Source organism: Dysosmobacter acutus (assembly GCF_018919205.1).
GTDB lineage: Bacteria > Bacillota > Clostridia > Oscillospirales > Oscillospiraceae > Oscillibacter > Oscillibacter acutus.
This window is the reverse complement of record NZ_JAHLQN010000001.1, coordinates 458710-571597: the sequence shown is the minus strand read 5'-3', so window position 1 is coordinate 571597 and position 112888 is coordinate 458710. Positions and strand designations below refer to the sequence as shown.

The window sequence follows — 112888 nt, the reverse complement described above, 5'->3', positions numbered from 1 at the left end:
GCGTTCACAAGGCTGACCCTCCCGGAGCCCACCGTGTCCGCGTCCACGGCATAGCCGTGGTTCTGGCTGGTGATGTAGGTGCGCCGGCCGTTCACTTCCTTCACCGGCTGGTTGACACCCCGGTGGCCGTACTTGAGCTTATAGGTCCTGCCGCCGGCGGCCAGCGCCGTCAGCTGGTGGCCCAAGCAGATGCCGAACATGGGAACCTTGCCCAGGAGCCGGCGGATCTGCTCGATCTGGAAGAGGTCGTCGGCCGGGTCGCCGGGGCCATTGGAGAGCATCACGCCGTCCGCGCTCAGCGCCAGCACATCCTCCGCCCGGGCGGTGCAGGGCAGGGCAGTCACCTCGCAGCCCCGCTTTTGCAGTTCCCGGATGATGTTGCGCTTGGCGCCGTAGTCGATGAGCGCCACCCGGCGGAGCACCTCCCCCTGGGCGGGGAAGACCTCCAGCTCCGTGCGGCTGACCTCCTCCACCGCGCCCTTCACGGCATAGGTGCGCACAACCTTCAGGTCTCCGGGGACCTTGGAGCAGATGACGGCGTTCATCACGCCGTGCTCCCGGATGATGCGGGTCAGCTCCCGGGTGTCCAGACCGCACAGGCCCGGCACACCCCGGTCCTTCAGGAACTTGTCTAACTTGTACTGGCTGCGGAAGTTGGAAGGCGCGTCGCACACCTCCCGGACCACGTAGCCCCGGACGGCGCATTCGCCTTCAAAGTCCTGCTCAATGACGCCGTAGTTGCCGATCAGTGGAAAGGTCTGCATGACGATCTGGCCGCAGTAGCTTGGGTCGGTCAGCGTCTCCAGATAGCCGCACATGCCGGTGGTGAACACCAGCTCCCCCACGCTGTCCGTCTCCGCGCCGAAGCGCAGACCCTCAAAGACCTGCCCATCGGCAAGCACCAAATATCCCTTGTTCATATCCCTCTCCCTTTTCCGTGAATTTTGATTCCGATAAAGGACAGAATGTTCCATAATCTATCTTATTATGAAGGAAAACCCTACAATAGTCCAGAATCAATTGCCGAATACTTCGATCAAGATTTCACAAATCCTTTGGTGGAATTTGTGCAGTTTTACGGATAATTCCATCTTCTTTTGTGCAAAAATTCTCCGGTCGCCTCACAAAAATTCTTTACAAATGGTATTTATTTTGATATAGTATACAAGAAGTATAAAAAACGGCGGATTCAGCCGCCGTTTTCCATGAAAACCGGTGGAAGAGGTGGGAGAGATGAGCTCTGAATTTCCAAGGATCCTGTCCCTTTTGCGGCAGGAGCGGGGCGTCAGCCAGCGGACGGCGGCCAAGGACCTGGGGGTGAGCCAGGCCCTTTTGAGCCACTATGAAAACGGCATCCGGGAGCCGGGCCTTCCCTTTGTGGTGCGGGCCTGCGATTACTACCATGTGTCGGCGGACTTTATCTTAGGCAGGACGCTCAGCCGGGATGGGGCCATGATCTCCTCCGACGAGGTCTACGACCCGGAGGCGGAGCGCAGCGGCGTGCTCAAGGGAAGCGTTCTTGCCACGCTGCAGAACAAGCTGATCACCGGCTCCGTGTCGGTGCTGTTTGACCTTTTGGGCAAGGTGGGGGACAAAGGCGCCATCAACGCGGCGGCGGCCTACCTCTCCACCGGCGTCTACCAGCTCTACCGCCGGCTCTACCGCTGCGCGGGCGGGAATGAGGCCTATTTCTCCGCCGACGCGGAGGTCTACTCCCTTGACATGGCCCTGGCGGATATGAAGCTCTCCGAGGTACGTTATGCCCTGGCTTTGGACGAAGCGGCGGAGAGGAAGGAGGAATTCCCCTCCGTGTCCGACGAGAGCCTGAAGGAGGCCTATCCCGGCCGCAGCCAGAGCGTGGCCCAGGTGCTGCACAACACGGACGCGCGCCTGAGCGCGCTGACGGAGAAGTGAGATGAACTTTCAATCCTTCGGATTCGTCGGTTTTTTCAGCATGACGCTGGCGCTTTGCCTTGGAGCGGGGCGCAGGAACCGCCCGGTGGGTCAGGCGGCGCTGACAGCCGCCTCCATGGTCTTCTACCTCTGGAGCTTCACCTCCGCCGCCCGGTGGGGGTGGGGCGTGCTGCTGGTGGGGAGCTGCGTGACCTATGGGGTCTGCCGGCGCCTTATCTCCGGGCGGCTGAGCGCTGAGGGCCGCAGTAGATGGTTCTTTTTGGCGCTGGGTTATCACGTGGCCGTGCTGCTTCTTTTCAAGTACATGGGCTTTTTCACCGGCGGCGCTGTGGCGGTGGGCTGGGCGCCGCTGGGGCTGAGCTTTTTCACCTTCCAGCAGCTCTGGTTTTTGAAAGAGGTGTACACGGGGGAGTTCCCGGCGGCGGAGGCGGAGCGCCTCAGAGGCGATTCCTTCATCCTCTACAGCTTTTTCTTCCCCACGGTGACCTCCGGCCCCATTTTGCGGCCAGGCGCCTTCTTTCCCCAGCTGAAGGGGGAGAAGTTTCTCCACCCCGGCTGGGAGGACGCCCAGGCTGGACTCTATGCCATCGCTATAGGATGCGGCAAGAAGGTGCTGTTGGCGGACTCCTTCGGCGTCATTGTCAACAACGGCTACGCCCATCTCGGGGAGCTGGCCACCCCCTCGGCGGCTTTGGTGGTAGTAGGCTACAGCCTTCAGCTGTATTTTGACTTCTCCGGCTACTGCGACATGGCCGCGGGGATTGCCCGGCTCTTGGGCGTCCGGCTGCCGCTGAACTTTGACTCGCCCTACCGCAGTCTCAGCGTCACCGAGTTCTGGAAGCGCTGGCACATCACGCTGACCACGTTTTTGAGGGAGTGTCTCTACTTCCCCCTGGGCGGCAGCCGCCGGGGCGCGGTCCGGACCTACCTCAACATCATGATCGTCTTTTTGGTCAGCGGCTTCTGGCACGGTGCCGGCTGGACCTTCCTCCTCTGGGGCGCCATCCACGGCGCCTGCCAGGTGGCGGAGCGGCTGTGGGGAAGCCGGCGGGACCGCCTGCCGGGGGCGGTCCGCTGGGCGCTGACCTTTGCCGTGGTGAACATCGCCTGGGTTTATTTCAGGGCACCTACGGTGGCGGCGGGCAGCAGCGTGCTCCGGGCCCTTTTCTCCCTGCGTATGGAGCGGCCGGACAAGTGGCTGGTTTCCGGGCTTTTCTCCTCGGAGATGGACGCGGTGCGCATCCTGCTGCCGTCGCTGACGCCCTGGCTGAACACCATTTTGATCCTGGGACTCTATGGCGTGGGCCTGGCGGTCATCGCCATGCCCCGCAGCGCCGTGCGGCGCATGGACGAGTTCCGCCCCACCTGGTGGCGGGCGGCGGGCCTGGCGGTTGTACTTGTATGGTCGGTGCTGTCCTTCAGCGGCATCACCACGTTTATCTACTCCAATTTCTGACAGGGAGGCGCGGATGATGAAGGAAAGGCGCTTTGTTCTGGGCACACTGGCCCTGACACTGGCGGCTCTGGGCGTTTGCGCGGCCCTGGTCTGGTATGCCGACCCCTGCTTTTACTTCCGCTTTCCGGGGAAGATCGAGCCGGTTTTTTTCAGCGAGCGCTACCAGAACGCGGGCATGGCCAAGCATGCGGCGGCGGACACGGTGGTGATGGGCACCTCCATGACCGCCAACTACCGCGTCAGCGAGGTGGAGGCGGCCTTCGGCGGCACGGCGGTGAAGCTGACCTTTCCCGACGGCTACCTCAGCGAATTTGACCAGGCCATGGACACGGTTTTCCGCCACCACACGCCGGAGCGGGTGCTCTTCGGCCTGGACATCAACGTCCTCACCCGGGACGAATCCAAAAAAACCGACGCCCTGCCCGCATATCTCTACAACAAAAACCCGCTGGATGATGTAAACTATATCCTGAATAAGGACACGCTGTACTACAGCCTCTACCGCATCAAGTGCAATCAGTGGGGCACCACCGGCGACGTGGACCAAGCCTTCACCTGGGACGGCGACGTGTGGTGGTCCAAGGCGACCGCCCTGGCGGGCTACCAGCGGCCGGAGGTCTCGGGGGAGAGCGTGGCGGATACGGCCTATCACCAGAACGCCGTGGACAATGTGAAGGTGATCCTCAGCTGGGCCAACCGCCATCCGGAGACGGAGTTCGACGTATTCTTCCCGCCCTACAGCATGCTCTACTGGGACAAGATGCAGCGCACCGGCGCCACGGACGCCGTGTTCTCCGCACTGGAGATGGGAATGCGGTACCTTACGGAGAACCAGCGGCAGGAAAACATCCGCGTTTTCTTTTTCCCGGCCCAGGAGGACATTGTGACGGACCTTGATAACTACGGCGACTATATCCACCACTCCGGGGCGGTGTGCTCCCGGCTGATCGGCGAGCTGGCCGCAGGGGAGTACGAGATCGACCCGGCGGAAACGGCGGACGTCCTTTCCGACTGGAAGGAATTTGTGGTACACTATGACTACGACGCCATTTGGCAGTGACGTGTGGTCCATTGCCTCAAGGAGGTTAAAAAAATAATGAAACAGGAAAATATCCGAAACTTCTCCATCATCGCCCACATCGACCACGGCAAGTCCACCCTGGCCGACCGGCTGTTGGAGCGGTGCAACGCCGTCTCCAAGCGGGAGATGTCCAGCCAGCTCCTGGACAACATGGACCTGGAGCGGGAGCGGGGCATCACCATCAAGGCCCGGGCCGTCCGGCTGAGCTATCAGGCCCGGGACGGGGAAGTCTATGAGCTGAACCTGATCGACACGCCGGGCCACGTTGACTTCAACTACGAGGTCAGCCGGTCCCTTGCGGCCTGCGAGGGCGCGGTGCTGGTGGTGGACTCCACCCAGGGCGTGGAGGCCCAGACCCTGGCCAACACCTACCTTGCGTTGGAGCACAACCTGGAAATCCTGCCGGTGTTCAACAAGATCGACCTGCCCGCCGCGGACCCCAAGCGGGCCAAGGAGGAGGTGGAGAACATCATCGGCCTGCCCGCCATGGACGCGCCGGAGATCTCCGCCAAGTTAGGCATCAACATCGAGGACGTGTTGGAGGACGTGGTGAAGAACGTGCCGCCGCCCACCGGCGACGCGGACGCGCCCCTCAAGGCGCTGATCTTCGACAGCCAGTATGACAGCTACCGGGGCGTCGTCGTCTACCTGCGGCTGATGGAGGGCGCCCTCCGCACAGGCCAGAGCGTGAAGATGATGGCCTCCGGCGCCACCTACCAGGTGGTGGAGTGCGGCCACCTGCTGCCCCTGGGCCTGGAGCCCTGCGACGCGCTGGAGGCCGGCGAGGTGGGCTACTTCACCGCCTCCATCAAGAACGTGAAGGATACCCGGGTGGGCGACACTGTCACCGGCGCGGACCGCCCGGCCGCCGAGGCCCTGCCCGGCTACCGGCCCGTGCAGCCCATGGTCTACTGCGGCATCTACACCGAGGACGGGTCCAAATACCCGGACCTGCGGGACGCGCTGGAAAAGCTCCAGCTCAACGACGCCTCCTTGAGCTTTGAGCCGGAGAGCTCCGTGGCCCTGGGCTTTGGCTTTCGCTGCGGCTTTTTAGGCATGCTCCACCTGGAGGTGATCCAGGAGCGGCTGGAGCGGGAGTTCGACCTGGACCTTGTGACCACGCTGCCCTCGGTCATCTACCACGTGACAAAGACCGACGGCACGGTGGTGAAGGTGGACAACCCCCACAACTACCCGGACCCGGCCTCCATCGAGCTGGCGGAGGAGCCCTATGTGAAGGTGTCTATCATTACGCCCCAGGACTACGTGGGCAACATCATGCCCATGTGCCAGGACCGCCGGGGCGAGTTCAAGGACATGCAGTACCTGGACACCAACCTGGTGGAGCTGCACTACCAGATGCCCCTCAACGAGATCATCTACGACTTTTTCGACGCCCTGAAGGCCAACACCAAGGGCTACGCCTCCCTGGACTACGAGCTATCCGGCTACCGCGCCAGCGAGCTGGTGAAGGTGGACGTGCTGCTCAACGGCGACCAGGTGGACGCGCTGAGCTTCATCGCCCACAAGGACAAGGCCTACCCCCGGGCGCGGCGGCTGTGCGAAAAGCTGAAGGAGAACATCCCCCGCCAGCTCTTCGAGATTCCGGTCCAGGCGGCCATCGGCGGGCGGGTGATCGCCCGCGAAACGGTGAAGGCCATGCGCAAGGACGTGCTGGCCAAGTGCTACGGCGGCGACATCACCCGAAAGAAGAAGCTGCTGGAAAAGCAGAAGGAGGGAAAGAAGAAGATGCGCACCCTTGGCACCGTCCAGGTGCCTACGGAGGCGTTTTTGGCGGTGCTCAAGTTGGACGAATAAAAATGCCGCCGTACCCGCGCAATTCAAGCGAAAATAAACAGGAAAAGAGTATTTCATGACCTTTCAAGACTTACACCTTCTGCCCGAGATTCAACGGGCGGTCCGCGATGTGGGCTACGTAACCCCGTCGCCCATCCAGGCCCAGGCCATCCCGCCGGTGCTGACCGGCCGGGACCTGATCGGCTGCGCCCAGACGGGCACCGGCAAGACGGCGGCCTTCGCCATCCCCATCCTCCAACACCTGCACCGGGAGAAGAACTTTACCCACAAGCCCATCCGGGCCCTGATCCTCACGCCCACCCGGGAGCTGGCCCTCCAGATCAAGGAGAGTTTCGACGACTACGGCAAGTACCTGCCCCTGATCACCACGGTGATCTTCGGCGGCGTCAGCCAGGTGCCCCAGGTGGGGGCCCTGCAAAAGGGCACCGACATCTTGGTGGCCACGCCGGGGCGGCTCAACGACCTCTGTAACCAGGGCCATATCGACCTCAGCCACATCAGCTGCTTTGTCCTGGACGAGGCGGACCGGATGTTGGACATGGGCTTCATCCACGACGTGCGCAAGGTGCTTGCCCGCCTGCCGGAGCAGCGCCAGACGCTGCTCTTCTCCGCCACCATGCCGGAGGAGATCGTCAAGCTGACCCGCCAGATTCTGAAAAACCCCATCACCGTGGAGGTGACGCCCGTGTCCTCCACTGTGGACGCCATCCAACAGTCCCTCTACAAGGTGGACAAGGCCAACAAGCGGCGGCTTCTCATCCACCTGCTGCGGGAGAACGGCTGGTATTCGGTGCTGGTCTTCACGGCCACCAAGCACGGGGCCGACCGGGTGGCCAAGGAGCTTTGCCGGGAGGGGATTCCCACCATGGCCATCCACGGCAACAAGAGCCAGAACGCCCGGGTCAAGGCTTTGGAGAGCTTTAAGAGCGGAGAGAGCCGGGTGCTGGTGGCCACGGACATCGCGGCCCGGGGCATCGACATCAACGAGCTCTCCTGCGTCATCAACTTCGACCTGCCCAACGTGCCGGAGACCTATGTCCACCGCATCGGCCGCACGGGCCGGGCGGGCCACGGCGGCGTGGCGGTGAGCTTCTGCAATTTTGACGAGCTGGCCTATTTGAAGGACATTGAGAAGCTCATCGGCAAGCGGGTGCCGGAGGTGACGGACCACCCCTATCCCATGGAGGTCTTTGAGGCCACGCCCAAGGCGGAGCGCCCGCCCCGTCCTCCCCGGGCGGAGCGGACGGCCAAACGGGCGGCAAAGCCCTCGGCGGAGCGGACCGCAGGGAAAGAGCAGCCCGCAAAGGCGGAGCGGGCCAGGGACCAGGAGCGGCCCCAGGCCGCGGCGGCGGAGCCGCCCAAGCCCCGCAAGGTGCGCTCCGGCGCGCCGATGCTGCCCGGGTATGTGGTGGCGGCGGCGGACGGCCGCCGCAGACGGAGAAAATAGAGGGACGCGCACGACGGTTATTCGTCGTGCGCGTCTTCTATGCTCAAGGCGGTTTCAATGTAGAGGTTTTCTATTCCGTCTACTGCGGTCAGCAGCTGTTTTCTGGCCTGAGAGGCATTTCCGGCGTCTATGGAATCCGATGCATCGGAGACCGCGCCCATTAAGAGAGCATACATCTTTTTATACGGGATCATTTTTATCACCTCACAAAATATTTTACTATCGTTCATTAGTAAAATCAGGTTAATCTACAGAGAAATATGTTATGATGCCTCAGGGGTGAGGCAGATGTATTCAAGAATCCGGGATTCGAGGATTGACAAGGGCTTGAGTCAGAAACAGGTTGCTGAGTTGCTGGGTGTCAGCTATAAAACGTATAGTGCGTATGAAAAAGGGAAGAGGCACATCGGGGCACTACAATTGATCGTATTGGCTAACTTCTACCACACCAGCGTGGATTATCTGTTGGGCCGCACCGATAAGAAAGCGCCTTATCCAAAAGGAAAGTAACGTACAATAGAAAAAGACACGGAGCGAAAGCTCCGTGTCTTTTTTCTCAGTCTACCAAACCGGCGGTGATGATGGCCATGGAATAGACCTCCATGGCGTTGCAGCCCCGGGAGAGGTCGTTGATAGGGGCGTTCAGGCCCTGAAGGATGGGTCCGTAAGCGTCAAAGCTGCCCAGGCGCTGGGCAATCTTGTAGCCGATGTTGCCGGCGTTGATGTCCGGGAAGATGAAGGTGTTGGCATGGCCGGCCACCTTGGAATCCGGGCACTTGGTATGGGCCACGCTGGGGGACACGGCGGCGTCGAACTGGAGCTCGCCGTCGATGGCCATATCCGGCGCGGCGGCCTTGGCCTTCTCGCAGGCATTGCGCATCTTGTCCACGTCCTCGCCCTTGCCGGAGCCCAGGGTGGAGTAGCTCAAAAAGGCGATCTTCGGGTCGATTCCAAAGGTGCGGGCGGTGTTGGCGGTTTCCAGGGCGATCTCCACCAGCTCGTCCTCCGTGGGCTTGATGTTGATGGCGCAGTCGCCCATGGCCAGCACCTCGTTCTCACCGGTGGCGGAGGGGCGCACCAGAATGAAGCAGGAGGAGACGATCTTGCTGCCGGGCTTGGTCTTGATGATCTGGAGCGCGGGGCGGACCGTGTCGGCGGTGGAGTAGGTGGCGCCGCCCAGGAGGGCGTCGGCGTAGCCCATCTTCACCAGCATGGTGCCGAAGTAGTTGCCCTTTTTCAGGCTTTTGCGGCAGTCCTCCTCGCTCATCTTGCCCTTGCGCAGCTCCACAAGGGTGGAGACCATCTTCTCCATCTCCGGGAAATTCTCGGGGTCCATGATCTCCGCGCCGCGGATGTTGAAGCCCGCCTCCTCGGCGGCCTTCTGGACCTCCTCGGGGTTGCCCACCAGCACCGGGGTCAGGAACGTTCCGGACAGCAGCCGGGCGGACGCCTCCAGAATGCGGGGATCGGTGCCCTCCGTAAAGACAATCTTGCGGGGATTGGCCTTCAGCTTGTTGATCAGAAAATTGAACATATTTCATTTGCCTCCCAAATAGTTTTCAAAATTCATACTGTTTTTATTATACACGCCCCAACCGCAGGGTCAATAAAAAGAGCCGCTTTTTTTGGTAAAAAAGTTACAAATATCTCAATCGCCGCCCTCTTCCCCCGGCGGATGCGCGGATTGCACAAGATGCTGTAGTTACAAAAACTGCCAGAACACAAGGGATAGTTGACATTTTTTCGGCGAAAAAGTACTTGACGGATAGGCAAAAAGAGGGTATCATAAAGCGGTAACAAATTGTAACTATTTCCTGAAAGGGAGATTGCATGAACGCTGAACTGCAGATAAAAGAGTCTGACAAGCGGCAGGAGGAGCAATCCAACGCCGCCAGCCGCGCCGCCCAGGCCATCCACACGGGCGGCGAACGGATACTGTCCCTTGTTGCGGGTCTGCCCGGCGCGGCGATGCGCCGCGTCCGCACCCTCCACCGCCAGACCAGGCGGTTGGTGCGGGAGAAGCGGGCCAAGCGCTTCCCCGAGTCCCAGCGCCGCGTCGTGCAGCTGTTTCTCTTCGCCTGGGGCATGCTCCCCATGTTGGGCGGCACGCTGCGGGAGAAGACCTGGGGCCTTCGCAAAAAAAGCATCAACGCCTACGCCCACCTGCGCGCCGGACTGGAGCGCCGCAAAATCCACCCCGCCCTGTTCCTAAGCTCCGCGGCGGTGGTGGCGGTGGTGGCCGTCCTCTCCTCCCTCTATACCTTCGGCACCACGGTGAAGTTTGACGGCAGCGTCATCGCCTCCGTCCGTTCGCTGAACACGGTGGAGGACGCCTGCACCAATTTGGAGCGCATCACCGCCCGCACCTTAGGCAGCGCCTACACCATCGACGAAAACCGCATCCAGTACACCTCCGGCTTTATCTCCCGCTCAGCACTGGTGGATGAAGCCACGCTGGAGGAGGAGCTTTCCGACCAGCTTGGCCTGGTCACCTATGGCTACTCCCTGTATCTGGACGGCGAGCTCATCGGCGCCACCACCTATGAGGGCGCTCTTGAGGAGCTGCTCCAGCAGATCCGGGACGCCTACACAGACGAGAACACCGTCTCCTGCGAGATCATCGAGGACATTCAGGTCCGCCCGGAGTACGTGCCCACGGACAAGGTGATGAACCTGGGCTATATCGCCGAGCTGCTCAACAGCACCAAGGCCGGCGAGGTGACCTACACCGTGGTCAAGGGCGACACCTGGTCGGAAATCGCGGAGCGCTACGACATGACCTCCAAGGAACTTTTGGCCATGAACCCCGGCTACGACATCAACAAGATCGCCATCGGCGACGTGCTGACCATCTCCAACGCGGTGCCCTACCTGACCGTCAGTCAGGTCCAGCAGGAGCGCTATGTGGAGGATATCCCCTACGACATCGAGTATCAGGACAGCGCCTACCTCTATCAGGGCGACTACAAGGTCCTCTCCGCAGGTTCCTACGGCTCCGCCGACGTGGTGGCCAATGTCACCTATGTCAACGGTGAGGAGACCCAGCGGGATGTGCTCTCCTCCGTCACACTGGTGAACCCCACCACCGAAGTCCAGGCCCGCGGCACGCTTGAGCGGCCCACCTGGGTGGCCACCGGCAGCTTCCGCTGGCCCTGCTCCGGCCGGATCACCTCCCGCTACGGCTACCGGAACCTGAGCTATGCCAAGGCCTCCAAGAACCACAAGGGTATCGACATCGCCAACGGCTACGGCACCGCCGTGTGCGCCGCCGACGGCGGCACCGTGACCTATGCCGGCTGGATGAGCGGCTACGGCTATCTGGTCCAGGTCGATCACGGCAACGGCTACGTGACCTACTACGGCCACAACTCCAGCCTCCTGGTCAGTGTGGGCGACCACGTGTACAAGGGCCAGCAGGTGGCCCGCATGGGCTCCACCGGCAATTCCACCGGCAACCACTGCCACTTTGAAATCCGCTACAAGGGCACGCCCAAAAACCCCATGAACTATCTGCCTTAATCAAAAAAGAAGGCCGGACGCGATGCGTCCGGCCTTTTATTTTTCTAAAAAGTCTCCAATGGAGCGGGCCAGCGCCTCCGGCGCGTCCAGGTTGACCTGGTGGCCCGCGCCCTCCATCCACTCCAGCCGGGCCTCCGGGAGGAGACGGGAAAGTTCTTCGGCCGCCTTTCGGTTGGCCCGGTCCCGCTTGCCGCAGAGGAGCTTCACCGGACAGGCGACCGACGAAAGGCCCCGGCTGAGGTCCAGGTCCGCCATGGACCCGGTCAGCTCCAGCGCCGCTTTCTTCCCCAGCCCCATCTCCCGGAAGGAGCGCTCCGGCATCAGGCGGAAGAGGGCGTTTTGCAGGCGCATCAGCGTCTTGGGCATCCGGTACTGGGGCGCGATGAGGATGAGGGCGGACACCCTCCCCGGGTGGTCCATGGCATAGTGGAGCGCCGCCACCGCGCCTAAGGAGAGGCCGCAGAGTACAAACGGCGGCTCCACCTCCCCGCAGGAGCGGCAGAGCCCCTGATAGAGGGCCTGGTAGGTGTGCTCCTTCCCCCCAAGGGGCCGAAAGAGATCAGGGCAGCGGACGTCTGAGTCCGGAAGATGGGAGATCGTCCGGTCCCAGCTTTGGGGCGTCTGCCCCAGCCCGTGCAGCAATATGATCACAGGGTCTTTCCTTCCTGCGGCGCTTCAAATAAGCTGGCCTGGTTGGGCAGCACGTCCCAGCCGATCCGCTTGAGCTGCTGGGTGTTCTCCTCCGTCAACCGGTCCAAAATGGACATCTTGGTGATGATGTTCTTCACCGTGGCGTCCAGATCCGTGCCCTCGCTGTAGTCCGCCGGGAAGATGAAGTCCACCCGCCCCTTGCTCAGCAGGTCCTCCACACCGGGGCGGTTGCCGTCCTGGTACACGGCGATGGCCTGGCCGCCGTAGGCCCGCATCATCTTCATGCAGGGCACGTCGGAGAGCCCGTCGCCCATGTAGATCATGTTGGTGAAGGGCACCCGCTTGCTGTCGTCGGGCATGGAGGCGTTCAGGTCCCTGTCGTTGGACACGTCTAACACGCCCTTGTTGATGCGGTAGACAAACTGGGTCTTGGCGGTGAAGTTGACCGCCAGTTTGGGCCACACCGGCACGCCGGATTCATCGTAGTAGAACTCACTGGCATAAATTTCCTTGAACTCGCCGCTGATGGACGAACCCTCGATGATCTCCCGCAATCCGGAGGAGATGATGTAGTGCTCCACCTCCACCCCCTGGGACGCTCCGAACGCGTTGATCCGCCGGAACCAGTCCCGCACCCCGGGGAAGAGGACGATGCTCCTGCCCTTTTCCACCAGGCCCTGCCGGGTCCAGGGCAGGTTCCTGCTCCTTGACTCCTGGAGCATGGTGAACATGTAGGCCAGAATGCCGTCCATGCGGTTTTCCCAGCCGAACCGGTTGGCCTTCTGCCAGAACTCGGACGGGGTCATCCCCAGGCTTGGGATGAAGGCGTAATCCTGCATGTCCGTGGTGCAGAGGGTCTTGTCAAAATCATACAGGATGGCGACGATGGGCGTCATGGCGCATCCTCCTTTCTCTTTCGCCGCAGCAGAAAAAAGCGGCTCTTGGAAGAGCCGCTTTTGTTTATTTTCCGCCGTTGTAGTTGCGGCCAAACTTCAAATCATCCAGATTAATGGTCCGGGTGGCGTCGTCCAGGAAGGGGTTTTGCTCCTCTTCCCTTGCAGGAGTCTCCTCCTCCGGCTCCACGGCGGCGGACGGCTCTTCGTTGTAGGCGGCCAGGATCTGCTCCTCGATCTCCTCAACGGAATGGCCCTTTTCCTCCTCCGGGGGCTGCGCCGCCTGGACCGGCAGCTCCGGCAGCTCCTCTAAGAACGCCAGCTGCTTTTCACAGGCTTCCCTGGAGGTGCGGATGAACTCAGCCAAGGACTGCTGCCCGGCCGTCAGCCGCTGCTGCTGCGCCGACACCTCGTTTTGCAGATCGCCTATCCGCTCTCTGGCCCTGGTCTCCGCCTCATCAAGCAGCTCGTCCCGCTTTTTCTCCGCCTCCTGCACAATGCTGCCCGCCATCTTCTGGGCCGTCAGCAGCGCGGCCCGCATGGCGTCCTCCGTGGAGCGGTATTCCTCCACCTTGTCCACCAGGACCTTCAGCTTCGCCTTCAGCGCGGCGTTCTCCTTGTACAGCGACGTATAGTCGTCGGTCAGCTCATCTAAGAACTCGTCCACCATGGCCATGTTGTAGCCACCCATCATCGCCTTGGTAAAGGCGTGATTTGAAACCTCCTGCGGCGTCAGCATCAGAAAAACCCTCCCATAGGGGCGTCGCCCCTGTCTTTATTCGGCGGCCTGAGCGCCCCAGGCCGCACGTATCCAGGCCGCGGCAAGGCCGTCGGCCGCTTCCCGCGCCTAAGGCGGCTCTTAAAAGTACAGGCCGTTGTTCTCCAGCTCGTCGATCAGGTCGCCCTCAATGTCCACATGGTAGGGGGTGATGATGTACGTGTTGGCAGCCACCTTTTTGATCTTGCCCTCGCCGGCATAGGCCACGCCGGACAAAAAGTCGATCAGGCGGCGGGCAATGTCCTTGTTGGTGGACTCCAGGTTGATGACCACGGTGCGCTTGTCCTTCAGGTGGTCGGCAATCTCAGAGGCGTTTTCAAAGCGCTCCGGCTTCACCAGCACCACCTTCAGCTGGGTGGTGGCATGGATGTTCACCACCTTGTTGCGCCGGTCCTCGGCCACGGCCTTCCGCTCCGAGCGCCGGTCCTCAAAGGGAGACTCCTTTTTGCTCAAATCGGGGAAGTCGTCCTCATATTCCTCGTCCTCATCCTCATAGGGATGGGTCCACTTCTTCAGCTCGTCCAGAATGCTCATGGCCGCAGCCTCCTCTTCTTGTGTAAGTCGTTTATTGGGCGCCGTATTTCCGGGCGCCAAAGATCGCAGTGCCCACACGAACCATGGTGGCGCCGGCCCGGATGGCATCGGCGTAATCGCCGCTCATGCCCATGGACAGGTATTCTAATTTATTATGAAACAATTTCTCGTTGATGTCAACATATAGTGTGTGAACTTGATGAAAAAACACCATATTTGCGTGAGGAGCCGTTTCCACCGGCGGGATGGTCATAACGCCGCGTACCTCGATGTGCTCTTTTTTCAGGGCCTGCTCCGCCGCGCCCATCATCTCCGAGGGCGCAAACCCGGACTTGCTCTCCTCGCCGCCGATATTGACCTCCAGCAGCACCTTCTGCCGCAGGCCCTGCCTGGCGGCGCATTTTTCGATCTCCTCCAAAAGCTCCAGGCTGCCCACGGACTGGATCAGCTCCACCTTGCCCACCACCTGGCGGACCTTGTTGCGCTGCAGATGGCCGATGAAGTGGAGCGGTGCGCCGTCATAGGCGTGCTGCTCGTACTTTTGCAGCATCTCCTGGACCCGGTTTTCCCCCAGCACGTCGATGCCGGCGGCAATGGCCTCCCGGCAGGCGGCGGCGTCGTTCATCTTGCTGGCGCCCACCAGAGTGATCTCCTCCGGCGCCCTGCCCGCCTCCCGGGCGGCGCCGGCGATCTTCCGGCGCACCTCGTCAATGTTTTCCGCAATGGACATATGAAAGCCTTCCTTTCCCAAACGCTTCTCTTTTTCAGTTTCCGGTCAATTTCCAACGATTTTTCCGTCGTACAGCTCCCCCGCCGAGAGGATCACCTGGTCGCCCGTCCGCAGCCGCCGCTTGTCCTCATCGGATGTGCCCCGGATCAGGCAGAAGTCCTCCCCGGTGTAGGTCACCTCCACGGGCTTAAACCGGGCTGTGACGCCCACCCGGCAGTAGACGCCGCTCTGGCCGGACTCGTCCACCCGGACGGCGTTTCGCGGCACCCGCAGCCCGTCGTAGGAGGAGCGGACCACGTCCGCGCTCTGCTGGCGCAGCAGCGTCACCTCGGAGAGGTACTTGTTGGTGGAGAAGACCACCACGCACCGGCCGTCCTCAGGCTCGCTCACCGATTCCACCTTCACCCGGAAGGGCGTGTCGATGCCCTTGGCAAAGCGCAGCGTGGTGGAAGAGGCCAGGCTCTCCGCGTCGGACTGGCGCAGCAGCGTCACAAAATACCAGGTGTCGCCGTAGATCAGCTTTCCCACCCGGGAGGAGACGGCGCCGTCCCGCCCGATGGCGCGGAACTCCTTTGCCGTCATGGTCTTCAGCGCGTCCGGCACCAACACGGTCTCGTAGCCGTCCACCACCGCCGAATAGACGCCGGAGCTCTTGGCGGCGATCACCGTGGTGGCCGCCGAGGCCGAGGAACGCAGGGACTGAATCTGGCCCTGCACGCTGGCGATCTCTCCGGAGAGGTCCGCCGCATCGGTATATGTATAGTCGCGTTTCAGAATCAGGGACCGCAGGTCGGAGAGGACGCTGTCCGCCGAGGTCAGCTTGTCCTCGGAGAGGGTCGTGTGCAATTTGGTGATCCGGGATAGGATGTCGCTGTCCAGCCGCAGCGACACCTCCGAGGAGAGGGAGGCGTCCTGGGCATACTGGAGCTGCTCCAATCGCGCGGTGAGCGCTTCGATCTGATCCCGGGCGTCCAGGGTGGATTGGTCCTTATACACCACGGCCAGCGTCTGGCCAGCGCCCACCTTCTCCCCTTCGCTGCGGCGCAGGTCCAGCACGCCGGCACCCCCATCGGAGAGCACCTCCTCCTGACGCACCACGTATCCGGTGACGGTGACCGCGTCCTCCACCTGATACTGATAAGCCGTGACCGTGGACAGCGGATCGGAGAAGTATCCGCCGATCTGAATCCCAAAGTAGGCCAGAATGCACAGCATCAGCACGGTCAGTATTCCTTTTGTGACACCCGACTTCATGAAGCTTTCCTTTCTTCTGTAAACGGCGCGGCCAGGGCCGCTTTTTTATTCCTCTTCCTTCATCTCCACCGCCCTGGCCGGCACCACCGTGGAGATGGCGTGCTTATAGATCATCTGCTGCTTGCCGTCGCTGTCTAACATCACCACAAAGCTGTCAAAGCCGGAAATCACGCCCCGCAGCTGGAATCCGTTCACCAAAAAGACCGTCACCGGAGTCCGGCCCCGTCTCACCTGGGAAAGAAACAGTTCCTGGTAGTTGGCTTGCTTTTGCATAAAACGTCCCCTTTTCTCTCTTGCGGCAATGGCCGCTTCTTTGAAGTACGGACGTCCTGCGCCCGCCTGAGCTTATCCTAAGCCCTGGGCGGTGATGATTTCTGTCGAAAGGCGGAGGGCTTCGGCAAAATCCCGCTCTCCTTCCCACCAAATCCAGTGAATCTCCGGATTGCGGCGCAGCCACGTGAGCTGCCGTTTGGCATACTGGCGGGAGCGGAGCTTGACCTCCTCAATGGCCTCCTCTTCGCTCTTCTCCCCCTCTATCACACCGGCAAACTCCTTGTAGCCGATGGCCTGGAGCGCGGTGGCGTCCCGGGGGAGCCCGCTTTGCAAAAGGGCCCTCACCTCATCCACCAGCCCATCGGCCGCCATGCGCTCCACCCGCGCGTCGATGAGGCGCTTCATCTCCTCCCGGTCCCGGAAGGCAAGGCCGATATACACCGCCTCATACCGGGGCGGCCGGAGCCGGCTCTCCTCATTGTGGGCGGTAATGGTCTTTCCCGTCTCAAGGTAGACCTCCAGCGCCCGCAGAATCCGCTTTTCATCCGCCGGATGCAGCCGTTCGGCGGCCTGGGGGTCCACTCGTCGCAGCTCCCGGAGCAGAGGCTCAACGCCCTCACGCTCCAGCCGCTCCCGGAGTGCATGGCGGACGGCTCCGCCGGAGCCGCCGGGGGCAAAGCCCCCGCCCCGGACCAAAGCGTCCAGGTAGAGGCCGGTGCCGCCCACCAAAACCGGCTGTCTTCCCCGGCGGAGGATGTCCTCCACGCGCTCTGTGGCCTCCTGGACAAACCGGGCCACGGACCAGCTCTCCGCCGGATCGGCCACGCCGACCATGTGGTGGGGAACGCCCTGCATCTCCGCGGGCGTGGGCGCCGCGGTGCCGATGGACATGCCCCGGTATATCTGCATGGAATCCACGCTGACCACCTCGCCGCCCCATCGTTTGGCGATCTCCACCCCCAGCCGGGTCTTTCCGGAGGCGGTGGGGCCCACGACGCAGATCAGCTTTCCCGCCATTTCACTCCTCCCCGTCCATCAGGCGGGTGACCACCGGCATGCCGTCCGCCCCAAGAAGCGGCGTCAATCCGCCGCCGTAGCCGGAGCCGCGGTAAAAATAGTTCACACCGGTGGCCCGGTCCACCCAGACCTCATTAGACTCCCCCATGGAGGATTCCTTAAACACCCTGACAAATCGTTTTTCCTTTGCCATGTCGTCTCCTTCCCGCGGGTCCTATGCCCGCCTGAACATCTTCTCTAACTCGTAGCGGCTCAGCTCCACCGCCACGGGGCGGCCGTGGGGGCAGTATTTGATCTCCCCCGACTGGACCCGCTCCACCAGTACCCGCAGCTCCTGCTCTGAGCTGTCCATGCCCGCCTTGATGGCGGCTTTGCAGGCCATGGTGTGGAGCAGCTTTTCCCTGCGCTCATCCACGTCCCGGCCGCTGCGCAGGTTTTCCGCGAACTCCTCCAGCGTAGCCTCCGCGTCGGCTGCGTCGATGTCCGCGCTCACCTCCCGCACCAGCACCGAATCGCCGCCGAAGTCCTCACAGGAAAAGCCGAACTCCTCCAGAATCTTCAGGTTCTCAAGAAGCAGCGCCCCGTCCTCCCGGGACAGCTCCAGCACAATGGGCGAGAGGAGCCGCTGGCGCATGGGCGGCTCCAGGCGGGCCTTCATGCGGTCAAAATTGATCCGCTCATGGGCGGCGTGCTTGTCGATGAGCCACACGCTGCCCCCTTCGTCCTCGCAGATGATGTAGGTCTTGAGCACCTCCCCGGCAATGCGCCAGGGCGTTTCGGCGCTCCGGCCCGCCGCGCCGGGCAGAGGCATGGACTGCTGCTCCGCCTCCGGAAGGCTTTCAGCACTCCTCTTTGCCGGGGCCGCGTCGCTCTCTTCCGTTCGCGCCGCCCTCTCCACGCCCGGCAGGGCGGCCTCAGGTTCCCGCCGATAGTAACCCGGGACCTGCGGCGCCCTGTCCCGCACCGATGTTTTCCCGCCTGTCTCCGTATCCCAGGCAGGCGGCTGGGCTGGCAGCACAATCCGGCCTGCCGCCGGGCGCACCACCGGCGCGGCGGGAACAAGTGGCCGTACACCAGACGGTGTCGGAGCGGCGGGCCGCTCCGGTGTCACTGTCCGATCGGGAGCGGCGGGCCGCGCGGCACTCCCCTCCGCCCCGGCGCTCTCCCGATAGGTCCGGGCGTCCATAGTCTTGAAAAATTCCTCCCGCCGGCCGGGAGCCGCCGGCTTTCCGTCCTGCTCCAGCGCGTCCACCACCGTGTGGAACACGGCGTCAAAGACCTCCTTCTCCCGGGCGAACTTCACCTGGGTCTTGGCCGGGTGGACGTTCACGTCCACCGCCGTCACCGGCAGCTCCACATGGAGCACGCAGCCGGGAAAGCGGCCCTTCATGATCTGGTTGCGGTAGCCCTCCTCCAGCGCCGCCGTCAAAAGAGGCGATTTGATGAAGCGGCCGTTGACGAAAAAGGTCTGCATGCTGCGGGACCCGCGGCCCGCCAGAGGCCTGGTGACAAAGCCATGCACCGCCACCTCGCCGCCCCGGCCGGAGACCTCCACCAGGCTCCGGGCAAAGTCCCGGCCCAGCGCGGCGTACACGGCGGAGGAAAGCTTCCCGTCCCCCGGGGTGTGAAGCGCCTCCACGCCGTCCTTGATAAACTTGCAGGATATCTCCGGGTGGGACAGCGCCAGGTGCTGCATCAGCCCCATCACCGCCGCCGTCTCAGCCGTGTCCTTCTTCATGAACTTGAGGCGGGCCGGTGTGTTGTAAAAGAGGTCCTGCACCGAAACCGTGGTGCCCTGGGGCGCTCCGGTCTCCTCCACCTCTCCGCCCACGCCCCCCTCCAGATGGAGTCTTGCGCCGGTCAGCGCCCCGGCGGGGCAGGTGCAGATATCCACCCGGGACACGGCGGAAATGGCCGCCAGCGCCTCGCCGCGAAAGCCCAGCGTGCCGATCCTGCCCAGGTCGCTCTCCTGGCGCAGCTTACTGGTGGCGTGGCGCAAAAAGGCGGTGGGCAGCTCCTCCGGCGCAATGCCGCAGCCGTTGTCCGTGACACGGATCAATCCCATGCCGCCCCGGCGCACCTCCACCACCACGGAGGACGCCCCGGCGTCCACCGCGTTTTCCACCAGCTCCTTCACCACGCTGGCGGGCCGCTCCACCACCTCGCCGGCGGCGATCAGGTCCGCCACATGGGAGCTCAGTTGTTGAATCTGTGCCATTTTCCGGTTCCTTTCTCTATGGCCTGTGCCACGCTCCGCCATAGCCCAGCGCCTCCACCAGGCTTTGCAGCGCCTGGGCGGACTGCTCCGCCCGGTCCTCTCCGGTCAGGGAGCGCAGCAGGATGTTTTTCCCATCGGTTTCAATGTTTACGGTCCAGCCTGGTTTGTCGTTGCCCAGGGCATCCCGGTTGGGCCAGCAGTGGACGGCGCGGATTCCAGACCGGTCGATGGACTTCCCCGCCAGCGTCAGCGCGGAGGCGGAGACCACCCAATCCACGGACTCCTCCCGCTTGCCGCCGGGGAGCAGATGGTCAAAGGCCGGGTAGAAGACCCGCAGCAGCACATAGGCCAGCAACGCCGACACGATGCTCAGGGGCAGGGCGTCCAACGGCAGGCAGCGCACGGTCCAATAGACCGCGCCGCCGCTGAGCAGCGCGCTCAGCAGCGCCGCCAGCGCCGTGTGCTTCCATCCCCCGGCCGGGGACAGGCTCAGCGTTCCGCTTTTCATATCCGCTCCTCCCTCATGAAAGCAGCGTGGCCACCGACAGGGCGTTGACCCCGGCGTGGAGCAGGATGGACGTCCAGAGCGTCCCGGAGTGCTCATAGGCCCAGCAGAATACCACGCCGGGCACAAGGTATTCCAGAGTCAGCACCAGATAGGAGAGATCGTGGCTTCCCACGGCGTACTGCCACACATGGAGCAGGGCGAAGAGCAGACAGGACGCGGCGTAGGCCGCGAAGCGGCTGCGGGACCGTATGCCGCCGAAAACCAGCCCCCGGAACAGCACCTCCTCCACAAAGGGCGCGAGCGCCACCACAATGAGGATGGTGGTGCGGGGCGCGGCGCTGATCTGGGCGGAGATGGTCATGTCGTTGAGGTTGGTGTGGGCGCCGGTGGCCATGTTGGCCAGGCGGTACACCAGCTCATTGAGGCCGTAGAAGGCCACAAACCCCATGGCCAGCGTCTTGAGGCTGTTGTTGAGATTGTTGACGAAAAGAGCGGACGTGCGTCCGATGAAGCGGTGAAACAGGATCAGCGTCACCGCGAAAACGACGTAATAGTAAATGGTGTTGCCCAGGGACTCCCCGATCTCCACCCCAAGCATCCGGCCTAACAGGTCCAGGGCCGGGCGGGTGACAAAGGGCAGCACCGCCACATAGAGCACAAAAAACACGGTGCCGGCGATCTTTTCTCCGTCGCTTAAGCCGGCGGCAGCGGCGCGTCTTGCCATGGATATTCCTCCTCTTGTTGATTTGTTCCGCCGCAGCCTACGACAGCTTCTGCTTGAGCTGGTAGAGGAGGTTCATGGCCTCAAGGGGCGTCAGCGTCTCCACCTGGCAGCGGCGCAGGGCGTCCAGCACCTCCCCCTCCCCTATGGCCGCAAGGGACACCTGGGGCTCCTCGGTCCGGGGCGCCACGTACTGCACTCCGTTGGCCTCCTCCAACTCCTTAAGAATCTTTTTGGCCCGCTCCACCACCTTTGGAGGCAGGCCCGCTAACTTGGCCACCTCGATGCCGTAGCTGCGGTCCGCGCCCCCGGGCAGGATCTTGCGCAGGAAGATGATGTCCTCGCCCCTGGTTTTCACGGCGATGTTGTAGTTCACGGCGCCGCTGAGGCTGCTTTCCAGCTCCGTCAGCTCGTGGTAGTGGGTGGCGAACAGTGTCTTGGCCCGTTTTTTCTCCGCGCAGTACTCCAGCACCGCCCGGGCGATGGACATGCCGTCATAGGTGGAGGTGCCCCGGCCGATCTCATCTAAGATCAGAAGGCTCTCGGAGGTGGCCTGATGGAGAATCTCCGACACCTCGGTCATCTCCACCATAAAGGTGGACTGACCGGCGGCCAGGTCGTCGCTGGCGCCGATGCGGGTGAAAATCCGGTCCACCACGCCGATGCGGGCGGAGGCGGCCGGTACAAAGGAGCCCATCTGGGCCATGAGGACGATCAGCGCCACCTGGCGCATGTAGGTGGACTTTCCCGCCATGTTGGGGCCGGTGATGATGGCCACCCGGTTCTCCTTCTCCCCCATGAAGGTGTCGTTGGGCACAAAGAGGCTGTCCCTGAGCATCCGCTCCACCACCGGGTGGCGGCCCTCGTGAATCTCCAGGACGCCGGACTCATCCACGCTGGGGCGGCAGTAGTGGTTGCGCACCGCCACCTCTGCCAGTGAGCACAGCGCGTCCGCCTCCGCCGCGGCCGCGGCCGTCCGCTGGATGCGGACCGCCTGGGCGGAAACCTTCTCCCGCAGCCGGGTAAAGAGCTCGTATTCCAGCGCCTTCACACGGTCGGAGGCCGTCAGGATGGTATGCTCCAAATCCTTGAGCTCCTGGGTGATGTAGCGCTCCCCATTGGCCAGGGTCTGCTTGCGGATATAGTGGCCCGGCACCTTGTCCGCGGCGGACCTTGGCGCCTCGATGTAGTAGCCGAACACCTTGTTGTAGCCCACCTTCAAGGTGCGGATACCGGTCTTCTCCCGCTCCTGGGCCTCGATGCCGGCGATAACGCCCTTGCCGCCGGAGAGAATATCCCGCAGACGGTCCACCTCCGCGTCGTAGCCCGGGCGGATGAAGCCGCCCTCCCGGACGGAAAAGGGCGGCTCGTCCCCAATGACGGCGGCGATCTCCTCCTGAAGGTCCGTAAGGGGATCCAGCTCCCGGGCTATCTCCGCAAGGCGGCGGTCGGTGAAGCGGCCCAACTGCTCCGCCACGGCGGGCAGCCGCTCTGCGGAGGCGCGCAGGGCGGCCATGTCGCGGGCACCTGCGGTGCCGTAGACGATGCGCCCGATAAGACGCTCCAAATCCCCCATGCCGGTGAGGGCCGCAATGATCTCCTCCCGGGCCGCCGTGTCCTCCACCAGGGCGGAGACGGCGCCCAGGCGGCGCTGGATGGCCGTGACGCTCAAAAGGGGCCTCTCCAGAAAACTGCGGAGCATCCGGCCGCCCATGGCGGTTTTCGTCCGGTCCAGCACCCAGAGGAGGCTTCCCTTCTTCTCCTTGCCCCGGAGCGTCTCCGTCAGCTCCAGGTTCCGCCGGGCGGTCAAATCCAGCTCCATGAACCGGCCCTGCTCATAGTAGTCCAGGTCGTTGATGTGGGAGAGGGTGGTCTTCTGGGTCTCATAGAGATAGCTCAAAAGGCCCCCCAGGGCCATGGCGGCGGCGGGATTCCCCGCGCCCAGGCGGGAGAGCGCCTCGGCGCCGAACTGCATGGCGATGTGCTCCTGCGCCGCCTTCAGGGCGAAGCGGTCCTCACCGCCGTTTTCCACCCGGCAGTGGAACCGCTCCCGCAGCGTCTCCGTCAGCTGCCCCTCCGACGCGGCGGCGTCGTTTAAAATGGCCTCCGCCGGGGAAAAGCGGCCGATCTCGTTGATCACGTGCTCTATCCGCTCCCGGCCGGAGCAGGAGGTGAGGTGGGTCTTGCCGGTGGTGATGTCGCAAAAGGCCACGCCGGCGTTCTGGGAATCCAGGTACACGCCGCACAAAAAGTTGCTGCTCTTGTCCTCCAGGCAGGCGCTGTCGATCACCGTGCCCGGGGTGATGACCCGGATGATGTCCCGCTTCACCAGCCCCTTGGCCGTGGCCGGGTCCTCCATCTGCTCGCAGATGGCCACCTTATAGCCCTTGGCGATGAGCCGGGCGATGTAGCTGTCGCTGGCGTGGTAGGGAATCCCGCACATGGGGATTTTCTCCTCCGCGCTCTTGTTGGGGTCCTTGTCCCTGCTTGTCAGGGTCAGGTCCAGCTCCTGGGAGGCCGTCCGGGCGTCCTCGTCGAACATCTCGTAAAAGTCTCCAAGCCGGAAAAAGAGGATGGAATCCTTGTTCTCCTCTTTGATCTTCAAATACTGCTTCATCATGGGGGTCAGCTCCGCCATGTACTCACCTCGCCTGTTTTTCTCTGTCTTTTTGTTCAGCGCCCCAAAAGGCGCTCAAGTGCTTCTCTCCGGTCCGCCTCCACCAAAGGGGCCATGGATTGGGCGTATCGGGAGGGCTCCGCCTGCCGGAGCGCACGCACCATCTCCGGCCTCAGGTCCGGGCGCGCCTCGCCGATCAGCCACAGGTGCTGGATGCACTGCCGGGCCACGATGGGCTTTGGGTCCTCCATGCAGGCAAAGTAGTCCCCCAGCGCCCGGTCCACCTTTCCCTCCCGGTCCCACCGGGCGTTGGCCGCCACCAGCCGCAGTCCCCGCATCCGGACAAAGCCGCTCCTGTGGGTCAGCATGGCGGCAAACTCGTCGAACCAGCCAAAGGCGGCGTCGCTCTCGCGGCTCTCGGCCTCCAGGGCCAGGAGGCTCGCATAGGCGGCGCCTGCGTCCTTGCCTGTCAGCAAAGAAACATGGACGCCGATCTCACTGTCTATCATCCTACACCTCAAATACGGTGCCGGCGGACATGTAGTCCATCCGGCCGCCCAGGAGCTCCTTCAAAATCCCGTAGGCCTCGGCGCCGGTGCAGTGGCCCGTGCGGTAGACGGTGCCCGCTCTTCCGGCAAGCTGGCGCCCCACAGCCTCCACCAGCTCCCGGGGCTCGGCGGCGCCGGTGCCGGGGTTGAAGAGGTGGAAGCCTGAGAACACGCAATCCGGCGAGCGGCCCAAAAGCCCCTCCGCCGCGCGGAGGATGTTGACGATGCCCCGGTGGGCGCAGCCTGCCACCAGCACCGACTTGCCCCCGGCGGTAATCAGAAGGTTCTGCTCATGGCGGAAGTCCTCCGCCGGATACTCGTCCCCTTCCCTGCGCCGCAGCGTTTTGTTGGCGCCGGAGGGATAGTCGCGGCTCTCCACCCGGGAGAAAAGGCGCAGCTCCTCGTCCAGTACCTCGTCCTCGCCGCACAGGACAAAGCGGTCTTCGTACCTGCGCGCCGTCTCCGGCAGGCCGATGTACTCCGGCGTGCCGCCGCCCACGGCGTAGTGGGGCTCAAAGGCGTAGCGGCTCATGTAGACTTTGGCGCGGCTGTTGCGCCTGCAAAAGAGCTCCAGGCCGCCGCCGTGGTCATAGTGGCCGTGGGAGAGCACCGCCGTGTCCACGGCGGCAATATCCACGCCCAACTTCTCCGCGTTTTCCAAAAAGGCCGCGTTTGGCCCCATGTCAAAAAGAATCCTGTGGCCCGGCGTCTCGATGTACAGGCTCAGCCCATGGGCGTGGGCCAGGCCCGGGGCACAGGATGTGTTCTCCAAAAGGGTGACGACTTTCATCCGCTTCTCCTTTCGTTCCGGCCCTCACTCCACCGCCTCGCCGAAGAGAGCCCAGGTATTGCTGTCCGTGATACGGGCCTGCGCAAAGCTGCCGATCAGGTCCCTGCTTCCCAATAGGTGCACCAGCCGCCCGCCATTGGTCCGGGAACTGAGGGGCCAGCGCTCGTCGCCGCTCTCCCCATCCACCAGGACCCGGACCGTGCTGCCCACATAGGCCGCGTGCTGCCGGGCGGAGATTTCGTTCTGGGCGTCCAGAAGCCGGTCGAACCAGACCTGCTTTTCCGCCCGGGTGGCCGGGTCGGGCATGGCCGCGGCCGCCGTGCCGGGGCGGGGACTGTAGATGAAGGTGAACAGGGCGTCAAAGCCCACCTCCTTCACCAAGGACACGGTATCCATGGCCTCGGCCTCCGTCTCACCAGGAAAGCCGATGATCACATCCGAGGTCAGCACCAAACCCGGCATCACGTCCTTGGCGTAATTCACCAGCTCCAGGTACTTCTCCCGGGTGTAGCGGCGGTTCATGGCCTCCAGCACCCGGTTGTTGCCGGACTGGAAGGGCAGATGGAGCTGCCGGGCCACATGGGGGCAGCGGGCCATGGTGTCAAAGAGTTTGGGCGTGGCGTCCTTGGGATGGCTGGACATGAAGCGGATGAGGTAGTCCCCTTCCACCTCGCCGTCGATCCGGCTGAGCAGATCTGCAAAGTCCATGCCCGTGCCCAAATCCCGGCCGTAGGAGTTGACGTTCTGCCCCAGGAGGGTGATGTCCTTGTACCCCTCCGCCACCAGGCCCCGCACCTCCTCAACAATGCACTCCGCTTCCCGGGACCGCTCCCGGCCGCGGACGTAGGGCACGATGCAGTAGGAGCAGAAGTTGTTGCAGCCGTACATGATGGAGACCCAGGCCTTGACGCCCGCCTCCCGCACCACCGGCAGTCCCTCGGCAATGGTGCCCGGCTCGTCGTCGATGGAGAAGACGCGGCCCCGGCGGGTGTAGACCTGGTAGAGCAGCTCCGGAAAGCGCCACAGGGCGTGGGGGCCGAACACCAGGTCCACATGGCGGTAGCTCTCCCGCACCTTTTTGGCAACAGAGGGCTGCTGGGCCATGCAGCCGCACAGGCAGATCACCTGGGCGCCGTTGGCCTTTTTCGTGTGGGTCAGAGCGCCCAAATTTCCGTAGACCCGCTTTTCCGCGTGCTCCCGAACGGCGCAGGTGTTCAACAGCACCAAATCTGCCCGGGCGGGCTCGTCAGTAAAGGTGAAGCCCATGGCTTGGAGCATCCCCATAATCCGCTGTCCGTCGGCCACATTCTGCTGGCAGCCGAAGGTATCCACACAGGCCGTGGGGGCCTTCCCCCGGTCCTGCCAGTAGGCCATGATTTTTTGCTCAAATTCCCTCTGGCGGGCAAGATCCGCCTGGGGTACCAATACACGATTCCGTTCCAAACTTCTATCCTCCGAAAAAAGGGTAAAATCCGCGAATTTAACTGAATGATTATAGCACAAAACGCAAAAAAGCACAAGAAAACATTCCGGCGTCCCTTTTCAGAAAATTGCTGCCGGAATAAGCTCCGTCGATTTTGCGAGGGCTTTCTTGACTGCATGTACAAATAATAATAAAATAATGAAAACGACAAATACGGTTTTATTTGTAAGGGAGGGCCGAATGAAAAAAAGAGGTATCATAGTCATCTGTTTAGTCGCTGTACTTTTTACTGTAGCGCATATGGGCCGTTCGTCTATCAAAGAGACTATTGATGGAAAATTGGTGGGGTATGTCCAAGTTAAAGAATACACTAAACCGTTGGCTGTTGTTGAAAGCAGCGGGAAGACATTTTATATTGCACTATTAAGCAATACGGTCGCTATTGATGAGACTGGCGTTTTTGATAACGAATTGCTTGAAAGGTTGTTGAATGGCAATTTAACTGACATCCGGATTCATGTTGAAGAAGCCGAAAAAGGGAAGACGGTTTCAATAGACGGTAAAAAGGAAACCGTCTGGCAGGTATATCAGATTTACAAAAAAGAGAGTTAATCATTTATACAGAAGCTCCATCCAGTGACTTTTCAGTTGAGCATAGTTTTACGGAGCTCAATAAAACGCGTTATGAGTAACTATCTGCAAACAGATATTGGCGGGTAACGCGGGCCGGTTTCAGGGCAACGGGCTTGACGCGTCAGCCGTCAGTGGAGGTGAACGAATGGAAAGCCGTGGGTTCAGATTCCAAATCAGTTCGTATGATACCGCTCTTCTTTTGCCGCAGGTAAGCAAGGCGCTTGAAAAGAGAACGGAACTGGTTTCAAGGAATGCTCATCCGGTTCTGTGGAAAGCCGCCGATCGGCTCAATGCGGTAACACACGGGAGGACCAGAAGCAAGCTACGCACAAAAATCATGAGTGTTATTTGCCTGGTGTTGGGTATTTTCCTGTTCGTACCCGGTCTCATGGAGCCCCAGGCATTATTTGTCCCTCTACTCACAGGCGCTGTTGCGGTCGGCGCCGGAATCGGAGGGCTTTGGCAAGGCAGGGCACGCAGGAAAAACCGGTTTGACCGCCCCGCAGAATTGCTGCTTAAAAGGGCGCGGACCCTTTCACCAGGGCCATCCGCTGCGGTCTATTTCTCCGAAGCGGGAATGGCTCTGCCCGCCGGGAATGGAGACGCGGAATGGATTCCATACGGCGGCTTTGAGCGCATCATCGAAACTTCTGACGGATTTCTCTTTATATTTGACACCCGTGCTGTCATGCTGCAAAAGTGCGACTTGGCATTCGGAGCAGTGAATGAATTCCGCAAATTATTGATGGAAAACGTCCCACAATATCATTTGGTTTAGCTGCCGGGCCGGTAAATGAGTTCTCCTGCAAAGCGAAGCAATTGATCCTATGCTGCCAAGGCGCGCACCGCCCCTTTACGCCAGTTTCTTCGGCACTCCACGAATCGTTTGTTGCCAACAGGGCCCCGATCCGGTACCATGTTGGAGAGGTGATCGTATGGACCAAAGGAAAACCGGCGGGCTGATTGCCGCCGCGCGCAAAGAGCTTGGCCTGACCCAGCGCCAGCTGGCGGAGCGCCTCAGCATCTCCGACCGCACCGTCAGCAAATGGGAACGGGGAGCGGGCTTTCCAGACGTATCCCTTCTGGAGCCTCTGGCCGACGCGCTGGGTCTTTCAGTTGTGGAGATAGTGCGGGGCGAGCTGAATCCGGCGCTTGCATCAGGAGAAGTCCAGAGCCGCGCCATACTTCAGGTGGTGGAGTGCGAAATGCGCAGGCGGTTCAGAAAACTGATGCGCCAAGCGATTTCCGCCGCCGCGCTTGCGCTGTGCGCGCTGATGTTCTGCCGGGGCTATGCCCTCTATCGTGCGGGCGGCGACCCAATAGACCCGGTAAAGGAAACCCGGGAACACTACCAGTCTCAGCTCCAGAACTTTCTGCCCGGTGACGCGCTGAAAGGAAAGCTGATTCAGGCGGAGATCTCCACCCAGGGCAAATCCGTGCTGCTCACCGATCCGGCGGAGATTGGCAAGCTGGTGGATCTCCTTTCTCAGGCAGAGTTGGGCCGGCGGGACCGGGACCTTCAGGCGGATGATCTGAGCAAAACCCTTTTTTTCACCTATGACTCGGGGGAGATCTGCTATATCACACTTCCCTCTTTGGGCATTGGGTACCTATCGGTGGATGACCCGGCGCTGTACTTTGAGGCCCGGATTGCCGATGAACCTGTGTGGGAAGCGCTGCTGCCGGTGGTGCAGCCCCACTTTCTTGACACCGCCGCCCTGTCGTAGCCATTGCTGCAAGAAACGGCCTCCCGCGGGCATACTACGGAAAAAGGAGGAGTTTCCATGCATCTTTGGCACGACGTCTCCCCGGCCCACATGGCCCCGGAGGACTTTTGGGCGGTGATCGAAATTGAGAAGGGCTCCAAGAACAAGTACGAGATCGACAAGCAGACCGGGGCGCTGCGCTTGGACCGCATCCTCTACACCTCGACCCACTACCCCGCCAACTACGGCTTTCTGCCCCGGACCTTTGCCGACGACGGCGACCCGCTGGACGTTTTGGTGCTGTGCAGCGAGGGCATCCACCCCATGAGCCTGGTGCGCTGCTTCCCCATCGGCGTCATCGTCATGCACGACGGCGGCAGCCGGGACGAAAAGATCATCGCCATCCCCTTCGACGACCCGGCCTGGAACGTCTACAGCGACATCTCCCAGCTGCCCGCCCACATCGCCACGGAGATGCGCCACTTTTTCTCCGTCTACAAGAACCTTGAGGGCAAGCGCACGGAGATCGGCCAGGTGTTCTCCCGGCCGGAGGCCGTCCGGGTCATCGAAGACAGCCTGGAGGCCTACCGGATCAAATTTGGACAATAGCAAAAAAGGAGGAGCGTCCGCTCCTCCTTTTCTGTTGCCGGAAAGGGTGGATTTCCCGGGAAAATGGGATTACAATGTCCCTTAAGCTTCAAAGAAAAGAGGGAGTTCATGAAATCAGACTGGACCCGCATCGACCTTTCGCCTCTGGGGCTGGAGGCGGGCAGTGAAGAAAGCGGCTATTTCTGCACGCCAAAGGGCGCCCGGATCATCGGCTGGGCCGGGGTGGACGGCATCCACTGCTGCACGGCCCCCGGCTTCGGGGAGACGATATTCTCCGTGAGCCCTATGAACGCCCCGGGGGAGTATGTGCGGCCCCTGGCCCGAAACTTCCGGGACTTTCTGTCCCTCCTGCTCTCCTGCGGCGGCTTTGCGGCCGCGGAGCAGGCGCCCGGCTGGTCCCGGGAGCAGTTCAGCGATTTCCTGCTGCATAACCCGCCGGAGAATCCGGAGCGGCTGGAGGCGCTGCGCCGCGAACTGGACCTGAAGCCCATGGAGGACCCCTTTTCCTATATTCAGGCTCTTCAGGAAGAGATTGACCTCAGCCAGCTGAGCGCGCCAATCCCGTCCCCCGCCCTGCCGCCGGAGAGGCCGCAGGAGTGGAAGGTCTTCTATTCCGGCGGCTTTTGGGGCCGCCACGGCCGGGAACGGGCCGGCCGTGAGATCCCCGTCCGAAAATCCTTTTCCTGGGCAGACGCACTGTGGCAGGTCCCGGCGGTCTACGTCTGCGGCAAGGGGCTGGTGGCGGACTTCTGCGCCCGGGTGGCGCCGGAGCGGATCCGCGCCTTCTTGAACAAGTGGGACCTCTCCCCGGAGCGCGGCGAACCGACGCTCACCGATGAGCAGCGGATGGAACTGGAGGCGGAAAACCCTTTGTCCCTGGATGTGGACACCCGGATGGCGGTCAACGGAAGGGCCCTGTCCGGCCACCATGGCTGCGGTATTGCCTGGAACCCCTGCCTGCCGGAGGAGATGCAGGAGCGGGAGGCCCGGGACATCCTGGCCCACTACGGCCTGGACCCGTCCTATGGCTGGATTCTGCTGCGCCGGTCCTTCCGCTGGGCTACATCCCGCCCGCCGGTCCTGCGCTCCCTTCAGGCAACGCTGCGCCAGGAGCCGCTCTCCCTCCCCGGACCCCGGTTCCACGTCTCAGGAGCCGGCGATTCCGTCTCCTTCACCCATCCCGTCACCGGTGCGCGCCATACGCTGGTTGTAGACGAATGCGCTCCTCAGGAGCTCTCCTCCGACTGTTTCCGGGAGGAGGGGACGGACGTTCCCACCCACCTTTGCCTGCTGCGCTACCACCTTTTGCCGGACCTGCCGCAGGACGGCTTCCTGGTCCGGGATTGCCGGGAAAGCGACCCGCCCCGGCCCAGGGAGGGTGAAGCAGGAGGTTCGGGCTTCCATGGCGCGGCGGCCGTGGGCGTCATCGGCGGGGCCGATGGTCCCGTCGCCGTATTCGCCGCGGGAGGGGCCAATCCGCGCGCCGCCTGTTCCTCCCTCCGGTTCGAACCGCCGCCGGAGGTGGAGTGGCGCGTGGAGTTCCGGGTCAGAACCCTGCCGGAGCAAACGGTGGACCTCCTGTAAGCGCCTTGTCCCGCAGAAAAGCAATCGTTCGCACCTCCCCACAGAAAAAGAGCGAAGGCCATTGGGCCTTCGCTCTTTTGGCTTGCTTACTTGACGCGCTCGCCGGCCGCTTCCTTGGCGGCGATTTCCTTCATGGCGTCCTTGTGGGAGAGGTTCACGCGGCCCTTCTCGTCGATCTCGGTGACCTTGACCCACATCATGTCGCCGATCTTGCAGGCGTCCTCCACCTTCTCGATGCGGTGGTCGGCCAGCTTGGAGATGTGGACCAGGCCGTCCTTGCCGGGGGCCAGCTCCACAAAGGCGCCGAAAGTCATCAGGCGCACCACGCGGCCGTAGTACAGCGATCCCACCTCAGGCACAAACACGATGTCGTCGATGCACTTCTTGGCGGCGTCGCAGGACTCGGGGTTGGGGGCGGAGATGAACACGGAGCCGTCGTCGTTGATGTCGATCTTGGCGCCGGTGTCGGCCACGATCTTCTGGATGACCTTACCGCCGGAGCCGATGACCTCCCGGATCTTGTCGGGATCAATGTGCATGGTGATCATCTTGGGGGCGTACTTGCTGACCTCCTTGCGGGGCGCGGCGATGCAGGGCAGCATGATCTGGTCCAGAATCTCGCAGCGGGCGTCGTAGGTGATGTCCAAGGCGTTGCGGATGATCTCCATGGTCAGTCCGTCGTTCTTCAGGTCCATCTGGATGGCGGTGATGCCCTTCTTGGTGCCGGCCACCTTGAAGTCCATCTCGCCGTGGAAGTCCTCCACGCCCTGGATGTCGATGAAGGTGGTGAAGCCGCCGTTGTCATCCTGGATCAGTCCGCAGGAGATGCCGGCCACAGGGGCCTTGATGGGCACGCCGGCGTCCATGAGGGCCAGCGTGGAGCCGCAGATGGAGCCCTGGGAGGTGGAGCCGTTGGAGGAGACCACCTCGCTGACCACGCGGATGGCATAGGGGAACTCCTCCACAGAGGGCAGCACCGGCAGCAGCGCCCGCTCGGCCAGGGCGCCGTGGCCGATCTCCCGGCGGCCGGGGCTGCGGGCGGGCTTGGCCTCGCCCACGCTGTAGCCGGGGAAATTATAGTGATGCATATAGCGCTTTTCCGTCTCCTCCCAGATGGTGTCTAACTTCTGGGCGGCGGAAAGGGTGTCCAAGGTGCAGGCGGAGAGGACCTGGGTCTGGCCGCGGGTGAAAAGGCCGGAGCCGTGGACCCGGGGCAGGATGCCCACCTCGGCGCTTAAGGGACGGATCTCGTTGCTCTTGCGGCCGTCCACACGGTGGCCCTCCAGCAGCCAGGCCTTGACGATCTTCTTCTGGAACTTGTAGGTGATCTCCTCAAGGTACTGGTCCATGTTGGGATAGTCCTCAAGGAACAGCTCGTGCCAGTGGTCGATCAGGGCGTTCCAGCGGGCTTCCCGGACGTTCTTGTCGTCGGTGTCCATGGCGGCCCTGGCCTCGTCCATGGTGGCGGAGACGATCTTGTCAAAGAGCTCCTGGTCAAAGTCCGCGTGGGGATAGTCGAACTTGGGCTTGCCGATCTCGCTCACCATCTGGTTGATGAGGGCGATCTGCTTCTGGTTCTCCTCATGGGCCATGCGGATGGCCTCGTACATGGTGTCGTTGTCCACCTCGTTGGCGCCGGCCTCGATCATGACCACCTTCTTGCCGGTGGAGACCACGGTGACGTCCAGGTCGGAGGTCTTGCGCTGTTCACTGGTGGGGTTGAAGACCAGCTTGCCGTCCACCAGGCCCACCTTCAGCGCGCCGATGGGGCCGTTCCAGGGAATGTCGGAGATGGCCAGGGCGGCGGAGGTGCCGATGAGGGCGGCGACCTCCGGAGAGCAGTCGTGATCCACGCTCATGACCGTGGCCATAATGGACACGTCGTTGCGGAAGTCATAGGGGAACAGGGGGCGGATGGGGCGGTCAATGACCCGGGCGGTCAGAACGCCCTTTTCACCGGGGCGGCCCTCCCGGCGGTTGAAGCTGCCGGGGATGCGGCCCACAGAGTACATCTTCTCCTCAAAATCCACGCTTAAGGGGAAGAAGTCGATGCCGTCCCGGGGACGGGGAGCCGCGGTGGCGCACACCAGCACGCGGGTGTCGCCGTAGCCCACCATGACGGCGGCGTTGGCCAGCTCGGCCAGCTTGCCCACCTCCAGGAAGAGGGGCCGTCCGGCAAGCTCCATTTCGTATCTGCGGCAGCCGGGGAATTGTCTTTGGGTGATGATGGTTGACATGGTTTGTCTCCTTTACAGAATTTTTTCCGCATGGGAGCCAAACCATTAGCACTTGAAGCGGCGCCCCGCAAAGCGTTCCTTCATCATACGGCGCTGAAAAAGGCGCTCCTTCAACTGCTAAAGGCTTTGTATGGCTCTCATGCGACGCGGGAGAAAGGGATGAAAGAAAGGGTGGTGCGCCAATGCCACACCACCCTCATTTCCATTACTTACGCAGGCCCAGCTTGGCAATCAGGGCGCGGTAGCGCTCGATGTCCTTGCGCTGGAGATAATCCAGCATGCTGCGGCGCTTACCGACCATCTTCAGAAGGCCTCTCTGGGAGTGCTTATCCTGGGGGTTCTTCTTCATGTGCTCGGTGAGCTGGTTGATGCGCTCGGTCAAAATGGCCACCTGTACCTCGGGGGAGCCGGTGTCCTTTTCGTGGGTGCGGTTTTCGCTGATGATCTTCGTCTTCTGCTCTTTCAGCATCATGGGGTTTGTCCACCTTTCCATAAGTCCCCGCAAAGCTGAGTCCCGGGCCGGTGAAGCCTTCCGCGGGCCAAGCTCTGGGGCAGTTTAAAATTCACGCCTGATACGCGTGCTTTTTTATTATACCATAAAAAAGGCGGATGTAAAGTGGAATTTTACGAAAAATCACTGAGTTTTCAATGTTTTCCCCATCTTTCTCAGGAAATTTGCGGCAAAAAAGCGGCACTTGACAGGAGGCGGGAAATGGTCTATATTGACTGTATTAGTACGAATAGTACAGTTGGAGTCGATGAACAGGAGGTGATTGGATGATCAGTCTGAACTATCGGGACTCCCGGCCCATCTACGAACAGATACGGGACGGCCTGAAAAAGCTGATTGTCACCGGTGCGCTGGCAAAGGACGACCGGCTGCCCTCAGTGCGGGCGCTGGCAACACAGCTGGCCATCAACCCCAACACCATCCAGCGGGCGTATAACGAGCTGGAGACGGAGGGCTATATCTATTCCGTGCAGGGCAAGGGAAGCTTCGCCGCGGGAAATCCGGAGGCGGACCAGGCCCGGAAGGAAGAGCTGATGAACCGTGTGAGGGAAACCTTGGCCGAGCTGCGCTATCTTCAGGTGGCGGAGCGGGATCTGGAAGCACTGTTCAGGGAAGGAGCAAGAAATGATTGAGGTGAACAATGTCGTCAAGCGCTTTGACGGCTTTGCCGCTTTGGATGGGGCCAGCCTGAGCGTGCCGGCAGGCGCGGTCTACGGGCTGGTGGGCCCCAACGGCGCGGGAAAATCCACGCTGATCCGCCATCTGACGGGCATTTACCGCCAGGACTCCGGCACCATCGCCATCGACGGGCAGAAGGTCTGGGAGAACCCGGCGCTCAAGTCCCGCATCGCAGCCATCCCCGATGACTGGTACTACTTTCTCCAGTCCTCCCCCCGGGATATGATGCGGTTCTACCGGGGGTTTTATCCCCGCTTCTCCATGGAGCGGTATGAGAAAATGAAAGAGGTCTTTGAAATCGACGAAAACCGCACCATCCGCCGCCTGAGCAAGGGCATGCAGAAGCAGGTGGCCTTTTGGCTGGCCATGTGCTGTCTGCCGGACGTGCTGGTGTTGGATGAGCCGGTGGACGGTCTGGACCCGGTGATGCGCCGCCAGGTGTGGGGCCTCATCATGAACGACGTCAGCGAGCGGGGCACCACGGTGCTGGTCTCCTCTCACAACCTGCGGGAGTTAGAGGATGTATGCGACCACGTGGGCATCATGAACCACGGCCAGGTCCTCCTGGAGCGGTCCCTGGCCCAGCTGCAGGACAATATGGTCAAAATGCAGGTGGTCTTCTCCGACGGCGTCACCGAGGTGCCCCCGGAGCTTCCCGTGCTCCACGCCTCCCGGGTGGGCCGAATCCACACGCTGATCATGCGCATGGGGGCCGAGGAGGCCACTAACCGCCTTGCCACATACACTCCCCTGCTGGCGGACGCCGTGCCGCTGACGCTGGAGGAAATCTTCATTTATGAGTTGGGAGGTGCCGACTATGCAGTCAAAGACATCATCCTCTGATTTGATCAGGATGCCCCTGCTCTCGGGCACCTTGTTCCGCAAGAATATAAGCCGGTTCTGGCCGCTGTGGGCCGCCTACGCCCTGATCTGGACGCTGGCCCTGCCGCTGAACCTGTTCACCCAGCTGCACAACGGATACGCCGACCCCGCCAGCCTCTCCTACGACGACCTGGCCTGGGACATTCTCAACAGCGCCAGCGGCTTCTCCATTTTTATGACGCTGGTCTTCGGCTGCCTGATGGCCATGGCCCTTTACAGCTACCTCTGCACCGCCCGGTCCGTGGGCTTCGTCCACACGCTGCCCATCCGGCGCGCCGGCCTTTTCTGGACCAACTATCTCTCGGGGCTGTTCATGTTCTTCTCCGCCCACGCGCTGGTCTTTGTCCTGACCTGGGCGGTGCTGCTCACCGGCGGCGCGGGCATGCCCCTTCGGGAACTGGTGATCTGGCTGGGCGTGAGCTGCTGCCTCGCGGTGCTGTTTTTCTCCTTCGGCGTGCTGTGCGCCATGTTCACCGGCCAGGTGCTGGCCATCCCCGTGTTTTTCGGCGTGGGGAACGTCCTTGCAATCGGCATCGACTACCTGGTGCGCACCTTCTCCTCCATCTTCCTCTACGGCTATCTCGCCGGAGGCAGCGGCGGATTCACCATGTGGGCGCTGCGGCTTTCGCCCGCGGTCTATCTTTCCCGGAATCTGCGCGTGGAATATGTATGGGATGAAAGCTATACGACCATTGTTTCCGTCCGGATTCTGGGGCTGGGCGCCGTGTGGATCTATACCGCTGTGGGCCTGGGATTCGCCCTGGCGGCTTTGGCGCTCTACTGCCGCAGAAACAGCGAATCCGCCGGCGACACCGTGGCCCAGGGCTGGGCAAAGCCGGTATTCAAGTACGGCGTGGCCTGCTGCTCCGCCTTGGGTCTTGGGCAGGGGCTGTATTACCTGACCTGGGGTCAGTACCGGCTCCAGGCGGACTACTCCCTGACGGGCGTACTGGTGTGCATGGTCCTCATGGGCCTTGTGGGCTATTTCGCGGCGGAAATGCTGATGAGAAAGTCCTTCCGGGTGCTCCGCGCCTCCTGGAAGGGCGCCGCGGTGCTGACGGTGGTGCTGCTTGTCCTCAGCGTCTGCATGTCCATGGACCTGCTGGGCCTGGAGACCAAAGTGCCCGCCGCGGAGGAAATCCAGAGTCTCGGCTACTCCATCAACGGCCCCTTTCAATACATCGACGGTGAAACGGAGGATCCCCTCCTGATCGACCTGCTGCGGGACGCCCACAGCCATGCCGTGGCGGAAAAAGAGCTTCAGATGGACCGGTCCCGGGAATATGACCGCTGGCCCATGACGCCGGACGCAGAGCGGCCCGGCTATTCCCGCACCAGCCTGCGTCTCACCTATCGCCTTGCAGGCGGCAGTGAGCTGAGCCGGAGCTACACCATTTACTACCGGCAGGAGGAAGTATCGGACGGCAAGTCCGCCGTCTGCGCCCTGCAAACGTTCTGCGCCGATCCCAAGGCCCAGATCGAATACATGCTTGACGGCGGCGACCTCACCAGGGTCAGCGGCGGTGAGTTTGAGTACTACACGGTCTCCGAGCGGGGCTCCACCTCCAACAACTGGTACAGTCTGACCACAGACGAGGCCAGGACGCTGGCCGAGGCCATTCTGGCGGACATCCGGTCCGGCCGGTCCGGGCAGGGTCTCTTTGATGAGGACAGCCAGATGAGCAACAGTCTGGAGCTATACTGCCTTACGGACCAGCGCAGCAGGACCCACTATGTCCGGATTCCGCTCACCGCCTGCATGCGCTCCACCCTCCAGGCCCTGGAGGAGCTTGGCGTCGCCGGTGAGGACCGGCCGCTGATGACTGAAAAGGAGCTTCAGGAAAAGATGAACGCGGACTATGAGGAGGCTTCGGCGGAAGGGGGAGCCATCATCGGCGGGGCCGACGGTCCCACGGAAATCCTTGTGGCGGAGGCAGCCTGATTTTCTATGGCGACACGACACAAAAAGAGAAGCCGGGGCGTCCCCCCCGCGCCGCTGCTGCTGGCGCTTGCCTTTGTCGCCGTTGGTGCGTGGGTGGTGCTGCGCCCGGCGGGGCCGGCGGACGTCCAGGCGCCCGAATGGGTGGAGCAGCAGTATCTCACGGAAAACCCCTGGTCCCGGCCCGGCGACAAGCTGAAGAACGTCCGGGGCGTGGTGATCCACTATGTGGGCAACCCCGGCACCTCGGCCCAGGCCAACCGCAACTACTTTGAATCCCTCTCCACCGGGGAGGAAAACACCTTTGCCAGCGCCCACTTTGTGGTGGGGCTGGAGGGAGAGGTCATCCAGTGCATCCCCCTGACAGAGATCGCATACGCCTCCAACGGCCGCAACGACGACACCGTGGCCGTGGAGGTGTGCCACCCGGACGAATCCGGACAGTTTTCCGGCGTGACCTATGGGCGGGTGGTGGAATTGACGGCCTGGCTGTGCGACGCATTTCATTTGAAACCAAATGAGGACGTCATCCGTCATTATGATGTGACAGGAAAAATCTGCCCCAAGTACTATGTGGACCATGAGGACGCCTGGACGCAGTTCCTCTCAGACGTGGAGGCGCGTCTCAATGAGGGCTTTGAAAAGGAGGACTGAATGATGAACACGGCGTGGAAGGAAAAAAAACTGTGGCTTGGTATTGCCGCGCTGTCCATCGCCCTTGCTGCCGTGGTGTGGTGCCGCTTCCAGCACACCTTTACCACGGAGCGCTGGCTCAGCGCCCCGGAGCAGCGCGCTGACCTGGTGGACAACCTGGTAGGACGCTACGACCTGGAGGGCATGAGCGTCCATCAGGTGAAGGCCCTGCTGGGGGAGGAGACGGTGTACTCCACGGACTGCGGCTCCTTTCTCTCCTATGAGTTGGGGCTGGAGCCGGGGCTGATCTCCGTCGACTGCGCCGTTTTGACACTTAGGCTGGAGGACGGCCGGGTGTCTTCCGTATCCCTGTCCACCAGCTGACAGCATAAGAAAAAAGCAGAGGCGTTTGCCTCTGCTTTTTTTCTGTTCCATTGCGCCGGGCCGCCTTCCGGGCCGGCAGCTCTCCCCGCCGTGCGCGCTATCTGCAAAGATAGGAGAACCAGCCCTCGCTCTGCCTGGTCTCCAAAATGGCAAGGCCCGCCTGACGGAGCCGGTCCGCCACCTCCACCGCCCGGTCGTCGATGATGCCGGAGCAGAGGAACAGCCCCTCCCGCTTCTTCAGCTCCCCCACCATGGGGCTTAGGGCGATGATCACATCCGCCACAATGTTGGCCACCACGATGTCATAGCCGGAGCCGATCTCCCGCCGGAGAGCGCCGTCGGAGAGGACGTTCCCCACCAGCACCCGGTAGCGGTCGCGGCCGATGTGGTTGAGGGCCGCGTTTTCATAGGCCACGTTCAGGCACTTGTCGTCGATGTCCACGGCCACGGCGTGCTCCGCCCCCAGCGCCAGGGCGGCCACGGACAAAATGCCGCTGCCGCAGCCCAGGTCCAGCACCTGCTCGCCGCCGCGGACATGGCGCTCCAGGGCCGTCAGGCACAGCCGGGTGGTGGCGTGGCTGCCGGTCCCAAAGGTGAGCCCGGGATTGAGGATCAGGGGAATGCGGCCCCGGGTGTCCGCCTGTTCCCACTCGGGGATGACAATCAGCCGCTCCCCGATCTCCATGGGCTTATAATACTGCTTCCAGTTGTTCTCCCAGTCGGAGTCCTGAAGGTTCTCCATGGTGAGCAACAACGCTCCGCAGTCGCTCCGCTCCCGCTTGAGGGCGGAGAGGGCGATGCGCACCTGCCCTAACAGGCTGAACCCCGATTCGTTCTCCTCAAGGTAGAAGGTGATCCGGGACTTGCCCCGCTCCCGCGCCATCAGCTCCTCGTCCACATAGTCCCAGTACTGATGGTTGTTCTCCAAAAACTGTAGGAACTCCCCCTCGTCGTCCACCACCACGCCGTCGATCCCCAGCGCGGAGAGCAGCGTGGTCACCGGCTCCAAGCCGGCGGGGGAGGTGTCAATGTGCAGCTCCAGCCAGTTCATTCCGCCGCCTCGATTCAGCGCTGGCTGCCTATGAAGAACAGGGCCACCGTGCCCGGCCCGGAGTGGTTGCCGATGACGGGTCCCACGAAATTGAGGTAGATCTGCTCCGTGCCGAAACGCTTTTTGATCTCGTCGGCCACAAACAGCGCGTCGCCCTCGCAGTCGCCGTGGCTGATAAACACGGTCTGATGAGCAGGATCCACGGCTGTCTTCTCCATGTGGTTCACCAGCTCCACAAGAGAGGACTTGCGGCCCCGGGCCTTGCTGACAGGCACCAGGTGTCCCGTGTCGTCCACATGCATCACCGGCTTGATGGAGAGCATAGTGCCGAAAAGTGCCGTGGCGGCGTTGATGCGCCCGCCCCGCTTGAGGTGGTTCAGATCGTCCACGGTAAACCAGTGGCAAACGCGGCCCTTGGTGGCCTCGGCATAGGCGTGGACCTCATCGATGGTTGCGCCCCGTTTTTTCTCCTGGGCGCAAAGATAGATCAGCAGGCCCTGGCCCAGGGAGGCGCACAGGCTGTCCACCACCAGGACCCTGGCCCCGGGGAACTCCGCGCGCATATCCTCGGCCGCAATGGCTGCGGACTGGTAGGTGGTGGACAGGGCCGAGGAGAAGTTGATGCACAGAATGTCCTTTCCCTGGCGGAGGATGGGGCGCATCCTCTCCTCAAAGGCTCCGACGCTGATGGCCGAGGTGGTGGCCTCCTCTCCGGAGCGGATGCGGTTATAAAAGTCCTGGAAGCCGATTTCACTGCCGTCCAGCAGGTTGCGGTACTCCTCTCCGCCCATGTGCAGCGACAGGGGCACCACCTCCAGCTCCAGGTCTGCCGCCATTTTGGCGGTCATGTCGCAGCAGCTGTCGGTCATGATGATAAACTCTCTCATAGTTCCTCTCTCCTTCAGAAAACCGGCGCCGCCGGCTTATTTCTTCCTCTTGCTCTCCGGCTCCAGAGACCGCAGCACATTCACGTAGCGCCGGCTGGCCACGCCGGCCGCATAGCTCAAAAGGGCAAAGTGGACGGCGCCGTCTGCTAACTTCTCCTCGTCCAGATAGGGCTCCATCTCCCCGGCGGCATGCTCCAGCGCCTGGTCCAGGCTGGCGCGGAAGCGCTGGTACATCTCCTCCACCGAGTGGCTCCCCTCCGTCTCCTTGCCGATGATCAGCGCCATGTCCCGGGCGGACATCACCTGTTTGAGGGCGCAGATGGCCGTGAGATAGGCCAGGTGCTCCCGGCCGTATTTCTTTCCCTCGGCCCGGGGCACCAGTCCGCTTTTGGTGTAGTTGTTCACCATGGCGGAGGTCAGCGCGTCGCCCTCGTCCACCCGGATGCTCTGGCGGTCCATGTAGGAGAGCACCTGATCCATATACAGCGGGATATCGGGCAGCTGATCCCACTCCACCGGCCGTTGAGCGCGCAGCACCTCCTGCAGCGCGTGCAGCTCATCCATTTCTTTGCCTCCTTCTTTGAAACTCCACTGAAACAGACACAGCATACCACAAAAATCTGGTTTTGTAAATCACCAAACGCCTGATTCAATATCGCTTTGCGTGAGAAAATTGCATTTGTGCCGGTTTTCGCTATTTCCCCACGCAAAACCGGGCGAACACCTGCTCCACAATGTCCTCCTTCGGCGTCCTCCCCAAAAGCTCCCCCAGGGCGGCCATGGCCTCCTCCACATCGGTGAGGGCCGCGTCCGGCGTCAGCTCCAGGGCCTGGCGGGCGCGCTGCACGGCGTTTGATGCCCGGCGCACCGCGTCCTGCTGCCGCTGGTTTGTCAGGGTAAAGGCGGCCTCAGGCGACGGAAAGAGCCCGCCAACCGCCCGCTCTATGTCCTCTATGCCCCGACCGGTCTTCGCGCTGACGCAAATGGCCTGGGGAAAGCGCTCCGCGACTCCCGCATCCTGGGGCAGGTCCGCCTTGGACCGCACCACCAGAAGACGCTTTGCCGCGGAGGCGGCCCGGAGCGCCTGCTCATCCTCACTGGACCAGGTCGCGGACCCGTCTATCACCAAAATGGCCAGCTCCGCCTGAGCGGCGGCCCGGCGGGAGCGCTCCACGCCCAGGCGCTCCGCCTCCTCCTCCGCGTCCCGGATGCCGGCGGTGTCGATGAGCCGCAGCGTCACGTCCCCCAGCCGCACCGGCTCCTCCACCGTGTCCCGGGTGGTGCCGGGCCGGGCGGTGACGATCACCCGCTCCGTCCCGGCCAGGGCGTTGAGCAAGGACGACTTGCCGGCGTTGGGCCGTCCGATGAGGGCGGTGGGCACGCCGGATCTCATGACCGCCCCCCTGCCGACGGAGGAAAGCAGGGTGGAGAGCGTCTCCTCCGCCCCATCCAGCGTCCGCCGGATCTCATCGGGACGGACGTCCTCCAGGTCCTCGTCCGGGTAATCCACCACCGCCGAAAACCGGGCGGAGAGGTCCAGCAGGTCGTCATAGACCGCCCGGGCCGTGCGGCCCAGGGCCCCGCTGCTCTGAGAGGCGGCCAGACGGGCCGCCTCCGCCGTCTCCGCGTCAATGAGGTCCATCACCGCCTCCGCCGAGGTCAGGTCCATGCGGCCGTTCAAAAAGGCGCGGCGGGTGAACTCCCCCGGCCCGGCCTGCCTGGCCCCGGCTTCCAAAAGGGCGCTCAACACCTCCCCCATGGCCACCGGGGAGCCGTGGCAGTAGAGCTCCGCCGACTCCTCGCCGGTGTAGCTGTGGCCGGCGGGGAACCAGACGGCCATCCCCCGGTCCACCGTGCGGCGGCGCCGGTCGGACATGGTTCCGTAGTGCATGGTCCTGGGCGGGCACTTGTCCAGCGGCCTGCCGGCGGCTGGGGAAAAGACGCGGCCGGCAAGGGCGGCGGCTCCTTCGCCGCTCAGGCGGATCACGCCGATGGCCGAGGGGGCCGGGGCGGTGGCAATGGCAGCAATGGGTTCCATGGTACACCTCATTTTCTCACAAAGTTACTGAAAAACCTGCGGATTCCTCCGAATTGAAACAGTATAGCAAATAATCCGAAATTTTCCCACCCCTTCGACGGTTTTTTCAGGTAAAGTCGAACGAAAATCCTTAGGATAGAAAGAAAAGTATTTCCGGGAAAGGAGTCTTTTCATGCAGTTTTACCGTAAGGCGGGGTCCGTGCTCCGCATCCCCCTTGAGAAAATCCGCCCCAACCCCGCCCAGCCCCGCCGCCACTTTGAGGAGCGCCCGCTCCTGGAGCTGTCGGAGAGCATCCGCCGCTACGGGGTGCTTCAGCCTCTGACGGTGCGGCGCAAGGGGGAGGAGTTTGAGCTGGTGGCCGGGGAGCGCAGGCTCCGGGCCTCGGCGCTGGCCGGTCTGCGGGAGGTGCCCTGCATTGTGGCGGCCATGGACGATGAGGACTCCGCCGCCCTTGCCCTGGTGGAGAATCTCCAGCGCCAGGACCTCCACTATTTTGAAGAGGCGGAAGCCATGGCCAGGCTGATCGGGGACTACGGGCTCAGCCAGGAGGAAGTGGGCCGCCGGCTGGGCAAGTCCCAGAGCGCCGTGGCCAACAAGCTCCGGCTGCTGCGGCTGAGCGAGGCGGACCGCTCCTTGCTGCGTGAGGCAAACTTAAGCGAGCGCCACGCCCGGGCGCTGCTGCGGCTGGAGGAGGCGGGCGAGCGGACGGCGGCCCTGCGCCACATCATCGACCACGGACTCAACGTGGCCCAGAGCGAAACCTATATTGACCAGCGCCTTGCCCATCTCCAGACAGCGCCGCCCCAGCGGCGGACCACCTTCATCCTCAAGGACGTGCGGCTGTTCCTCAACAGCGTGGAGCGGGGCCTCGGCGTGATGCGCCGGGCCGGCGTGGACGCGGGATGGGACCGCCGGGACACGGACAGCGAAATCCTGCTGACCATCCGCATCCCCAAAAAGAGCGGGCGGTGACGCAGTTGTTACAGGATTGTAATGCTTTTCCGCCGCCCCCTGTGGTAAAATGGGGTACGTGGTGATAACCTGCCCGGCGGATGCATAGGGTATGGTTGTCCGCATTTGATCCAATTGATCCATAGGAGGGCACACATGGAAGGAAAGCACATGGAGACAGGGAAAAAATGGAATAAGCGCGGCCTGGTCATTGCCGCCGTCGCCTTGGGCGTCCTGTTCCTGTGTTACATAGCCCTGTGCTTCGCGGCCAGCCGCAGCGGCACGATCTTCCCCGGCGTCCGTGTGGCGGACACCTGGGAGGTGGGCGGAATGACCATCGCACAGGCGGAGGCCCAGCTGGAGGCTCACCAGGACGCCTGGGCGGACGACACGGCCATCGGACTGACGCTGGCCGCGTCTGAGGACGATTACTCCGGCACCGAGGTGCCGCTGACCTTCGGTGAGATAGGCGGCGTGACCATGGACAGCGCGGCCACGGCCCAGGCAGCCTACGATTACTGCCACAGCGCCAACTTCTTCGCCTCCGGCTGGCATTACCTCAGCGGGATGTTGGGCGGCGGCAGCGTGGACGCGGTCCTTCAGGCCGGGAATCTCACGGAGCTCGCCCCCGCCCTTGCAAAAAAGCTGAGCCGCGAGCCGGTGAACGGCGCCTACACCATGGGATCGGAGGCCGTCTATATCACCAAGGCCAAGGACGGCTATTCCCTGGACCCGGACACGCTGGTCCAGGTGCTGAGCGAGGCGCTGGGCAAGTGTGACTACGAGTCCGTCCCCATCCCCTACACGCTGGTGCGGGGCACGGTCCTCTCCGCCCAGGCCGTCCATACCGCCGCGGCCCGGGAGGTGAAAAACGCCGGGTACGACCCAAAGACCGAAAGCATCTATGAGGCCGTGGTGGGCGCCGAGTTCGACCAGGAGGAGGCCCAGCGTCTTCTGGACGAGGCGGAGCCCGGCGAAACCGTGGAGATCCCCGCGGCGGTGGAGTATCCCGCCGTGACGGCGGATGAGCTCCGGCCGCTTTTGTTCCGGGATGTGTTAGGCACCTATAAGACCCACGTGAGCGGTAGCTCCAACCGCATCAGCAATGTGAAAAAGTCCGCGGCCGCCATCAACGGCTTCGTGCTCAACACCGGCGACGTCTTTTCCTACAACGACGTGGTGGGCGAGCGCACCGCGGCCCGGGGCTATCTGCCGGCCCCGGCCTATGTGCGGGGCGAAACCGTGGATGAGATCGGCGGCGGCATCTGCCAGACCTCCTCCACCCTCTATATGACGGCGCTGCTGTCGGACCTGGAGATCGTCACCCGGGCGGCCCACCGCTATGTGCCCGCCTACATCACAAAGGGCATGGACGCCACCGTGTCCTGGGGCGGGCCGGAGTTCCGCTTTTCCAACAACACGGACTATCCCATCAAAATCGTGGCCTCCTACTCCAAGAACTATCTGACCGTCACCATCTACGGCACCAACCTGACTGGCAAGTATGTGAAAATGACCAAGGAGGAGCTGAGCACCACGCCCTTTACGGTGGTCTATGAGGACGATCCCACACTGCCGGCGGGCACGGAGCAGGTGAAGACCACGCCCTACACAGGCTATAAGGTCCGCACCTACCGCAATGTGTATGACGCCAGCGGCAAGCTGATCTCCAGCGCCTTTGAGGCCTCCAGCGACTATAAGGTCCGCAACAAGGTGATCCTGCGGGGCACCAAGGAGATGCCGGATACGCCCGCTGTCAAGCCGGAGACGCCGGAGATCACCGATCCCGTGACGCCGGAAACTCCGGAGGGCGGCACAACGCCGGTGGCGCCGGAGACCCCGGAGGGCGGCACCGCCGCGCCCGCCACACCGGAGGCGGGGGGATCCGCCACTACGCCGGAAACTCCGGAGGGCGGCCTCAACTGGCCCGTGCCGGAGACCGGAAGCTCCGCCGGCGCCGGACAGAGCGATCCCCAGCAAAGCGGCATATAGGGGAAATCCACCGCCGTGCCGGAATACTCCGGCACGGCGTCATTTTGTCTATTTACTTTCCGCCTTTTCGGCGGTATGATAAATGGCATTCATGGGCCCCGTCCGATCCGCCGGGCACCCTTTCAGTTTTCGTGCCCGGGGACAGCCGGGAACTCAATCACAGGGAGAGGAGCGGGACTTTGGAAAAGAGAGAGCCTCTTGGAAAGCGGTTTTTGCGGCTGGTTCCCATGGTGGTGACCATTGGGCTGGTGATCTGGGTGTTGGGGACCGACCGGGACCTCACCGTGGAGGCACTGCTGTCCCATGCGCCGGAAAACCAGCTGCTGGCGGCGCTGCTTCTCTTGCTGCTCTATGCCGTCAAAAGCCTGTCCGTGCTGCTGCCGCTGGCTCTTTTTGAAGTGGCGGCCACGCTGCTCTTTCCCCTTCCCGCCGCCCTGGCTGTCAACATGGCGGGGGTGGCGGTGGCCTGCTCGGTGCCCTTTTTCACCGCCCGGCTCTCCACGGGCCAGAGCGTGGAGCGCCTGATAAAAAAGCACCCGAAGCTCCATGCGCTCCGGGACTTCCGGGTGGGGAACGACTTTATTTACTCCTTTTTGGTCCGGGTTGTGGGCCTCTTCTCCTGTGACATCGTCAGCATGTACATGGGGGCCTCCGGCCTGCGCTATTGGCCCTATGTGCTGGGATCGGTATTGGGCTTCGCCCCTCAGACCATCTGCTTCACCCTGATGGGAGACGCCATAAGGGAGCCGGGGTCCCCTCAGTTCCTGATCTCCCTTGCGGTCATGGCCACCACCACGGCGGCGGCTGTGGCGGCCTATGGGCTGTGGAGGCGCCGCCGCGGCGCCGGGCCGTGACGCTCCAGGGCGATAAATGCGCAAAATCAGAGAAAACAGGAAAAAATGCCGTCTGTTCAGTTGACAAAAAGGATCAAAACGGGTATCATACCAGAGTAATTGAACAGATGCAGGGCGTGGAAGAGGAAGAGTAGTCCGGGAAAGCCGCAAAGAGAGCCGCCGTTTTGGTGAAAGGCGGAGGGCGGACCCGGAGGAAAATCACCTTGGAGCCTCCCGCTGAAGGATTCAGTAAGCGCGGACGTGTGACGGGCGTTATTCCGTCGCCCCATGGCTGTGGGGCATGAGCGGCCGCTTTGCGCAAGCAATGCGGCAACCAAGAGTGGTACCGCAGAGGCTTTGCCCCTGTCTCTTAGGAGACGGGGGCATTTTGTTTTTTGTAAGGAGGTTCGCGATGAACTGTCCCAAATGCGGGAAAGAGATGGAATCCGGCGACCTGCACACCCAAAAATATCCCTTCTGGACCCAGCAAGAGCTGCGCATGTTCCGCGGCCCCACCGACCAGGTGGACCTTGGGCCCCTGGAGGATGACGACACGTCGATGTTTACCCGTGATCCCTTCCCCACCTTTTCCGGCGCCATGCTCTGCCGGGACTGCGGACTGGTCACTTTTCCCTGCAAACTGATTGAAAAAGGCAAACGCCGCCAACAATAGGAGGAAATACAAGACATGGACTACAACAAGACCATCAACCTGCCCCAGACCGAGTTCCCCATGCGGGCGGGCCTGCCCAAGCGGGAGCCGGACATGCTCAGGCGCTGGGAGGAGTCGGACCTTTACAACGAGATGCTGAAAAAGAACGAGGGAAAGCCCCTCTTCAGCCTCCACGACGGCCCGCCCTTCTCCAACGGCGATCTGCACATGGGCCACGCCCTGAACAAGGCGCTGAAGGACTTCATCACCCGCTCCTATGCCATGCGGGGCTACTACACCCCCTATATCCCCGGCTGGGACAACCACGGCATGCCCATTGAGTCCGCCATTATCAAGAAGAACAAGCTCAACCGCAAGGCCATGAGCGTGCCGGAGTTCCGCTCCGCCTGCCACGACTTTGCCCAGCACTATATCGACGTGCAGATGGAGGGCTTTAAGCGCATGGGCGTGCTGGCTGACTGGGAGCACCCCTACAAGACCATGGACCCCCGATTTGAGGCGGAGGAGGTCAAGGTCTTCGGCGAGATGTTCAAAAAGGGCTATATCTACAAGGGCCTCAAGCCCGTGTACTGGTGCCCCAAGGACGAGACGGCCCTGGCCGAGGCGGAGATCGAGTATCAGGACGACCCCTGTACCACCGTGTATGTGAAGTTCCCCATGCACGACGACTGCGGCAAGCTCAGCGCCTACGACCCCAAAAAGCTCTTTTTCGTGATCTGGACCACCACCATCTGGACGCTGCCCGGCAACCTGGGCATCGCGCTGCACCCGGAGGAGTCCTACGCCCTGGTCAAGGCCCCGGGCGGCGAGGTCTATATCCTGGCCGAGGCCCTGGTGGAGAAGGTCATGAAGATCGGCGGCGTAGAGGGCTATGAAATCGTGGAAACCCATCCCGGCGCCTTCTTTGAGAACATGTTAGCCGACCACCCCTTCCTGCCCAAGACCTCCCGGCTGCTGCTGGCGGACTATGTCACCATGGACTCCGGTACCGGCTGCGTCCACACCGCTCCGGGCTTCGGCGCCGACGACTACGAAACCTGCAGGCGCTACGGCATGGACATGGTGGTGCCTGTGGACGACCAGGGCCGCCACACCGACTACGCCGGCAAGTACGCCGGCATGAAGACCGACGAGTCCAACGCCGTCATCCTCAGCGACATGAAGGAGAGCGGCGCCCTCTTTGCAAGCGAGGACATCGTCCACTCCTACCCCCACTGCTGGCGCTGCAAGGGCCCCATCATCTTCCGGGCCACGCCCCAGTGGTTCTGCTCCGTGGATGCCTTTAAGGACGAGGCCGTGGCCGCCTGCGACGATGTGCGCTGGGTCCCCGCCTGGGGCAAGGATCGGATGATCTCCATGATCCGCGAGCGCAACGACTGGTGCATCAGCCGCCAGCGCAAGTGGGGCCTGCCCATCCCCGTGTTCTACTGCCCCAAGTGCGGCAAGCCCATCTGCAGCGATGAAACCATCGCCGCCGTGGCCGACCTCTTTGAGCGGGAGGGCTCCAACGCCTGGTTCGCCAAAGAAGCGGAGGAGATCCTGCCCAAGGGCTTTACCTGCCCGCACTGCGGCGCGGACCACGGCTTTACCAAGGAGGAGGACACCCTGGACGGCTGGTTTGACTCCGGCTCCTCCCACGTGGCCGCCATGCGCAAGGAGCAGGGCTTCTGGCCCTCCACCATGTACCTGGAGGGCCTGGACCAGTACCGGGGATGGTTCCAGTCCGCGCTGCTGACCGCCGTGGGCGCCCTGGGCAAGGGTGCGCCCTTCAAAGAGTGCCTGACCCACGGCTGGACCGTGGACGGCGAGGGCAAGGCCATGCACAAATCCTTGGGCAACGGCATGGACCCGGCGGAGATCTTCCGTGATTTCGGCGCGGACCTGCTGCGTCTCTGGGCCGCCAGCGCCGACTACCACGCCGACGTGCGCTGCTCCAAGGAGATTTTCAAGCAGCTGAGCCAGAACTACCTGAAGTTCCGCAACACCGCCCGTTACTGCCTGGGCAATCTGGACGGCTTTGACCCCAACGACCTGGTGGCCCCCAAGGATATGGAGGAGCTGGACCGCTGGGCGGTCAGCCGGCTCAACGGCCTGGTGGAGGCCGGGCTGAAGGCCTACGACAACTATGAGTTCCACGTGCTGACCCACCTGGTCAACGACTTCTGCGTGGTGGACCTCTCAAGCTTCTACCTGGACATCATCAAGGACCGCCTCTACTGCGAGGAGAAGGACGGCGCGCTGCGCCGCAGCGCCCAGACCGCCCTCTACCTGATCCTGGACACCATGACCCGCCTGATGGCCCCCATCCTCTCCTTTACCTGCGACGAGATCTGGCAGGCCATGCCCCACCGGGAGGGCGACGATCCGCGCAACGTGGTGCTCAATGAGATGAACGGCGTATTCACCGACTACGCCCTCAGCGACAAGGCCATGGCCAAGTGGGACACGGTGATCCGTCTGCGCGGCGACGTCAACTCGGTGCTGGAGGCCGCCCGGGCCCAGAAGAAGATCGGCAAAGCCCTGGAGGCCCACGTGTCCCTTCACGCCGCGGACAGCGACGCCATGAGCGCCCTGGCCCAGGTGGCCACGCTGAATCTGGCGGAGCTGTTCATTGTCTCCGAGTGCACCATCACCTCCGCCGAGGCGGCGTCAGACTCTGTAGTGGGCCAAGGCGCAAACTTCCCCGGACTGAGCGTGGAGGTCTCCGAGGCCGCGGGCGAGAAGTGCCAGCGCTGCTGGATGCACTCCCTCCAGGTGGGCGAGGACCCCAACCACCCGGGATTGTGCCCGCGCTGCGCCGCCGTGGTCCGCAAGCTGCCCCAATTTTAAAAGCTGACCGCCAGTTTTCCGGCATACGCCCCCCCGGCGGCCGTGGTCTGAGATCAGAGAAACGGATGCTGCCCTAAGGAGCGCTCTGAGATGCTCCGCCGGGCCCCTGTCCTGAGGAGAATTGCCCATGCCTGTATTTTTCCAGGGTATTGCCATCGGCCTTGCCTATGTGGCGCCCATCGGACTGCAAAACCTGTTTATCATCGACAACGCCCTCACCATCACCCGCCGGCAGGCTGTAGAGATGGTCCTGGCAGCCATTTTTCTGGACGCCACGCTGTCCCTTTCCTGCTTTTTCGGCATCGGCGCGGTGATGGAGCGCTGGCCCGCCCTGCAAATGGTGGTGCTGCTGGTGGGCAGCTTGATGGTGATATGGATTGGCGTGGGTCTGCTGCGCGCCAAGGCGGAGGAACTGGGCCGCCAGCAAACCGGCCTTCCCTTCTGGAAGATGGTTTCCAAGCTTCTGGCTGTGACCTGGTGCAACCCGCAGGCGCTCATTGACGGCACCATGCTGTTGGGCGCGTTCCGGGTGACGCTGCCGCCGGATCAAAGCGGCTTTTTCATCGCCGGCGTGCTGCTGTCCTCCGCCATGTGGTTTTCGGGCATCACCCTGATCGCCCAGCTGTTTTCCAGCCGCATCACCCCCAGGGTCATGCGGGGCATCAGCATCGTGTGCGGCGCGGTGATTTTATTCAACGGGGTCCGGCTGCTGAAAACCTTTTTCCTTCTCTTTTAAAGCAGCGGCGGCCACAACATTTTTCTCTGTCCGGTTGCATATTTTCCAAAAAGCGATTAAACTGGAGGGCGGGGCAATTTGCCCCGCCCTCCCCTGTTTTCCCGTCTTGATGCGATTGAAAGGAGTTTCTATGGAGAAAACGCTTCCTGTGCAAAGGCGCAGCGGCGCGGTGGACCTTATTAAAACCGTGGCGATTTTGGACGTACTCATCAGCCATGTGGCGGTACCCGCCTTTGCGGCGGACGCGGTAGGTACGCCGGCCTGGCTGTGCGCCCTGTTCTGGGCCTGCGTCTCCCATGTGAGCGTTTCCCTGTTCCTCATGGCCAGCGGCCAGCTGCTGCTGAACCCGGAAAAGGCCATAACGCTGAAGAAGCTCTATACCAAGAACTTCCCCCGGCTGCTGGCGGCGCTGCTGTTCTGGGCCGTGTGCTACAAGGTCTTCTCCCTTCTGGCCTATGGACAGCTGACCGCCCCCGCGCTGATCCAGTCCCTGAAAGAGGTGGTGCTTTTCCGCCATGAGGAGCACCTCTACTACCTGCACATCATGCTGTTGGTGTATGCCTTTTTGCCCATCACCTATCTTGTGGCCGCCCACGCGGACAGGCGCCAGCTCTCCTATCTCCTGGGGCTGTGGTTTTTGCTGGGGATCCTATACCCCACGGTCAAGACCTTCTGGCCCTTCACCCTCCTGGTGGGCATTCCCAAGCAGTGGCTGATGAACATGACCTACGCCTCCATCGGCTACACGCTCCTGGGCCGCTATCTCTCGGCCTATCACAGCGGCCCCGACAGGCGGTGGCCCTGGGCACTGACGGCCCTGGCGGGCTTTCTGACCGCCTTCTGCGGCAGCTGGGCCGCGTCCTCTGCCGCCGGGAAGTTGGACACCCACTTTTTCGAGGGCATGGGCGTGGGGATGTGCCTCATCGCCGTGGGCGTCTACGGCCTGTGCCTGTCCGTTCGCATTCCGGAATCCGCGGCCGCTGTGCTGGAGTACATCTCCAAGGCCTCCTTCTGCGTATTTCTGGTCCACATCTTCTTCCTGAAGACCTTTGCCCACTTCGGCCTGACCGCGCTGGTGGGGCCCGCGGTCGTGACAGTCCCCATGATGGCTCTGCTGCTTCTGGGCTGCGGCTGCCTGGACTACGAGGTGCTCCGCCGCATCCCCCTGGTCAACCGCTGGCTGATCTGAGCGGACGGCCGGCCTGCCGCAGGGCGCTGTAAGCGCGCCTTTAAACCAATGAGAGGAACCGTATCTATGCAGTCTTTGCTCTATATTGCCCTGGCCGCAGCGGCGCTGGCCGCGGACCAATGGGTCAAGCACTATGTCAGCGTCAATTTGATTTTAGGTGGAAGTCAGCCCCTGATCCCCGGCTTTGTGGAACTGCGGCTGGTCCACAACTACGGCGCCGCCTGGTCCAGCTTTTCCGGCATGCGGTGGCTGCTTGTGGTAGTGACCAGCGCCATTGTGGCGGCGGTGGCTTATTTCGCGGTGCGGCGGATTGTCCGCCACCCCCTGGGGCTGACCGCCTGCGCCCTGATCGTCTCCGGAGGCCTTGGCAATATCATCGACCGGATACGGCTTGGATATGTGGTGGACATGTTCAACTTTCAGTTCATACACTATCCCGTGTTCAACGTGGCGGACATCTGCGTGGTCACGGGAGCCATCTTAGCGGCAATCTATTATCTTTGGTTCTATGAGACACACGACAAGCAGGAGCGGCCCCATGGCAAGGATCACGTTTGAGGTCCCTCCGGAGGCCGCGGGAAGCCGAATTGACGCCTTTCTGGCCGCCTCGGCGGAGGGGCTGAGCCGCTCCGCCGCCGCACGGCTGCTGGAAGAGGGCCGGGTGCTCTGCGGCGGGAAGGCCGCGGCCAAAAATCTGCGCCTTGCAGGCGGCGAGGTGGTGGAGGCGGACCTTCCGGAGCCGGAGGCGCTGGATGTAAAAGCCCAGGACATTCCCCTGGACGTGGTCTACGAGGACGCCGACGTGATCGTGGTGAACAAGCCCAAGGGGCTGGTGGTGCACCCGGCACCGGGCCACAGCGACGGCACGCTGGTCAACGCGCTGCTTCACCACTGCGCCGGAAGCCTCTCCGGCATCGGCGGCGTGCTGCGCCCCGGCATCGTCCACCGCATCGACCGGGACACCTCGGGGCTCATCATCGCGGCCAAAAACGACGCGGCTCACCTGTCCCTCTCGGCCCAGCTTCAGGACCACACCCTGGCCCGGACCTACGAGTGCCTGGTGACCGGCAGTCTGAAGGAGGACCGGGGCACGGTGGACGCGCCCATCGGCCGCCACAAAGCCGACCGCAAAAAGATGGCCGTGGTCAGCGGCGGCAAGGAGGCGCTCACCCACTGGGAGGTCATCGAGCGCTATCCGGGCTGCACCTATGTCCGCTGCCGTCTCGAGACCGGACGCACCCATCAGATCCGGGTGCACATGGCCTATATCGGCCACCCGATCCTTGGCGACACGGTCTACGGGGCCAAAAAGGCGGTGCCGGGCCTTCAGGGCCAGTGCCTCCACGCCGTGGGGCTGCGGTTCATACACCCCCGCACCGGGGAGCTTGTGGAACTGAGCTGTCCCCTGCCCCAGGAGTTTCAGACCCAGCTGCGCGCACTCCGGTCCAGGCGGTAGGGCAATCCTTCTTTGGCAGGACGCCGGGGCGGAAGCATATGGAAATTTGCGGAGTATGGTATGACCGAAACCGGCACGATCCAAACAGGACGACAAGGAGTAGGATATGTTTCAGGGATTTGACGACGCAACAGTGGATTTCATGTGGGGAATCCGCTTCAACAATGAAAAACCGTGGTTCGAGGCCAACAAGCAGACCTATCTGGACCACTTCTACACACCCATGCGCTATCTGGCGGATGAGGTCTATGCCCACCTTTCGGAAAAGTGCCCGGACTACGGCCTGATCTGCCGGGTCTCCCGCATCTATCGGGACGCCCGCCGCCTCTTTGGCCGCGGCCCCTACAAGGACCACCTGTGGTTTTCCGTGGAGCGCCCCGGCGGCGCGTGGAGCGTGCAGCCCTGCTTCTGGTTTGAATTGGGGCCGGAGAGCTGGGGCTACGGCCTGGGCTATTACTCGGCCCAGCCGGTGACTATGATGAAGCTCCGCGCCCGGATGGATGCCAACCCGGCGCCCATGGAGAAGCTGACCCGTTCGCTGAGCCGCCAGAGCGAGTTCCAGATAGAGGGCGAGGAGTACAAAAAGCCCAAGGCCCAGGCGCCTTCAGCGCTGCTTGCGCCCTGGTACCGGAAGAAAAATTTCTCCATCAGCCACAACGAAGCGCTGTCGGAGGAGCTCTTTCACCGGCAGCTGTTAGACCGGCTGATCCGGGGCTATGACTTCCTGATCCCCTACTACGGCTACTTTGTGACGCTGGAGGGCGATCCTGATCCCCGGGAGACATAGGACGGGACAAGCCCCGGAGTTGGGTTGGCTCCGGGGCATATTTGCCAAGCCGCGATTGCCGGTCATCCACGGGCAGCGCCGCTCCGTCTCCCCGGTCCCGTGCGGAGTCCTGGGTCCTTTCCCGGCGGGCCTCCCCCTCCCTTGGGAAAATTCCCCTTTTCTTCCCGGCGGTTTCGTACTATAATGATTTAAATAACTGATTTATTCCTGTGGGCCGGCGCGCCGGCCCACATAAGAGACAAAGGAGTGCAGCTATGCAGATTCAGATTTCAAAGAGAATGTCAAAGCCCGATTTTCAGGGCGAGTTTGTGGACGCCATGCTCAAGGCCGCCACGGCACCGGACCTGATCTCCTTCGGCGGCGGGCTTCCCAACCCCATCTCCTTCCCGGTGGAGGACATTGAGGCGGCGGTCAACAAAGTGCTTCAGCAAAACGGCGTCCAGGCCCTTCAGTACAGCTCCACCGCCGGCTACGGGCCTCTGCGCAGCTTCATCGCCAAGCGTTACGCCCGCTTCGGCGTGACCCTCAGCGCCGACGACATCCTGATTACCAACGGCTCTCAGCAGGCGCTGGATATGCTCAGCGCGGTGTTGGTGGACCCCGGCGACGAGGTGCTGGTGGAGCGGCCCAGCTATCTGGCGGCCCTGCAGACCTTCCACCTGTACGACCCTGAAATCCTCACCGTGGGACTGACCGACAGCGGCGCTGACTGCGATGAGCTGGAGGAGCTGCTCAAGAGCCACTCCCCCAAATTCTTCTACGCCATTCCCAACTTCCAGAACCCCACGGGACTCACCTACTCCAAGGAGGTCCGGGAGCGGGTGGCCGCCCTGGTCGCCTCCACCAACATGCTGATGGTGGAGGACAACCCCTACGGCGAGCTGCGCTTCCGGGGCGAGGGCGGCGAATCCTTCGGCCGGTACTTAGGCGAACAGTGCTGCATGTTGGGCACCTTCTCCAAGACCGTGTCCCCGGGCATGCGCATCGGCTGGATCGCCTGCCCCAACAGAGCGCTGATGGAAAAACTCCTGGGCTACAAGCAGGTCATGGACCTGCACACCAACATCTTCTGCCAGATGGTGCTGGCCCAGTATCTGGAGGACAACGACCTGGACGCCCACATGGCCAGGATCAAGAACCTCTACCAGCATCAGGCGGACGTGATGATGGACTGCATTGCCCGCTACATGCCCGAGGGCGTGCGCTACACCAAACCGAAGGGCGGCATGTTCATCTGGGCCACCATGCCCGACGGCCTCTCCGCCGTGGAGGTGCAAAACGAGGCGGTGAAGCGGGGCGTGCTGGTCACGGCCGGCGACCCCTTCTATGAGAAGGACCGGGGCGTGGCCACCATGCGGCTGAACTACTCCAACTGCACCGACGAGAAGATCGAGCGGGGCATTCAGATCCTGAGCCAGGTGATTCGGGACCTGCTTCAGGCCCGTCAGGGTTAACTATAAAAAACGGGAGCGGCTCACTGCCGCTCCCGTTTCAGTTTCCGGATGTCGTCTCCGAAAAACACCAGCACCTCGTACTCCCCCTCGATTCGGGAGGCGATCTGGGACGTATAGCGCCGCCGAAGCTCGTCCGGGGTCAGGTTGGTGTTGAGGATGGTGGACTTGTCGGTCATCAGCCTGGTGTTCACAATCTGGTACAGGGCGCTCTGGATAAAGGAGGTGGTCATCTCCGTGCCCAGGTCATCTAAAATCAGCAGGTCGCAGTTCAGCACCCGGCGGACCTCCCCGTCCCCCTCCCGGCCGAATTTCTGGTCTTCAAACTGAGAAAAGATGCTGTTCGCGGTGTCATAGACCACGGAAAAGCCCCGGCCGCTGACCTCCCGGGCAATGCAGGCGGAGAGGAAGGTCTTCCCCAGGCCCGGCGCGCCGGTCATCAGCAAATTGGCGCTCTTTTTTCCAAAGCTGCGGGCGTAGTGGACGCAGGACTCGTATACGGTCTCCATGTGGGACCGGGGCGAACGCCCCATCTCCGGCCAGACGTTCTGGTCGTACCAGTCCAGAGAGAAGGTGTCGAAGCTCTGGCTGCCCAGGTCCAGCAGCCGGGACAGCTCCTTCATCTGTTCCTCTGCGTAGTAGCGCCGCAGACACCGGCACATCCGGCCGTCCCGGTAGCCGCTGTCGCCGCACAGGGGACACTCCGGCGTCTCATCCAAAAAGTCCGCGGCGTAGCCCCGGCTCATGAGCAGGCGCCGCTTCTCCTCCTGAAGGCCCAGGTTCTGGTCCCGGATCCGGCCGATGGCCTCCGACGGGTCCTGGCCCTGGCGCAGCGCCTGGGCGATGATCTGGCGCATGGTTCCGGCCAGCTCCCGGTCAATGGCCGATATCTCCGGAATCCGGGCATAGACCGCCGCCCGGCGGGCGGCAAACTCGTCGGTGCGCCGCTGCTTGTCCGCCTCATAGCGGCCCAGCGCCCGGCGCATCACTTTTCCATCCACTGCCACAGAGCGTCCTCCTCCATCACTTCAAATACTTTTTCAGCTCCGCCGCGCTCTGGCGGCTTCCCTGGGCGGCGGCCGGCACGGGGGCGGGGCGCCGTCCGTCGCCGGACTGAATCTCATCCACCGTGTGAAGCCCCTTCTCGTCCCACTTTTTCAAAATGCCGTCCAAGTAGTTCATCTTCAGCTTGTGGCAGCGCAGCATGGTCCTGTCGTAGGCCAGCGCCACCGCCTCGGGGGAAAAACCCATGTCGGCCCAGGCGGTGAGGTATTTCTCCTCCGAGGGAGCCGGGGGCCGGTCCCCCAATTGCAGCGCCTCCATGTACCGGGGCAGCATGCCCTGGCGGACGGCGTACTGCTTGAGATAGGCCGCCGCCCGCTCCTGGGTGTCCACGCCCCGGGCCGCCCAGGCATAGCCCTCCTGCTCAATCCGGCGCAGCGAGGGACGCCGCCCCGGCCCATAGCGCGCGGCGCTCCGCTCCATACAGTGGCACACTATCAGGTAGATCACGTCCGCCGGCAGCCCCAAATAGTCATACAGTCCCAAAAGAATGCTCAGGTCCGGGGTGGACAGCTTCTTCCCTAACTTCCGCTCCACCTCCGCCGTCAGGCAGCGGAACTCCTCGCTGTGCTCAAGGCAGTTCAGCACGTCCTCCCGCTCGTAGGCGGGCGGCGGGCTGGGCGCTGCCTCCCGCTGCTCTCCCGCCCCAAGCAGGTTCATGGCCCGGAGCTCGTCCTCAGCGGTCTGCAGCCGCATCCGGTCCCACTTCAGCTCCCGGCCGGCCTGCTCCATGGAGATTTCGCCTCGGCGGCGCAGCAGGCAGAGATATAAAAGGGCCGCGTCGCCGCTGCCGCTTCCGATGAGGCGGCGCAGCACGGGCCCGGACACCAGGACGCTCTCGTCCCCGTCCACAGGCAGCAGGCAGCTTGCCATACGCCGCCTCCTTTCTCTTGTGCTCTGGTTCTCCACCAGATTTCTTTCCTATTCTACACGAAATCTCCCTCCAGGACAACAGCAACTTTTCTGGAAGCGGCTCTTCCGGCAAATTGGACAAATTCTCTTTACCAGACCCGTTTTTATGGTATAATAGCCGTATACTGCATTTTACCAATGTGCCGCAGCGGCGACGGGCGCCTGCGGCATAACAGCTCCATGGGACTGTTGCAAGATAAATTGGCATATCTATAAAGCGGCGCTCCGGCACAGGCTGGTCCGCCTGAGGTTACAAAAGAGAAAGGGAGGCAATTCGGATGGAAAACCATGTTGTCGTCAATATCTGCGGCGAGGAATACAACTTTGTCGCCCAGGAGGCGCCCTCTTACATGCAGCGGGTGGGCAGCTATGTGGACGCCAAGATGACGGAGGTGCTCAAGGGCGCCCATGTGGGCCGCACCGACGCGGCTGTGCTTACCGCCGCCAACATCACAGACGAGCTTTTCAAGGCGCAGGAGGACGCGGAGAACCTCCGCCGGCAGCTGAAGGAATACGTGGAGGAGGCGGGCCGGGCCAAGGCCGAGGCGTCTGAACTCAAGCGGGAGATCTTCCGTCTCCAGAACGGGAACAAGCATGACCGGTAGGCCCGAGCTCCTCTCCCCCGCCGGCTCTCCGGAGGCGCTGCGCGCCGCCGTCCAGTGCGGCGCCGACGCCGTTTACTTGGGCGTGGGCAGCTTTAATGCCCGCCGGGGCGCCAAAAATTTCTCCGAAGAGGACTTCCTTCAGGCCCTGTCCTACTGCCATCTGTTGGGCGTCAAGGTCTACCTGACGCTGAACACCCTGCTCACGGACCGGGAGCTGCTCCAGGCCCTTCAGACCGCCCGCATGGCCTCCCAGGCCGGCGTGGACGCGGTGCTGGTACAGGACTGGGGTCTTTTTGAGTTGCTGCGCCAGACGCTACCGGACCTGCCCCTCCACGCCAGCACCCAGATGAGTATTTTCACCTCCGGCGGCGCATTGGAGGCCTCCCGCATGGGCTGCACCCGTGTGGTGGTGGCCCGGGAGCTGAGCGGTGAGGACATTGCCCGCATCATTCGCGCCAGCGGCGCCGAGATCGAGGTCTTTGCCCACGGCGCCCTCTGCATGAGCTACAGCGGCCAGTGCTCCATGAGCGCCTTTTTGGGCGGCCGCAGCGGCAACCGGGGCACCTGTGCCCAGCCCTGCCGCCTGCCCTACCGGCTGGAGCGTGATGGACGGCCGGCCAAGCCCGGCCACCCTCTCAGCCTGAAGGACAGCTCCATGGCCGACCACCTGGAGGAGCTGCGGCAGATGGGCGTGGCATGTCTTAAGTTGGAGGGCCGGATGAAGCGTCCGGAGTATGTGGCGGTGGTCACGTCCATCTACGCCCGGCTCCTCCGGGAGCGCCGCACTCCCACGGACAAGGAGGCCCAACAGCTCTCCGACGCCTTTTCCCGCAGCGGCTTCACGGACTGGTACTACCGGGGCAAACGGGGCGCCGATATGTTCGGCACCCGCCCCGAGGACGCCCGGGAGCCCCGGGAGCTCTTTGCCCAGGTCCGCTCCGCCTATGAAAGCGGCACGCTGCGCACCGTGGGCGTCTCCTTTTTCTGCCGGGTGGGCGTGGGCGTACCGGTGGTGCTCACCGCCACCGATGACCGCGATCACATTGTTTCCGTCACAGGGCCGGTGCCCGAGGCCGCCCGCAGCCGCGCCGTCACCGCCGGCGAGGTGGAGGAGCGGCTGAAAAAGACTGGCGGCACCGCCTTCCACTGCACCGGGGCCACCGCCGTGGTGGACGAGGGCCTCTCCTTAAGCGCCGCGTCCATCAACGCCCTGCGCCGTCAGGCCCTGGAGGAGCTGACCGCGGAACGGGTCCGCCCGCCCAAACGGCGGAGTCTGGAACCCCAGCCCCTGCCTCCTGCCCTTTGGAACCACAAGGGTCCGCCCCGCCTCACCTGCTCGCTGAGCCGGGGCGGCCAGCTCAGCGAGGAGCTGGTGGACCAGGGCCCGGCCCGGATCTACCTGCCCCTGGAGCGGATCGGCGAATTCGACCTGGCCCCCTATTTGGGGAGAACCGAGTTTTATGCCCTGTTTCCCCGGGTCTGGCGGGACGCGGACGAAACAGAGCTCCGCTCGCTGCTGCTCACTGCCCGGGACAGCGGCGTTACCGGACTGGGCCTTTCCAACCTGGGCCACTTCCCCCTGGCCCGGGAGTCCGGCATGACTCTGGCCGGAGACTTTGGACTCAATGTCTTCAACTCCCGCTCCCTGCTCTTTTTGTATCAGCGGGGCCTCTCCTCCGCCGCAGTCTCCTTTGAACTGCGCCGGGAACAGATACGGGACCTTGAAAAATTTCTCAGCGTGGAGGCGGTGGTCTACGGCCGGCTGCCTCTCCAGATCATGGAGAACTGCCTGGTGCAAAATGACGGCGGCTGCCCCTGCGACGGCACGGCCGCCCTCCGGGACCGGACCAACGCGTCCTTCCCCATCCTCTGCGCCTATGGCTGCCGAAGCGAGCTGCAAAACAGCCGTGTGCTTTGGCTGGCGGACCGGGAGGACTGGAAGGACATCGGTCTTTCTTACGCCCGGCTTCGCTTCACCACCGAATCCGCCGAGGAATGCGCCCAGGTGTTCCGGGCCTACCGCCGCTCCGGCGAGCCGCCGGCCCTTTTTACCCGGGGCCTTTTCTACAAGGGAGTGGACTAACCGGCATCTTCAGGCGAATGCGGCTCTCCCGCACGCGGCCTTTTTTGGAAACTTTTAGTAATATTTTATTTATATAATACGATTTACAATCAGTTGAAACAGAATTTTCTGCATGTTTGCAGAATCGGTCTGAGCTTGCTGATACAAGGAGAAACTTTATGGAGACCATTCACGTCAAATATTTTTCAGACGACTCCCCCCGGCTTTGCTATGTGGAGGGAAAATCCGACTGGATCGACCTGGCCGCGGCGGAGGACGTGACCCTTTCCGCCGGGGAGTTCCGGCTGATCCCCCTTGGGATCGCCGTGGCCCTGCCGGAGGGCTACGAGGCCCATATCGTGCCCCGCAGCTCCACGTTTAAGAACTACGGCATTTTGCAGACCAACTCCATGGGTGTGGTGGACTGGTCCTACCGGGGCAGCGGCGATGAGTGGCGGATGCCGGTCTATGCCACCCGCAACACATTCATCCCCAGAGGCAGCCGAATCTGCCAGTTCCGGATCATGGCCCACCAGCCCCGCTTAGAATTCGTGGCCTGCAGCTCCCTGGAGGAGTCCGACCGGGGCGGCTTTGGTTCAACCGGCAAGTAAGATTGCTTGTCATATATTGCGGCCTACGAAATGCAGCTGTAAATTTTGTAACTTAAGCGCCTATGGCGCGTGGAGGAGCATGGCACAGATTGTATTGGCCTCCGGCTCACCCCGGCGGCAGGAGCTTTTGTCCCGGATCGGCATCCGGGAGTTTGACATCCGCGTTCCCAAGGTGGAGGAGTGGTATCCCAAGGGCCTGACGCCGCCCCAGGTGGTGGAGTATATCTCCCGGGAGAAGGCGGAGGCCGTCCGATGCACGCCGGAGGAAATTGTCATCACCGCCGACACAATGGTGTTTTTGGGGGATGAGCGGCTGGGCAAGCCCCGGGATGAGGAGCAGGCGCTGAAGATGCTCCTGTCCCTTCAGGGCCGCACCCACACCGTCTGCACCGGCGTCACCGTCCGTCAGGGGGAGCGGTTTCTGACCGAATCGGAATCCACCGCCGTCACCTTCCGCCCCGCCTCGGAGCGGGAGCTGCACGCCTACATCCAGAGCGGCGAGCCCATGGACAAGGCGGGCGCCTACGGCGTCCAGGGCCTTGGCGCACTGTTGGTGGAGGGCATCCGCGGCGACTTTTACAATGTGATGGGGCTGCCGCTGCTGCGTCTTTCCCGGATGCTGGAGCGGTTTGGCGTGACGTTCTTAGACGGGCAAGAGGGTTTGTAACGCAAGAGGAGGCGGCTTTGAAACACTTTTTAAAAAAACACGGTCTGTGGATTCTCTTTGCCGCGGCGGTCATCGCAGTGGCTCTTTCCGTCATGTCCGTTTTCACCAACACCTCCGCCCCGCTGACCAATCTGGCCGGAATCATCACCTCCCCCTTCCGCAGCGCCTTCACCTCCGTGGCGGAGTGGTTCAACGACAAGCAGGCCTACTACGCCGACTACAAGGCGCTGGAGGAGGAAAACGCGGAGCTGCGCAACCGGATCGCGAAGATGGAGGAGGCGATTCGGCAAAGCGAGGCGGACAGCGAGGAAAACGCCCGCTTGCGCTCCCTTTTGAACCTGCGGGAGCAGCGAAAGGACTTTGACCTTGAATCTGCCCGCATCACCGCCCGCAACACCTCCAACTGGACCTCCTCCCTGACGCTGAACCGGGGCACGGACCACGGTGTGGCGGTGGGAGACTGCGTGGTCAACGAGCAGCACTACCTGGTGGGCGTGGTCTCCGAGGCGGGGCTGAACTGGTGTACGGTCCTCACCATCATCGACACGGATACCCAGCTTGGCGCCATGGTCTTCCGCACCGATGAGATCGGTGTGGCCAGCGGCGACTTCAACCTGATGGGTGAAAAGCGCCTGAAGCTCAGCTACCTGCCCGCCGATTCCACGCTGCTCAACGGGGACCTCATCATCACCTCCGGCGTGGGCGGCTACTATCCCACAGGGCTGGTCATCGGCTCCGTGGAGGAGGTCAAACTGGACGACTCCGGCCTGACCCAGTACGCGGTGATCGCCCCCATGGTGGACTTTGATGGGCTGAGCCAGGTGTTCATCATCAAGGGCTTTGACATCGTGGAGTAAGGAAAGGAGGCATAAAGTTTGCCTTTTCGCAATGTAACGGTGGTCCGCTGGCTGCTCTACAGCCTGGCCTTTCTTTTCTGCTGTCTGGTTCAGGGCCTTGTAATGCAGCATATTCTTCTGCGGGGCGTTTTCCCCTTCCTCTACCCGGCGGTGGTGGCGGTGCTGGCCGCCCAGGAGGGGCCGTTTTCTGGCACCGCCTTCGGCCTGGTGGCCGGCCTGGTCTGTGATTTGACCATCACCGGCCCCCTGCCCTGCTTTTACACCCTGCTCTTTCCCCTGGCGGGCCTGCTCTCCGGCCTCATCGCCGAGGGGTTGGTCTCCGCCGGGTTCCTCTGTTCCCTTGCGGCCGTGTCGGCGTCCTTTGTGCTGGTGGATGGGGCCCGGATTCTCCTCTTGCTGCTCAGCGGCCTGGGCGATGTCTCCCGGGCGCTGATGCTCTCTCTACAGGAGACGGCGCTGACGCTGGTCTTTGTGCTGCCGGTGCACCTGCTCTTTTCCGCCATCCACCGCAAGTGCCGCGACATCGATTGAAAGGAGTCACATGGAAGACAGCAAATATTTTCACATCCGCGTCTCAGTGATCGCGCTGTTTCTGGCCGTTTGCCTCACGGCCTTTGTGGGCGTGCTCTACTCCACCCAGATCGTCCACGGCCAGGACTACCTGGAGCAGTCGGTGCGCACCATCACCCAGCGGGAGACGGTGGAGGCCTCCCGGGGCATTCTCACCGACCGCAACGGCAAAACCCTGGTATCCAACCGCCTGAGCTATACGCTGACCTTTGACAGCTCCCTTTTGGACAAGGGAGAAAATGAGGCGGAGGCCATCTGGAACCTGATTCAGCTCTGCCAGAGGTATGGTGTGGAGTGGGTGGAGAATCTGCCCATCACCGCTCAGGCTCCCTTTGCCTTTGCTCTGGACGGACTGGATTCCACCCAAAGTTCCCGCTTTATCAAATACCTTCAGGCCAACAAGTGGATCGCAGACTCCCTGCCCGCCTCCTACCGCGCGGAGGAGATGACCCGGCAGGAGCAGCTTTCCGCCTATCTGAAGGAGAGCGGCCTGAGCGCGGACACGCTTCTTGCCGGCATGCGCACGGTGCTGGGCGTGCCCGCCTCCTACAGTGACAGCCAGGCCCGCTCCGTCATGGGGGTACAGTACGAGCTTGCGGTGCGTAAACTGGTGAATACCTCCGCCTATATCTTTGCCGTGGATGTGAGCACGGAGATGATCTCCGAGATCACCGACGGCGACTATCCCGGCGTAAAGGTGGGCTCCTCCTCCGTCCGGGACTATCAAACCGACGCTGCGGCCCACATCTTAGGATTTGTGGGGCGCATGGAGGATGAATATGAAGAGCTGAAGGACAAAGGCTATTCCTTAGACGACCTGGTAGGCAAATCCGGCGTGGAGCTGGCCTTTGAGGAATACCTCCACGGCACCGACGGCACCCGGGTGGTCTCGAAAAACAGCGAGGGCAAAACCACCAGCGAGCTTTACACCAAGGCCCCTCAGCCCGGAAGCACCGTGTCGCTGACCATCGATCTGCCCTTTCAGGAGGCCGTGGAGACCGCCCTGGCCAAGACCGTGGGCGATATGACGGAAAAGGACGGCATCTCCCGGGGAGGCGGCGCGGCCGTGGTCCAGGTGGGCACCGGAGAGGTGATGGCGCTGGCCTCCTACCCCACCTACAACCTGGCCACCTACTCCCAGGACAGCGCCGAGCTCAACACCCGGGAGGACGCGCCCCTCTTCAACCGTGCCACCCAGGGCACCTATCCCCCCGGCTCCACCTTTAAACCCCTCACCGCCATCGCGGCGTTGGAGGAAGGCGTTGTCACCCCCAGCGAAAAGATTCGGGACACCGGCCGGTGGTACTATCCCCAGATGATCGCCGGCTCGGAGCCCTTCGGCCTCAACTGCTGGAATCGCAGCGGCCACGGCCTTGTCAATATCACCGAGGCCATCACCGTCTCCTGCAACTATTTTTTCTACCAGATGGGTTATCTGCTGGGCATCGACAGGATAGACGAATATGCCGCGGCCTTTGGCCTGGGCCAGCCCACGGGAATTGAAATAGATGAGAAATCCGGCACGCTGGCCAGCCCCGCGGCGCGGGAGGCAGCCGGCGGCACCTGGTATGGAGGAGACACGGTACAGGCCGCCATCGGCCAGTCCGACCACCTGTTTACGCCGCTCCAGCTGGCCAACTATGTGGCCACCATTGTCTCCGGCGGCAAGCACTACCCGGCCCATCTGCTCAAAAGCGTCAAATCCTATGACAACTCGGAGCTGCTCTACGCCGGTGTTCCGGATCCGCTGAACACCGTTTCCATCAGCGACTCCACCCTCAATGTGGTAAAGACCGGCATGCATGGTCTGGTCACCTCCGGAAGCCTTTCCTCCTACTTTGCAAACTGCGTGGTGGACGCGGGCGCCAAGACCGGCACCGCCCAATTGGGCGCCAAAATAAAAGACAACGGCATCCTTGTCTGCTTTGCCCCCTACGACGATCCGGAGATCGCTTTGGCCATTGTCATTGAAAAGGGCGGCTCCGGTGCGGCGCTGGCCTCCACCGCCGTGGAGATTCTCAACTCCTACTTCTCCACCGATGAGATCGGCGCGGCGCTGATCGGCGAGGACCAGCTTCTGCAATAGCACGCCCATCCAAATTATTTTCCGAAAGGAATGGAGACATGTCCTCTTGCTTTGACTCCCGGGACCCGCGCTGCAAGACCCCTTACGGCGCCGTTCCCACCTCCACCCCTGTGACCCTCACCCTCCGCCCGGTCGGCGCGGAGGGTTTTCCCCGCTGTGAACTCCTTGCCTACCACGACTTTGCCGCCTCAGAGGAGGTGCTCGCCCTCTCTCCCACGGAGGAGGGCGGATTCACCATCACCTTTTCCGCCCCCGCTGAGCCGGAGATCGTGTGGTATGCCTTCCGCTTTTACCGCGCAGACGGCTCCTCCCGCTGCCTTACCCGCGGCGGCTGGGGGGAAAGCGCCGACGAACGCCGCTGGCAGCTGACGGTCTACTCTGGGCACAGATCCACCCCTGAGTGGTTCGGCCGGGGCATTACCTACCAAATATTCCCAGATCGTTTCTGTCGGCTCTCCCTTCCAAAGCCCGACGGCGTGGTGGGCAACCGTGTGGTGCACAAAGACTGGAACGAACCCATGGACTATCTGCCGGACCCGGACGGCGAGGTGCGCAGCCGGGACTTCTACGGTGGCTCATTGTTGGGCATCTCCTCCAAGCTGCCCTATCTTCAGAGCCTTGGAGTCTCCACACTGTATCTCTGTCCCATCTTTGAATCCGCCTCCAATCACCGCTACAACACGGCGGACTACCGGAAGATCGATCCCTTCCTTGGCACGGAGGAGGACTTTGCGCACCTGTGCGGCGAGGGGCGCAAATACGGCATCCGGGTGGTGTTGGACGGCGTGTTCAACCACACCGGCTCCAACAGCGTCTACTTCAACCAGGAGGGCTTTTACCCCTCCGTTGGCGCGGCCCAGAGCCTAAGCTCCCCCTATGCCGGCTGGTACCGGTTTTCCCATTGGCCGGATCAGTACGACGCCTGGTGGGGCATCCGCACCCTGCCCGCCGTCCAGGAGGATGATCCGGGCTATCGGGCCTATATGGTGACGGGAGAGGACTCGGTGATCCGCCGCTGGCTCCGCCTGGGCGCCTCCGGCTGGCGGCTGGATGTGGCCGACGAGCTGCCCGACGACTTCATCCGGGACATCCGCCGCGCCATGGAGGAGACGGAGGGCGACGCCATTTTGTTGGGCGAGGTGTGGGAAGACGGGTCCAATAAGATAGCCTATTCCCAGCGCCGCCGCTATCTCCTTGGGGATGAGACACATGCCCTGATGAATTATCCCTTCCGCAACGCCGCTCTTGCCTATCTTTTGGGCGGACCGGCGGAGGCTTTTTATGAGGCCATGGAGAGCATCCGGGAGAATTATCCCGCCCCTGCCTTTTACTCGGCCATGAATTTTTTGGGCACCCATGATACGCCGCGGATTCTCACGCTCCTGGGCCAGCCAGCCCCCATCACCGACCGGGCGGAGCGCCGGGTCTACCGCCTCTCGGGAGAGGAGCTCCGGCGGGGACTGCGGCGGTTGCGGCTGGCGGCACTGCTGCTCTACGCCTTCCCCGGCTCCCCCACCATCTTTTACGGCGACGAGGCGGGGATGCAGGGCTTTGAGGACCCCTTTAACCGGGGGACCTTCCCCTGGGGCCATGAGAACAGGGAGCTTCTTGAGCACTACCGCCTGTTGGGCCGCATCCGCACCCAGCGCCCCTCTTTGCAAAGCGGAACCATCCGTTACCAAGCCGCCCAGGGCGGCCTGCTGGTCTTTTCCCGGCAGGAGGGCGATGAGACCACCTGGGCCCTTTTCAACTGCGGGGCAGAGGAGCGCAGTCTGACCCTTCCCTACCCGGGCGACCTGGCCACGGACCTGCTCACCGGTCAGCAGTTTGCGGTTTTAGACGGAGAGGTGGAGCTGACGCTGCCCTCCCTGGATGGAATGCTGCTTGTCTGAGGGTTTGGCTTTCAGGGCACTGTTTCACGTGAAACAGTGCCCTTTTTGTTTGCCCTCCTGTTTCACGTGAAACTTCTTCCGCTTTTTTCTCCCTTATTCTTGAAATGAGGGGACAAGCTTGCTATACTGTAATTTGTATGGGTTTTCACTCAACCATTGAGAAAGCAGGTGCCCTTTTGGCTAAAATCATCGCAATTGTCAATCAAAAAGGCGGCGTGGGCAAGACGACCACCTGCGTCAATCTGACCGCCGCCCTTCACGAGTTGGGCAAGCGGGTGCTGCTGTGCGACTTTGACCCCCAGGCCAACTCCACCTCCGGGATGGGCGTGGACAAATCCCTGTCCCAGGGCGTCTACCAGGTGATGGTGGGCGACGCTCCGGTGCGTGAGGCGGTGGTTTCCACCCGCTACGGCGACGTGCTGCCCTCCAACAAGGCGCTGGCCGGCGCGGGCATTGAGCTGATTTCCATGGACTCCCGGGAGTTTTTGCTGCGAAATGCCCTCAACCAGCTTCAGGACGACTATGACTTCATCTTCATCGACTGTCCCCCCTCCCTGGAGCTTTTGACCCTCAACGCCCTCTGCGCGGCGGACGCGCTGCTGGTTCCGGTGCAGGGGGAATACTTTGCACTGGAGGGGCTTTCAGACCTGATGAGCACCGTGCGCATCGTGCGCCGGTCCCTGAACCCCCGGCTGGAACTGGAGGGCGTGCTGCTGACCATGTTTGACGGCCGCACCAACCTGGCCCTCCAGGTGGCGGAGGAGGTCAAGCGCTTTTTCCCGGGCAAGGTCTACTCCACGGTGATTCCAAGGAATGTGCGGCTCAGCGAGGCCCCAAGCCACGGCAAGCCCATCACCTCCTACGACCGCAGCTCCCGGGGCGCGGAGAGCTACACCGCCCTGGCCAGGGAGTTTCTCAGGAAGAACAGCCAATAACTCTACTTACTTTTCCTTTTGAAGGGAGATCGCTATGGCAACAAATAAGGCAAAGGGTCTGGGCCGGGGACTGGGGGCCCTTTTGGGCGAGGAAGCGCTGAAAGGTGATACGGGAAGCGCCCTCTCCCTCCCCATTTCCCAGGTGGAGAGCTGCTCCAGCCAGCCCCGCAAGTTTTTTGACGACGCCTCCCTGGCGGACTTGGCGGACTCTATCCGTCAGCACGGCATCATCCAGCCTCTGACGGTGCGCCGCCTCTCCTCCGGCTACTATCAGATCATCGCCGGAGAGCGCCGCTGGCGGGCGGCGCGTCTGGCCGGGCTGCAGGAGGTGCCGGTCATCGTCATCGAGGCCGACGACCGCAAGGCCGCTGAGCTGGCCATGATCGAAAACCTCCAGCGGGAGGACCTGAACCCCATGGAGGAGGCCTCCGGCTTCCAGTCCCTCATCGACACCTACCACATGACCCAGGAGGAGGCGGCCGCCGCGGTGGGCAAGTCCCGCAGCGCCGTGGCCAACTCCCTGCGGCTTCTTGGGCTCTGTCCTCCGGTCCGCAAGCTGGTGGAGGAAGGCGCCCTGTCCTCCGGCCATGCCCGGGCCCTGCTGCCCTTGGGGGCGGAGGCTCAGCAAAAGGCCGCCGCCGCGGTGGTGGACGGCGATCTCTCCGTCCGGCAGACGGAGACGCTGGTCAAGAAACTGACCGAGTCCAAGCCGAACGGCCCCGCGCCGAAAAGCGGCGTCAGCGTCAACTATACGGAGGAGGCCCAGAAGGAGCTCAGCTCCCGGCTGGGCCGGGGCTGCCGCATTGTCAGCGGCCGGAAAAAGGGCCGCATTGAGCTGGAATACTATGGTCTGGACGACCTGAACGATCTTTTGGAGGCCTTGTCCGCCCTGAAGCACAGGGACGCATGATTTATTGGAAAGGATGTCAAACTAACCATGAAGTTCAAAAAGCGGGGCGACGGCGCCCAGGACGCGGTCCCGGCCCCGGAGGAGGCTGCTTCCGGCCGTCAGAAGCCCGTCTTCATCTATATCATCATACTTTTTACCGTGGCATTCGCCCTGATCCTTGTCTCCTTTGTGATGCACCAGCGCAGCAACCAGCAGGTCTTGGGCGAGCTTCACAACAATGTCAACGCCATCGAGGAGCTGCAGGACGCTCTGGATGAGAATCTGCAGCTGCAAAAGGCGATAGAGAGGGCCCAGAAGGAACTGAGCAGCACAGAGGAACAGCTTGAGAGCGAACAGGCCCAGCGAAAGAGCAAGGAGGATGAATCCTCCGCCCTCCTTGGTCTCTACTGCCTCCAGCAGCAGTATTCCGCCGGCGATTACGCCCAGTGTCAGGCGTCTATCGACCAGTATGAGAAGAGCGGCGTGATGGACGCCCTGCCCAAGGAGTCCGGAAATGCTGACGTGGTCTCCCCTTTTCAGCGCTATCAGCAGCTGAAAGAGGGCGTGGCCCAGAAGATGGCCGAGCCAGCCGAATAGGCCTGTTTCACGTGAAACAGTTCCATGCCGCAGCGCGGCACAATTTGTAATGAGGTGAACAATCGTGCTTGATATCAAACTGATCCGGGAAAATCCCGACCTGGTGCGTCAGAACATCAGAAACAAATTCCAGGACAGCAAGCTCCCCCTGGTGGACGAAGTGCTGAAGTTGGATGAGGAGTTCCGCGCCGCCGTCACGGAGGGCAGCGAGCTCCGGGCCGCCCGCAACTCCCTCAGCAAGCAGATCGGCATGCTGATGGGTCAGGCCAAAAAGGACCCGTCCAAGCTGTCAGAGGCGGAGGCCGTCAAGGCCCAGGTCACCGCCAACGCCGAGCGGCTCAAGGAGCTGGAAGAGCGGGAAGCCGAGCTGGAGGGGGAAATCCGCAAACGGATGCTGGTGATTCCCCAGCTTTTGGATGAGAAAGTGCCCATCGGCAAAGACGATTCACAAAACGTGGAGGTGGCGCGCTTCGGCGAGCCCGTGACCCCTCCCTTTGAAATCCCCTACCACGCGGAGATCATGGAGTCCTTTGAGGGACTGGATCTGGACGCCGCCCGCCGGGTGGCTGGCAACGGCTTTTACTATCTCATGGGCGACATGGCCCGGCTCCACTCCGCCGTCATCTCCTACGCCCGGGATTTCATGATCGACCGCGGCTTTACCTACTGCGTGCCGCCCTTTATGATCCGCCAGGGCGTGGTGGACGGCGTTATGAGCTTTGCGGAAATGGACGCCATGATGTACAAGATCGAAGGCGAGGACCTCTATCTCATCGGCACCAGCGAACACTCCATGATCGGAAAGTTTATCGACCAGATTCTTCCGGAGGAGTCCCTGCCCCAGACGCTGACCTCCTACTCACCCTGCTTCCGCAAGGAAAAGGGCGCCCATGGCATTGAGGAGCGTGGCGTATACCGCATCCACCAGTTTGAAAAGCAGGAGATGATCGTGGTCTGCAGGCCCGAGGAGTCCCCCGTCTGGTTTGACAAGCTGTGGCAGAACACGGTGGAGCTGTTCCGCAGCCTGGACATCCCCGTCCGGACGCTGGAGTGCTGCTCCGGGGACCTGGCGGATTTGAAGTGCCGCTCCCTTGATGTGGAGGCCTGGTCTCCCCGGCAGCAGAAGTACTTCGAGGTGGGCTCCTGCTCCAACCTGGGCGACGCGCAGGCCCGGCGGCTGAAAATCCGCGTCACCGGGCAGGATGGAAAGAAATACCTGCCCCACACGCTGAACAACACAGTGGTGGCGCCGCCCCGGATGCTCATTGCCTTCCTCGAAAACAACCTCTGTGATGACGGCTCCGTCCGGGTACCGGAAGCGCTGCGCCCCTATATGGGCGGCAAGGAGCTGCTGCTTCCCAAGAAGAGGTAAATACTATTTGTATAGTCTCTTTTCTTCCGATTGCAATTTGTAGTTTTTTTGAGTCGTTTTCAGACGACAGGAGGGATCGAAACGATGCGGCGTTCACTTTTGGCAATTCTATTGGCTCTATTCCTGTCCACATCCTGTATCCCTTGTGCCGCAGCGGATACAGCGTTTTCCAAGACACGGGCGTACCCGGGCTTTTCCGACGTGGTGGAGGACGCGTGGTGCTATGACGCGGTGAAGCTCTGCTATGAGACAGGTCTTCTCAACGGCACCTCGACGGAGACCTTCTCCCCCAACTCGCCTCTGGCTATGGAGCAGCTGATGGTGCTTTCCGCCCGGCTGTATGACCTGCGAAAAGGTGGGGACGGAGTGCTGCCCCCGGCGCCTCAGGAACCCCGGGAGTACGTTCGGTTTTACGACCTGACCGGCACCCAGGTGGCCAACCTGGGCCAGGTCCTGTCCTACAGCTGGGCGAGCGGCGACTTTATGCTGACGGCGGAACTTCAAACGCCCTTCTCCCCCTATTTCCCCCTGCGCATCGAATTCGGCTTTGACGGCGACGGCTTTCGGTACAGCGGCAGCGGCCAGACCGGGCCGGACGGAAAAACCGTCTCCTTCCATCTGACACCGGACACGGATGCAAAATCCATGGCCATCCATCTCAACGCCTACAGCCGCTCCTGGCGAAATGCCCAGGCGGCCGGGGCTTGGGACCAGTGGTGGTTCCCGGCCGCCTTCTACATTGACTACCGGGAGAATCTGGATATTCTCTACAGCCCCCACTGGCTGGTCAGCTCTTTTGGGGACACCGCTTGGCGGGAGGATTTTGCCATGTGGCTCAGCTCCGTGGGCGGCGAGATGGAACAGCGGTGTACCGTGGACTCCCTGCCCGACGTACCCGGCGCACGCTACGACGCGGAGCAGACCGAGGCCATCCTCTCCCTATACCGGGCCGGTATTCTCAACGGGACGGACGCCGCCGGCACCTTTCGCGGCACCGCGCCCCTGACCCGCGCCCAGGCGGCCGTCATGCTGTCCCGGGTGCTGGAATCGTCACTGCGGATTTAAAAACTTGGAAGATTCCAAATCGTAGATTTTTTCTCTATATTTTAGGAGGGATTTATTTATGGCAAAAGGCAACGGATTTGTCGCCGAATTTAAGCAGTTCATCGCCCGGGGCAACGTATTGGACATGGCCGTCGGCGTCATCATCGGCGGCGCGTTCGGCAAAATCTCCACCTCGCTTGTCAACGACATCATCATGCCCGCCGTGTCCATGCTCACCGGCGGCGTGGATTTCAGCCAGTGGAAGATCGTGCTGAAGCAGGCGGTGGTGGAAAATGGCGAGGAGATTGCCGCTGCGGTCTCCATCAACTACGGCTCGTTCCTCTCCACCATCCTGGACTTTCTGATCATCGCCCTGGCTGTGTTCTGCCTGATCCGGGCCATCAACAAGTTCCACCGGAAAAAGGAAGAGGCCGCCCCTCCCGCCCCGCCGGCGCCCTCCGCCGAGGAGAAGCTTCTGACGGAGATCCGGGACCTGCTGAAAGCGTCCAAATGAGGGAGGCGCTGGTGCGGGGCCTCCGGGCGCTGGGCCTTCCCGAGGACTGCGCCCCCCGGTTGGAGCGCTATGGGGAGCTGCTGCTGAAGAAGAACGAGGTGATGAACCTCACCGCCATCACCGCCCCTGAGGATGTGGCACGGCTTCACTTTTTGGACAGTCTGGCCCTTTTGAACCTGACGGATTTTTCCGGCAAGTCCCTGGTGGACGTGGGGACCGGCGCGGGCTTTCCCGGCCTCCCCCTGCGAATCTGCCGCCCGGACATCCGATTGACGCTGCTGGACTCCTTGGGCAAGCGGATCACCTTTTTGCAGGAGGTCTGCGACGCCCTGGATCTGGAGGATGTGACCTGCGTCCATGGCCGGGCCGAGGAGTTTGCCTCCGCCCACCGGGAATCCTTTGACCTGGCCGCCTCCCGGGCCGTGGCGTCGCTGCCTATGCTCTGCGAGCTATGCCTGCCGCTGGTGCGCCCGGGCGGCGCCTTTCTGGCCATGAAGTCCGTGGACTGCGCCCAGGAGCTCTCCGCCGCCGCCAAAGCCATCAAGGTTCTGGGGGGCGAGGTGGAGGAGGTTCGGGATTATGAGGTGCCCGGCGCCGGCGTCACCCACCGTTTGATCTCCATCCGAAAGGTTTGCTCCACACCGCCCAAATACCCCAGGGCTTTCGCCAAGATCAAAAAAGCGCCGCTGTGACCGCCTTTTGACGATCTTACCTCCCTTCGGCAGGGATATAAATCAGAAATTTTTTCATTCGCAATCGATTTCCTGTTGCAAAGAAGGGAGTTTTCGCATAAAATGGGAGAAAGTATTGTTGTGGTGTCCGGCAAGGGCGGCACCGGGAAAACTTCATTCACCGCCAGTGTGGGTTCCGCGCTGTCCCTGCTTGGAAAGCGGGTGCTTTGCCTGGACTGCGACATCGGGCTGCGGAACCTGGATTTGGCCTTGGGCCTCACCGACCGGGCGCTGATGGATTTCACCGACGTGGCCCTGGGCCGCTGCACCCTGGAGGAGGCGGTGGTCCAGCATCCCCGGATGCCAAACCTCTATCTGCTGACCGCGCCCATGGGGATGGGGCGGCAGGTTTTGACCGGCGCGGACATGTACCGCCTGATCTCAAGGATCAACAAAACCTTTGACTACTGCCTCATCGACGCTCCCGCCGGGTTAGGCTCCGGTTTTCGCCTGGCCTCCTGCGCTGCGGACCGGGCCGTTGTGGTCACCACCACTGACGCCACCAGCCTTCGGGACGCCCAGCATACGGTCATGCTGTTGGACGGACAGTTTCCCCAGAACCGGCTGCACCTGGTGGTGAACCGGGTGCGCAGGAAGCTTCTCAAGGGGCTTCACGCCACCATCGACGACGCCATCGACACCGCCGGGCTGCCCCTTTTGGGCGTGGTGCCGGAGGACGACGCCCTGCCCATCTGCATGGGCCGGGGCATCCCCCTGATGCTCTCCGACTCCTCGCTGGCGGCCGCGGCCTATGGGAACATTGCAAAACGCATCACCGGGGCGCGGGTTCCGCTGATGCGGATCAAATAGAAAGGAGCGAACCATCCTATGAATATCGCCATCATGTCCCATGACAACAAAAAAGAGCTCATGGTTCAATTCTGCACCGCCTATGCCGGGATTCTGTCTCAGCACAGCCTATATGCCACCAGCACCACCGGAAACATGGTCTCTGAGTCCACGGGATTGAACATCCACTGTTTCCTCTCCTATGCCCACGGCGGAAGCCAGCAGATCGGGGCCCGCATCTCCTACAACGAGTTTGATATGGTGCTGTTTTTCAACGACCCCAACAGCGACGTCATGGCGGAGGATGTATCCTATATTTCCAGATTGTGCGATCAGAACAACATCCCCTTTGCCAGCAACATCGCCACCGCCGAGATGCTGGTGCTTGGTCTGGCCCGGGGCGATCTGGACTGGCGCACCATCGTCAATCCCGTCACAAAGCCGCTGAATATCTGAGCCTTGACTTTTGAGTCCAAACTGCCTAAAATAAAAAGGTATACTGCGCGGAAGCCGCAGGAGTACAATCCCACCGCCGCATCCAGAGAGGGGCGCGCTTTGCTGGAAGCGCCCTGCGGCAGGAGGTTGGAAAGACAGCGGCGGAGCAGGGGCGGAGACGCCCACGGCCCGCTCCCCGTACCAGGAGCCAAAAGGAAGCAGACAAGTCTGCTTCGAATTTGGGTGGCACCACGAAGCGACCGCTCGCTCTCGTCCCAAACTGCCGGGACGAGAGCGTTTTTTGTTGTCCCGCGCCGACGGACACTCATCTCAACTAAAGGAGCATCACTATGTCGAAAATGACACCAAGAACCCTCTCCGGCTTTATGGAGCTGCTTCCTCCCGCCCAGCAGCAGATGGAGCGCATGATGGAGGTGCTGCGGCACACCTATTCCCTCTACGGCTTCACGCCTTTGGACACTCCCGTCATCGAATCCTCCGAGGTACTGTTGGCCAAGGGCGGCGGCGAGACGGAAAAGCAGATCTACCGCTTCACCAAGGGCGACGCGGATTTGAGCCTGCGCTTTGACCTGACGGTCCCCCTGGCCAAGTATGTGGCGCTGCACTACAACGACCTGACCTTCCCCTTCCGCCGCTATCAGATCGGCAAGGTCTACCGGGGTGAGCGGGCCCAGCGGGGCCGGTTCCGGGAGTTCTACCAGGCGGACATTGACGTCATCGGCGACGGACAGCTCTCTATCCTCAACGAGGCGGAGATTCCCGCCATCATCTATAAGACCTTCTCCACCTTGGGACTCAGACGTTTCCAGATCCGGGTCAACAACCGCAAGATTCTGAACGGCTTCTATGAGATGCAGGGGCTCTCCGGGCGCTCCGGCGACATCATGCGCACGGTGGACAAGTTGGACAAAATCGGCGCGGAAAAAGTGGGCGCCATTCTGGTGGAGGACCTGGGCCTCTCCAAAGAGCAGTCCGCCGAAATCCTTTCTTTCATCTCCATCACCGGCAGCAGCAGGGAGGTGCTTTCCTCCCTCTCCGGCTATGCGGGCCGCAGCCCCCTCTTTGACGAGGGCCTCAACGAGCTGAACTCTGTGTCCTCCTCCCTGACATCTTTCGGCGTGCCGGCGGAGAACTTTGCCGTGGACCTCACCATTGCCCGGGGCCTGGACTACTACACCGGCACGGTCTACGAGACCACGCTGCTGGACCACCCGGAGATCGGCTCCGTCTGCTCCGGCGGCCGCTACGACAACTTAGCCGAGTTCTATACCGACAAAAAGCTGCCCGGCGTGGGCATCTCCATCGGCCTGACCCGCCTTTTCTACGTGCTTGGCGAGCAGAATATGCTCAACCCGGATTTGCCCACCGCGCCGGCCGACGTGCTCATCCTGCCCATGACCGAGGACCTGTCGGCGGCCATCGCCCTGGCTACCTCTTTGCGGGAGGCAGGCATCCGCACCCAGCTCCACTGCGAGCAGAAGAAGTTCAAGCAGAAGATCGGCTACGCCGACAAGTTAGGCATCCCCTACGTCATCTTCCTGGGCGAGGACGAAATCGCAGGCGGCATCGTGGCCTGCAAGGACATGGCCACCGGGGAGCAGACCAAGCTCTCCCCCGCTGACACCATCGCTCTTATCCGCGCCGGCCTGGCGGAGAAAAACAGCGGCGCGGTAATCCTGGGCTGAGCAGGTTATTCGTCAGCCACATATCGGAATTTTGAATCCAATTTGTAATATACTTTTCAAATAATACAAAGAGGAGTGGTGTTCAATGAAACCGACCCGCCTGGCCGCCTTTCTGCTGGCCCTGCTCTTAGGGGTTGCGCCGGCCCTGGCCTACCCGCAGAATGGACTGGTCCCCCAGCAGGAGACCTATGGATCAGGTTTCCCTGACGTGAAGGGCACCTGGTGTGAGTCCTACGTCCAAACGGTCTACGAGTCCAGCCTTATGGAGGGCAAGACCAAAACCTCCTTTGACTCCCGGGCGCTTTTGACCAACGCCCAGATCATCACCATCGGCGCCCGGCTCTACGACCTGCTCACCGGCGGCGACGGAGAGATTCCCCTGATCGCCGATGCCAGCTGGTATCTGACCTACTATAACAACATGGCTCCCCTGTTGGGCTATGAGAGCGGCAGCCAGATACTGGACATGGGCGTCTGGCCCCCAACGGAGGCCTGCTCCCGGATCAGTTTTGTCAACATCCTGTCCGTCGTGCTGAAGGCCGCTGGGGTAGAGCTGCCCGTGGTCAATGAGGTGGCGGCCATTCCGGATCTGAACCCCATGGAGGCCCTGGACGGGTATACCAACACCCTGGCCTTCTACAACGCCGGCATTTTGAACGGCAGTGACGCCTACGGCACCTTCCGGCCCCTGAGCAGTCTGACCCGGGGCGAGGCCGCCGCCATGCTGGCCCGGCTCATCGACCCGGCCCAGCGCCTCCGCTCTTCTCCGGCGCCCTTTGATTTCTGCAAAGACCTGATGGGCATGGAGGCGGAGACGGTGGTGTACTCGGTCAACGGCAAGGAGCTGGCCATGGACAAGTTTGCTCCCCTGCTGGCCCGGAACTTCTTTGCCGCCGCCCGCCTGGAGGACATTACCTTTGCCGGGGCCGCAGTGCCCGACGCCGTCACCTGTGCCCTGATGGACCTGCGGCACGCGGCCGCCCTCTCCGTCCTGGCCGAGATCCACGGCATCACCCTCTCCGCCGAGGCGAAGGCCACGGCCGCGTCCAACGCTATGGCCAAGGCCGGCTTTGCGGGACTGGACGAGCAGGCCTGGCTCTCCTGTGAACTTCAGGAGGCACTCGGCGGCGCGGTGGAATCCTACTACTGTGAAGCCTATGGCTACAACAGTCCCCTGTTCCACTCCGACGAGCCCGACGGCCTGAGCCGCCTGGCGGACGATCTGGAGGCGGTGGACGTCACCATCCAGTCCGCCGGCGTGATGGAGGGCCTGGACTGGGCCGCCATCGGTCAAAGGGCCAAGACCACCCCCTATGCGGAGTACCTGTTCCAGCGCGGAGTTTGATCTTTCCAAAGGGAGCTTTTCCCGGGAAGAATGATTCCGTATAGTATTATTGAGGTACTATATTACGATACGGAGAGTGATTTTATGAAAAAAGCACGTCTCACCGCGTTGATTCTGGCCCTTGTCCTTGCCATGAGCACGGTCAGCGCCTTTGCCTATTCCTCCAATGCGCTGCTGCCCAGGCAGAAGTCCTATGACAAGCCCTTTGCCGACGTGAAGGGCACCTGGTGCGAGTCCTACGTCCAGACGGTCTATGAGGCCGGGCTGATGCAGGGCAAAACCGCCTCTTCTTTTGACTCCCGCAGTCAGCTGACCAACGGCCAGATCGTGGTCATCTGTGCCCGGCTCCACAAGCTGCTCTCCGGCGGAGGCGACACCTGGGCCGCGGGGGAAACCTGGTACGCCCCCTATTACGACTACTTTGCCAGCGTGACCTACGGCGGATACTACACCGCCGCGGAGCTGAAGTCCGACCTCTATCCGCCGGAGGAGCCCTGTCCCCGGTACGCCTTTGTCTGGGCCCTGAGCGAGGCGCTCAGCAGCGCGGATGTGACGCTGCCCACGCTGAACCAGGTTTCCGTCCTGCCCGACACGATAGACCCGGACATCCTGAGCTTTTACAACGCGGGAATCGTCAACGGCAAAGACAAGTACGGCTCTTTCGATGAATTCGGCACCCTGACCCGTGGGGAGGCCGCCGCCATGCTGGCCCGGATCATCGACCCGGCCCAGCGCCTCACCTTCACACTGACGGCCTTTGACCTCTCCAGGGATGTGTTGGGCGTAAAGGGCGACACGGTGCTGGCCACGGTGCAGGACCTCAGCTACACCGCGGATCAGATTGCCTACGGCCTGGTCAACAACCTGATTGTGATGAAGCTGAGCGATGGCGTTCTTCCTCCCATGTCCATCGTTGCCGGGGAGTACGTCTGCTACGAGGCTTCCCTGACGCTGCTGGCCCGGCAGAAAGGCATCAGCCTCAGCACGGAGGAAATAAACGCGGCCAAAGAGGACGGGCGGCTGATGGCCGGCTATATGGGCGTCAGCCAGGCCGGCTGGGCCCAGGAGAACCAGGATTACCTGCTTTTGAGCGCGCTGAGCCAGTACTACTATGACCATTACGCCGCCTCGGCGGACGACATCAGTTATTTGGACCGTCTGCAGGCGGATCTCACCGCGCTGGAGGACTCGCTCACCGCTCAGTACACCGACGCGCTGAAGTCCCTGAGTGCAAGCGCGGTCTACCAGCGGGCGGCCGAGTCTCCCCTGCGCTACCTGTACAGCTATTTATTTGAGTGAGAACCTGACTCCGGGATACTTTTGCGGTGGAGAACCCCCGCGCCGCCAGTATAAAGGAGGGCTTTATGAAGCGGCTGAGCGCTCTTCTCATCATGCTGCTTTTGCTGCTGGGCACGGTCCCAGCCCCGGCCGCGGAGCAGTCCTGTCTGGTACCCCGGGGCCGCCCCTATGAAAACACCTTTTCCGACGTTCCCGACGGGCTCTGGTGCGCCCCTTATGTCCGCACCGTCTACGAGACCCGCCTCATGGAGGGCTTCACCCAGGACCGCTTCCTCCCGGGCGGCAATCTGACCAACGCACAGATCACCGTCGTCGCAGCCCGGCTCTACGACCTGCTCACCGGCGGCGATGGGGAGATTCCCGCCCCGGCGGATGGGGAGTCCTGGTACCGCGGCGCCTACGACCTGCTGGCGGATGCCGGTGTGCTGGCGCAAAACACCCCGGGTGAGCAGCATACCGGGCTTCTGTGGTACGATTTTCAGGCCGCGGATCCCTGCTTCCGCTTCTTTTTCGCGGCAGTGCTGTCCGCCACGGTCCGGGCCGCAGGCGCGGAGCTGCCCGCCCTCAATGAGGTGGAGCGGATCTATGACCTCACCGGCGAAGAAGAGGACTTTCCGGACATCCTGCGTTTTTATAACGCGGGCATCCTCAATGGCTGTGACCGCTACGGCGGCCTGCACGGCTCCAGCCGCCTGACCCGGGGCGAGGCCAGCGCCATGCTGAGCCGGATCGTCGACCCGGCTCAGCGCCTCACCTTCACCCTGCCTGGCTTGGACCTGTGCGCCGACGTGCTGTGCCTTGCGCCGGACAGCCCGGTGCTGACGGTGGGCGGCGAATCCTTTACCGCCCAGCAGTTTGCCTACGACCTGTGCCTGGGCCTGTCCCAGTCGGCCCGGCCGGAGGACGGCCTGGACTTTGGGGTGATACGCATGAAGCGCACCGTGGCGATCTCCCGGCTGGGCCGGGAGCAGGGACTCACCCCGGACAGCAGCGCTGAATATCTGCTGGAACACTGGGACGGCTATCTGGGGCTGAGCCGTTCCGCCTGGCAGTGGCAGGCGGAGCGCGACAGCTATTACGTCCCTTTGCTCCGCGCCTACGCCGAACGCTATGGGGACAAGCTTTACCTTGCAAAACTGGAGTCCGACCTGGACGCGCAATGTGCCCAGCTGACGGTAGGGTTCTCCGCCCAGTTTGAAGCGCTTGACTTGGACGCGCTCTATCAGCGGGCCAAAGAGCTGAACATTGGATAAACCGGCATTCAAATTGATTTACCAAACAGAAAGGAACTTTTGTTATGATGCAATCCAGAACCCATACCTGCGCCGAGCTGCGCCTTGGCGACGCGGGCAGGCAGGTGAAGATCGTCGGCTGGCTGGAAAACGTCCGTGAGGTGGGCGCGGAGCTGGCCTTTGCCGTGGTCCGCGACTTCTACGGCACCACCCAGGTGGTGGCCGAAAGCGCCGAGATGGTCAAAGAGCTCCACGCCATCAACAAGGAGTCCACCATCAGCGTGGAGGGCACGGTCCGGGAGCGCTCCAGCAAGAATGCAAAGCTGTCCACCGGCGAGATCGAGGTGGTGCCGGAGAAGATCGAAATCCTGGGCCGCTGCCGCTACAACGAGCTGCCCTTCCAGATCAACCACAGCCGTCAGGCCGATGAGGCGGTGCGCCTGAAATACCGCTATCTGGACCTGAGGAACCCGGAGGTGAAGAAGAACATCATCCTCCGCTGCCAGGTGGTGGCCGCGCTGCGCAAGGCCATGACCGACCATGGGTTTCTGGAGATCACCACCCCCATCCTGACCGCCTCCTCGCCGGAGGGCGCCCGGGACTACCTGGTGCCCGCCCGCAACCACCCCGGCAAGTTCTACGCCCTGCCCCAGGCGCCCCAGCAGTTTAAGCAGCTGCTGATGACCTCCGGCTTTGACCGCTACTTCCAGATCGCCCCCTGCTTCCGGGACGAGGACGCCCGGGCGGACCGCTCGCCGGGCGAGTTCTACCAGCTGGACATGGAGATGGCCTTCGCCACCCAGGACGACGTGTTCGCCGTCTGCGAGGACGTGCTGCCCCCCATCTTCGCCGAGTACGGGCTCTATAACCGGGCCTCCGCCGCGCCCTTTGTCCGCATCCCCTACACCGAGGCCATGGAGAAATACGGCTCCGACAAGCCGGACCTGCGCATCGACCTTCAGGTGCGGGATGTGACCTCCGTCTTGGGCGGCTGTGGCTTCGAGCCCTTCGCGAACGGCCTGGTGAAGGCCGTGGTGGTCAGCGATTTCAAGGAGACCCGCAAGTTCATCGACAAGACCCTTGCGGCCGTGGAGACCCAGTCCGGCGGCAAGGCCTACTGGTTCCGCCTGGATGAAAGCGGCGAGTTAGTGGGCGGCATCTCTAAGTTCGTCGCCCCCATCCGTGAGCAGGTGGTGTCCGCCCTGGGCCTGAAGGCCGGGGATTTCGTGGCCCTCTCCGCCGGCAAGCGGGACGCGGCGCTGAAGACCGCCGGCGTGCTGGTCAAGACCTTAGGCGCCGCCGTACCCGGCCATATGGACAAGGAGCAGTACAGCTTCTGCTGGATCGTGGACTTCCCCATGTACGAGATCGGCGACGAGTCCGGCGAGCTGGAGTTCTGCCACAATCCGTTCTCCATGCCCTCCGGCGGTCTGGATGTGCTCTTAAAGGCGGAGGCGGGAAAGGTCGATCCCCTGTCCATCACCGCCGACCAGTACGATCTGGTCTGCAACGGCGTGGAGCTCTCCTCCGGCGCGGTGCGCAACCACGACCCGGAGATCATGATCAAGGCCTTTGAGCTGGTGCGCCTGGGCGAGGACGACGTGAAGGCCAAGTTCCCCGCCATGTACAACGCCTTCTGCTACGGCGCGCCGCCCCACGCGGGCATCGCCCCCGGCGTGGACCGCATGGTCATGCTGCTTGCGGGCGAGGACTCCATCCGGGAGATCATCCCCTTCCCCATGAACAAGAACGCCCAGGATGTGATGATGAGCGCGCCCTCCGAGGTCAGCCAAAAGCAGCTCCAAGAGCTGCACATCGCGCTGGTGAAGACAGAAGAATAAGCAGACAAAAAAGAGAGGCCGGATTAAATCCGGTCTCTCTCTTCTTCTGTCAGCTCCACGGCCTCTGACAAAACCGCGTCTTCGCACCGCTTCTGCGCCTCGATCAACATGCGGATCGCCTGTTCAGATGAATACATAAGGTCCAGGTATAGCTTTTTGTAATCCGGCATACAATCACCTCCGATTGAATTATACGCATATTCTGCGTACAATTCAATACTCAGATTTTGCGTAAGCTATTATCTGTACAGGTGATTATATGAACTTAAGGATTCGCGATTTACGTGAAGATCATGATAAAACCCAAGCGGATTTGGCTGAGTATCTGGGCTGCAGCCAGCAGACCTATTCCCGATATGAAAACGGGAAGGTTCAGCCAACACCGGAGACTTTGGAAAAGCTTGCCTTATACTTTGGCACCAGTGTGGACTATCTCCTGGGTCTGACCGACGATCCCAGGCCTTATCCAAGAAAACGGTAAAAGACCGGACGCAAGTCCGGTCTCTTCTTTTTCCGTGAGGCTCTCTTGGTGGAATGGGTAAAACTGGAGGCCATACGCAAGGGAGCAGAGCGGCAGCGCAGCGGGTAGCGGGAAGAGAGGGCAAAAGCGGATCGTGCGGTTCTTTTCTCCCTTGTACCGGCTGCGGCACGCTCTCTCTTTTCTTGCAAGAGAGAAAAGAGAAAATGTGGGGCGCATTCATACCCATGACGGTTCCCTTTTTTCCTCCGTTGTGGTAGACTACTCTCAGAACCATCCGGCCAGGCCGGAGCAAGGAGGCCCTATGAACCGTCCTTTCCGCGCCGCTCTTGCGGCACTGTGTCTGATCGCCTGCGCCGGCTGCGGGACAAACGGCGCCGTCTCCGCCCCGCCGCCCCAGTCCTCCGCCTCTGCTTCAGAGGAGTCGCCCCCTCCCCCGCCGCCCACGCCGGAGGAGATAGAGGAGCGGCAATTGGAGGAGCTTCTCTCCTCCATGACCCTGGAGGAACAGGTGGGCCAGCTCTTTTTCGTCCGCTGCCCCGCATCGGACGCCGTGGAGGATGTGTCCGCCTGCCATCTGGGCGGCTACCTTCTCTTTGGCCGGGATTTTCAGGACAAGACCGCGGGCGACGTGGTCCAAACCGTCGCCTCCTATCAGGACGCGGCCCGGATTCCCCTGCTCATCGGCGTGGACGAGGAGGGCGGCACCGTGGTGCGCGTCAGTTCCAACCCCCATCTGCGCTCTTCTAAGTTTCCCTCCCCCCAAAAGCTCTATGCTTCCGGCGGCATGGAGGCCGTGACGGCCGGCACCCGCGAAAAGGACCTGCTGCTCTCCGCCCTTGGGATCAATGTGAACTTCTCCCCAGTGGCCGACGTATCCTTAAACCCCGGCGACTTCATCCATGACCGCTCCTTCGGTCAGGACGCTCCGGCCACGGCGGACTACGTGGCCGCGGTGGTCTCCCAGATGCGCTCCGACGGTATGGGCAGCGTCTTAAAGCACTTCCCCGGCTACGGGAACAACGTGGACACCCACACCGGCATCGCCGTGGATCAGCGGCCTCTGGAGGCTTTCCGGAACTCTGACTTTCTGCCCTTCTCCTCCGGCTTTGACGCCGGTGCGGGAGCTGTGCTGGTGAGCCACAACATCGTCACCTGTCTGGACGAAACCCTGCCCGCCTCGCTGTCCCCCGCCGTGCACCAGGCCCTGCGGGACCTGGGCTTCACGGGCGTGGCCATGACCGACGATCTGGCCATGGAGGCGGTGGCCGCCTACTCCCCCGGCGGCGCCGTGGCGGTGATGGCCCTTCAGGCGGGGAACGACATGGTGGTGACCACCGACTACCGGACCCAGATTCCCAAGGTCATTGAGGCGGTGGAGCGGGGCGAGCTGGACCGCTCGGCGGTGGAGGATGCCTGCCGCCGGGTGCTGCAATGGAAGCTTTCCCTTGGGCTTTTGAACTTTACCTGAAGCGCATCCGTCTAAAGTGTATGGCGTGCTTTTTGGAAGAGGCGCGCCGGATCGGAAAAGGAGTTTTGCCGTCGTTGGACGGCGCCGGAACAAGGAGGTTTTGCATGAAAGAAAAGCTTCTGCGCACTTGTCTTGTGCTGATGGCCGCTCTGGCCCTGCTCACCACCACCGCCCTTGCGGACATGGGGCCCAAGCCTCAGCTGCGGGTCCGTGTGGAGAATCCTCCGCAGGGGCTCTACTACCTGGATTTGATAGCCGAGGGCGGTTTGGACAGAACCCACCCCAATCTCTCTGACGAGGACCGTGCAGAGTTGGACGAGGGTCTGCTCCAGTCCCTTTTGGACGCGGTGCCCGACGGGTACCACGCCTGCCTTGCCCAAGGCACCATAGCGCCCATGTGGGGTGATCTCACCGCCCGGGAGGATGGCGTCCACTTTTTCAATTATGTGGGCGTACCCGCCGCCTACCGCATCCTCATCGTCACTGAAAGCGGCGAGAGCTGGGTCACCGGCCCCCTGACCCGCCCGGTGCTTCAGTCCTCCGTCTCCGTGGACTGGGCGGACAAATCCGTCTCCACGCCGCCGGTGTGGCTGGCCTACGTCCTTCAGTTCCTTGCCACCTTCCTCCCCACACTGGTTATCGAGGGTGTGGTGCTGCTCCTCTTTGGCCTTTCCTCAAAGAAGAACTGGAGGGTCTTTCTGCTGGTCAACCTGCTGACCCAGATCGGCGTGTTCTGCTCCCTGGGCCTCACCGCGCTGCGGGAGGGCGTGGGACTTGGCTACTATCTGCTGTTTATCCTTGTGGAGGTGGCGGTGCTCACGGTGGAGGCGCTGCTCTACCGCCGCTTCCTCACCGGGACCTCCCGGGGCCGGGCCACCGCCTACGGCGTCACGGCCAACCTCTGCTCCGCCGCCGTGGGCTGGCTGCTGGCCTATCCGGTCTGGAACGTACTCTCCGCCCTGTGCTGAGTTGTTCCAACATTTCGCCCCATGCAGGGGCTGCTGAAAGGATCGTTCGCCATGGAAACCGAAAAGCTGTATTACTCCGACCCCTTCCTTTGCCGCTTCACCGCCTCCGTCCTCTCCTGTGAGGCGTCAAAGGGCGGCTTTGCCGTCACGCTGGACCGCACCGCCTTCTACCCCGAGGGAGGGGGCCAGCCGGCGGATCACGGCATCCTGGGCACAGCCTCCGTCACGGACGTCCACGAAAGGGACGGCGTGATCGTCCACACTGTCGGCAGCCCCCTCCCGGTGGGAGGCAGCGTGGAGGGCGCGGTGGACTGGGAATGCCGCTTTGACCACATGCAGCAGCATTCCGGCGAGCACATCATCAGCGGTATTCTCTGCGGCCTGTACCACTGCGACAACGTGGGCTTCCACCTGGGCGCCGACACGGTCACCATCGACTACAACACGGATATGACCTGGGAGCAGGTGCTGGAGGCAGAGCGCAGAGCCAACGAGGTGATCTGGGCCGACGAGGCGGTGGAGATCGCCTACCCCTCTCCCAAGGAGCTCAGCGCCCTGGATTACCGCTCCAAAAAGGAGCTGACGGGCCAGGTGCGGATCGTCTCCTTCCCGGAGGCAGACTGCTGCGCCTGCTGCGGCACCCATGTGCTCCGCGCCGGGCAGGTGGGCCTCATCAAGGTCCTCTCCTGCCAGAAGTTCCGCCAGGGCGTCCGGCTGGAGATTCTCTGCGGCCGGCGGGCCCTGCGCTACCTGAGTGCGGTCTTTGAGCAGAACCGGGCGGTGGCCCAGGCCACCTCCGCCAAGCCCACGGAGACCGCCGCCGCGGTGGAGCGCCTCCTTGGTGAGCTCTCCGACGCCAAGGCCCGGACGGCCCATCTGGAGGAGAGCGTGTTCGCCTCCCTGGCCGACCAGCACCGGGGCGCGGGCGACGTGGTGCTCTGGGAGGAACCCATGAGGCCCGACGCGGTGCGCCGCCTCTGCGACGCCGTGGCCCAGACCTGCGGAGGCCGCTGTATGGTTTTCTCCGGCGAGGGGGAGCGCTACGCCTACGCCATCCTCTCCCCCGGCAGGGACATCCGGGAGTTTGTCAAGTCCCTCAACAGCGCCCTTCAGGGTCGGGGCGGCGGGCGGGACGGCTTCGCCCAGGGCAGCTTGGCCGCCGGGCGGAAGGCAATCGAAGCTTTCCTGGCCCAGGACGCGCTCTCCCGCGGCTGATCAAACAAAAAGGCGCCGGTGTGGTTTCACACCGGCGCCTTTCTCTTCTATTTTCTCATGGCGCCTCGTAGATCAACAATTCCTCTACCCTGCACTCCATGACGTAGCAGATCCTTGCCAGAATATCCAGGTCGATTTTGGATATGTCGCCCCGGTACCACTTGTCCACCACTTCAAAACGTGTGTGGATTGAATTGGCCAATTCATTTCTGGTCATGCCCCGCTGATCCATCAGCTGGTTCAGCCGCAGGGAGATTTTTCCGTACTGGCGGATGGACAAAATCGTTTGATTTTTCGTCATTATATCACCTCAAGTTTACCCTATCTATAAAGTAACCAATTGACAATTCCTCTTTACATAGTTACTATAGATATAGTAGTATATGGAGGTGATTTACATGGATTCTTATCGCCAGCAATATTACCATCTCCTGCACTGTATGGCCAAGGCCACAAGCGCGATGGACAAAGGCGACCTGATCCAGGCCAGGGAAGTGCTGATTCAGGCGCAGCAGGAGGCGGAAAGCCGGGTATTGAACGAACTACCGGAAGAGAGTTGAGCTCTTCCGGTAGTTTTTTACACGCCGCCGTAGGCAAAGTGCCCGGCCCAGTAATACTCCAGGCTGCGGAAGGTCTTCAGCGCCTCCTCTTCCCCGGGAGACAGACCGCCGCGCACCTCGCCGTCGGCATCAATATACTTTTCCACAGAGGTGATGACCGGCAGCACCTGACGCACCTGCTCCGTGGCCTGGAGGTAGGCGCTGCCCAGGTAGCCGCACTGATGAAAGACCTCGTTCATCAAAAAGCAGGAGGAGAGCTCCGGTCCCGGACCCTGGAAGGGCCGGTCCAGCAGCTCTTTGGCCGCGTCGTTGGCCCAGATCAGGTAGGAGGCGCCGTAGTAGTTCCGAAACCCCTCGTCCGTGGCCACGTCCAGGTTGACGCCCAACTCATTGTAGGCGGAGTTTCCGTCTCCCAGCCAGGGCTTGTGGTCGCCATAGAGCACCAGCACCACCGGTCGCTCTTCCCGCCGGAGCTGATCCACAAAGTCCATCAGGTGACGGATGGTATCCTCCACGGAGCCAAGGTAGTTATCCAGGATGTTGGCTGTTTCCCCGGAGTAGCGGCCGTCGGTGTAGTGGTTTCCCCGCCAGACGCTCTGGGTGTCGTAGGGCCCGTGGCCCTGATAGGTGACGTTGAAGGAGAAGTAGGGACTGTCGGTCCGGTTTTCCCGGTAGAGGGCCAAAATCTCCGGCAGCAGCAGCTGATCCGCCGCGATGGCCTCGGAGAGATGGCTGTAGTGGTTTTCGTAGAAGTAGTAGCCGGGGATGCCAAGGTAGCGGTTCACATTCCGGCGGTTGTAGAACCACTCATAGCTGGAGTGGCTGCCCTCCGCCGTGTAACCCTGTTCCCTCAGATACCATGCGTGGGAGTTTGTGTTGGCGCGTAAGTTTGGCAGCGTGCAAAGCCCCGTGAGAAAGCACCGCTCCGTGTCAACCGTGCCGCCGGCAAAGATGTTGGTAATCAAAGACCCTGCCACGCCCTCCTGCTCCAGGGCATGGTAGTCGTCGTAAAGGGAGAAATCCACCCCCTCGATGCCCAGTGTGGAAAAGTCGGCAAAGGCCTCCAGCTGGATGGTGATGAGGTCCACCGCCTCCTTGATGGGCTGATCCTCATACTGCGCCAGCAGCGCGGCCGTGGCCGCCTCGTCATATCCCTCCGGCGGCTTGATCTGACCGGTGGTCATGCTGTGGAGGAAGGGGTATATAAACCCCTTGGAGAGATAGACCTGGGTGGAGCTCCACTGGTTGATGAGCTCCGTATTGGCGGTGCGGACCTTGTAAGTGACGTTGTCGCCGTAGGCCCCCCTCAGCGGGATGCAGGCAAGGACGGCCGCAAGCGAAAGGGGCAGACGAACCTTTGCCGGAGGACGGCCCCGGGCAATGAAAAAGAGAACCGCCGTCCCCGCCAGGGCGCAGGCGATGCCAAACCATATCCGCCCGTCCGGAGAGAGGTCATAGCCCGCGGTCCGGGTGATGCCCGCCGCCTCCCGGATGTAGCGCAGATCGTCAAACATCAGCGGGTCGTCCCGGAACAGCAGGAGAAAATAGTTGGCAACGGAGGCGCCTAACGTCACAATGGCCGAGAGTAAAAAGGACAGATATGCCCGCCCGATCACAAGATAGAGGATCAGGGCCAGCGCCGTCACCGGGATGATGTTCAGCGCCGCGATCCGCCAATTGGCAAAGTAGCTGAGAAACAGGCGGTCGGGGTAGTCCCCATATGCGAAGAGCAGGGACAGCGCCCCCAGGCAAACCCCGGACGCCAGCACCCACAGAACATTCCACGCCCAGAACCCAATCCGTTTTCCCCCATTGAGTCCGGCGCCGCTTTTTTGAAATAACCAGCATGTTTTCACTTAGGAAACCCTCTTTTTGAAACTCCGCGGGGATAACCGCGTACAAAAATCCTATTGTGACATCATACCCGTTTTCCCGGGGAAAAACAAGGGGATGCTGTATTTTTACACCGCGCCGCCCGTATATCCGCCTTCTCCACGGCGTTTCACATGCAAAAACCGGTTCTCCGCCCGAAAAAAGGACCGCCCCAAAAAGGGGCGGTCCTTTCGATTCATACGTTCGTCCGGCCTCAATAGGCAAGCTTCTCGTCCAGATAGGCCTTCAGCTTGTCGATGGGCAGCCGCACCTGCTCCATGGTGTCCCGGTCCCGGACGGTGACGCAGTGGTCGGCGGGGGTCTTCTCGTCGCCCACGGTCTGGAAGTCCACCGTGATGCAGTAGGGGGTGCCGATCTCGTCCTCCCGGCGGTAGCGCTTGCCGATGGAGCCGGTGTCGTCGTAGTCCACCATATAGTATTTGCTCAGCTCGCGCTGAATCTCCTGGGCCTTCTCGCCAAGCTTCTTAGAAAGGGGCAGCACCGCCGCCTTGAAGGGAGCCAGGGCCGGGTGGAAATGCATCACCACGCGGCTGTCGTTCTTCTCCACGTCCACGATCTCCTCGTCGTAGGCCTCCACCAAAAAGGCAAGGGTCATGCGGTCCGCGCCCAAGGAGGGCTCGATGACATAGGGGATATAGCGCTCGTTTTTCTCCTGATCAAAGTAGGTCAGATCCTGGCCGGAATGCTCCTGATGCTGCCGGAGGTCATAGTTGGTCCGGTCCGCCACGCCCCAGAGCTCGCCCCAGCCGAAGGGGAACTTATACTCAAAGTCGGTGGTGGCCTTGGAGTAGAAGCTCAGCTCCTCCTTCTCATGGTCCCGCAGCCGCAGGTTCTCCTCCCGGACGCCCAGGTCCTTCAGCCACTGGTGGCAGTAGCTGCGCCAGTAGGAGAACCACTCCAGGTCCGTGTCGGGCTTGCAGAAGAACTCCAGCTCCATCTGCTCAAACTCCCGGATGCGGAAGATGAAGTTGCCAGGAGTGATCTCGTTGCGGAAGCTCTTGCCGATCTGGCACACGCCGAAGGGCAGCTTGCGGCGGGTGGTGCGGGCGATGGCCGGGAAGTTGACAAAGATTCCCTGGGCGGTCTCAGGCCGCAGATACACCTCGTTGGCCGTGTCCTCGGTGACGCCCTGGTGGGTCTTGAACATCAGGTTGAACTTGCGGATGTCGGTGAAGTCGGACTTGCCGCAGCCGGGGCAGGGAATCTGCTTTTCCCGGATATAGGCCACCAGCGCCTCGCCGTCCATGGCCTCCACGTTCACATTGTCAATGCCCTGCCCGGCGTTGTAGGCCTCCACCAGCTTGTCGGCGCGGTGGCGCATCTTGCAGGCCTTGCAGTCGATAAGGGGGTCGTTGAAGGTGGCCACATGGCCGGAAGCAACCCACACCTCGGGATTCATCAAAATGGCGGAGTCCAGTCCCACGTTGTAGGGGTTCTCCTGGACGAACTTCTTCCACCAGGCCCGCTTCACGTTGTTCTTCAGCTCCACGCCCAGGGGGCCGTAGTCCCAGCTGTTGGCAAGGCCGCCGTAAATCTCGCTGCCCGGAAAGACAAAGCCCCGGCTTTTGCACAGCGCCACAATTTTTTCCATAGTCTTGCTGTCGTTGTTCATGTTCTTCTCTCCTTTTCATCCCTTGTTGTGATTCCCATTCGCCGCCCGCTTCATTCCCGCAAAAAAACGCCCTGAGCCGGAATCGGCTCAGGGCGAACTGTATGCAGTCCGTGGTTCCACCTGAATTTACGTTTGCACGTACACTTAAACCCGGTAACGGCGGGGGCCGGCCGCGCCTGCTCTCCGCTTGGGCGCCGCAGCTCCGGGACGCCTTCTCCCTCTCCCGGCAAGGGCTTGCACCAGCCGCCCTCTCTCTGGACCCAGGAAATCGGGGATACTCCTTCCCTTCATCGCAGTTTGATATTGGGTGTACTGTACCACGTTTTTCCACATCTGTCAAGGGAAAGTGAGCAGTCCACTTTCCTTGTACGTCGCCGTCCGGTACACTGTCCATTGAAAAACAGCAGCCCGCATGATAAACTACATCCAACAACAGCCGTGTGATAAACCGGAATTCAGTGCGCGGAAGCATTTTCTAAGGGGGGAAAGGGTATGAAGCTGTATCTCACAAAAAGACAAAAACCGGCTTTACTGATTCTAAGCCTCTTTGCCGTGTATATATGCCTGTCCATCCTGCTTGGCTTCCCATTGGGCTTTGGCAAAATGATGGCTCGTGGTGCGGCAAGGGAGTATTGCAGTATCGTCTACCCACAGGCAACGCTTGGAAAGACCGTATTTAATCCCGTCAGCAGCTCCTATGAGACCCTGGTCCATTTGGGAGAGGAGCGGCTCTATATCCACACCAACCCCAATCAAGATACGGTCGGCGACCCGTCCCGAGAGGAGTTGTTTTTAGAGGAAACCGGAGTATCAGAGGTTATCTCCAAACTACACCGTACCTATGTTCAAGGACGGTACTATCGATTTCTCTCCTACGCCGTCTATTGGAATCATAACGACCCAATGACCCCTCTCACAAGTCTGCGCTTTGATTATGGGGACTATGAAAGTCCATCTCTTCCCAGTGAGGAACAAATAAAGGAACTCATCTCCCCCATAGCACTTGACTGCATCACTCAAGTAGAGAAGCTGCTCCCTTTGGACAACGTCTATCTCCTGTACTACCACCCTGATTTTAAACCTGACAAACGGGGTATGACGTGGAGAAGTATGAACATACCCCTGGATAACAGTACGCCACGAACGAAGGAGCTTTTGGATACAGCGGAACTTAAATTGACCTAATCCCCTTCTTTATCTGACAGATTCCAAGGTTCAGGGACAGTCTCACCAATGAGACTGTCCCTGCTGTTTTGAAAAAGCCGTACCATCAAGAAAAAAGAGAGCCGCGCGAGAGGGATCAAGCTCCACATCATCCATCCACATCTTCCCAGACAGGGCGGACACTCCAGCCCTCGGGAGTTTGGATCGTAAGCACTGCAAGGGTTCCATCCTCAAGACAGGTAAACCAGACGGCGCCTCCGGCGGCGCCCGCCAGGCCGTCGTGGCCAAAGAGGTCCGCCCGGTTTTCGTCGTACTGATTTTCATGGATGCAGGCCAGCAGGGATTCCGTCACGATGCTGTCATACTCATCCAAAAAGTCCTTCGCCGTCTCCACCGTGGCGGTTCCGTCGGCCGTCGTCACCTTTGCGGGCCAGCAGATCATCTCTGCCACGTCCAGGCGGCGGCCGTCCTCAATGGCCCGGACAAATTCCGCGTAAAACTCCTGGGCCGTCTGCTCCTCCATGCCAGTCTGCCCATAGAAGAGGTCCTCCTCCGCCAGCTCCCCTGTCTCCTCCGCCCGGGGCACGGCCGCCAGCCGGGCCAGCTCCTCTCTGTCCCGGTCCAGAAGGGAGAAGTCGATCCCATCCGCCAGCGCCTCCAGCTCCCCGGCGGTGAGTCCGTCGTCACCGCCGGCAAGGACGTTCAGAGTGACAAAGCTGTCCCTCAGCTCCGCCAGGACCAGCGCCTTTCCCGGTCCGATGCCCAGACGCACCTCTTGTCCGCAGGAGGCGGTATAGCCCCACTCCCGGTAGGCCGACACATCTCCCACCGCCAGCATCACGTCGGTAAAGCTCCCCCTGACGCAGCGCATGAACTGATAGCTTAAAATGCCGAATCCTTCCACATACGCCTCCCCGTCATAGTGGAAGGTTCCGTCCTCGTAGATATATGTGCTGAAGGGCGTGTGGGACTCCGCAAGGAAGGCGCCGCCCGCCTTTGAAAAGAGGTCCTCCCGGCTCATCACATCCTGTATCCCCGTGTGCAGGACAAGGCCGCAGCGCTCTGTGATCCCATCCAGCGTATCCGCCATCTCCCTGGTGTAGACCTGATAAAATCGGTAGCGCTCCTCCAGGCCGGTGGGTCCGTTCCCGATCTCCCGCAGGATAGAGCCGTCCGGATCATAGCTGCCCAAAAAGGCCTGCCACTCCGCCGTGGCTCGGCTCTCCGGCGTATCCGCATAGCCGGAGAGGGTGATGCTGTCCACCCGCACATCCTGAAGGCCGCCCTGCCCGTCCGGCATCTGCACGGCGGCCTTTTCCGGCATCAGCCACTGCCGCAGGCCAAAAAAGTCCGTCGCCACGGCCGTGCACGTCAGCGCCACTATCAGGCAGAGCACCGCGGCCACCACAGTCACGTGACGTCTGCGTCGTTTTTGTTCTTTCATTTCCATTGCCTCCCATCGAATGTCCGCGGAGGAGTGGATCTGGGAAAAGGTTTTCCGATATAACTCTTTGAACTCCATACTACACCTCCGTCAGCTGCTGCTTCAAAAGCTTTCTTGCCCGGGAAAGTCGGGTGGTCACGGCGGTCTGACTCACGTGGAGCAGCTCCGCGATCTCCTGCACGGAGAAGTCCTCATAGTAAAAGAGGTCCAGTACGGTCCTGTATTTTTCCGGAAGGGCCATCACCGACTGATAGAGAGACTCCTGCTGCGGCGTTTCAAAAACGGGCGGCAGCGCGTCCAACGACACTCGGCGCCTGCGCCAGGGACTGCGCAGCATATCCCTGCACAGATTTACCGTCACCCGGATCAGCCAGCGGCACAGATGCTCCGGCCCGTCAAAGGGCTTTTTCTCCCCATAGAGCCGCAGGAACACCTCCTGCACCGCATCGTCCGCGTCGCTTGGATTGCCGCACTGGTGGAGCGCAATCCGGAACACCATGTCCCGGTGGCGCTCCACCGCGTCAAGAAAGCTGTTCTGTTCCATCGCGTTTCACCTGTGGGCGCTGGTTTTCCCGGCGCCTCTTCCTTACTTTGAATGCATTCACCAATAATACGATTTCCGGAGGCAATTTGTCACAGCGCGCGTAAAAAACCGTCCGGCATCAGCCGGACGGTTTTTATTCACTGCTTGTTTCTGTCGTAGGCCACAATGACCCGGCGGTTGGGCTCGGTGCCGGTGGAATAGGTGGTGATGTTGGGCGTCTCCTGCAGCGCGGTGTGGATCACATGGCGCTCATAGGCGTTCATAGGCTCCAGCGTCACGTTGCGGCGGTACTTGGTCACCTTCCCCGCCACCTTGACGGCCAGGCGCTGGAGGCTCTGCTCCCGCTTCTGGCGGTAGTTCTCCGCGTCCAGGTGAATCCGCACACGGCTTCCGGAGCCACGGTTGACGGCGTAATTGGTGAGCTGCTGAATGGCGTCCAATGTCTCTCCCCGGCGGCCGATCAGCGCGCCCAATTTATCGCCCTCCAGAAAGACCTTGTAGCGGCCCTTCTCCGGCTGGTACACCTTTACCTGGGCGGGGCTGTCCATCTGCTCCAGCAGTCCGTTCAAAAAGGCCTTGATCTGCCCGGCCTTCTCATCATTGCACAGTTCCCCAAGCTCTTCGCTTTCCCCGCAACGATCAGGCTTTTCCTCCTTAGGGGCCCTGGGCGCCGTCTTCTCCACCTTAGGCGCTGCCTTTTCCACCGTCTTCGGCGCGCTCTTGGGAACAGGCGCTGCCTTGGGCGCCGCCTTCACCGGAGGCTCCTTCACCACCGGTTCGGCCTTCAGCTCCTCTTTCCAATCGCTCTGCTCAGCTCCCTCATAGCTGACGCGGACCTTGGCCGGCACCGCGCCGATCCCTAAGAAGCCGGGCTTGGAGCGCTCCAGGATTTCCACAGATACATCATCGCGGTCAAGATTGAGCTGGGCCAGCGCCTTGGCAATGGCCTCGTCCTCATTCTTGCCGGTTACTTCAATATAACTCATGGCAGTTGCTCCTTAGTCTTTGTAATGATCCTCGCTGAAGGTGCGGCCCCGGGCATAGGGACGGTCCCCCACGCGGCCGTTCTCATTGGTCCTTGGCTTCTCCTTGGCCTTCTTTTCCAGCTTCTCCGCCCGCTTGGCGGCGATCTTTTTCTTGTTCTGATTGGCCGCGTTGAGTTCCCTCTGGAGCTGGGCCTGCTGCTTGGCCTCCTCCTGACGCTGCCGGCGCAGCTCCGCCCGCTGGGCCTCCTTTGCCTCCTCTTCTTCCTCTAACTTCTTGTTGTAGAATTTTCCAAGTAAATACTCCTGAAGGATGGAGAACAGGCTCTGGGCAATCCAGTACACGCCCAGGGCGGCGGGCATGATGAAGCCGATGTAAACGCTCATCAAAGGCATCATCCAGGTCATCATCTTGGTGGAGCGGGCGGCGTTGGGATCAGTCGCCGGCTGGGAGGACATGGTGATCCGGCTCAGCAGGAAGCTCAGCGCGCCGGAGAAAATGGGAATCAGCATCAGACCGATCAGCCCCCAGCTGATGCCGGCTGAAAAGTCTCCCATGTGCTGGCTGGGGGTGGCGGTCAGGTCCAGACCCAGGAAATTGTAATCCATGTAGATCCAGCTTGTGTGCTGGGAGAGAAAACTGGCAATGGGGGCCTTGTCGGCGTTGGTCCCGATGACCTTTACAAGCTCGATCTGCTCATAGACCGCATTGCTGGTCAGCTGGAGGCCGGCGGCGGAAATAGCTTCTTTGGCCGCGGCAAGCATGCTGCTGCCGGCGGCCAGGCCGCCTAAGTTCATAAAGTGGGTGATAGGGCTGCGGATGATGGAGTACAGGGCGATCATGATGGGCAGGGGCAGAAAGCTCCAGAGACAGCCGCCCATGGGGCTGACGCCCTCCTCGGCGTAGAGCTTCTGCACTTCCTCGGCATACTTTTGCTGATTGTTCTTATACCGGGTCTGCAGATCCTTCAGCTTGCCACTCATCCGGGACATGCGCATCATGCCCTTTTTGGATTTCATCTGGAAGGGCAGCATCACAAGCTTGATCACCAGGGTAAACAAAATCAGCGACACGCCGTAAGAGCCCGTCACATTGTAGAACAGGCGCAGCAGCGCGGCGAATGGGATACAAATATAGTATCCAAGCGTTGCAAACATGTGGTTTCCTCCGATTTTTGTTGAAAAAATGGGGTTTGCTACGGGACAGGGTCATACCCGCCCTTGTGGAATGGGTTGCAGCGCAGAACGCGGCGGAACGCAAGATAGGAGCCTTTGAGCGCGCCGTATTTTTCAATGGCCTCCAGGGCGTACTGGGAGCAGGTGGGGATATAGCGGCACCGGGGCGGAAAGGCCGGCGAAATCTCCCTGCGGTAAAAGCGCACCAGTGCAAGCAAAAGCCGCTTCATACCCGCTCCTCCCACACGCCAAGCCTGTCCATACACTGGCGCAGTTGAGCGCACACCTGATGCCACGGGGCGCTGAGAAGTCTTCCCCGGGCCACCATCACAAAATCGCAGCCTGGCCGGATATGCGCGGCTTGAAGCCGATAGGCCTCCCTCAGCCGGCGCCGGGCGCGGTTTCGCACCACGGCCTTTCCAAGCTTGGTGGACACGGTGATGCCGATGCGGTTGTGGTCCAGGTGATTGTTCCGGCAGTAGACCACCACGCAGGGACTCACCGCCGACTTTGCCTTGCGGTACATCCTCTGGAATTCATAGTTTTTTTTCAGCGTGACGGCTTTTTTCATGCGTCCTCCTCATCCGGTCAGGCCTCCTTTTTCAGGCATACAGCTTTTTAGGGACGGCAGACTGTTCCTCTACCGCCCCTGAAATAATTTGATTCTGACCGGGTGTCCAAGTCCTCTTAGTAGGACAGCTGTGCGCGGCCCTTGGCGCGGCGGCGGGACAAAACCTTGCGGCCGTTGGCAGTAGCCATTCTCTTGCGGAAGCCGTGGACCTTCTGGCCGTGCAGTTTCTTGGGCTGATAGGTACGTTTCGTTGCCATCTTAAGACACCTCCTGTTATAATTCCGGCGGTCCGGGGAACCCCTTTCCGCACTTACTCGACAGCAGACGGCAAGCCTTCTGCCGCAGTAATCCTTTTATCCGTCAACCGATTGTGACGCACCGAATAGTATACAGGCTTTTTGAAAAGGTGTCAATATGTAAACCGGGAAAAAACTCTCATTTTCCCATACTTTGCGCACTTTTTCCAACCCTTTCAAAATATAGTGTGACAAAAGCTTCACCGCGCTATATCTTGTGTATAGAAATGGAAGAGTATGGGAACCATTTTCTTGTGTATTTTCACTTCTTATTAATTAGAATATGTATAGACACACCGGCCCTTTTTTGGTATACTGATACAGTATTATTTTGCTGCATTTTGCCTGTTCAGAAAGGGGCGTAACGCGTTGAATTCCGTGGCAGACATCTGGACCACCGTTTTGCAGAAACTGCAAAACGAGCTGTCCGAAACCACCATCTCCACCTGGTTCGACGAGCTTGAGCCGGTGGACATACGGGAGTTTACCTTTTACTTCCGCTGTCCCAATGAGTTCAAAAAAGGCTACATCGAATCTCTCTTCTTAGACAATATCCGCGCCGCACTTCAGGATATCTTTTCCCATGAGTTTGAGGTGAAAATCCTGGATGAGGAGGAGTACGCCGCGTTTGAATCTCCGGAGAGTGCGAAAAAAACACGCAGTCTCTTTGAGTCGGATGAATTCACCTTTGAAACCTTTGTGGTGGGTCCGTCCAACAAACTTGCCTACGCTGCCGCCCGGTCTGTGGCGGAGCGGCCCGCGGCCAACTACAACCCTCTGCTGATTTACGGCGACTCAGGCCTTGGAAAGACCCATCTCCTCTACGCCATCGCCCACATGATCCGCAAAAATAACGCAAGGGCCAAGATCGCCTACGTGAAGGGCGACGATTTTATCAATCAGTTCATCGAATTGATCCGGGCCGGCCGGGGCAGCGAATTCCGGGCCCGTTACCGGGAGGCGGACCTGCTGCTGGTGGACGATGTGCAGTTTGTGGCCGGCAAGGAGCAGGTGCAGAACGAATTTTTCCATACCTTCAATACCCTCTATGAGTCGGGCAAGCAGATCGTCCTCACCTCCGACCGTCCCCCCTCTGAGATGACGCTGTTGGACGACCGCCTGCGCACCCGTTTTGAGTGGGGCCTCCTGGCGGACGTGGCGCCGCCTGACTTTGAAACGCGGATGGCCATTATCAAAAACAAGGCCGCCATGTTGGGTATGGAAATACCCGACTCCATTGCCGGATTCATCGCCGAAAAAGTCACCGCCAACGTGCGCCAGCTTGAGGGCACCATCAACAAGATTCTGGCTTACAAGGACCTTTTGGGAGACAACGTGGACGAGGAGGCCGTGAAGCGTGCCATCCGGGACATCCTCTCCAAAAGCGGAGAGATCATTCCCACTCCGGAGATGATCATCGGCTATGTCTGCCGCTTTTACAATATGGAGGAAACCATCATCCGCGGCCAACAGCGGGTAAAGGATGCTGTTCAGGGCCGTCAGATCGCCATGTACCTTATCCGCCGCATGACCAACCTCTCTCTTGTGGACATCGGCCGGGAGTTCGGCGGCCGGGATCACGCCACGGTGAAGCACTCCATCGAAAAGGTGGAAAAGCAGATCCGCACAGACCCCTCCTTTGCCGAGGTCATCAAGGAACTGACCACCAATATCAACTCTAAAAAATAAAAGACCTTTCCACAATCCGCTGTGGAAAAGGAAAACTCCGCTGTGGAAAAATTCCCCCAATTTTTTTATGTGGAAAAGACTTGCAACTTGTCCACATCCCCTGTGGATGGACAAACCTTACGGAAATCGACGTTTCCCTCCTTTTCCACACAAAAGGCCCCCTACGGCTACTGTTACTAACTTCATATTCTATGCTTTTCTTGCCTATGATATGCATCCTTTGCAAACTTTTTTTTGAAAGGAAGGATCTACATGAAATTCTCCTGTGAAAAGGCCCTCCTCCAGAGCGTGATCGCCACCACTTCCCGGGCCGTTTCCACTAAGAGCTCCATCCCCGCCCTTGAGGGTCTTCTCCTTCAGGCGGGCGATATACTGACCATCTCCGGCTATAACATGCAGACCGGCATCCGCGCCAAGGTCAGCGCCGACATCACCGAGGGCGGAGAAATCGTCCTCAACGCCCGTCTCTTTGGAGACATCATCCGAAAAATGCCCGATGATGTGGTCACTTTTCAGTCCGATGAGCGCTTCATGGTCCACTTGAGCTGCGGCGACGCGGCCTTCGATATTCTGGGCCTCAGCGCCGCCGACTATCCGGAGCTTCCGGCGGTGGAGGATGAGTTTACCATCTCCATTCAGCAAAAGGTGCTGCGGGAGATGATCGGTCAAACCCTGTTCGCCGTCTCCACCAATGAAAGCCGCCCGGTGCACACCGGCTCTCTCTTTGAGATCAACGACAAGGGTCTGACCATTGTATCTGTGGACGGATTCCGTCTGGCAGTGCGCCGGGAGCCTTTGGAGAAGATCGATGGCGGCGCCTTTTCCTTTGTTGCGCCGGGCGCGGCCCTCTCCGAGGTGGAGAAAATCTGCGAGGACGTGGAGGATTTGGCGTGCGTTACTTTGGGAAACCGCCACATTCTCTTTGAAGTGGGAGATACGGAGCTGATCTGCCGCAGGCTGGAGGGGGAATTCCTGGATTACAAGAACGCCATCCCCCGCAATAACCCCATCCGCCTGATCGCCGACACAAAGACGCTGATTGAGAGCATAGACCGGGTCAGCGTTGTGATTTCCGACAAACTGAAAAGTCCGGTGCGCTGCGTCTTTGACCATGAGCGGGTGATGCTCTCCGCAAAGACCGGCAACGGTGAAGCCAAGGATGTGTGCCCTCTCTCCGGCGACGGCGGCGCTCTTGAGATCGGCTTCAACAACCGCTATCTTATGGACGCATTGCGCTATGCGCCGGCGGACGCCGTTCAGATCGAGCTGAACACCGGCGTTTCCCCGGCCGTGATTGTGCCCACGGACGGCGGCGAGAGCTTTCTCTATATGGTGCTGCCGGTGCGGCTGAAGGCCGCGGAATAAAGAAGCGGCGGTTTATCATCTGCCGCGGATCGGAGAAATATGAAAATCATTGTCATTACAACGGAGTATATCAAGCTGCAGGACCTGCTGAAGTTTGCGGCTGTTACGGAGACAGGAGGCGAGGCAAAGCAGCGGATCCAGGATGGTCAGATTCTGGTCAACGGGGAGATCTGTACCATGCGGGGCAAAAAGCTGCGGCCCGGAGACGTGGTCTCGGCGGACGGACAGGAGTTCGGCCTCAGCTATGCGGATTGATGAACTGACGCTGGAGCGGTTTCGCAACTACAGATGTCAAAGGGTGGAGTTTGACCCCCGGTGCAATGTGATCTACGGGGAGAACGCCCAGGGAAAGACCAATCTGCTTGAGGCCATCGCCTATCTCTCCAGCGGCCGTTCTCCCCGGGCCAGGTCCGACCGGGAGATAATCGGCTTTGAGGAGCAGGACGCTATGATCGGCGCCAGGGTGTTTGCCCGGGACCGGGAGTTCGCCATGGAGGTGGAGCTTTACCGGGGGAGACGGCGGCGGATGCGGGTGAATCAGGTGGCTGCCAAAACAGCGGCGGAACTCTCCGCCGTGTTCAACACGGTTTTTTTCTGCCCGGAGGATCTCTATCTCATCCGGGACGGCGCCGCGGCCCGGCGGAAGTTCTTAGACGGCTGCCTCTGCCAGCTGCGGCCCCGGTATGCCTCTGCCCTGTCAAATTACAACAAGGTCTATGAACACAAGACCCGGATTCTCCGGGACTGGGGGGAAAAGCCCTCCTTGCTTGAGGCGCTGCCGGAATTCAATGAGCAGATGGCCGTTGCAGGGGCGGTGGTGATCCATTACAGGGCTCAGCTTTGCCGACGGCTGGGAGAATACGCGGCCGCCGCCCATGGGGAATGCTCCGGCGGGCGGGAGGAGCTGCGCCTTGTCTATCAGACCGTCGCCACTGTGGAGGACCCCCTTGGCAGCGTGGGTGACATCGCGGAGCAGCTGCGCATCCACCAACGTTCCCATGAGAGCGCGGAGCGGGCCGCGGGCCTTTGCCTCTCCGGCCCCCATAAGGATGATATTGAGGTCTTCATCGGCGGGCGCAGCGCAAGAATCTATTCCTCCCAGGGCCAGACCAGAACAGCCGCCCTGGCGCTGAAGTTGGCGGAACGGGAGATTTATCAAAATGTAACCGGGGAGTATCCAGTGCTGCTGTTGGACGACGTGCTCTCCGAGTTGGATGAGCGGCGGCAGGAATATGTGCTCAACCGCATCTCCGGCGGCCAGGTATTCATCACCTGCTGCGAGGACGACCGGCTGGAGGAGCTCTTGGGAGGACGGGTGTTTCACGTGGAACGGGGAATCATCCGCTGATGGAGGAACCATGTATCTGCATCTTGGAAAAGACGAAATCGTGCCTGCGCACAGCGTCATCGGCATCTTTGACCTGGATCAGGTCTCCTATGGCAAAAGGGGCCGGGAATATCTGAGCCGGGCGGAGAAAGAGGGCGTAGTGCTGGACGTGGGCGAGGATATCCCCAAGTCGTTCGTGGTCTGTGACCACCCCTATCACCGCCAGATCGTGTATTTGAGCCAGCTGAGCACCGCCACGCTGCAAAGGCGGGCGGAGAACGGAATGCTGGAGGAGTGAGCGCGTATGGCCGGACGCGGTCCGGTATAAAAAGAAGACGGATCCGGCCTTGAACAGTTGAGGCCGGAAGTTCAGATATGGATATCGTTCGGGCAAAACGCTGCTGCGCTTTGGCCGGTCAACGGAAGGAAGGAAGAGCATGGCAGAAATTGAAAACCTGACAAGCCCTCAGATGGAGGAGTATGACGCCTCGGAAATCCAGGTGTTGGAGGGCCTGGAGGCGGTGCGTAAGCGGCCGGGCATGTACATCGGCTCCACCTCCTCCTCAGGACTCCACCACCTGGTCTATGAGATTGTGGATAACTCCATCGACGAGGCTCTGGCGGGCTTTTGTACGGAGATCACCGTACAGATCAACGAAGGCAACACCATCACCGTGGTGGACAACGGCCGAGGCATCCCCGTGGACATCCAGGCCCAGACGGGCCGGCCCGCCCTGGAGGTGGTGTTCAGCGTGCTCCACGCCGGAGGAAAGTTCGGCGGCGGGGGCTATAAGGTCTCCGGCGGCCTCCACGGCGTGGGCGCCAGCGTGGTGAACGCCCTGTCCGAGTGGCTGGTGGTACAGGTCCACAAGGAGGGCAAAATCCATGAGATGCGCTTCTCCCGGGGCCATATCACCCAGGAGATCACAGTGGTGGGCAAAACCGACCGCACCGGCACAACCGTGACCTTTAAGCCGGACCCGGAGATGTTTGAGGACCTTGTGTACAATTACGATACCCTCCACACCCGCATGCGGGAGGAGGCCTTTCTCAACGCGGGTCTGCGCATCCGCACCATCGACAGCCGCCCCGGCATGGAGCAGAGCGATGAGATGTGCTACGCCGGCGGCATACGGGAGTTTGTCTCCTGGCTGAATAAGAACAAGGATCCGCTCCACGAGGGTGTGATCTACATGTCCGGCATGAAGGGCGACTCCATGGCGGAAGTGGCCATGCAGTATAACTCTACCTACAACGAGACCATCCTCTCCTTCGCCAACAACGTCCACACCCCGGAGGGCGGCATGCACGAGGAAGGGTTCAAGCGGGCGCTGACCACGGCACTCAACGCCTACGGCCGGAAGATCAGGATGCTTAAGGACGATGAGAAAATCTCCGGCGAGGACTGCCGTGAGGGCTTGACCTGTGTCATCTCCGTGAAGCTCACCGACGCCCAGTTTGAGGGCCAGACCAAGGCAAAGCTTGGCAACAGCGAGATCCGGACCCTGGTGAACAACGTGGTGGCGGAGAAACTGGAGATTTTCCTGGAGGAAAACCCCCAGGCCGGCCGTATGATCCTGGATAAGGCCCTGACTGCCAACCGGGCCAGAGAGGCGGCCAAGCGGGCCCGTGAATCCATCCGCCGCAAGACCGCCTTAGGCGGCGCGGCTATGCCCGACAAGCTTCGGGACTGCAATGAAAATAACCCGGAACTTACGGAAATCTATATCGTCGAGGGAGACAGTGCCGGCGGCTCCGCCACCCAGGGGCGGGACTCCCGGTTCCAGGCGATTTTGCCGCTGTGGGGCAAGATGCTCAACGTGGAAAAGGCCCGGGCGGACAAGGTCTACGGCAACGACAAGCTGACGCCGGTGATCACCGCCCTGGGCGCCGGTATCGGAGAGGACTTTGACCCATCCAAGCTGCGCTACCACAAGGTCATCATCATGGCCGATGCCGATGTGGACGGTTCCCACATCCGCACACTGCTGTTGACCTTTTTCTTCCGCTTTATGCGGCCGCTGATCGAGCAGGGCTACGTTTACGCCGCCGTGCCGCCCCTCTATAAACTGAGCCGGGGTAAGACCACCCGCGTGGCCTTTTCCGACGAGGAACGGGACGCGGTCAGCGCCGAGCTCCGGGGCGACAACCCAAACGCAAAGGTGGATATCAGCCGCTTTAAGGGCCTTGGCGAGATGAACCCCCACGAGCTGTGGGAGACCACCATGAACCCGGAGACCCGCACCCTCAAGCGCATCGAGTTGGATGATGCCGTTCAGGCCGACGAGACCTTTACCATCCTCATGGGTGAAAAGGTGGAGCCCCGGAAGGAGTTCATCGAGAAAAACGCGAAATACGCGGTGAACCTGGACTATTGATGCGCCTTTGGCGACGGCACCCGCGCGGCGCAGATGGCGCGGAGCAAAAGCCGCCTGTTTCATTGAAAGATAGAAACCTCTATACAAGGAGGACATTGATAGATGTCGAAAAAACCAAATTATGATCCCGAGGAAATCCGCTATCCGGAACAAAAGATCATCACGTCCCCGCTGGTTCCGGAGATGGAGCAGTCCTATATAGAATATGCCATGAGCGTCATCGTGGGCCGGGCCCTGCCCGACGTGCGGGACGGCTTGAAGCCGGTTCACCGGCGCATCCTCTACGCCATGTACGAGGACAACCTGACGTCCGACCGTCCCTTCAAGAAATCCGCCACCTGTGTGGGCGACGTGTTGGGACGCTACCATCCCCACGGCGATCAGTCTGTCTATGACGCCCTGGTCCGCCTGGCCCAGGATTTCTCCATGCGCTATCCCCTGGTGGACGGACACGGAAACTTTGGCTCCGTGGATGGAGACCCTCCGGCCGCCTACCGTTATACAGAGGCCCGCATGGCCAGGCTCTCCGATGAGCTGCTGCGGGACATTGACAAGGACACGGTGGACTGGGACCCCAACTTTGACGAGACCCGCAAAGAGCCCCGGGTCCTCCCCTGCCGCTTCCCCAATCTGCTGGTTAACGGCTCCTCCGGCATCGCCGTGGGCATGGCCACCAATATCCCGCCTCACAACCTGCGGGAGGTTATCGGCGCGTGCATCTGCGTGCTGGAGAACCCGGAGGCGGAGCTCAGCGACCTGATGGAGCATGTGAAGGGGCCGGACTTCCCCACAAAGGGCATCATTATGGGCCGCGCGGGCATCCGCGCCGCCTACGCCACCGGCCGGGGCCGTTTGGTGATCCGGGCCCGCCACGAGCTGGAGGAGTTTGGAAACGGACGCACCCGCATCGTCATCACCGAAATCCCCTATCAGGTCAACAAGCGCATGTTAATCAAGAATATGGCCGACCAGGTGGAGGATAAGCGGCTCGAGGGCATCAGCGACATCCGGGACGAAACGGACCGCAACGGCATGCGCATCGTCATTGAGCTGAAAAAAGACGCCAACTGCCAGGTGGTCCTGAACCGCCTCTTTGCCCAGACCCAGCTTCAGACGACCTTTGCCATCAACATGCTGGCCCTGGTCCAGAACCAGTCCCAGCCCAAGATTTTGTCATTGCGCCACATCATCGACGAGTACCTCAGCTTCCAGGAGGAAATCATCCTCCGCCGCACCCGCTATGACCTGCGAAAGGCCCAGGAGCGGGCCCACCTGCTGGAGGGCCTGCTCATCGCCCAGGACAACATCGACGAGGTCATCCGCATCATCCGCACCAGCTACGACGACGCCAAACAGCGCCTGTGCGAGCGGTTCGGCCTGGACGATATCCAGGCCCAGGCCATTTTGGATATGCAGCTCAAGCGGCTCCAGGGGCTGGACCGGGAAAAGTTGGAGGGCGAGTACAAGGAGTTGGAGGAGCGCATCGCCTATTACAACAAGCTCCTTGCCTCCGACGACCTGCTGCGCCAGGTGCTGAAGGAGGAGCTTCAGGCCATCTCCGACAAGTTCGGCGACGAACGCTGCACCGAGATTCAGGACGTGGAGGACGAGATCGACATCGAGGACCTGATCGAGGAGGAGCAGTGCGTCTACACTATGACCCAGGCCGGATACATCAAGCGCCTGCCCGCCTCCACCTACCGCTCCCAGCACCGGGGCGGAAAGGGCATCGCGGCCCAGAGCCTGCGGGAGGAGGACTGCGTGGAAACGGTGTTCACCGCCTCCACCCACGACTATATCCTCTTCTTCACCAACACCGGACGGGTCCACCGGAAAAAAGGCTACCTGATCCCCGAGGCGGGCCGTACCGCCAAGGGCACCAATATCGTCAACGTGCTGCCGGTGGAGAGCGGGGAGAAGGTCACGGCCATGCTCCACGTCAAGAGCATGGAGGAGGATGCTTTCCTGGTCCTGGTCACCCGGGGCGGAACCGTGAAGCGCATCACCCTTGAGTCTATCAACACGGCCCGCAAGGCGGGTATCCGGGCCATCACGCTGGATGAGGGCGACGAGCTTATCAACGTGCGCATCACCAACGGCGAGCAGAACATTCTCCTGATGACTCACGACGGCATGGCCATCTGTTTCAGTGAAAACGACGTGCGCTGCATGGGCCGGGACGCCGTGGGCGTCCGGGGCATCCGCCTCCGGGAGGGCGACTACGTGGTCTCCGCCTGCCGCATCCACGGCGAGGGCACGCTGCTGGCCATCACGGAGAACGGATTCGGCAAGCGGACCGGCGTGGGCGAATACATGCGCGGCGGCGAGGAAGCCGGTCCCCAGAAACGGGGCGGCTACGGCATGAAGGGCTATCAGGTCACGGAAAAGACCGGCAAGATCGCCGGCGCCAAGGTGGTGGACGGGGACGAGGACATCCTGCTCATCTCTGACGACGGCACCATCATCCGCATGGCCAGCGAGGACGTGAACGTCTACGGCCGCACAGCCCAGGGCGTCCGCGTCATGCGCTTGGCCGAGGGGGCCAAGGTCATATCCCTGGCCCGGGCGGAAAAAGAGGAGTCTGAGGAGACGCCCACCGACGAAAACGAATGAGGGAAAAAGGGAGGCAGAACATGAGACGCTACCACATCCGGCCCACAAAGGAAATGCGCCCACTTGGCATCGCCTTCAGCATTTTGTATATCGTGGTTGCCTGCGTGTTCGTCATCATCGGCGTCACGCAGGTGATCCCCAGCGGAGCGGGCCTTTTCGGGGTGCTGTGGACGGGTATGGCGCTGTGCTTTGCCGCGTTCGGCGTTTATAACCTGGTGCGCGCCCTCCGCAGCAAGGATGGGTCCGGGCTCTATGGCGTGGAGATTGTGGATGAGTCCGCTCCCTCCTCCCCCGCCGGCGGCAGTGCGGAGCAGCGGCTTCAGGAACTGCGCAGCCTCTACGACCGCAGCCTCATCACCGAGGAGGAGTACGAGGAAAAGCGCCGGGAGATTCTCAGGGACCTGTAAAAAAGAATGGGAGCGGCAAAAGGCCGCTCTCATTCTTTCACGCCTGAGTGCATTGGCAGCATTTGCTGCCTGTTTGGCATCAAATTTCATAACCCCGGTTCAGAAAGGATGTCCTATGAAGACAGTGACCATTTATACCGACGGCGCGTGCAGCGGCAACCCCGGTCCGGGAGGCTGGGGCGCGGTGCTGCTCTATGGCAAGCACCGCCGGGAACTCTCCGGCGGCGAGGCCAACACCACCAACAACCGCATGGAGCTGACGGCCGTCATCTCCGCCCTGTCCCTTTTGAAGGAGCCCTGTGAGGTGGAGCTGTGGTCGGATTCCAAATATGTGATCGACGGCCTTTCCAAAGGCTGGGCCAGAGGCTGGCAGAAGCGGGGATGGGTGAAGTCCGACAAGAAACCCGCCCTGAACCCGGATCTGTGGGAAAAGCTGCTGGAGCTGACCGACCACCACAGCCTCCGCTACCACTGGGTCAAGGGCCACGCGGATACGCCCGAAAACAACCGCTGCGACGAATTAGCGGTGGCGCAGAGCAGAAAGTTCCGTTGAACACAAGGGCGGATTCGCAGGAATAAATCTTCCAAATTTTAGGTTTGGACCACAAGTTTACAAACTGTTCACACCAAACTCATAATTCTGCCATGATTTGGGGGTATCTTAATAATCAGCAAAGGGAACTACAACCCGATGCGATTTTTCTCCCTCCTAAACACACACAAACACACACAGCAGGAGCCGCCATATTGGCGGCTCCTGCTGTGTTTTCTCTCTGTATGCAGCTGCGGCTGAGCGCTTCGCGGGCCCACCATGAGAGTTTGCCCGCCGACCCTGTCGTTTACAGCCCCAGCCCCTTGCGGAGGTTGACGATGAAGTCCTGGGCGTTGGTGACGATCCCCTTGGCGCTGAGACTCCCCCGGTCGCTGAGCTTGTTGACCGTGAACTCGGAGATGTCCACACAGTAGAAATAGACCTGCCGGACCGTGCCGTCCGGGAGCACCCGGTAGGAGGGGGTCATGTTGCCCGTGGCAATGGTGTGGAGGGTGGTGGCCATGCAGATCACCGTGGTGGCGTCGCGCACCTGATCCCGCATGGCGTCCTGGGCCTGGTATACGTCGCCGTACACCGGGGGCAGCGGGCCGTCGTCCCGGATGGAGCCCGCCAGCACATAGGGCACCTGGTGGGTCTCACAGGCGTGGATGATGCCGTTGTCGATGTGCTCACCCCGCAAAAAGGCGGCCACGGAGCCGTGGTAGCGGACGGCGTTGATGGTGTCCAAATGGTTGTAGTGGCCGTTGGGCTGGCTCTGCTGGGTGTAGATGTTCTGGCCCAGGGCCGTGTTCAGGTAGGCGGCCTCCAGGTCATGGGTGGCCAGGGCGTTGCCGGCCAAAACCGCGTGGACGTAGCCCCCGGCGATCAACTTGGCAAAGGCGCTGCGGGCGTCGCTGTCAAAGGAGAAGGCGGGCCCCATGACCCAGACGATCTTCCCGTGATCCTTTTCATAGCGCAGCAGCTCGTAGAGCTCGTCGTAGTCCCGGGAAAAGGCGGTCTCCCGGGACCGACCTTGGCGGAAGGCAAAGAGGTCCTGGTGCTGGCCCGGCTCGTGGAAGCCGGTGCCATGGACAAAAATGCCCTCCTCTCCCCGCTCCGTGCGGCCCAGTACCACCAGGTCCCCGGCCTTCAGACGGCGGAATTCCCGGACCGCGATCTGGCCGTCCTCCCACACGGCCACGCAGTCCATGCGGCTCTCTTTTGCCAGGCGCCACTGGCCCGCGATGTGGAAGTACTCGGGGAAAATGCTCATGGCGTGAAAGCCCGCAGGCGCCACGCCGTCCTTGGGCGCGCGCTGGAGGACGGCTTCCGGGGCTGTTTTCAGGTCAGAAAAATCCGGCGGCGTGTAGCCGCGCAGCTGAAAGGACATGAATTCAATCCTCCTGTATGTAGTCAGCAATCCGTATTGTCTTTTCTAAGCTTACCAAATTGTGAAAAAACTTGCAAGGACGTTCCTTGTAAAACCCGGGTCTCTGGTGTAAAATAAACCCAAATCATCATGCGAAACAGGAGGAAGCGTCCATGAAAGACGGATTTATTTCCGTGGCCTGCGGCACGCCCAAGCTGCGCCTGACAGACTGCGACTACAACGCGGAGCAGAGCTTTACCCTCATGCGCACGGCGGCGAAAGCCGGCGTAAAGGTGCTGGTGCTGCCGGAGTTAGGACTCACCGGGTACACCTGCGGCGACCTCTTTAACCAGACCGCCCTGTTGGAGGGGGCGCGGGAGGCGCTGTCCACCATCCTGACCGCCACCCGGAACCTGGAGGTGGTGACGGCCGTGGGATTACCCTTACAAAAAGATAACAAATTGTATAATTGCGCTGCTATTATACAAAAAGGAGCGATTTTGGGCGTGATTCCCAAGACCCACATCCCCAATTACGGGGAGTTTTACGAAAAGCGGCAGTTTGCCCCGGCGCCGGAGGAGGACAGTCTGCTGGCGGAGCTGTGCGGCCAGAGGGACGTGCCTTTCGGGACCCATCTCCTGTTCCGGTGCGAGAGCGTGCCGGATTTGACGCTGGGATTTGAGGTCTGCGAGGATTTGTGGGCGCCCTGTTCGCCGTCCGTGGGGCTGTGCCAGGCCGGCGCCACCATCATCGGCAACCTCTCCGCCAGCGATGAGCAGGCGTCCAAGGACAGCTACCGCCGCCAGCTGGTGGCCTCCCAGAGCGCCAAGCTGATCTGCGGCTATGTATACGCCAGCGCCGGCGAGGGGGAGTCCTCCTCGGATCTGGTGTTCAGCGGCCATGATATCATCGCGGAAAACGGCACCATCCTCAACGAGAGCCGGTTTGAGACGGGCCTTAAGATATCCGAGGTGGATGTGCAGCGCCTTGCCGCCGAGCGCCGCCGTACCCAGATGTTAGACAGCCCGCCCCACAGCGGCTATTCGTCCATCCCCTTCACCCTGACGGTGGAAAAGACCAAGCTGAGCCGGTACGTGGCGCCTCAGCCCTTTGTGCCGGAGAGCCGGGAGGACCGGGAGGAGCGGTGCCAGGAGATTCTGCTCATCGCCGCCCTGGGCTTAAAACAGCGGCTGGAGCACACTGCCGCCAAGACGGCGGTGGTGGGCCTCTCCGGCGGTCTGGACTCCACCCTGGCCATGCTCATCACCATGATCGCCATGAAGATGATAGACCGCCCCACCCCCGATGTGGTGGCGGTGACGATGCCCTGCTTCGGAACCACCAAGCGCACCCGGACCAACGCCCAGGTGCTGGCGGAGCAGTTGGGGGCCACGCTCCGGACGGTGGACATCTCCGACACGGTGCGCAGCCATTTCCGGGACATTGGCCACGACATGGCGGATCACAGCGTCACCTTTGAAAACGCCCAGGCCCGGGAGCGGACCCAGGTGTTGATGGACATTGCCAACAAGACCGGCGGCATTGTCATCGGCACCGGCGACCTCAGCGAGCTGGCCCTGGGCTGGGCCACCTACAACGGGGACCACATGAGCATGTACGGCGTCAACGCCTCCATCCCCAAGACGCTGGTGCGGCATCTGGTGGCCTATGTGGCCAAGGACAACTCCGACAAGGACGAGGCCCTGGCGGATGTGCTGGAGGACATTTTGGCCACGCCCGTGTCTCCGGAGCTGCTGCCCGCCATTGAGGGGAAGATCGCCCAGAAGACCGAGGACCTGGTGGGCCCCTATGAGCTCCACGACTTTTTCCTCTACTATATCGTCCGCTGGGGCTTTTCGCCCCGGAAGGTCTACCGCCTCGCCCAGTACGCACTGGGCAAGACCTACGACCGGGAGACGATCCTCAAATGGCTGAACAACTTCTACCGCCGCTTCTTTGCCCAGCAGTTCAAGCGCAACTGCCTGCCCGACGGGCCCAAGGTGGGCTCCGTGGCCTTCTCCCCCCGGGGCGACTGGCGCATGCCGTCGGACGCCAAGTGGACGCTGTGGGAGGCGGAGCTCAAAACGCTGGAATAGGCGAATCAGCAGCAATGAAAAACAGGACAGGAAGAATAAAAATCTTCTTGTCCTGTTATTTTTGGAATCATTTGTTTACAAACGAGGAAGATTCTGCTATGCTGAGCGTGAGGGGGGGCGTTGGCGTGAAATCGTCGCGGTACCGGTGGGTGGTCTGCGCCGCAAGCTTTTTGCTGCTCTTTTGCTGCATCGGGCTGACGGCCAATTCCTTTACGGTGTACCAGCCGTATCTGATCGCCCAGAAAGGGATCAGCAATACCCAGTGTTCCATGCTGGTGACGCTGCGCTGTGTGGCGTCGCTGAGCGGCCTTTTTTTCATCCAGTTCTACTATCAAAAGATGGGCATCCGCCTTGGCACCACCCTTGCACTGGTGCTCATGGCCTCCTGCCGGGCCATGTTCGCCTTTGGCGGTGGATACGCCGCCTATGTGGCGGCCACCTGCGTCAGCGGCTTTGCCCACAGCCTGGGCGGGATGGTGCCCGCGTCGTTGGTGCTCACCCGCTGGTTCCGTGAGCGCTCCGCCACGGCCATCAGCATCTGCGCCGCGGGCACGGGCCTTGCCTCCGTGGTGGCGCCGCCGGTGCTCACCTATGTAATCGAACACGTCTCTCTGAAAGCCGCCTTTTTGGCGGAAGCGGCCTTTGGGGGCTGCGCGGCTGTGCTGGTCCTGATCTTCATGCGGGACCGTCCGGCAGAGGAGGTGGAACCGGCGTCAAGGCCCGTGGCCGCCAGGCCAAAGCGGGACTGGGGCATGCTGACCGCCTCCCTCCTGTTGGGGACCATGGGCGTGCCGGGCTATGCCACCTTTACGGTGCTCTATCGCAGCGAAGGGTTTGACAGCGCCACCGTGGCGCTGCTCATCTCCTTACTTGGCGCGTCGCTAATGATCTGCAAATGCGTGTACGGTATGGCGACGGACCACATGGGCTCCTACCGGGCTGCGCGGCTCTTTTTCTGCGTGCTGGTGGCGGCCCAGGCCATGACCTGTCTGGCGGTGACCGGCAGTCTGGCCATTGCCGTGGTCACCATGCTGCTCCAGGGCTTCAGCCTGCCGCTGACCAACGTGGGCGTGTCGGTCTTTGCCAAGGATATGTCCCGGCCCGACACCTATGCCGCCACGCTGCGGGAGTACCAGATCGCGGGAATGGTGGGCGCCATCGCCTTCAGCCCCATGCCCGGCATCCTGGCGGACTGGCTGGGCAGCTACGTGCCCACCTATATGCTGCTCACCTTCAGCGCGGTGGCCTCCATGGTCCTGGTGCGCCGGGGCTATCGGGCCAAAGAGCGCGCCGCGGAGCGGACGGGGGCGTAGCCGGGGCGCGGAAACAAAAATCGGGCGGAACAGACGACGCCCGGGATAAAGAAAAAAGGACATCCGATTGGATGTCCTTTTCGTTTGGCTCGATCAACCGATCTGGTTGAGCTTGAGGGCCATAGCGCTCTTTCTGTGAGCGGCGGTGTTCTTGTGCAGAACGCCCTTCGCAACAGCCTGATCGACCTTTTTCACTGCGACTTTGAAAGCGCCATCGGCCTCGGTGCGATTGCCTTCTTCGGCAGCAGCCTCGAATTTCTTGATGGCGGTCTTCAGCGCGGACTTCTCGGCCCGGTTGCGGGCGTTTCTCATCTCTGCCACCAGAACGCGCTTCTTGGCAGACTTAATGTTCGGCAAACCATACACCTCCCTTAGGCGTTAATTTAAATTTTGGTGAAACAACTTTCCACCATGCAGATTAGTATTTTAGCATCAAAACCTGAAAATTGCAAGCCTTTTTTCGCAATTCCTTTCAGATTTTTGCATATTTCCCCCACTGCGGACAAAAATAAGAACAATCTACAAGATTTAGTGGAAGGAAGGAGCCTAAGACACAAATCATGGGGACGAAACGGACAGACCTGGCCATGGAGGCCAGGGAGATTTGGCAGGAGAGCGCGGAAAAAACCACCCGGCTCCAGGGCGTAAAGGCCCGCAACAGCCGCCGGGAGGGCTATGGCGTGACCCGGGTGGAAATTTTGGATGAAAAAGGGGAGCAGGCCTTGGGCAAGCCTGTGGGCACCTATGTGACCGTGGACCTGGAGAGCTTTTGGAGCAGGAAGGCCGGCTTTTTTGAGCGGGCCGTCCGGGCTGTGGGCGAGGAGCTGAAGGCGATGCTGCCGCCGGAGGGCTCGGTGCTGGTGGTGGGCCTTGGAAACGCGGCCATGACGCCGGACGCGGTGGGGCCCCAGACCCTGGACAGCATTTTGGTGACGCGGCACCTGCTGCGCTCCATGCCCAGGCAGTTTTCCGGCTTCCGGAGCGTATCGGTGCTGAGGACCGGCGTGCTGGGCACCACCGGACTGGAGTCGGCGGAGATGGTCTGCGGCGCGGCGGAGCGGATCAAGCCGGACTTTGTGGTGGCGGTGGACGCCCTGGCTTCCCGCCGCTTAAAGCGGGTCTGCGCCACCATTCAGCTCAGCGACACGGGCATCGTCCCCGGCTCCGGCGTGGGCAACAGCCGCACTGAGCTGAGTAAGAAGACCCTGGGCGTACCGGTGTTCGCCATCGGCATCCCCACGGTGGTGGACGCGGCCACCCTGGCCGAGGACCTGGTGGAGGAGGCGGGAGGCGACGCGGCGGCCCTGCCCGCCCTGGGGAAAAAGGGCGCGCCGCTGATGGTTACGCCACAGGAGGTGGACAGCCGGGTGCGGGAGCTGAGCAAGGTGGCCGGCTACGCCTTGAACTGGGCGCTGCAGGACCTGGAGATCGAGGACGTCAACTCCCTTCTGAGCTGAAGACGAAACAATCAGCTGGGCGATGCGGCGGTACCGGGAGGCTATGTTCGTGGGATGCGGTGCGCCCCACATAGGCAGTCGATAAGAACGCGTTTCCATCGCCCGGCGGATGTGATATACTGTTCCCATCAAACAATGGGGAGGGACGCCTATGGAATTCAGGCTGGCCAACCGGGATGACCTGGAGGCGCTGGTGGAAAACCGCATGGAGTTTGTCCAAGCCGTGAAGGGCATCGACCGCAAGGAGGACTTTCGCACCAAAACCCGGGCCTTTTTGAGCGCGCATCTGGAGCAGCCGGACTTTGCCGCGTTCATCGCGGTGGAGGAGGGGCGGATCGCGGCGTCCTGCATGGCCTGCGTCTTTGCGGTGCTGCCCACTGAGGACCTGCCCGCCGGGCGCCGGGCAAGGGTCATGAACGTCTATACACAGCCCGCGCACAGACGATCGGGATACGCCGAAGCGCTGGTGCGGATGATGGCGGAGGAGATGAAACGGCGGGGCGTGGAAGAGCTGCGGCTGGAGTGCACGGAGATGGGCCGGCCCGTGTACGAAAAAGTGGGCTTTGAAAAGCTGGACAACCAGATGCGGCTGAAGCTTTTATAAAAGGGCGGGAGCGACTGCTCCCGCCCTTTTCCTCACAGCGGCGCGCCAAGCTCCAGCGCCACGGGACAGTGGTCGCTGCCCCCGATCTCGGCGTAGATTTCCGCCGTTTTCACCCGCTCCATCAGGCGCTGCGAGACAAGAAAGTAGTCGATGCGCCAGCCCGCGTTCCGCTCTCTGGAGCGGAAGCGGTAGCTCCACCAGGAGTAGGCCACCCGGTCGGGCCACAGGGCCCGGAAGGTGTCCACAAACCCGGAGGAGAGAAGCTCCGTCATCTTGGCGCGCTCTTCGTCGGAAAAGCCGGCATTGCGGCGGTTGGCCGCCGGGTTTTTGATGTCGATCTCCTGGTGGGCCACATTCAAATCGCCGCAGTAGACCACCGGCTTTTCCCGGTCCAGCTCCATGAGATACTCCCGCAGGTCGTCCTCCCACTGCATCCGGTAGTCCAGCCGC

At 61.6% G+C, this 112888-nt stretch carries 110 protein-coding genes and 2 other annotated features (2 of these 112 running past the window's edge); of the genes, 69 read left to right on the top strand and 41 right to left on the bottom strand.

Annotated features, from left to right (window positions below; genetic code table 11):
* On the bottom strand, positions 1–920 hold the 5' portion of the coding sequence (locus tag KQI82_RS02700; protein WP_216558381.1) for a carbamoyl phosphate synthase small subunit. 142 nt of this gene lie to the left of the window's left edge; only the first 920 of its 1062 coding nucleotides appear in the window; it begins with the start codon at positions 918–920; its stop codon lies off the left edge, out of view.
* A gap of 313 nt (positions 921–1233) precedes the next feature.
* Here KQI82_RS02700 and KQI82_RS02695 point away from each other — a divergent pair, with 313 nt between their 5' ends.
* The 5 genes from KQI82_RS02695 to KQI82_RS02675 are packed head-to-tail and all read left to right on the top strand — an operon-like array spanning position 1234 to position 7716.
* Entirely contained in the window at positions 1234–1914 is a 681-nt protein-coding gene (locus tag KQI82_RS02695) for a helix-turn-helix domain-containing protein (RefSeq protein WP_216558378.1), read from the top strand.
* A 1-nt stretch (position 1915) separates the two neighbouring features.
* A complete protein-coding gene (locus tag KQI82_RS02690) occupies positions 1916–3370 on the top strand; it encodes an MBOAT family O-acyltransferase (protein WP_216558376.1) in 1455 nt (484 codons plus the stop codon).
* 13 nt (positions 3371–3383) lie between these two features.
* Entirely contained in the window at positions 3384–4430 is a 1047-nt protein-coding gene (locus tag KQI82_RS02685) for a hypothetical protein (protein WP_216558374.1), read from the top strand.
* Positions 4431–4466: 36 nt separating this feature from the next.
* Positions 4467–6269, top strand: coding sequence for a translation elongation factor 4 (lepA, locus tag KQI82_RS02680; RefSeq protein ID WP_216558371.1), 1803 nt, complete (start codon positions 4467–4469; stop codon positions 6267–6269).
* Between the two features lie 55 nt (positions 6270–6324).
* A complete protein-coding gene (locus KQI82_RS02675; protein ID WP_216558358.1) occupies positions 6325–7716 on the top strand; it encodes a DEAD/DEAH box helicase in 1392 nt (463 codons plus the stop codon).
* A 17-nt stretch (positions 7717–7733) separates the two neighbouring features.
* On the opposite strand, the gene KQI82_RS02670 is transcribed toward KQI82_RS02675, so the two are convergent.
* The gene (locus KQI82_RS02670) at positions 7734–7910 is read right to left on the bottom strand and encodes a hypothetical protein (RefSeq protein WP_216558354.1); all 177 of its coding nucleotides are present in this window, start codon (positions 7908–7910) and stop codon (positions 7734–7736) included.
* Here KQI82_RS02670 and KQI82_RS15850 point away from each other — a divergent pair.
* The gene (locus tag KQI82_RS15850; protein ID WP_338148934.1) at positions 7846–8226 is read left to right on the top strand and encodes a helix-turn-helix domain-containing protein; all 381 of its coding nucleotides are present in this window, start codon (positions 7846–7848) and stop codon (positions 8224–8226) included. The genes KQI82_RS02670 and KQI82_RS15850 overlap by 65 nt on opposite strands.
* A 46-nt stretch (positions 8227–8272) precedes the next feature.
* Here KQI82_RS15850 and pta read toward each other — a convergent pair whose 3' ends face one another.
* Positions 8273–9250, bottom strand: a complete 978-nt coding sequence (pta, locus tag KQI82_RS02660; RefSeq protein ID WP_216558349.1) for a phosphate acetyltransferase — start codon at positions 9248–9250, stop codon at positions 8273–8275.
* Between the two features lie 296 nt (positions 9251–9546).
* Here pta and KQI82_RS02655 point away from each other — a divergent pair, with 296 nt between their 5' ends.
* Positions 9547–11235 carry a peptidoglycan DD-metalloendopeptidase family protein gene (locus tag KQI82_RS02655; RefSeq protein WP_216558347.1) on the top strand — a complete coding sequence of 563 codons (1689 nt, stop codon included), beginning with the start codon at positions 9547–9549 and terminating at the stop codon, positions 11233–11235.
* A gap of 36 nt (positions 11236–11271) precedes the next feature.
* Here KQI82_RS02655 and KQI82_RS02650 read toward each other — a convergent pair whose 3' ends face one another.
* The 16 genes from KQI82_RS02650 to miaB all read right to left on the bottom strand — a co-directional run bounded on the left by KQI82_RS02650 (position 11272) and on the right by miaB (position 26210).
* Positions 11272–11886: an alpha/beta fold hydrolase gene (locus KQI82_RS02650; protein WP_216558345.1), complete on the bottom strand. Its 615-nt coding sequence runs from the start codon at positions 11884–11886 to the stop codon at positions 11272–11274.
* Complete coding sequence (locus tag KQI82_RS02645; RefSeq protein WP_216558343.1) at positions 11883–12782, bottom strand: HAD family hydrolase; 900 nt, start codon at positions 12780–12782, stop codon at positions 11883–11885. The genes KQI82_RS02650 and KQI82_RS02645 overlap by 4 nt, the downstream gene beginning before the upstream one ends.
* A gap of 64 nt (positions 12783–12846) precedes the next feature.
* Positions 12847–13518, bottom strand: coding sequence for a DivIVA domain-containing protein (locus KQI82_RS02640; RefSeq protein WP_216558341.1), 672 nt, complete (start codon positions 13516–13518; stop codon positions 12847–12849).
* Between the two features lie 120 nt (positions 13519–13638).
* A complete protein-coding gene (locus KQI82_RS02635) occupies positions 13639–14091 on the bottom strand; it encodes a cell division protein SepF (RefSeq protein ID WP_187332853.1) in 453 nt (150 codons plus the stop codon).
* Positions 14092–14122: 31 nt separating this feature from the next.
* The gene (locus KQI82_RS02630) at positions 14123–14821 is read right to left on the bottom strand and encodes a YggS family pyridoxal phosphate-dependent enzyme (protein WP_216558339.1); all 699 of its coding nucleotides are present in this window, start codon (positions 14819–14821) and stop codon (positions 14123–14125) included.
* 45 nt (positions 14822–14866) lie between these two features.
* Positions 14867–16075, bottom strand: coding sequence for a biotin/lipoyl attachment domain-containing protein (locus KQI82_RS02625; RefSeq protein ID WP_216558336.1), 1209 nt, complete (start codon positions 16073–16075; stop codon positions 14867–14869).
* 45 nt (positions 16076–16120) lie between these two features.
* Positions 16121–16348, bottom strand: a complete 228-nt coding sequence (gene hfq, locus KQI82_RS02620; protein ID WP_216558333.1) for an RNA chaperone Hfq — start codon at positions 16346–16348, stop codon at positions 16121–16123.
* Positions 16349–16420: 72 nt separating this feature from the next.
* Complete coding sequence (miaA, locus tag KQI82_RS02615; RefSeq protein ID WP_216558326.1) at positions 16421–17365, bottom strand: tRNA (adenosine(37)-N6)-dimethylallyltransferase MiaA; 945 nt, start codon at positions 17363–17365, stop codon at positions 16421–16423.
* A gap of 1 nt (position 17366) precedes the next feature.
* Positions 17367–17558 carry a DUF6440 family protein gene (locus KQI82_RS02610; RefSeq protein ID WP_216558323.1) on the bottom strand — a complete coding sequence of 64 codons (192 nt, stop codon included), beginning with the start codon at positions 17556–17558 and terminating at the stop codon, positions 17367–17369.
* A gap of 21 nt (positions 17559–17579) precedes the next feature.
* The gene (gene mutL, locus KQI82_RS02605; protein WP_216558320.1) at positions 17580–19583 is read right to left on the bottom strand and encodes a DNA mismatch repair endonuclease MutL; all 2004 of its coding nucleotides are present in this window, start codon (positions 19581–19583) and stop codon (positions 17580–17582) included.
* A gap of 16 nt (positions 19584–19599) precedes the next feature.
* Positions 19600–20091 carry a hypothetical protein gene (locus KQI82_RS02600; RefSeq protein ID WP_216558317.1) on the bottom strand — a complete coding sequence of 164 codons (492 nt, stop codon included), beginning with the start codon at positions 20089–20091 and terminating at the stop codon, positions 19600–19602.
* 13 nt (positions 20092–20104) lie between these two features.
* The gene (locus KQI82_RS02595) at positions 20105–20815 is read right to left on the bottom strand and encodes a CPBP family intramembrane glutamic endopeptidase (RefSeq protein WP_216558314.1); all 711 of its coding nucleotides are present in this window, start codon (positions 20813–20815) and stop codon (positions 20105–20107) included.
* 37 nt (positions 20816–20852) lie between these two features.
* Positions 20853–23450 carry a DNA mismatch repair protein MutS gene (gene mutS, locus KQI82_RS02590; RefSeq protein ID WP_216558311.1) on the bottom strand — a complete coding sequence of 866 codons (2598 nt, stop codon included), beginning with the start codon at positions 23448–23450 and terminating at the stop codon, positions 20853–20855.
* Between the two features lie 35 nt (positions 23451–23485).
* Positions 23486–23938: a SufBD protein gene (locus KQI82_RS02585; RefSeq protein WP_216558308.1), complete on the bottom strand. Its 453-nt coding sequence runs from the start codon at positions 23936–23938 to the stop codon at positions 23486–23488.
* 1 nt (position 23939) lies between these two features.
* Positions 23940–24767, bottom strand: a complete 828-nt coding sequence (locus KQI82_RS02580; RefSeq protein ID WP_216558306.1) for an MBL fold metallo-hydrolase — start codon at positions 24765–24767, stop codon at positions 23940–23942.
* A 24-nt stretch (positions 24768–24791) separates the two neighbouring features.
* Positions 24792–26210, bottom strand: coding sequence for a tRNA (N6-isopentenyl adenosine(37)-C2)-methylthiotransferase MiaB (miaB, locus tag KQI82_RS02575; protein WP_241426593.1), 1419 nt, complete (start codon positions 26208–26210; stop codon positions 24792–24794).
* A 220-nt stretch (positions 26211–26430) separates the two neighbouring features.
* On the opposite strand from miaB, the gene KQI82_RS02570 reads away from it, so the two are divergent.
* From KQI82_RS02570 to KQI82_RS02550, 5 genes are all read left to right on the top strand, one after another.
* On the top strand, positions 26431–26802 hold the full coding sequence (locus KQI82_RS02570; RefSeq protein WP_216558303.1) for a hypothetical protein: 372 nt from the start codon (positions 26431–26433) through the stop codon (positions 26800–26802).
* A 166-nt stretch (positions 26803–26968) separates the two neighbouring features.
* Complete coding sequence (locus KQI82_RS02565) at positions 26969–27601, top strand: YcxB family protein (protein WP_216558300.1); 633 nt, start codon at positions 26969–26971, stop codon at positions 27599–27601.
* 157 nt (positions 27602–27758) lie between these two features.
* The gene (locus tag KQI82_RS02560) at positions 27759–28550 is read left to right on the top strand and encodes a helix-turn-helix domain-containing protein (RefSeq protein ID WP_216558298.1); all 792 of its coding nucleotides are present in this window, start codon (positions 27759–27761) and stop codon (positions 28548–28550) included.
* A gap of 57 nt (positions 28551–28607) precedes the next feature.
* Positions 28608–29138: an inorganic diphosphatase gene (locus KQI82_RS02555; protein WP_216558295.1), complete on the top strand. Its 531-nt coding sequence runs from the start codon at positions 28608–28610 to the stop codon at positions 29136–29138.
* Between the two features lie 108 nt (positions 29139–29246).
* Positions 29247–30722 carry a sodium ion-translocating decarboxylase subunit beta gene (locus tag KQI82_RS02550; RefSeq protein ID WP_216558292.1) on the top strand — a complete coding sequence of 492 codons (1476 nt, stop codon included), beginning with the start codon at positions 29247–29249 and terminating at the stop codon, positions 30720–30722.
* 86 nt (positions 30723–30808) lie between these two features.
* Here the strand turns inward: KQI82_RS02550 and KQI82_RS02545 are convergent, their stop codons facing one another.
* The gene (locus KQI82_RS02545; RefSeq protein WP_216558290.1) at positions 30809–32959 is read right to left on the bottom strand and encodes a polyribonucleotide nucleotidyltransferase; all 2151 of its coding nucleotides are present in this window, start codon (positions 32957–32959) and stop codon (positions 30809–30811) included.
* A 205-nt stretch (positions 32960–33164) separates the two neighbouring features.
* Positions 33165–33431: a 30S ribosomal protein S15 gene (gene rpsO / locus KQI82_RS02540; RefSeq protein WP_216558287.1), complete on the bottom strand. Its 267-nt coding sequence runs from the start codon at positions 33429–33431 to the stop codon at positions 33165–33167.
* Between the two features lie 305 nt (positions 33432–33736).
* Between rpsO and KQI82_RS02535 the strand changes: the two genes are divergently transcribed.
* The 5 genes from KQI82_RS02535 to KQI82_RS02515 are packed head-to-tail and all read left to right on the top strand — an operon-like array spanning position 33737 to position 37986.
* The gene (locus tag KQI82_RS02535; RefSeq protein WP_216558284.1) at positions 33737–34102 is read left to right on the top strand and encodes a GntR family transcriptional regulator; all 366 of its coding nucleotides are present in this window, start codon (positions 33737–33739) and stop codon (positions 34100–34102) included.
* Complete coding sequence (locus KQI82_RS02530; protein WP_216558282.1) at positions 34095–34991, top strand: ABC transporter ATP-binding protein; 897 nt, start codon at positions 34095–34097, stop codon at positions 34989–34991. Before KQI82_RS02535 ends, KQI82_RS02530 begins: the two co-directional genes overlap by 8 nt.
* Positions 34966–36972, top strand: coding sequence for an ABC transporter permease (locus tag KQI82_RS02525; RefSeq protein WP_216558280.1), 2007 nt, complete (start codon positions 34966–34968; stop codon positions 36970–36972). Before KQI82_RS02530 ends, KQI82_RS02525 begins: the two co-directional genes overlap by 26 nt.
* 6 nt (positions 36973–36978) lie before the next feature.
* Positions 36979–37623 (top strand): peptidoglycan recognition protein family protein, encoded by a 645-nt coding sequence (locus KQI82_RS02520; protein ID WP_216558278.1) that lies wholly within the window; start codon positions 36979–36981, stop codon positions 37621–37623.
* Positions 37624–37986: a hypothetical protein gene (locus KQI82_RS02515; RefSeq protein ID WP_216558276.1), complete on the top strand. Its 363-nt coding sequence runs from the start codon at positions 37624–37626 to the stop codon at positions 37984–37986.
* 97 nt (positions 37987–38083) lie between these two features.
* Here KQI82_RS02515 and prmA read toward each other — a convergent pair whose 3' ends face one another.
* From prmA to mnmE, 4 genes are all read right to left on the bottom strand, one after another.
* A complete protein-coding gene (prmA, locus tag KQI82_RS02510; protein ID WP_216558273.1) occupies positions 38084–39037 on the bottom strand; it encodes a 50S ribosomal protein L11 methyltransferase in 954 nt (317 codons plus the stop codon).
* A 14-nt stretch (positions 39038–39051) separates the two neighbouring features.
* A complete protein-coding gene (locus KQI82_RS02505; RefSeq protein WP_216558270.1) occupies positions 39052–39924 on the bottom strand; it encodes a DegV family protein in 873 nt (290 codons plus the stop codon).
* Positions 39925–39960: 36 nt separating this feature from the next.
* Positions 39961–40488: a DUF1836 domain-containing protein gene (locus KQI82_RS02500; protein ID WP_216558267.1), complete on the bottom strand. Its 528-nt coding sequence runs from the start codon at positions 40486–40488 to the stop codon at positions 39961–39963.
* 130 nt (positions 40489–40618) lie between these two features.
* Positions 40619–41962 (bottom strand): tRNA uridine-5-carboxymethylaminomethyl(34) synthesis GTPase MnmE, encoded by a 1344-nt coding sequence (mnmE, locus tag KQI82_RS02495; RefSeq protein ID WP_216558263.1) that lies wholly within the window; start codon positions 41960–41962, stop codon positions 40619–40621.
* A 172-nt stretch (positions 41963–42134) separates the two neighbouring features.
* Between mnmE and KQI82_RS02490 the strand changes: the two genes are divergently transcribed.
* The 11 genes from KQI82_RS02490 to KQI82_RS02440 all read left to right on the top strand — a co-directional run bounded on the left by KQI82_RS02490 (position 42135) and on the right by KQI82_RS02440 (position 54863).
* Positions 42135–42935, top strand: coding sequence for a ParB/RepB/Spo0J family partition protein (locus KQI82_RS02490; RefSeq protein WP_216558260.1), 801 nt, complete (start codon positions 42135–42137; stop codon positions 42933–42935).
* A 135-nt stretch (positions 42936–43070) separates the two neighbouring features.
* Complete coding sequence (locus tag KQI82_RS02485; protein ID WP_216558257.1) at positions 43071–44906, top strand: VanW family protein; 1836 nt, start codon at positions 43071–43073, stop codon at positions 44904–44906.
* A gap of 179 nt (positions 44907–45085) precedes the next feature.
* Positions 45086–45760: a TVP38/TMEM64 family protein gene (locus KQI82_RS02480; protein ID WP_216558253.1), complete on the top strand. Its 675-nt coding sequence runs from the start codon at positions 45086–45088 to the stop codon at positions 45758–45760.
* 108 nt (positions 45761–45868) lie between these two features.
* Positions 45869–46113, top strand: a binding site (T-box leader).
* A gap of 38 nt (positions 46114–46151) precedes the next feature.
* Positions 46152–46412, top strand: a complete 261-nt coding sequence (locus KQI82_RS02475) for a PF20097 family protein (RefSeq protein ID WP_216558250.1) — start codon at positions 46152–46154, stop codon at positions 46410–46412.
* Between the two features lie 15 nt (positions 46413–46427).
* Positions 46428–49241, top strand: a complete 2814-nt coding sequence (gene ileS, locus KQI82_RS02470; protein ID WP_216558247.1) for an isoleucine--tRNA ligase — start codon at positions 46428–46430, stop codon at positions 49239–49241.
* Between the two features lie 127 nt (positions 49242–49368).
* Positions 49369–49977, top strand: coding sequence for a LysE/ArgO family amino acid transporter (locus tag KQI82_RS02465; protein ID WP_216558245.1), 609 nt, complete (start codon positions 49369–49371; stop codon positions 49975–49977).
* Positions 49978–50107: 130 nt separating this feature from the next.
* Positions 50108–51166 (top strand): acyltransferase, encoded by a 1059-nt coding sequence (locus tag KQI82_RS02460; RefSeq protein ID WP_216558243.1) that lies wholly within the window; start codon positions 50108–50110, stop codon positions 51164–51166.
* 66 nt (positions 51167–51232) lie between these two features.
* Positions 51233–51724, top strand: coding sequence for a signal peptidase II (gene lspA / locus KQI82_RS02455; RefSeq protein WP_241426592.1), 492 nt, complete (start codon positions 51233–51235; stop codon positions 51722–51724).
* Entirely contained in the window at positions 51705–52622 is a 918-nt protein-coding gene (locus KQI82_RS02450; protein ID WP_216558236.1) for an RluA family pseudouridine synthase, read from the top strand. Before lspA ends, KQI82_RS02450 begins: the two co-directional genes overlap by 20 nt.
* Positions 52623–52728: 106 nt before the next feature.
* Positions 52729–53409 (top strand): DUF2461 domain-containing protein, encoded by a 681-nt coding sequence (locus tag KQI82_RS02445; protein ID WP_216558233.1) that lies wholly within the window; start codon positions 52729–52731, stop codon positions 53407–53409.
* Between the two features lie 278 nt (positions 53410–53687).
* The gene (locus KQI82_RS02440) at positions 53688–54863 is read left to right on the top strand and encodes an aminotransferase-like domain-containing protein (RefSeq protein ID WP_216558231.1); all 1176 of its coding nucleotides are present in this window, start codon (positions 53688–53690) and stop codon (positions 54861–54863) included.
* Positions 54864–54883: 20 nt separating this feature from the next.
* Here KQI82_RS02440 and KQI82_RS02435 read toward each other — a convergent pair whose 3' ends face one another.
* Together KQI82_RS02435 and KQI82_RS02430 are read right to left on the bottom strand one after the other, a co-directional pair.
* Positions 54884–55867: an ATP-binding protein gene (locus KQI82_RS02435; protein WP_216558227.1), complete on the bottom strand. Its 984-nt coding sequence runs from the start codon at positions 55865–55867 to the stop codon at positions 54884–54886.
* 16 nt (positions 55868–55883) lie between these two features.
* Entirely contained in the window at positions 55884–56795 is a 912-nt protein-coding gene (locus tag KQI82_RS02430; RefSeq protein WP_216558224.1) for a DnaD domain-containing protein, read from the bottom strand.
* A gap of 317 nt (positions 56796–57112) precedes the next feature.
* On the opposite strand from KQI82_RS02430, the gene KQI82_RS02425 reads away from it, so the two are divergent.
* From KQI82_RS02425 to aspS, 22 genes are all read left to right on the top strand, one after another.
* Positions 57113–57439 carry a cell division protein ZapA gene (locus KQI82_RS02425; RefSeq protein ID WP_216558221.1) on the top strand — a complete coding sequence of 109 codons (327 nt, stop codon included), beginning with the start codon at positions 57113–57115 and terminating at the stop codon, positions 57437–57439.
* Positions 57429–59522, top strand: a complete 2094-nt coding sequence (locus KQI82_RS02420) for a U32 family peptidase (RefSeq protein ID WP_216558218.1) — start codon at positions 57429–57431, stop codon at positions 59520–59522. The genes KQI82_RS02425 and KQI82_RS02420 overlap by 11 nt, the downstream gene beginning before the upstream one ends.
* A gap of 158 nt (positions 59523–59680) precedes the next feature.
* Entirely contained in the window at positions 59681–60112 is a 432-nt protein-coding gene (locus tag KQI82_RS02415) for a dUTP diphosphatase (RefSeq protein ID WP_216558215.1), read from the top strand.
* A 79-nt stretch (positions 60113–60191) separates the two neighbouring features.
* On the top strand, positions 60192–60779 hold the full coding sequence (locus KQI82_RS02410; protein WP_216558212.1) for a Maf family protein: 588 nt from the start codon (positions 60192–60194) through the stop codon (positions 60777–60779).
* Between the two features lie 17 nt (positions 60780–60796).
* Positions 60797–61636 carry a rod shape-determining protein MreC gene (mreC, locus tag KQI82_RS02405; protein WP_216558209.1) on the top strand — a complete coding sequence of 280 codons (840 nt, stop codon included), beginning with the start codon at positions 60797–60799 and terminating at the stop codon, positions 61634–61636.
* 18 nt (positions 61637–61654) lie between these two features.
* Positions 61655–62167 carry a hypothetical protein gene (locus KQI82_RS02400; protein WP_216558206.1) on the top strand — a complete coding sequence of 171 codons (513 nt, stop codon included), beginning with the start codon at positions 61655–61657 and terminating at the stop codon, positions 62165–62167.
* Positions 62168–62177: 10 nt separating this feature from the next.
* Positions 62178–64292 carry a penicillin-binding transpeptidase domain-containing protein gene (locus tag KQI82_RS02395; protein ID WP_216558203.1) on the top strand — a complete coding sequence of 705 codons (2115 nt, stop codon included), beginning with the start codon at positions 62178–62180 and terminating at the stop codon, positions 64290–64292.
* Between the two features lie 38 nt (positions 64293–64330).
* Positions 64331–66184, top strand: a complete 1854-nt coding sequence (locus tag KQI82_RS02390) for a glycoside hydrolase family 13 protein (protein WP_216558200.1) — start codon at positions 64331–64333, stop codon at positions 66182–66184.
* 176 nt (positions 66185–66360) lie between these two features.
* Positions 66361–67119 carry a ParA family protein gene (locus tag KQI82_RS02385; protein WP_216558197.1) on the top strand — a complete coding sequence of 253 codons (759 nt, stop codon included), beginning with the start codon at positions 66361–66363 and terminating at the stop codon, positions 67117–67119.
* Positions 67120–67153: 34 nt separating this feature from the next.
* Positions 67154–68029, top strand: coding sequence for a ParB/RepB/Spo0J family partition protein (locus KQI82_RS02380; RefSeq protein WP_216558193.1), 876 nt, complete (start codon positions 67154–67156; stop codon positions 68027–68029).
* Positions 68030–68056: 27 nt separating this feature from the next.
* Positions 68057–68605 (top strand): tetraspanin family protein, encoded by a 549-nt coding sequence (locus KQI82_RS02375; RefSeq protein ID WP_216558191.1) that lies wholly within the window; start codon positions 68057–68059, stop codon positions 68603–68605.
* A gap of 64 nt (positions 68606–68669) precedes the next feature.
* Complete coding sequence (gene serS, locus KQI82_RS02370; protein ID WP_216558188.1) at positions 68670–69977, top strand: serine--tRNA ligase; 1308 nt, start codon at positions 68670–68672, stop codon at positions 69975–69977.
* A 99-nt stretch (positions 69978–70076) separates the two neighbouring features.
* The gene (locus KQI82_RS02365) at positions 70077–71042 is read left to right on the top strand and encodes an S-layer homology domain-containing protein (protein WP_216558185.1); all 966 of its coding nucleotides are present in this window, start codon (positions 70077–70079) and stop codon (positions 71040–71042) included.
* A 58-nt stretch (positions 71043–71100) separates the two neighbouring features.
* Entirely contained in the window at positions 71101–71535 is a 435-nt protein-coding gene (gene mscL, locus KQI82_RS02360) for a large-conductance mechanosensitive channel protein MscL (RefSeq protein ID WP_216558183.1), read from the top strand.
* Positions 71532–72227, top strand: a complete 696-nt coding sequence (gene rsmG, locus KQI82_RS02355; RefSeq protein WP_216558180.1) for a 16S rRNA (guanine(527)-N(7))-methyltransferase RsmG — start codon at positions 71532–71534, stop codon at positions 72225–72227. The genes mscL and rsmG overlap by 4 nt, the downstream gene beginning before the upstream one ends.
* Before the next feature lie 102 nt (positions 72228–72329).
* Positions 72330–73076 carry a septum site-determining protein MinD gene (gene minD, locus KQI82_RS02350; RefSeq protein ID WP_216558177.1) on the top strand — a complete coding sequence of 249 codons (747 nt, stop codon included), beginning with the start codon at positions 72330–72332 and terminating at the stop codon, positions 73074–73076.
* Between the two features lie 18 nt (positions 73077–73094).
* A complete protein-coding gene (locus tag KQI82_RS02345; protein ID WP_216558174.1) occupies positions 73095–73511 on the top strand; it encodes a methylglyoxal synthase in 417 nt (138 codons plus the stop codon).
* 329 nt (positions 73512–73840) lie between these two features.
* Positions 73841–75196, top strand: a complete 1356-nt coding sequence (gene hisS / locus KQI82_RS02340; RefSeq protein ID WP_216558171.1) for a histidine--tRNA ligase — start codon at positions 73841–73843, stop codon at positions 75194–75196.
* A gap of 85 nt (positions 75197–75281) precedes the next feature.
* Positions 75282–76541 (top strand): S-layer homology domain-containing protein, encoded by a 1260-nt coding sequence (locus tag KQI82_RS02335; protein ID WP_216558169.1) that lies wholly within the window; start codon positions 75282–75284, stop codon positions 76539–76541.
* A gap of 84 nt (positions 76542–76625) precedes the next feature.
* On the top strand, positions 76626–77840 hold the full coding sequence (locus KQI82_RS02330) for an S-layer homology domain-containing protein (protein ID WP_216558167.1): 1215 nt from the start codon (positions 76626–76628) through the stop codon (positions 77838–77840).
* Positions 77841–77905: 65 nt separating this feature from the next.
* Positions 77906–79093, top strand: coding sequence for an S-layer homology domain-containing protein (locus tag KQI82_RS02325; protein ID WP_216558165.1), 1188 nt, complete (start codon positions 77906–77908; stop codon positions 79091–79093).
* A gap of 44 nt (positions 79094–79137) precedes the next feature.
* Positions 79138–80913: an aspartate--tRNA ligase gene (gene aspS / locus KQI82_RS02320; protein ID WP_216558162.1), complete on the top strand. Its 1776-nt coding sequence runs from the start codon at positions 79138–79140 to the stop codon at positions 80911–80913.
* Positions 80914–80936: 23 nt separating this feature from the next.
* Here the strand turns inward: aspS and KQI82_RS02315 are convergent, their stop codons facing one another.
* The gene (locus tag KQI82_RS02315; protein WP_216558160.1) at positions 80937–81083 is read right to left on the bottom strand and encodes a hypothetical protein; all 147 of its coding nucleotides are present in this window, start codon (positions 81081–81083) and stop codon (positions 80937–80939) included.
* A gap of 89 nt (positions 81084–81172) precedes the next feature.
* Here KQI82_RS02315 and KQI82_RS02310 point away from each other — a divergent pair, with 89 nt between their 5' ends.
* The 4 genes from KQI82_RS02310 (at position 81173) to KQI82_RS02295 (ending at position 85045) form a co-directional block, all read left to right on the top strand.
* On the top strand, positions 81173–81394 hold the full coding sequence (locus tag KQI82_RS02310) for a helix-turn-helix domain-containing protein (protein WP_216558157.1): 222 nt from the start codon (positions 81173–81175) through the stop codon (positions 81392–81394).
* 301 nt (positions 81395–81695) lie between these two features.
* Entirely contained in the window at positions 81696–82862 is a 1167-nt protein-coding gene (locus KQI82_RS02305; protein ID WP_216558154.1) for a glycoside hydrolase family 3 N-terminal domain-containing protein, read from the top strand.
* Positions 82863–82966: 104 nt separating this feature from the next.
* Entirely contained in the window at positions 82967–83830 is an 864-nt protein-coding gene (locus KQI82_RS02300; RefSeq protein WP_216558151.1) for a hypothetical protein, read from the top strand.
* A gap of 51 nt (positions 83831–83881) precedes the next feature.
* Complete coding sequence (locus tag KQI82_RS02295; RefSeq protein WP_216558148.1) at positions 83882–85045, top strand: alanyl-tRNA editing protein; 1164 nt, start codon at positions 83882–83884, stop codon at positions 85043–85045.
* 55 nt (positions 85046–85100) lie between these two features.
* Here the strand turns inward: KQI82_RS02295 and KQI82_RS02290 are convergent, their stop codons facing one another.
* Positions 85101–85346, bottom strand: a complete 246-nt coding sequence (locus KQI82_RS02290) for a helix-turn-helix domain-containing protein (protein WP_241426591.1) — start codon at positions 85344–85346, stop codon at positions 85101–85103.
* 97 nt (positions 85347–85443) lie between these two features.
* Here KQI82_RS02290 and KQI82_RS02285 point away from each other — a divergent pair, with 97 nt between their 5' ends.
* The gene (locus tag KQI82_RS02285) at positions 85444–85605 is read left to right on the top strand and encodes a hypothetical protein (protein WP_216558145.1); all 162 of its coding nucleotides are present in this window, start codon (positions 85444–85446) and stop codon (positions 85603–85605) included.
* 17 nt (positions 85606–85622) lie between these two features.
* Here the strand turns inward: KQI82_RS02285 and KQI82_RS15845 are convergent, their stop codons facing one another.
* Positions 85623–87461: an LTA synthase family protein gene (locus tag KQI82_RS15845; RefSeq protein WP_216558143.1), complete on the bottom strand. Its 1839-nt coding sequence runs from the start codon at positions 87459–87461 to the stop codon at positions 85623–85625.
* A 230-nt stretch (positions 87462–87691) separates the two neighbouring features.
* Positions 87692–89110 carry a glycine--tRNA ligase gene (locus tag KQI82_RS02275; protein ID WP_216558140.1) on the bottom strand — a complete coding sequence of 473 codons (1419 nt, stop codon included), beginning with the start codon at positions 89108–89110 and terminating at the stop codon, positions 87692–87694.
* An 85-nt stretch (positions 89111–89195) separates the two neighbouring features.
* Positions 89196–89410, bottom strand: a binding site (T-box leader).
* Positions 89411–89602: 192 nt separating this feature from the next.
* Between KQI82_RS02275 and KQI82_RS02270 the strand changes: the two genes are divergently transcribed.
* A complete protein-coding gene (locus KQI82_RS02270) occupies positions 89603–90295 on the top strand; it encodes a hypothetical protein (RefSeq protein ID WP_216558137.1) in 693 nt (230 codons plus the stop codon).
* 127 nt (positions 90296–90422) lie between these two features.
* Here KQI82_RS02270 and KQI82_RS02265 read toward each other — a convergent pair whose 3' ends face one another.
* The 7 genes from KQI82_RS02265 to rpmH form a co-directional block, all read right to left on the bottom strand.
* On the bottom strand, positions 90423–91718 hold the full coding sequence (locus tag KQI82_RS02265) for a hypothetical protein (protein ID WP_216558134.1): 1296 nt from the start codon (positions 91716–91718) through the stop codon (positions 90423–90425).
* Between the two features lie 79 nt (positions 91719–91797).
* Complete coding sequence (locus KQI82_RS02260) at positions 91798–92262, bottom strand: RNA polymerase sigma factor (protein WP_216558131.1); 465 nt, start codon at positions 92260–92262, stop codon at positions 91798–91800.
* Between the two features lie 137 nt (positions 92263–92399).
* Positions 92400–93248 (bottom strand): RNA-binding cell elongation regulator Jag/EloR, encoded by an 849-nt coding sequence (gene jag, locus KQI82_RS02255; protein WP_216558128.1) that lies wholly within the window; start codon positions 93246–93248, stop codon positions 92400–92402.
* A gap of 12 nt (positions 93249–93260) precedes the next feature.
* Positions 93261–94403, bottom strand: a complete 1143-nt coding sequence (locus tag KQI82_RS02250; protein WP_216558125.1) for a YidC/Oxa1 family membrane protein insertase — start codon at positions 94401–94403, stop codon at positions 93261–93263.
* Between the two features lie 38 nt (positions 94404–94441).
* Positions 94442–94651 (bottom strand): membrane protein insertion efficiency factor YidD, encoded by a 210-nt coding sequence (yidD, locus tag KQI82_RS02245; RefSeq protein WP_216558122.1) that lies wholly within the window; start codon positions 94649–94651, stop codon positions 94442–94444.
* Complete coding sequence (gene rnpA, locus KQI82_RS02240; protein WP_216558119.1) at positions 94648–94992, bottom strand: ribonuclease P protein component; 345 nt, start codon at positions 94990–94992, stop codon at positions 94648–94650. The genes yidD and rnpA overlap by 4 nt, the downstream gene beginning before the upstream one ends.
* A gap of 116 nt (positions 94993–95108) precedes the next feature.
* Positions 95109–95249, bottom strand: coding sequence for a 50S ribosomal protein L34 (gene rpmH, locus KQI82_RS02235; RefSeq protein WP_216558116.1), 141 nt, complete (start codon positions 95247–95249; stop codon positions 95109–95111).
* Between the two features lie 417 nt (positions 95250–95666).
* Here rpmH and dnaA point away from each other — a divergent pair, with 417 nt between their 5' ends.
* The 9 genes from dnaA to rnhA all read left to right on the top strand — a co-directional run bounded on the left by dnaA (position 95667) and on the right by rnhA (position 105620).
* The gene (gene dnaA, locus KQI82_RS02230; RefSeq protein ID WP_338148933.1) at positions 95667–96977 is read left to right on the top strand and encodes a chromosomal replication initiator protein DnaA; all 1311 of its coding nucleotides are present in this window, start codon (positions 95667–95669) and stop codon (positions 96975–96977) included.
* A 252-nt stretch (positions 96978–97229) separates the two neighbouring features.
* Positions 97230–98342 carry a DNA polymerase III subunit beta gene (gene dnaN / locus KQI82_RS02225; RefSeq protein WP_216558110.1) on the top strand — a complete coding sequence of 371 codons (1113 nt, stop codon included), beginning with the start codon at positions 97230–97232 and terminating at the stop codon, positions 98340–98342.
* Positions 98343–98381: 39 nt separating this feature from the next.
* Positions 98382–98597 (top strand): RNA-binding S4 domain-containing protein, encoded by a 216-nt coding sequence (locus KQI82_RS02220; RefSeq protein ID WP_216558107.1) that lies wholly within the window; start codon positions 98382–98384, stop codon positions 98595–98597.
* A complete protein-coding gene (recF, locus tag KQI82_RS02215) occupies positions 98587–99690 on the top strand; it encodes a DNA replication/repair protein RecF (protein WP_216558104.1) in 1104 nt (367 codons plus the stop codon). Before KQI82_RS02220 ends, recF begins: the two co-directional genes overlap by 11 nt.
* Before the next feature lie 10 nt (positions 99691–99700).
* Positions 99701–99967 carry an extracellular matrix regulator RemB gene (gene remB / locus KQI82_RS02210; RefSeq protein ID WP_216558101.1) on the top strand — a complete coding sequence of 89 codons (267 nt, stop codon included), beginning with the start codon at positions 99701–99703 and terminating at the stop codon, positions 99965–99967.
* A 139-nt stretch (positions 99968–100106) separates the two neighbouring features.
* A complete protein-coding gene (gene gyrB, locus KQI82_RS02205; protein ID WP_216558097.1) occupies positions 100107–102047 on the top strand; it encodes a DNA topoisomerase (ATP-hydrolyzing) subunit B in 1941 nt (646 codons plus the stop codon).
* A gap of 102 nt (positions 102048–102149) precedes the next feature.
* Positions 102150–104660 carry a DNA gyrase subunit A gene (gyrA, locus tag KQI82_RS02200; protein WP_216558094.1) on the top strand — a complete coding sequence of 837 codons (2511 nt, stop codon included), beginning with the start codon at positions 102150–102152 and terminating at the stop codon, positions 104658–104660.
* Positions 104661–104680: 20 nt separating this feature from the next.
* On the top strand, positions 104681–105067 hold the full coding sequence (locus KQI82_RS02195) for an SHOCT domain-containing protein (RefSeq protein ID WP_216558091.1): 387 nt from the start codon (positions 104681–104683) through the stop codon (positions 105065–105067).
* Between the two features lie 115 nt (positions 105068–105182).
* The gene (gene rnhA / locus KQI82_RS02190) at positions 105183–105620 is read left to right on the top strand and encodes a ribonuclease HI (RefSeq protein ID WP_216558088.1); all 438 of its coding nucleotides are present in this window, start codon (positions 105183–105185) and stop codon (positions 105618–105620) included.
* Between the two features lie 286 nt (positions 105621–105906).
* Here the strand turns inward: rnhA and KQI82_RS02185 are convergent, their stop codons facing one another.
* A complete protein-coding gene (locus KQI82_RS02185) occupies positions 105907–106989 on the bottom strand; it encodes a putative NPN-dependent ornithine cyclodeaminase (RefSeq protein WP_216558084.1) in 1083 nt (360 codons plus the stop codon).
* A 152-nt stretch (positions 106990–107141) separates the two neighbouring features.
* Between KQI82_RS02185 and KQI82_RS02180 the strand changes: the two genes are divergently transcribed.
* Together KQI82_RS02180 and KQI82_RS02175 are read left to right on the top strand one after the other, a co-directional pair.
* Positions 107142–109064 (top strand): NAD(+) synthase, encoded by a 1923-nt coding sequence (locus KQI82_RS02180; protein ID WP_216558082.1) that lies wholly within the window; start codon positions 107142–107144, stop codon positions 109062–109064.
* 98 nt (positions 109065–109162) lie between these two features.
* Positions 109163–110377, top strand: a complete 1215-nt coding sequence (locus tag KQI82_RS02175; RefSeq protein WP_216558078.1) for an MFS transporter — start codon at positions 109163–109165, stop codon at positions 110375–110377.
* Between the two features lie 93 nt (positions 110378–110470).
* On the opposite strand, the gene rpsT is transcribed toward KQI82_RS02175, so the two are convergent.
* A complete protein-coding gene (gene rpsT / locus KQI82_RS02170) occupies positions 110471–110734 on the bottom strand; it encodes a 30S ribosomal protein S20 (RefSeq protein ID WP_216558075.1) in 264 nt (87 codons plus the stop codon).
* A 203-nt stretch (positions 110735–110937) separates the two neighbouring features.
* Between rpsT and gpr the strand changes: the two genes are divergently transcribed.
* Both gpr and KQI82_RS02160 read left to right on the top strand, forming a co-directional pair.
* A complete protein-coding gene (gene gpr, locus KQI82_RS02165) occupies positions 110938–111834 on the top strand; it encodes a GPR endopeptidase (RefSeq protein WP_216558072.1) in 897 nt (298 codons plus the stop codon).
* A 151-nt stretch (positions 111835–111985) separates the two neighbouring features.
* Positions 111986–112438, top strand: a complete 453-nt coding sequence (locus KQI82_RS02160; RefSeq protein WP_216558069.1) for a GNAT family N-acetyltransferase — start codon at positions 111986–111988, stop codon at positions 112436–112438.
* Positions 112439–112470: 32 nt separating this feature from the next.
* Here the strand turns inward: KQI82_RS02160 and KQI82_RS02155 are convergent, their stop codons facing one another.
* Positions 112471–112888 carry the 3' portion of an exodeoxyribonuclease III gene (locus KQI82_RS02155; protein WP_216558066.1) on the bottom strand. 341 nt of this gene lie beyond the right edge of the window, so 418 of the gene's 759 nt are visible here — the last part of the coding sequence; the start codon falls outside the window, past its right edge; it ends in the stop codon at positions 112471–112473.

Excerpts from the sequence above, each read along its gene's own strand:
- KQI82_RS02175 (WP_216558078.1), top strand. The coding sequence starts at position 109,163 with ATGCTGAGCGTGAGGGGGGGCGTTGGCGTGAAATCGTCGCGGTACCGG.
- KQI82_RS02410 (WP_216558212.1), top strand. The coding sequence starts at position 60,192 with ATGGCACAGATTGTATTGGCCTCCGGCTCACCCCGGCGGCAGGAGCTT.
- KQI82_RS02295 (WP_216558148.1), top strand. The coding sequence starts at position 83,882 with ATGGAAACCGAAAAGCTGTATTACTCCGACCCCTTCCTTTGCCGCTTC.
- KQI82_RS02450 (WP_216558236.1), top strand. The coding sequence starts at position 51,705 with ATGGCAAGGATCACGTTTGAGGTCCCTCCGGAGGCCGCGGGAAGCCGA.
- gyrA (WP_216558094.1), top strand. The coding sequence starts at position 102,150 with ATGTCGAAAAAACCAAATTATGATCCCGAGGAAATCCGCTATCCGGAA.
- KQI82_RS02445 (WP_216558233.1), top strand. The coding sequence starts at position 52,729 with ATGTTTCAGGGATTTGACGACGCAACAGTGGATTTCATGTGGGGAATC.
- KQI82_RS02275 (WP_216558140.1), bottom strand. The coding sequence starts at position 89,110 with ATGAACAACGACAGCAAGACTATGGAAAAAATTGTGGCGCTGTGCAAA.
- hfq (WP_216558333.1), bottom strand. The coding sequence starts at position 16,348 with ATGCAAAAGCAAGCCAACTACCAGGAACTGTTTCTTTCCCAGGTGAGA.
- KQI82_RS02440 (WP_216558231.1), top strand. The coding sequence starts at position 53,688 with ATGTCAAAGCCCGATTTTCAGGGCGAGTTTGTGGACGCCATGCTCAAG.
- KQI82_RS02675 (WP_216558358.1), top strand. The coding sequence starts at position 6,325 with ATGACCTTTCAAGACTTACACCTTCTGCCCGAGATTCAACGGGCGGTC.
- rsmG (WP_216558180.1), top strand. The coding sequence starts at position 71,532 with ATGAGGGAGGCGCTGGTGCGGGGCCTCCGGGCGCTGGGCCTTCCCGAG.
- KQI82_RS02325 (WP_216558165.1), top strand. The coding sequence starts at position 77,906 with ATGAAGCGGCTGAGCGCTCTTCTCATCATGCTGCTTTTGCTGCTGGGC.
- minD (WP_216558177.1), top strand. The coding sequence starts at position 72,330 with ATGGGAGAAAGTATTGTTGTGGTGTCCGGCAAGGGCGGCACCGGGAAA.
- KQI82_RS02490 (WP_216558260.1), top strand. The coding sequence starts at position 42,135 with ATGCAGTTTTACCGTAAGGCGGGGTCCGTGCTCCGCATCCCCCTTGAG.
- KQI82_RS02425 (WP_216558221.1), top strand. The coding sequence starts at position 57,113 with ATGGAAAACCATGTTGTCGTCAATATCTGCGGCGAGGAATACAACTTT.
- KQI82_RS02695 (WP_216558378.1), top strand. The coding sequence starts at position 1,234 with ATGAGCTCTGAATTTCCAAGGATCCTGTCCCTTTTGCGGCAGGAGCGG.
- KQI82_RS02375 (WP_216558191.1), top strand. The coding sequence starts at position 68,057 with ATGAAGTTCAAAAAGCGGGGCGACGGCGCCCAGGACGCGGTCCCGGCC.
- KQI82_RS02475 (WP_216558250.1), top strand. The coding sequence starts at position 46,152 with ATGAACTGTCCCAAATGCGGGAAAGAGATGGAATCCGGCGACCTGCAC.
- KQI82_RS02500 (WP_216558267.1), bottom strand. The coding sequence starts at position 40,488 with ATGGATGAGCTGCACGCGCTGCAGGAGGTGCTGCGCGCTCAACGGCCG.
- rpsO (WP_216558287.1), bottom strand. The coding sequence starts at position 33,431 with ATGATGCTGAAAGAGCAGAAGACGAAGATCATCAGCGAAAACCGCACC.
- KQI82_RS15850 (WP_338148934.1), top strand. The coding sequence starts at position 7,846 with ATGGAATCCGATGCATCGGAGACCGCGCCCATTAAGAGAGCATACATC.
- dnaN (WP_216558110.1), top strand. The coding sequence starts at position 97,230 with ATGAAATTCTCCTGTGAAAAGGCCCTCCTCCAGAGCGTGATCGCCACC.
- KQI82_RS02390 (WP_216558200.1), top strand. The coding sequence starts at position 64,331 with ATGTCCTCTTGCTTTGACTCCCGGGACCCGCGCTGCAAGACCCCTTAC.
- lepA (WP_216558371.1), top strand. The coding sequence starts at position 4,467 with ATGAAACAGGAAAATATCCGAAACTTCTCCATCATCGCCCACATCGAC.
- KQI82_RS02310 (WP_216558157.1), top strand. The coding sequence starts at position 81,173 with ATGAACTTAAGGATTCGCGATTTACGTGAAGATCATGATAAAACCCAA.
- mnmE (WP_216558263.1), bottom strand. The coding sequence starts at position 41,962 with ATGGAACCCATTGCTGCCATTGCCACCGCCCCGGCCCCCTCGGCCATC.
- KQI82_RS02645 (WP_216558343.1), bottom strand. The coding sequence starts at position 12,782 with ATGACGCCCATCGTCGCCATCCTGTATGATTTTGACAAGACCCTCTGC.
- KQI82_RS02330 (WP_216558167.1), top strand. The coding sequence starts at position 76,626 with ATGAAAAAAGCACGTCTCACCGCGTTGATTCTGGCCCTTGTCCTTGCC.
- jag (WP_216558128.1), bottom strand. The coding sequence starts at position 93,248 with ATGAGTTATATTGAAGTAACCGGCAAGAATGAGGACGAGGCCATTGCC.
- pta (WP_216558349.1), bottom strand. The coding sequence starts at position 9,250 with ATGTTCAATTTTCTGATCAACAAGCTGAAGGCCAATCCCCGCAAGATT.
- KQI82_RS02430 (WP_216558224.1), bottom strand. The coding sequence starts at position 56,795 with ATGGCAAGCTGCCTGCTGCCTGTGGACGGGGACGAGAGCGTCCTGGTG.
- lspA (WP_241426592.1), top strand. The coding sequence starts at position 51,233 with ATGCAGTCTTTGCTCTATATTGCCCTGGCCGCAGCGGCGCTGGCCGCG.
- KQI82_RS02285 (WP_216558145.1), top strand. The coding sequence starts at position 85,444 with ATGGATTCTTATCGCCAGCAATATTACCATCTCCTGCACTGTATGGCC.
- mscL (WP_216558183.1), top strand. The coding sequence starts at position 71,101 with ATGGCAAAAGGCAACGGATTTGTCGCCGAATTTAAGCAGTTCATCGCC.
- KQI82_RS02315 (WP_216558160.1), bottom strand. The coding sequence starts at position 81,083 with ATGCCGGATTACAAAAAGCTATACCTGGACCTTATGTATTCATCTGAA.
- KQI82_RS02625 (WP_216558336.1), bottom strand. The coding sequence starts at position 16,075 with ATGAAGTCGGGTGTCACAAAAGGAATACTGACCGTGCTGATGCTGTGC.
- KQI82_RS02250 (WP_216558125.1), bottom strand. The coding sequence starts at position 94,403 with ATGTTTGCAACGCTTGGATACTATATTTGTATCCCATTCGCCGCGCTG.
- KQI82_RS02160 (WP_216558069.1), top strand. The coding sequence starts at position 111,986 with ATGGAATTCAGGCTGGCCAACCGGGATGACCTGGAGGCGCTGGTGGAA.
- remB (WP_216558101.1), top strand. The coding sequence starts at position 99,701 with ATGTATCTGCATCTTGGAAAAGACGAAATCGTGCCTGCGCACAGCGTC.
- aspS (WP_216558162.1), top strand. The coding sequence starts at position 79,138 with ATGATGCAATCCAGAACCCATACCTGCGCCGAGCTGCGCCTTGGCGAC.
- KQI82_RS02220 (WP_216558107.1), top strand. The coding sequence starts at position 98,382 with ATGAAAATCATTGTCATTACAACGGAGTATATCAAGCTGCAGGACCTG.
- KQI82_RS02420 (WP_216558218.1), top strand. The coding sequence starts at position 57,429 with ATGACCGGTAGGCCCGAGCTCCTCTCCCCCGCCGGCTCTCCGGAGGCG.
- KQI82_RS02550 (WP_216558292.1), top strand. The coding sequence starts at position 29,247 with ATGAAATCAGACTGGACCCGCATCGACCTTTCGCCTCTGGGGCTGGAG.
- KQI82_RS02520 (WP_216558278.1), top strand. The coding sequence starts at position 36,979 with ATGGCGACACGACACAAAAAGAGAAGCCGGGGCGTCCCCCCCGCGCCG.
- KQI82_RS02270 (WP_216558137.1), top strand. The coding sequence starts at position 89,603 with ATGAAGCTGTATCTCACAAAAAGACAAAAACCGGCTTTACTGATTCTA.
- KQI82_RS02305 (WP_216558154.1), top strand. The coding sequence starts at position 81,696 with ATGAACCGTCCTTTCCGCGCCGCTCTTGCGGCACTGTGTCTGATCGCC.
- yidD (WP_216558122.1), bottom strand. The coding sequence starts at position 94,651 with ATGAAGCGGCTTTTGCTTGCACTGGTGCGCTTTTACCGCAGGGAGATT.
- rnpA (WP_216558119.1), bottom strand. The coding sequence starts at position 94,992 with ATGAAAAAAGCCGTCACGCTGAAAAAAAACTATGAATTCCAGAGGATG.
- KQI82_RS02570 (WP_216558303.1), top strand. The coding sequence starts at position 26,431 with ATGAAAAAAAGAGGTATCATAGTCATCTGTTTAGTCGCTGTACTTTTT.
- rnhA (WP_216558088.1), top strand. The coding sequence starts at position 105,183 with ATGAAGACAGTGACCATTTATACCGACGGCGCGTGCAGCGGCAACCCC.
- KQI82_RS02265 (WP_216558134.1), bottom strand. The coding sequence starts at position 91,718 with ATGAAAGAACAAAAACGACGCAGACGTCACGTGACTGTGGTGGCCGCG.
- KQI82_RS02670 (WP_216558354.1), bottom strand. The coding sequence starts at position 7,910 with ATGATCCCGTATAAAAAGATGTATGCTCTCTTAATGGGCGCGGTCTCC.
- KQI82_RS02545 (WP_216558290.1), bottom strand. The coding sequence starts at position 32,959 with ATGTCAACCATCATCACCCAAAGACAATTCCCCGGCTGCCGCAGATAC.
- KQI82_RS02655 (WP_216558347.1), top strand. The coding sequence starts at position 9,547 with ATGAACGCTGAACTGCAGATAAAAGAGTCTGACAAGCGGCAGGAGGAG.
- KQI82_RS02180 (WP_216558082.1), top strand. The coding sequence starts at position 107,142 with ATGAAAGACGGATTTATTTCCGTGGCCTGCGGCACGCCCAAGCTGCGC.
- KQI82_RS02600 (WP_216558317.1), bottom strand. The coding sequence starts at position 20,091 with ATGAAAAGCGGAACGCTGAGCCTGTCCCCGGCCGGGGGATGGAAGCAC.
- KQI82_RS02560 (WP_216558298.1), top strand. The coding sequence starts at position 27,759 with ATGGACCAAAGGAAAACCGGCGGGCTGATTGCCGCCGCGCGCAAAGAG.
- KQI82_RS02535 (WP_216558284.1), top strand. The coding sequence starts at position 33,737 with ATGATCAGTCTGAACTATCGGGACTCCCGGCCCATCTACGAACAGATA.
- hisS (WP_216558171.1), top strand. The coding sequence starts at position 73,841 with ATGTCGAAAATGACACCAAGAACCCTCTCCGGCTTTATGGAGCTGCTT.
- KQI82_RS02585 (WP_216558308.1), bottom strand. The coding sequence starts at position 23,938 with ATGATAGACAGTGAGATCGGCGTCCATGTTTCTTTGCTGACAGGCAAG.
- KQI82_RS02300 (WP_216558151.1), top strand. The coding sequence starts at position 82,967 with ATGAAAGAAAAGCTTCTGCGCACTTGTCTTGTGCTGATGGCCGCTCTG.
- KQI82_RS02635 (WP_187332853.1), bottom strand. The coding sequence starts at position 14,091 with ATGAGCATTCTGGACGAGCTGAAGAAGTGGACCCATCCCTATGAGGAT.
- KQI82_RS02505 (WP_216558270.1), bottom strand. The coding sequence starts at position 39,924 with ATGAGAGAGTTTATCATCATGACCGACAGCTGCTGCGACATGACCGCC.
- KQI82_RS02525 (WP_216558280.1), top strand. The coding sequence starts at position 34,966 with ATGCAGTCAAAGACATCATCCTCTGATTTGATCAGGATGCCCCTGCTC.
- miaA (WP_216558326.1), bottom strand. The coding sequence starts at position 17,365 with ATGGCGGGAAAGCTGATCTGCGTCGTGGGCCCCACCGCCTCCGGAAAG.
- KQI82_RS02610 (WP_216558323.1), bottom strand. The coding sequence starts at position 17,558 with ATGGCAAAGGAAAAACGATTTGTCAGGGTGTTTAAGGAATCCTCCATG.
- KQI82_RS02580 (WP_216558306.1), bottom strand. The coding sequence starts at position 24,767 with ATGAAAGTCGTCACCCTTTTGGAGAACACATCCTGTGCCCCGGGCCTG.
- KQI82_RS02380 (WP_216558193.1), top strand. The coding sequence starts at position 67,154 with ATGGCAACAAATAAGGCAAAGGGTCTGGGCCGGGGACTGGGGGCCCTT.
- KQI82_RS02345 (WP_216558174.1), top strand. The coding sequence starts at position 73,095 with ATGAATATCGCCATCATGTCCCATGACAACAAAAAAGAGCTCATGGTT.
- rpmH (WP_216558116.1), bottom strand. The coding sequence starts at position 95,249 with ATGGCAACGAAACGTACCTATCAGCCCAAGAAACTGCACGGCCAGAAG.
- KQI82_RS02485 (WP_216558257.1), top strand. The coding sequence starts at position 43,071 with ATGGAAGGAAAGCACATGGAGACAGGGAAAAAATGGAATAAGCGCGGC.
- KQI82_RS02690 (WP_216558376.1), top strand. The coding sequence starts at position 1,916 with ATGAACTTTCAATCCTTCGGATTCGTCGGTTTTTTCAGCATGACGCTG.
- KQI82_RS02290 (WP_241426591.1), bottom strand. The coding sequence starts at position 85,346 with ATGACGAAAAATCAAACGATTTTGTCCATCCGCCAGTACGGAAAAATC.
- gpr (WP_216558072.1), top strand. The coding sequence starts at position 110,938 with ATGGGGACGAAACGGACAGACCTGGCCATGGAGGCCAGGGAGATTTGG.
- KQI82_RS02395 (WP_216558203.1), top strand. The coding sequence starts at position 62,178 with ATGGAAGACAGCAAATATTTTCACATCCGCGTCTCAGTGATCGCGCTG.
- KQI82_RS02185 (WP_216558084.1), bottom strand. The coding sequence starts at position 106,989 with ATGTCCTTTCAGCTGCGCGGCTACACGCCGCCGGATTTTTCTGACCTG.
- KQI82_RS02595 (WP_216558314.1), bottom strand. The coding sequence starts at position 20,815 with ATGGCAAGACGCGCCGCTGCCGCCGGCTTAAGCGACGGAGAAAAGATC.
- KQI82_RS02685 (WP_216558374.1), top strand. The coding sequence starts at position 3,384 with ATGATGAAGGAAAGGCGCTTTGTTCTGGGCACACTGGCCCTGACACTG.
- prmA (WP_216558273.1), bottom strand. The coding sequence starts at position 39,037 with ATGAACTGGCTGGAGCTGCACATTGACACCTCCCCCGCCGGCTTGGAG.
- KQI82_RS02460 (WP_216558243.1), top strand. The coding sequence starts at position 50,108 with ATGGAGAAAACGCTTCCTGTGCAAAGGCGCAGCGGCGCGGTGGACCTT.
- recF (WP_216558104.1), top strand. The coding sequence starts at position 98,587 with ATGCGGATTGATGAACTGACGCTGGAGCGGTTTCGCAACTACAGATGT.
- KQI82_RS02260 (WP_216558131.1), bottom strand. The coding sequence starts at position 92,262 with ATGGAACAGAACAGCTTTCTTGACGCGGTGGAGCGCCACCGGGACATG.
- KQI82_RS02335 (WP_216558169.1), top strand. The coding sequence starts at position 75,282 with ATGAAACCGACCCGCCTGGCCGCCTTTCTGCTGGCCCTGCTCTTAGGG.
- KQI82_RS02465 (WP_216558245.1), top strand. The coding sequence starts at position 49,369 with ATGCCTGTATTTTTCCAGGGTATTGCCATCGGCCTTGCCTATGTGGCG.
- KQI82_RS02565 (WP_216558300.1), top strand. The coding sequence starts at position 26,969 with ATGGAAAGCCGTGGGTTCAGATTCCAAATCAGTTCGTATGATACCGCT.
- KQI82_RS02640 (WP_216558341.1), bottom strand. The coding sequence starts at position 13,518 with ATGCTGACGCCGCAGGAGGTTTCAAATCACGCCTTTACCAAGGCGATG.
- mutS (WP_216558311.1), bottom strand. The coding sequence starts at position 23,450 with ATGGCGGAGCTGACCCCCATGATGAAGCAGTATTTGAAGATCAAAGAG.
- KQI82_RS02630 (WP_216558339.1), bottom strand. The coding sequence starts at position 14,821 with ATGTCCATTGCGGAAAACATTGACGAGGTGCGCCGGAAGATCGCCGGC.
- KQI82_RS02515 (WP_216558276.1), top strand. The coding sequence starts at position 37,624 with ATGATGAACACGGCGTGGAAGGAAAAAAAACTGTGGCTTGGTATTGCC.
- KQI82_RS02415 (WP_216558215.1), top strand. The coding sequence starts at position 59,681 with ATGGAGACCATTCACGTCAAATATTTTTCAGACGACTCCCCCCGGCTT.
- KQI82_RS02530 (WP_216558282.1), top strand. The coding sequence starts at position 34,095 with ATGATTGAGGTGAACAATGTCGTCAAGCGCTTTGACGGCTTTGCCGCT.
- mutL (WP_216558320.1), bottom strand. The coding sequence starts at position 19,583 with ATGGCACAGATTCAACAACTGAGCTCCCATGTGGCGGACCTGATCGCC.
- ileS (WP_216558247.1), top strand. The coding sequence starts at position 46,428 with ATGGACTACAACAAGACCATCAACCTGCCCCAGACCGAGTTCCCCATG.
- gyrB (WP_216558097.1), top strand. The coding sequence starts at position 100,107 with ATGGCAGAAATTGAAAACCTGACAAGCCCTCAGATGGAGGAGTATGAC.
- KQI82_RS02555 (WP_216558295.1), top strand. The coding sequence starts at position 28,608 with ATGCATCTTTGGCACGACGTCTCCCCGGCCCACATGGCCCCGGAGGAC.
- KQI82_RS02195 (WP_216558091.1), top strand. The coding sequence starts at position 104,681 with ATGAGACGCTACCACATCCGGCCCACAAAGGAAATGCGCCCACTTGGC.